Source organism: Sinobaca qinghaiensis (assembly GCF_003610495.1).
GTDB lineage: Bacteria > Bacillota > Bacilli > Bacillales > Marinococcaceae > Sinobaca > Sinobaca qinghaiensis.
In genome coordinates this window covers 115,344-229,614 of sequence record NZ_RAPK01000009.1, presented here as the reverse complement: position 1 = coordinate 229,614, position 114,271 = coordinate 115,344, and the positions used below count along the sequence as shown (strand labels likewise).

The window sequence follows — 114,271 nt, the reverse complement described above, 5'->3', positions numbered from 1 at the left end:
AGGCCATAAATCCTTTATATATGGGTATGGCTTTTTCTGTAGGCGGTTCAATTTTAATGGAGAAGCTGCGGCACGTATATAAACATTATCAGGAAATAGCGGTGCCGATTATAATGTCTTCGGGTATCGGGCTGGGCGTCGTATTTATTTCTCTGGCCGACGGTTTTAACAATGATTTGTTTAATTATTTGTTCGGCAGTGTTCTTGCAGTGACGCCGACTGATTTAACAGCTATTACCGCTGTGCTTGTTGTAGTGGTAATCCTGCTTGTTTTATTCTATAAAGAACTGCTGTTTTTGGCATTTGATGAAGAACAGGCGAAAGTCAGCGGAATACCAAATAAATGGCTGAATTTCCTATTTATTGTCATGACGGCTCTCGTGATCGCGTCCTCGATGAGAATTGTCGGTATTTTACTAGTCTCTGCTTTAGTGACACTGCCGGTCGCAGCTGCTATTCAATTATCTAAGAGCTTTAAGCAGATGTTTATATATTCCATTATTATTGGTGAGATATCCGTTATAAGCGGTCTGGTTTCCGCTTTTTATTTAAATGTGGCTCCGGGCGGAATGATCGTACTTATCGCTCTCGGCATTCTTCTCCTCGTAATAGGAGGGCGGAAAGCCGGAGGGATGGGAGTACGGAAGCTGCGCGGCAGAAAAACACTGGAATGGCGAAAGGCATAGGCTTTCAATTGTCGCTTCGGTTTATTTCCTGTAAAATATACGTATAGAAGAGTTGATGTCATGTTAGAGTTATCATTTATAGAACGCGGAATCGTTGCTGCCCTGCTTGTAGGTGCCATCGCCCCCATGGTCGGTGTGTTTCTTGCCGTCAGGCGCTCTACGATTATTTCAGAGTCGCTTTCCCATGTGACGCTCACAGGAATCTCGGCAGGGGTTTTGATGGGGCAGGTATGGACGGTTACCGACATAAGTCCGATGTATACGGGATTTTTATTTGCCCTGCTTGGTTCCCTGCTGATTGAAAAACTCCGCCAAATATACGATCGCTTTCAGGAGCTTGCTGCTCCGATTATTTTATCTGCCGGGGTGGGACTGAGTGCAGTGATAATGAGCGCCTCCGGCAGCGGCTATACAGAATGGTACGAATATCTTTTCGGAAGTATCGTATCTGTCCGGATGGAGGATCTTTGGTTTATTATTGCTACAGCCGGACTTGTCATTCTGATTTTAGCTTTATTTTTTAAAGAATTTGTTTCTGTCTCATTTGATCAGGAGTTTGCAAAAGTTTCCGGCATTCCTTTGAAAAAAGTAAATTTTTTGTTTTCGTTATTAATAGCGCTTGTGATCTCCATGTCTATGAAGGTGGTAGGTATTTTACTAGTTGGAGCGCTGATTGCTCTTCCCGTAGCCGCCGCGCTGAACGTAGCCAAAAGCTTTAAAAAGCTTCTTCTGCTCAGCGTCCTGTTTGGGGAGGCGGCCGTTCTGGCAGGGGTTTATTTTTCATATCAGTTTAATATTGCTACCGGAGGTATGATTGTTGTGCTTTCCGCTGTTCTTCTGCTTGCGGTATTGGCAGGAAAACGGCTGAAGTCTATGAGAAAAAGGGAGAGATTTGCATGAACGTAGAACAGGCGTTGAACCAGTTAAAAAAAGATGGATTTAAATATACAGGCAAACGCGAACAAATGCTGGAACTGTTTTCCAAGGAAAAGCGGTATCTATCCGCGAAGGATGTACTCGTGGAACTTCAGAAAAATTACCCCGGCGTGAGTTTTGACACCGTGTACCGTAATCTATCATTGTTTGCAGAAAAAGAAATATTGGAAATGACGGAGCTGGACGGTGAGAAAAAATTTCGTTTCAGCTGTGCGACGACGCAGCATCACCATCATTTGATCTGTTTAGACTGCGGCAAAACAAAGCATATTCATTCCTGCCCGATGGACTGGCTTGAAGAAAACGTAGAATCTGATTTTGCCGTTACCTCTCACAAGTTCGAGATATACGGCTACTGCGAGGAATGCCAGGCAAAGTCAAAAGTGACCGCATAAAAAACAGCGCACCCATCAGCCGGGTGCGCTGTTTTTCTATAAATAAAATGCCCTGCCGGGTCCATCCCGGCGGGGCATTTTATTATTTAGTAAGGGAAGCTGCTTTTTCTGCTTCTTTTTTATAATGTTCTTCTGCAATTTTGTCGACTTCTTTTTTCAGTTCATCGACCATTATTTCTTCCGGCACTTTACGGATGATTTCTCCGTGACGGAAGAGAAGACCTTCACCGCGGGCACCGGCAATACCGATATCGGCTTCGCGGGCTTCACCCGGACCGTTTACGGCGCAGCCGAGCACGGCTACTTTGATCGGTGCTTTAATCGTGGAAATATATTCTTCTATATCATTGGCAATGCTGATTAAGTCAATTTCAATGCGTCCGCAGGTAGGGCAGGAAATAAGAGTGGCTGCATTCGCCGCAAGGCCGTAGGTTTTTAAAAGCTCCCGGCCTACTTTAATTTCCTCTACAGGGTCTGCACTTAAAGAAATACGCATTGTATTTCCGATACCCATATTCACAATAGCACCAAGGCCTGCTGCACTCTTTACCGTACCGGCAAAAAGGGTGCCTGACTCGGTAATACCAAGGTGAAGCGGATAATCAAAAGCTTTAGAAGCCTTTTCGTAGGCTTCAATAGCCAAATGAACATCAGACGCTTTCATCGATACGATAATATCATGAAAGTCCAGTTCTTCCAGAATACTGATATGATAAAGGGCACTTTCTACCATGCCATCCGCAGTAGGGTAGCCGTATTTATCGAGAATTTTCTTTTCCAGTGAACCGGCGTTTACACCGATACGAATAGGAATGCCTTTTGCTTTAGCCGCTTTTACGACTGCTTCCACTTTTTCGCGTTTTCCGATGTTACCTGGATTGATGCGTATTTTATCTGCGCCGCCTTCGATAGCTTTAAGCGCAAGGCGGTAATCGAAATGAATGTCTACTACTAACGGAATAGTAATACGCTTTTTTATTTCAGGAATAGCCTCAGCTGCACGCATGTCTGGACATGCTACGCGGACGATTTGGCAGCCTGCTTCTACTAATCGGTCAATTTCTTTGACAGTTGCTTCTACGTCATGTGTTTTAGTCGTTGTCATGCTTTGAATGATGATCTCATCATTGCCGCCAATAACCAGATTTCCTACATTTACTGGTCTTGTTTTGGAACGATGCGTTACTTGGCTCATGTATCCATTCGCCCCTTCAGATTAATAAATTTTTCGGTCCAGTCTAAAGTATGCATTGTACAATACACACCAATCGTAACCAAATCTTATGCATTGCCATTGTATCAGCGTTTGAATCTGTTTGGCAAGCATATCTGTTTAAAGGTTGTTTTGAGCTTCTTTTTCATATCAGAAGTGTAACCAAATAAAAAAAGCATCGACTAATGGTATGGAACACAAATGTTCCTGTACACATAAAAGGCAGCAGGGAACTGCCTGCACCGTAAAAAGCAGAAAACAAGCACGATCATAAAAGGAGAGAACAACATGAACAGAAAAAAAACATTCACAGCGGCGGGAGTTGCTGCGGCGATTATGCTGACGTTTCCAGCGGCGGGGGCTCTTGCTGATTCAGCAGAGGGAGATGAAATTATCACTCTCGGCGAAGATTTAACATCAGAACAACGGGATCAGCTGTTAAACGAAATGGATGCTGGTTCTGAAGTGGAAACGATTACGGTATCCAATGAAGAGGAGCATGAATACCTGGGCGATTACATGAGCGCCGCCGATATAGGCACAAGAGCCCTTTCTTCCGCTAAGATTACAACTGCGGGATCCGGTGACGGAATTGATGTGGAAACGACCAACATAACTAAAATATCAGAAGCTATGTACGCCAATGCCATGATTACTGCAGGGGTGGAAGATGCAGAAGTATATGTAACAGCACCGATGGATGTATCAGGAACCGGGGCCCTGACTGGTATTTTAAAAGCGTACGAAGTGCAGAACGATGTAACCATTCCGGAAGAGCAGAAGCAGGTAGCCAATGAAGAAGTGGTTAAAACTGCGGAGCTTGGAGAAAGCATCGGTACTGAAGAAGCAACAGAATTAATTACGAGAGTTAAACAGGAGATCAGCGAACAGAATATCGAAAGCTCTGAAGATATCCGTGTTCTGATTCAAAATATTGCGGTGGACATGAACATCGAATTAACCCAGGAGCAGACAGACGGCCTGGTGTCTCTGTTCGACCGGATGAAGGACTTGAATGTTGACTGGAATCAGGTACAGGATGAAATCAGCAAAGTTCAGGATAATATCGGCGGATTTGTAAATAGCGAAGAAACACAGTCTTTCTTTGCAGGTTTTCTGGAATTTATTAATGGCATTATTGATTCTCTGTTCGGTGGTTCCGAGGAATCGGAATCCAACAGCTGAATAAACTAAATATAATAGTAAACATGTGGGAGAGTCTTTTAAAAGACTCTCTCTTTTTTCAATGAAAAGAGCGCTCTATTTTAAAAATATTTCCAATATAAAAAAGAGATAAATTGAATCTGAAACCTAACAACGGTAAAATCGTAGTATATAGACAACCAGATGAAAACGAAGGAGCTGAAAGGAATGGAATGGCTCGATCAGGCAAGCGTCGGTTTTATCGTCGTCTTTCTCGCGACATTGTTTCTTATAGGTGAACTGCTCGTAAAAACAAAGGGTTTATTCGGTATTTTGGGACTGGCCTTTATTACATTATATTTTGCCCATCATATTGAAGGGGCAGCCAGCATATGGATTTTAGCTTTATATGCCGGCGGATTGATGCTCATTATTTTCGACGGCAAAGTGACAGGGGACGGCACGTTCGGAGTGATTGGTATTATACTGATGAGTTTGAGTGTAGCGGTTCCTACTCCGGGTATTTTGTACGGAGTGCTGGCAGTATTCGGATTTCTGCTCGGTATTGTCGGAGCGCTCGTGTTTTTAAAAGTCTTCCCAAGAAGAGGACTTTGGGACAAGCTTACGCTTAAGGATAAGCTCAGCAGCGATTCCGGTTACAACTCCATGAACGAGTCCTACAAGGAACTGATCGGTAAAAAAGGAAAGGCACTGACTGCTTTCAGACCGACAGGGACAATTGAAGTAGAAGGAGAGCGTTACAGTGCCACCAGCGGCGGCCAGTGGATAGAAGCCGGAGTCGACATCGAAGTGGTGTCTGCCGACGGGACGAGAATTTTAATTAAAAAGATGGAGCAGGCTTCACAGACTTCTTCTTAAAAGAAAAGCAGCAGAACGGCATCTAAGCCGGACTGCTGCTTTTTTTTGGGCGGGGAAGGGAACGGAAGGCGCGGTACAGCATAAAGAATGCTATAACCCAGTAAATCGTGAACCCTGCCGGTATTTGAAACGGAAACAGGTCCAAAAGCGCAATAATCATAGTCGGCAGCGTGACCGCAAAAGCACTCATGATCCAGATAAATCGATAACTTAACGGAATAGGTGAAGCTTTTCGAATCATCAGCCCAAACACGGAAAGCGCAAATATACCAATAAATTTAAGTGTTGTATTTAATAAGTATAATCCAACAACAGCCACAGGGATCAAAATATAAAATACATCCTGCAGGGACGCGGCCAAATTAGAAAGCTCCTGCTTTGTAAAAGAAATACTGCCTGCCTGGCTGTAGGAATAGACCTGGCTGTTATCACCCGAACCAATTACTACTTCTTCCTGAAGAAGCGCCGACTGGCCGGACGCGGCCATTTCTTCAGCCGTGACTTCGCCGCTGGGGTCAAATATCAGCTCCCGGCCGCCTTCGCCGATAGTCTGCGGACCTTCCGCTTCGCTTATAAGCTCTCCGTTTTCAATACTAAAATCGGGAACATCTTCCTGCAGAAGGGTATCAAGTTCATCCGATACATGTGAAAGTGACTGGGACAAAGCGATACCGGCTGGTATACTGGCCAGAGCCATCAGGAAGAAAATATAAAGAATAGTTCTGGTTATTTTTTGAAAACGAAATCGTGCAATGTGAAGGGGGGAATATAAACTTTTAATAAATAGTTGAATCATAGACATCTGCCGCCTCCTTTGTAGCCTGCGAGGCTTATTCTAACGCAAATGGAAACAAGCCACAATATGGCCTGGATAAACGGCAGAAATAAACGAAAAAATAAAATGTAATATAATCTTTACAAAAGCTCAATCTTTACTCAATATTAAACAAGTACGCTGATTAAGGTTTGCCTTAGGGGAATTTTTAAAACGAAGGGATGAGGGTGTTGGATCTTCAAACGATTTTATTTACTTTTTTCGGGGGATTAGGTGTTTTCCTATTTGGTATTAAATATTTAGGGGACGGCCTGCAGAAAATCGCAGGGGATAAATTAAGGGATATTCTCGATAAATTTACGAGTAACCCGGTAATGGGGGTTTTAGCCGGAATAGTTGTCACCATACTTATACAGACGAGTACGGGAACAACAGTTTTAACCATCGGGTTAGTAAACGCCGGTTTCATGACGCTTTCCCAGGCCATCGGTGTTATTATGGGTGCCAACATTGGTACGACCGTTACAGCCTTTATTATCGGTATCAAAATTGAAGACTATGCACTTCCTATTATATTCATAGGAACCGTATTAATTTTCTTCTTCAAAAATAAAAAGATAAACAATATCGGCCAGGCCATTTTTGGCTTCGGGGCATTATTTTTTGGTCTTTCTCTTATGGGAGACGGCGTTGAGCCGCTTGAAGGTCTGCCGGCTTTCCGTGACTTGACTATCAGCGTAAGTGAAAACCCAATTTTGGGTGTGTTAATTGGAACCGTATTTACCGTATTAGTACAAAGCTCGTCTGCTTCCATTGGACTGCTTCAGGAGCTTTACGATCAGGGAGCTATAGAACTTGCGGCAGCACTGCCTGTACTGTTTGGTGATAATATTGGGACAACCATTACCGCAGTACTGGCTTCTCTTGGTGCATCTCTTGCGGCAAAACGTGCTGCACTGACTCACGTTATATTCAACGTAATCGGGGCAACGATTGTTATTATATTAATTGTGCCTTATACAGCAATGATAGGAAGCATTCAGGAATCCCTAAACTTAAATGCACCAATGACGATTGCTTTCGCACACGGTATTTTTAACGTGTCGAATACGATCATTCAGCTTCCTTTTGTCGCCGTACTTGCAATTATCGTGACAAAGCTGATTCCGGGACAGGACACAGAAATTGAATACAAAGCACAGCATTTGGATCCTTCTTTCATTCAGCGCTCCCCTGGTGTAGCACTGGGCCAGGCTAAAGCAGAGACGCTTCGAATGGCGGAATTTGCCGAAAAGGGATTAATTGAATCCCATAAATATTTAAAGACAAATCATAAGCGTCATGCAGAGCTTACCGTGCAGTTTGAAGAAGCAATTAATAATCTGGACCGCAAAATTACGGATTATCTGATTTTGATTTCCCAGCGGTCGCTTTCCGATGAGAATTCCAAGCTCCATTCCATGCTCATGGATACGGTAAGGGATATCGAACGGGTCGGAGACCACATGGAAAACGTAATGGAACTTGTGGATTATCAAATGACAAACAAAGTATCCATGTCTGAGGATGCCTATACTGATATGGAAGAAATGTTTGATTTAACTATTAAAACACTGCACAATGCGGTCAGCGCATTGGAAAATGACAACCAGGAAGAAGCTCAGGAAGCTGCCAGAGAGGTAGTTAAGCAGGAAGAACAAATCGATAAAATGGAGCGTAAACTCCGTAAAAAGCATATTTTGCGTGTGAACGAAGGCCGCTGCTCCGGCTCAGCTGGTATTGTCTTTGTAGATATTATCAGTAATCTGGAACGAATCGGCGATCACAGTGTGAATATTGCAGAAGCTGTTTTACAGGAACGCGAATAATACGTATAATTTAAATAATTGACTTCGTCCACTGCCTTTTTATTAACAAAAAGGGCAGTGGACGTTTTTAAAAGGGAGGAAAAAATGGATTATATCTTTTATACACTGGCATTTATTGCCTACGCGCTTGCTTTGGCGGCTTTAATTTACCCGATTGTGCCGGGAGGCATATTCTATATTGCAGCCATTATATTAATTGCTGCGGCGCAGGGGTTTGGTACCTTGTCAGCCTGGTTCTGGATAAGCCAGATTATTATTGCCGCGCTGTTGTTTATCATTGATTATGCCGTACAGTATTATGGAATAGAACGAACCGGCGGGTCGAAAGCGGCCACCTGGGGAAGCGTTATCGGCTTAATTGTCGGCCCATTTATTATCCCCATTGTCGGCGTTCTAATCGGAGCTATTGCAGGAGCCATTATTGGTGAAATGATATCCGGCGAAAAGTCATGGCAGAAGCTGGGACGGGTAGGAGCCGGTTCTCTGGCGGGGTTTCTCGTAAGCGTTGTACTAAAAGGCGTGCTTCTTGCAGGAAATGGCATTTATCTTTTGTACCTTATTTTTTCCTGATCGTTTGATTAAAAATAAGCATTGACGTTCCAATATTATCGTGATATTATGATAAATGTCGCTGTTAGAAGACATTCTTACATAATAACAGGATATTCCACAGTAGCTCAGTGGTAGAGCTATCGGCTGTTAACCGATCGGTCGCAGGTTCGAATCCTGCCTGTGGAGCCATATGGCGGTGTAGCTCAGCTGGCTAGAGCGTACGGTTCATACCCGTGAGGTCGGGGGTTCGATCCCCTCCGCCGCTACCATATTTAAAAAAGAATACTTACATGGCGGTTGTGGCGAAGTGGTTAACGCACCGGATTGTGGTTCCGGCATTCGTGGGTTCGATTCCCATCAGCCGCCCCATGTGAAGGACCCTTAGCTCAGTTGGTTAGAGCAGACGGCTCATAACCGTCCGGTCGTAGGTTCGAGTCCTACAGGGTCCACCATTATGAATGTTCAAAAGCACACAGCCGTGTGCTTTTTTTGTGTTTTCTTTAGTTTAAAAATTTTTGGTGCTGGGTATAGGAGTTAATGTGTACAATAGAAATAAATGGCAGCAGATCGTTATGATTGTAATATTGTGACTGATTTGTTACATTTATTTATGTTATATATAGCTTAACGGTTATATCATTCTAGTTTCATTACACGTTTACATTCCAAGGAGGAGATTTAATTGGCAAATTATGAACTACCAAAACTACCTTACGCAGAAAACGCACTAGAGCCTCATGTAGACGCAACAACGATGCAGATTCACCACGATAAGCACCACAATACGTATGTTACTAAGCTTAACGCAGCATTGGAAGGTCACGACGATCTTGCAGGTAAAGATGTAGAAGACCTTATTAGAGATCTTAATGCTATTCCTGAAGATATCCGCACGGCAGTTAGAAATAACGGCGGCGGCCACGCTAACCACACATTCTTCTGGCAGATCCTCAGCCCGGACGGCGGCGGAAAGCCAAGCGGAGAGCTTGCAAGTGCGATTGAAAGCAAGTTCGGAAGCTTCGAGAAGTTCCAGGAAGAATTTGCAGCAGCAGCAACTGGTCGATTCGGATCCGGCTGGGCATGGCTTGTAGTATCCGGCGGAGAGCTTGAAATTATGAGCACTGCTAACCAAGATTCACCAATCATGGAAGGCAAAACTCCAATTTTAGGACTGGATGTATGGGAGCATGCATACTATCTTAAATACCAGAACCGTCGTCCTGAATATATTGACGCATTCTGGAACATTATTAACTGGAACGAAGTAGAAAAGCGTTATTCTGAAGCAAAATAAGTAATAATATACACCCGGCTGAAGCAATAAAGCTTTGCTGAATAAAAAAGGTACCGGCTATCTAACCAAGATAACCGGTATCTTTTTTTGTTTTCAGTCTTCATTGTAGAAAGATGAACCGCCTGCTTTCTTTTTATCGTACATAGAGTATGGTAAAATCAGGGTACGTGCCAGGACGGCAGTAAGTCTGAATAACAGCAGCTTGTATGAAAGAAAGAGGGATTGCAGTGGCGTCAAGAAAAAATAGAAAAAGTCATCTTCCTAAAAGACTAAATGTGCTCTTTTTTGCAGTGTTTATACTTTTTTCCGCATTAATACTAAGATTGGGGTTTATACAAATTGTTCAGGGGGATACGTATGAGCGTGACCTCGAAGAGGCGAGCGAGCCGGTAACAAGAATCGATGCTCCGCGCGGCGTTATGTACGATAGAAATGGTGAAATTGCCGTAGATAATCAGCTTATTCTTTCTCTTACATATACCAATTCCTCAAGCGTTTCTGATGAAGAAAGACTGGATATTGCTGAAAAGCTGAGCGGATATCTGGAAATGGACACAGAGGGAATTACGGATAGAGATTTAAAAGACTACTGGCTTCTTACAAGAGAAGAAGAAGCAGAGTCTCTTCTTTCTGAAGAAGAAATGGCGTCAGCATCAGAAGACGGTGTAGATCCATATGATCTGCAGCTTGAAAAGATTACCGATGAACAGCTGAGCGATATTCAGGGTACGGAGCTTGAAGTCGTAGCCGTTTGGCGGGAAATGATCTCAGGCTATAATGATTCACCGCAGCGGGTAAAAGAGAATTTAACAAGAGAAGAAGCGCATGAAATAAGCGTACGCCTCGAGGAACTGCCGGGAGTCGATTTACTAAGAGATTCAAACAGACAGTATGTGTTTGATGAATCTTTCCCGGGCTTCTTTGGTTCTGTAGGCTCTATTCCACGCGAAACAATCGATGAATACCTGGCGCTTGGCTATGACCGCTCTGATTTAGTAGGTACGAGCTTTCTGGAAGAGGAATACGAAAGTGCGCTCCGCGGTGTCAAAGGAGAATTGCTTGATTCAGAAGAAGCGGCAGGTAATGGGGCGGAAACGACCGGAAGCCGTGGGAACGACCTGGTTCTTTCAGTAGATATGGCACTGCAGCAGGATCTGGAAACCATTGTAGATGAACAGGTAGGCGGCCAGTCCGGCAACTTCGTAAATGATGAAGATGCCTATGCGGTTATGATTGAACCGAGCACAGGGGAAATTCTTGCGGCATCCGGCTATCAGAACCAGGTGGGTACAGTCAGCAGCTCATTTGAAATGGGTTCAACTGTTAAAATGGCAACCGTGATGGCGGGTCTGCAGGAAGGAGTCGTAACGGCGGATACGTACATTAACGATACGCCGATCAGCCTTCCAGGGAGTTCTGATATCAGCTCAGCCTCTGACACTATTGGAAGTGTTAACTACCTCGGCGCCTTAGAGAAGTCTTCCAATATTTATATGTCGGAAATTGCGATGAGGCTGGCTGATTACGAACGTGGAGGTACGTTTAACTCTGATAAGGTGCAGGAAGCCTACGATACGATGCGGTATTACTATAATCAATTCGGCCTTGGCACAGAAACAGGCATTGATCTTCCGTCAGAATCTGCCGGAATTTCAGGTGGATACGGAAATCCGGGAAATCTTCTCTACTTGAGCTTCGGCCAGTTTGATACGTATACGCCGATGCAGCTGGCGCAGTATGTAGCGACGATTGCCAACGACGGCTACCGGATTGAGCCTCATTTTGTTAAAGAAGTGCGCCAGTCCAATCCCGATAAAAGTAATATGGGCTCGATTTCCCAGCAGATCCAGCCCTCCATTATGAACAAATTAAGTGTTGATGATGAATATATAGATATGGCTCAGGAAGGAATGCTTGAAGTCGTGGAAGGTTCCAGCGGTACGGCACGGAGCTACTTCGGTGATGCTCCTTACGAAGTAGCGGGAAAAACAGGAACAGCCCAGGTAACGGTTAGAAGCGAAGGCTCAGGAGAACTGGTAAACAATGCCGTAAACCAGGCATTTGTCGGGTATGCCCCCTATGACAATCCTGAAGTAGCTATAGCGGTAATTGTGCCCTATACCTATCTCGAAGAAAACGGCGGCCGGAACGGGGTAGCGAATACGATCGCACGCCAGGCCATGGATGCCTACTTTGAACTTAAAGAAGAACGGCCGGAAGTTGATGCAGAAAATGAAGAAGTAATTGAGCAGCAGGAAGAAGAAACAGGAGAAGAAACGGAAGAATAAGGATTCTGTTTTTCTCCAGCTTCCCTAACTGAAAAGCTGAAAAGAAAAAACACTTGATAGACGAGAAGGTATTTGCTATCATTGTTAAGTATGATTGAAGATAAAGAAAGGGGAGGGATATTGTTATGAGAGTACAAGTTACCCTGGCCTGCACGGAAACAGGAGATCGTAATTACATGACTTCTAAAAACAAGCGCACAAACCCAGAGCGTATTGAAATGAAAAAATACAGCCCGCGTTTAAGAAAGCATACGATCCACCGCGAAACAAAATAAGCAGAAGGAGATTATCTCCTCTGCTTATTTTTTTTGGAAAAAATAAGCTGTTTTTGAATGGATTAGCGATATAATGATAGTTTAAGCAGTTACGTCAAGGAGGAAACAATGAACGATAAAAGAAAACTCAGAGAGCAGATCTATCAGCATTCTAAATCATTAACACCAGTACTGCACCATACAATGCAGAGTTATGTATATGAACATTTATTTGCTTCTGATATGTGGAAGAAATCGGACCGGGTGGCGGTTACATTATCAACAGGCAGGGAAATTGATACAATGCCTCTAATTGAAAAAGCATGGGAGGAACAAAAGCAGATTGCGGTCCCGAAGGTCGATCCTATGCAACGCTCGCTTCATTTTTATAGTATGGACTCGATGCATGAATTAGAAGAAGGATTTGCGGGAATTATGGAACCGCAGACTCATAATAAGCAGGAATGGGATAAAAACAAATTTGACATGGTTATCGTACCGGGAATGGTATTTGATAGAGAGGGTTATCGAATTGGATTCGGAGGCGGTTATTATGACCGTTTTCTGGAAGACTGTCGTGCCTGCACCTGTTCTCTTGCTTTCAGCTATCAGCTTATTGAACGTGTTCCGAGAGAGGCGCATGATATACCTGTACAGGCTGTAGTTACTGAAGAGGGAGTTATTTATATATGATCCCGGTTTATATTTTAATTTTCGGGGCAGCTGCAGCTGCCTATAAAGCGGCAGCCTTAACATTTGGAGGAGCTCTTGCAGCGGCTTTACTAGGAAGTGTTATCTGGTTTGGCTTAGGCTGGCAGGGGTTTTCTCTGCTGCTGCTTTTTTTTGTGACTGCTTCGATGTTTTCGCTTCTTCCGGATAATAAGAAAGCGGAAGAAATTAATGCGGGCGGAGGGGCTAGAAGAGCTTCCCAGGTTTTTGCAAATGGAGGGGCAGCGGCTGTTAGTGCTCTGTTCTATTCCATTACCGGGAACGAGCTTTGGATAGCAGCCTTTGCTGGAGCACTTGCAGCAGCAGCTTCAGATACCTGGGCCTCTGAATGGGGCAGTCGTGCAAAGAGCCGCGCGTATCTTCTTCCCCGAGGCCGCAGGGTGCCTGCTGGAACTTCAGGCGCTGTTACAGCGGCGGGAACAGGAGCTGCATTTTTAGGAGCTTCTTTAATAGGAGGAGCCGCGGCGTTTTTATTTTCCTCCTATCTCCCTTCCATTTATACCGTGGCTTTGATTATTACAGCGGCAGGATTTGCCGGTAATGTAATGGACACCGCAGCGGGAGCTTTTTTTCAGGTAACTTATCGCTGCCGGCGGTGCGGGCTGATAACCGAAAAGCAATCACACTGCGGCGCTGACACTATACAGGCAGGAGGCTGGAAATGGGCGGATAATGAAGCGGTTAATATGATCTGTACATTAACCGGGGGAGGAATTTGTCTTGCTGTCATGTGGCTTATACGTTGAATGACAAAAGTCGAAAATAGCGGAAACCCCTGCTATAATAAAGAAGCAAAGAGGGGGACATTATGAGGTGGCAAAGTATTTTTTTCGATTTGGATAACACATTATACAGCCATGAGCTGGCTTTTGAAAAATCAATTATTTACACGTTTCAACAAAGATACCGCACGGATAAAAAACTGCAGCATATAGATGAAAAAGAATGGTTTTCTACGTTTAAACATTACTGCGATGAACTATGGAAAGAAATGGAGAAGGATACATTAACGTATTCTGAGTATCGTATGAAACGATTTATCGAAACGATGAATCACTATAATATCGAAATGAATGAAAAAGAAGCAAAGCTTTTTCACGATCAGTACGAAAAAGAAGTATCTAAATTCGTAGAACCTTACACCGGTATGAAAGAGCTGTTTGAAGAACTATATCAAACGGGGGTTTATCTGGGGATTATTACGAATGGAAATAGAATAACACAGCTGGATAAATGGAAAGCGCTTCACGTGGAAAAGTATATACCGAAAGAGCGGGTGTATATTTCAGAAGAAATGGGCGTGGGAAAACCGGACCGGGAAATATTCACCTCTGTACTTAGTAAAACAGGCAGCATTCCCTCCCGTACCCTCTATGTCGGAGATTCCTGGGCGCTGGATGTTCAGGCATCCATGGATGCAGGCATGGAAAGTATTTACTTGAACACAAGAAAAGAACCAAGGCAGGAAGGGAGATCCCCGCTTGCTGAATATGAGCATTTTAAGGATGCGGCCCGTTTGATTAGTAACCGGATAAAACCAGGAGGATAACTATCATGAATATTGCCCTGCAAACCCACCTATACTGGAAATTTATTCATCGGTTAGTCGTCCATGAACGCTTCAGGGTTTTTGAAAGAAGTAAAGATAAGAAACAAATATGGCTGGAGAAAGAAACAGAAAAAGGAACGGTAATGGTGCGCATTGCCCGGGTTGAGTATGACTGGTTCAACCTGCTTGAAAAAGACCAGCTGGAAGCGGAAAAAGCAGCACCGGCAATAAAAAAAGCACTGGGAACAAGGAAGGTCCATTTTTATAACGTATATATAACTTCCTATCCCCCCGTGGATATGGATGCTCCATTCAAAGCAGTACTGCAGTCCAAAGTTTTCGAGCAGTCCTTTCTGCTGTCAAACGACGGCCAGAGAGGAATAGCGGATTCGCCTGATGGCGTGCTGGAAGCTGTATTAAATAAAAAAGCAGACTGGATTGAAGAACCGTCTCCCTGGAATGCCGGGGAACCGGAGGAGGAGCTTAAAGCCCGGACACGTATATACAGAGAAGAAGTGGAAAGGCAGCAGGAGGAAATTGACAACAAAGAGCGGAGCCTTTTCTTTTATGGAAAGCCGCTGCTGACTTATGCGCTGCTTGCTTCTATTTTTGTGATGTTTTTTCTGCTGGAGCAGTCCGGCGGCAGTATGAATATGGCTGTATTAATTGAATACGGGGCAAAATATAATCCAGCTATTATGGACGGAGAATGGTGGAGACTTCTGACAGCTGCTTTTCTTCATATTGGTTTTCTGCATCTTTTTATGAACTCGCTGGCGTTATTTTATCTCGGAGGAGCTGTAGAACGGATTTTTGGAACGACCCGTTTTTTGTTTATATACGCTGCAGCCGCTGTAGTAGGTTCATTGGCCAGCTTTTCTTTTAACGAACAAGTGTCAGCCGGGGCATCAGGTGCTATTTTCGGATGTTTTGGGGCACTTCTGTATTTTGGCTGGATGCACAAGAAATTGTTTTTTCGGACGATGGGATTTAACGTGCTTGTTATCCTGGCTATTAACCTTGTTTTTGGATTCGTTGTGCCGGCTATTGATAATGGAGCCCATATTGGCGGGCTGATAGGCGGATTTCTGGCAGCCGGGGCAGTCCACCTTCCAAAAAGCGGCCGCAGAAAAACACAGCTTCCCCTGTTAATAGGAACGGCAGCTTTAACGTTCGGTCTCTACTGGTTTGGGATGAACAACGAAAATAAAGCAGGATCGGCTGCAATGGACCAGCAGATGGCAAGAGACCTTGCTGAAGAGGGCGAATATGAAGAAGCAAGAGATCTTCTCCTGAATACTTTAGAAAACAGCGAAACAGAAGATGCGCAGACTTTATTTTTGCTTGGATATACAGAATCGTATTTAGAAAATTACGAAGAAGCGGGCAGGTACTTTGAGCAGACCATCGAAATGGAACCTGAATTTGCGGAAGCGTATTATAATCTTGCATTAACTTATATTGAGCTTGCCATGCCGGACGAAGCGGAAGAGGCTCTTAGTGAAGCAAAGAGAACTGCCGGGGACCGGCCATCGGGAGAGGAACTGGATTTTGGCCTGGTTGAAGAAAGGCTGAAGGAGATTTCCTGAGAAAGAAGGGATCAAGCTTGTTCAACGAGAATATGAAAACAATAGCAGATGTACGAAAATGGCTCGTTCATAGAGGAACTGTCATTTATACTAGAGATCGTATGATAGATCTTGAAATGATGGACCAGGAGTTTACCGAATTTTATCAGCAGGGCATGATTGATAAATTACTTTACCTGCAGGCAAAACGAATTATTTCGGGCGAAAAACAAATAGAACAGCAGAAAAGGGGCACAAAAGGATGAAAGAAACATATCTGATAGGCATCGATGTTGGCGGGACAACCGTAAAAATGGCTGTATTTACAATCGAAGGACAGATGGTGGACAAATGGTCAATTCCGACAAATAAAGCGGAGGCAGGCAATCATATCGTACAGGATATAGCCGTATCGGCAGATGAGCATCTGAAAAAAGCAGGCATCGATAAAAAAGACTGTATAGCAGCGGGTATCGGAGTGCCCGGTTTTATTGATATGGAGCATGGAATTATTGATTTGGCAGTAAATGTCGGCTGGAAAAAATATCCTATCGCAGACAAACTATCGGAAGCATTAGGCGTTCCGGCCGTAGTAGACAATGATGCCAATCTGGCAGCAGCTGGAGAATACTGGCAGGGAGCTGGAAGCGGAGCAGATGATGTCATTTTTCTAACGCTTGGAACAGGTGTAGGCGGAGGCATCATTATTAACGGTGAAATTATACATGGAACCAAGGGAATGGCTGGGGAAATAGGCCATGTAACCGTTATTGCCGAAGGCGGAGCACCGTGCAACTGCGGCAAGACCGGCTGTCTTGAAACGGTTTCTTCCGCTACAGGAATGGTGCGGCTGGCAAAAGATGCTGCCGGAAAAAATCCCGATTCTGCTCTTACAGAATATCTGAATCAAGGGAAAGAACTTACAACGAAAGAGCTGTTTGAATTTGCGGCCGCCGGCGATGCTACCGCCCAGGCTTCTATTCATGAATCGCTGCATTATCTAGGACTTGCTGCTGCAAATATCGGAAACGTACTAAATCCTGAAAAATTCATTATAGGCGGCGGTGTTTCCGCAGCTGGAGACAGCCTGCTGCAGGCGCTGCGTTCTCACTTTGACACATATGCCCTCGAGAGAGTCAGGGACAGCGTGGAGTTTTCAACGGCTTCTCTTGGAAATGATGCAGGAGTAATTGGAGCAGCCTGGCTGGCGAAAAAAACGTTCAGTGGCAGGTGAACGCATTATTTCAAATAGAGATGAGGGAATACATATGAAGCAGAAGATTACCATGCTCGGCGTTCCGATGGATTTGGGACAGAGCCGTCGGGGTGTGGATATGGGACCCAGCGCTATACGATATGCTGGAATTGTCGAAAGGCTTAGAAAAAGCGGATATGAAATCGAAGATGCGGGTAATATAGAAGTATCCAAAAGTCCCGGGGTGAAAACGCCGGAAGAAGAAAATCTTACAAATTTTGCTGAAGTACGGGATACGAGCGAAAAATTAGCCGGGCGCGTTTCCAATATATTGTCAAATGCACACTTTCCATTAATTTTAGGGGGCGATCACAGTATTGCCATCGGCAGTATAGCAGGCGCTTCTGCTCATTTCGAGAAGATGGGGGTCATTTGGTACGATGCCCATGGAGATTTGAACACTGCAGAAACATCCCCTTCCGGAAATATTCACGGCATGCCGCTTGCGGTATCTCTTGGCAGGGGCCATGAAAGTCTGGTAAATACGTATAAGGCCGGCGCAAAAATACAGCCGGATCAGGTTGTTATCATCGGGGCAAGGGATCTGGACGCCGGCGAAAAAAGTTATATTTCTGAAACTGGAATGCTTGTCTTTACGATGCATGAAGTGGACCGTCTGGGACTGGCAGAGGTGATGAATAGAACGATTCAGCACTTAAAGCACTGTGACGGGGTGCACCTCAGCCTGGATCTGGACGGCCTTGATCCGCATGATGCGCCGGGAGTCGGGACACCGGTTCCAGGGGGTATGAGTTACCGGGAAAGTCATTTAGCGATGGAAATTCTGGCAGAAGCTGATATCATTACAAGTGCAGAGTTTGTTGAGGTAAACCCGATCCTGGACGAAAGAAACAAAACGGCCGAAGCAGCTGTAGCGCTCATGGGATCATTATTTGGAGAAAAACTTAAATAAAGGGAGTAAAAAAATGACTGAATTCAGGACGGAAAGAGATTTTTTAGGTGAGAAGCAGGTACCGGCAGAAGCATATTACGGCATCCAAACGATTCGCGCTAAAGAAAATTTCCCTATTACCGGCTATCCGCCGCATCCGGAACTAATCAAAGCATTTGGATATGTAAAAAAAGCAGCCGCTCTTGCAAACACCGAAGTCGGTGTCCTGCGTGAGAACATATCTGAAGCAATTGTACAGGCAGCGGACGAAGTAATAGAGGGAAGATTCAATGACCAATTTATTGTGGACGCCATTCAGGGCGGAGCCGGCACGTCATTTAACATGAATGCCAATGAAGTTATTGCAAATCGTGCTATCGAAATTCTGGGCGGGGAAAAAGGGCAGTACCTTATGGTGAGTCCCAACACGCATGTGAACATGGCCCAGTCTACCAATGATGCTTTTCCTACAGCTATTCATATTGCCTCCCTGCATTTATCCAAAGGCCTGGAGGAATCGTTAGCTGAGTTAATTTCAGCGCTGGAAACGAAAGAAAAAGAATTTGATGACGTAATAAAAATGGGCCGGACACACCTTCAGGATGCTGTTCCTATTAGACTTGGCCAGGAATTTGGCGCTTATAAAAGAGTGCTCGGCCGTGACCTGGGACGGATTAAGCGGGCGGTAGAACACCTGTATGAAATAAATCTGGGAGCTACCGCAGTAGGTACGGGCCTCAATGCAAAACCTGAATATATTGTCAGAGCGGCAAAGCATCTCGTAAACCTTACCGATATGCCGTTCGTGAGCGCAGAAAATCTCGTTGATGCGACTCAGAATACGGATGCTTATACAGAGCTTTCCGCTGCGCTGAAAGTGCATGCGATAAATCTATCCAAAATCGCCAACGACCTTCGATTGATGAGTTCCGGCCCGAGGACCGGTTTTAATGAAATTAACCTGCCGTCGCGGCAGCCGGGTTCTTCCATTATGCCGGGAAAAGTGAATCCGGTCATGTGCGAAGTCATTAATCAGATTTCCTTCCAGGTTATCGGCAACGATCACACGATCAGCCTTGCCTCAGAGGCCGGCCAGCTGGAATTGAACGTAATGGAACCTGTGCTTGTTTTTAACCTTCTTCAGTCATTATCGATTCTGCAGAATGGACTGGAAGTATTTAAGGAATATGCTATTGATGGAATTACAGCAAACGCCGAACACAATAAAGACCTGGTAGAGAGAAGTGTAGGGATTATTACAGCCATTAATCCTCACGTCGGCTATGAAGCTGCCTCAAGAATTGCCAAAGAAGCTATTGAAACCGGACGAAGTGTCCGCGAAATCTGTCTGGAAAGAGGAATTCTTTCCGCAGAAGAGCTCGATGAAATCCTCAATGCCAAAGAAATGACAAATCCGGGCATCGCCGGAGCTAAATTTATGTACCAGGATTAAGAGTGAGGCTCCAGTTTTGCCGGAGCCTTTTTCTTTATTTCTGCAGGAAGGAGCCGGTTATGTTTAAAAGCAATAAGCTGGTTGTTATACTCCCGCTTATTCTTACGGTATTTATGTTTGCAAGCGGGATATATTATCTTAATCAGACAGAAACGATCACCAATGAAGAACTGAGTGAAAGCATCAGCTGGACGCAGCAGCTGACAGAAGAAGACAGCAGCTCTGTGCTGGAGGCAGAATGGGCGTGGCAGTCATCGCCGGATGACGGTATTACAGGAACCGATTACATAGGCGTTACTTTTCTGGATCAGAATGGGGAGCCGCTGGCAGAAAATGAATTTAAAGAAGCGACTGTTTCGCTGCAGCATAACGGGGAAGTAATTTGGGAAGAGCCGGGAGAAATAAAAGAAAGCGGAGTATTTTTTACATTTCCCAATCGGGCAGATGATCATGAAACATACGGGAATGACGGCAGCATCGAGGTTATTTTGACTGGCACAGAAGCAGAGGAAGCTGTTATTACTTATCTGCATACCTGGAAAGAGCACGAAAAAATGACTACGGATGACCTTCGTTTTTTTGATCCTTCATTTAGGGAATCAGATAACATGGACAACTCTTACTGGGTGACGGAACAATTTGTACAAGTGGAGGAAGCATCATAATGAAGGGTCTTTCTTTTCAAAAAGGTGTCATGTTTTTTGGAAAGCACTATATCAGCATTTGTATTTGCCATTCCGATCTCCAGCGCGTTTATGTGCTGGATAATACGAAAATAAATCTGGGTAAAATAACCTGGATCTTACTCCGTTCCCTGCCCGCTGGATATCAAGCGGGTTTATTTTTACTGATTCTGCTTCTGGCTGTAAGAGCAGCCGGAGGAATAAGCCTCGGCGCCTGGGAGACAGCCGGTCTTCCTTTTTATACAGTTCTGCTTATCTTTTTTGGCTCTCATTTTATGTTCCCCGGCGAATGGAGAAAATTCCACGGGGCGGAGCATAAGGTTTTTTCGTATAAAGGTTTAAAAACAGTCCAAAACGTTAATGAAATAAAAAAGGCTTCTATAACAAATCGTTACTGCTCCACTAATATAGTTGTTCTCTATTTTGCCGGATTTATAATTTTTACGGGACTTCTATGGATCCCGGCAGGACTTTCTTCAGCAGCGGCAGTAAGTGCCTGGCTTAATAGTATACTGGCTTTCGCAGGCGGAGTCTGGCTGCGTGGGAACAGCAGAAAACCATTGCGCAGATGGGTTCTTCGGATATCATACTGGACTCAGAAGCATATCGCATGTGCGGAGCCGTCAGAAAAACACCTTACAGCCGCCGTGCAGGCGTATCAATTACTACAGAAAAAAGAGAGGGGATACTATGGCAATTATTGATATTACTATTGTACCGATCGGAAAAGATACAGGAATGAGCGAAGAAGTAGCGGAGATTGAAAAAGTGTTAAATAAATATACAGATAAAATTGATGTCCAGCTCACCCCGATGAGCACATTAATTGAAGGGGATATCAAAGATCTGCTGGCCGTGATAGAAGAAATTCATGAAGTTCCTTTTACACGGGGAGCCCAGCGGGTATCTACGAATATTCGAATAGATGATCGTCGTGATAAAGAAGGAAAGCAGATGAAAAGAAAAATAGAATCAGTCCAAAATAAAATGTAAAAAAGTAACGGCCGCTCTGCAGCTTGGTGCAGAAGCGGCCATTATTTTATAAAACCAAAATTTTGATAGGTATAAAGAATTATATAAAAGTAAAAAAATTGAATTTATTTCGTTCGAAAGCTTTTCAAATTTTAACAGATAGAGTACACTAAGATTATTCTAACGGAAAGCAGGTGACTCATTGATTGCAGGATATTGAAAAACAGAGCAGGCTGCTGATAAACAAAGCACTGGCGCTGCATGCTTCAGATATTCACTTTCACCCGAAAAATAAAGAAACGGCAGTTCTATTCCGGGTAAAAGGCAAGCTGCATTTCAGCCACGCCATATCAACCAATCAGTCTGACAGATTAACCGCTCATTTCAAGTTTAGAGCAGGCATGGATATAGGCGAACAGAGGCGTCCCCAAAACGGCTCGATATTTATCCGCCACACTTCTCCAGCCGTTCATCTACGTTTTTCTACGATTCCTTCCCAGTTTAAAGAAAGCCTTTCTATTCGTATTCTTCCCCAGAATGCCGGTCAAACGATGAAATCTTTATCTTTTGACGCAAGTATTAGACAGCAGTTTACCTCCCTTATGAACAAACCCAACGGTATGATTGTATTAACAGGCTCTACAGGGTCAGGAAAGACGACGACTCTTTACACATTAATGAATGAAGTAAAGAAACAGGTGCGTGTTATCAGCATTGAAGATCCCGTGGAAATCAAAAACGATGCTTACATACAAATGAGCGTCAATACGAAAGCAGGGCTGACCTATGCAGAATTGTTAAAAGCTTCTCTGCGTCAGGATCCGGACGTTATTATGGTAGGCGAAATCCGCGATGCGGAAACTGCACGTCTCGCTGTCCGGGCGGCTTTGACAGGCCACTTGGTGTTAACGACGATGCATGCTAAATCACCGGTGAGTGCACTGCAGCGGTTTTATGATTTTGGGTGCACCGATCTCGATTTAAAAGAAACACTTCTTGCGGTCTCCACGCAAAAGCTGGTACTTCGTTACTGCAGCTGGTGCGCTCCCTCCCCATGCTCTCCTCATTGTTCCCATCATCAGCATTCTTCCAGATTTCCTATTTATGATGTGTTATCCGGCTCCAGCCTGAAAGCGGCTCTTGAGCATCCCACACGGGCTTCCCAGCAGCGTAGTCCGTCATACCGTCATCAGTTAACGAAAGCGGCGGCTGTTCAACTGCTTCCGTCTCATTACTTCGTAAACGAGGAGGAGCGCAGTGAAGGATAAGTGGAAAAAGAAAGAAAAAGCAGTGTTTCTGGAAAAATGCGGAGAACTGCTCACAAACGGTTATACCCTCGATCAGGCTCTTCATCTGCTTACATGGGAGCAGCCTCTTCACATTAAAGAAAATGTCGATTGGATGATAAACGAGTTAAAAAGAGGCAGTTCTTTTCATGACCTTCTGGGTCCGCTCCATTTTCCGGCTGATGTCACCGCATTTGTTTATTTTTCAGAACAGTCAGGAACGCTCAGCCGGGGGTTGGAAGACGCCGGCAGGCATTATGCAAGAAGACTTGACGTTTTGCATGAACTAAAGAAAATGTCGATGTATCCTCTGCTTTTAATTTGGATTCTTTTTATGATTGGATTTGTAATGCTTCAGTATTTATTCCCTCAGTTTGAACAGTTATTCACCTCGCTGCATGTAGAGCTTCCTTTTTTTACAAATGCCGTATTTATAGGTGTGCGCTCCGCTCCTTATTTTCTCATCCCTCCACTGGCAGGTGGCATTCTTCTAATATTTTGGTGGATGGTCTTCTACAGGCGCATGTCCCCGACTAAAAAATGGAGATTCTTCTGCGGATACCCTTTCTTTCCTCTTATATAAAATTATTTCTTACCCAGTATTTTTCATTTCAAATGAGCAGCCTGCTGAAAGGAGGACTGTCTATACATAATGCCTGCCTCGTATTTGAAAAACAGGATCATTTTTTATTTTTTCAGGAACAGGGCCATGCATTAAAAGAACGTTTGAGGGAAGGCCAGCCTTTAGCCGAGGCGCTGGAAGCTCTAAAAGTTTTTCAGGAAGAGATGAAGTTCGTCATCTCCTACGGCCAGGCTTCCGGAAAGCTGGGAAATCATTTATCGTTTTACAGCGAAAGGCTTCTGCAGATTCTCGAGGAGCGGGTAAAAAAAGCTGTAATGATTTTTCAGCCTGTATTATTTTCGATTGTCGGCTTTATCGTTCTCAGCTTATTTCTCGCTGTGTTTTTACCAATGTTTGAACTAATGAATGCTATTTAAAGGAGAGATCAATACATGCCGGTTATAACAGAAAAAGTACCCTTTGCAGAAGAAGAATTCATTCAGCTGCAGGAAAAAGTAACAAAGCTCGAGCAGATTCAGGAAGAAAATATTCAGGCCCTGCTGAAAATTATCATTCAAAGGAGAAGTGGAGTATGAAAAAAAGGTATGAGAAAGAAGCAGGCTTTACGATGGTGGAAATGTTGATTGTGCTGCTGATTATTACCGTTCTTTTATTAATTGCTATTCCAAATGTAGTCACAAACAATGGAGTAGCACAAAACAAAGGATGCGATGCTACGATTAAGCTTCTTGAATCCCAGGCAGCGGCGTACGCAGTAGAATTTAATAAAGCACCTGCTTCGCTGAGTGAACTTCAGGAGGCGGAATATGTTGATAGAATCACATGCCCGGATGAATCTACTCTTGTATTGGAAAACGGGAAGGTACGTAAGGGGTCTTAATGGCAGCCGTTTTAAATGAGAAGGGGCATACGATGGTAGAAATGCTTATCGTTCTGGGTATGCTGGTTATATTTACCGCCTGGCCAATTCACAGTCTTTATACGTTTTATCAAGAAAAAGAAATCCAGCGGTTTTTGTACACCCTTGAAGAAGATTTGTTATTCGCCCAGCAGTATGCATATTCTCATGAAGAAGTGACTCATTTTCTATTTGATTCAAACTCTCAGTCCTATCACATTAAGCCGTTTCATTCACCGGCAGCCGCATCGAAAAAAATGCCTCCCGGTGTGTATATAGAAAGTGCAAGTTTAAAAGAGTCGGACATTGTCTTTACGGCAGCCGGAAATATCCGCCGGCCTGGAACGTTAACGATAGATACGCCGAACCGGCGGTACAAACTTGTTTTTCTTCTCGGCAGCGGGAGGTTTTATATTGAACCAATCTAATAGAGGTTTTACGCTTCTCGAATCTACGGGTGCCCTTGCTTTAATTCTTCTTGCCGGCTTATTTGTCCTTCCTTTATATACTACTGCGGCTGTAGAAATTCGTTCCGTACAGGAAGAACAGAAAGCACTGGCTGTGCTGGAAGAAGAGGCATGGCTTGTTAATACAGCAGAGGTTACAAAACAGCCCTACCAGACCCAAAGTCCAAAAGGCATATACAGATTGCGAACTTATGAAGAAAAGGGCGGCACGACGGTCTGTGTAGAATGGGAGGCGCAAAATAAACGAAACACGGAAAAATGTCTGCATGTATACGGATAAAAACTCAGGGTTTACCCTTATTGAAACAGTACTTTCCCTCTCCATAACGCTCATTGTTATCGTTTTAATTATTCCATTAATAGGTGTATTCTCAAGTGATGTAGTAAAAGGAAGGCAGGATATACCTGTGTTTTTTCAACAGCTTAAAACGGATTTTGACTACGCGCATCAATTAGAAGTAGGAAACGGCAGGCTGGTGATAAAAGAGCCTGTGGATACGCGTCTCTATGAACAGCGGGGCGACCGGATTGTAAGAAGGAAAAATAACGAAGGGTTTGAAATTGTTCTTCAGAATGTGGAAAATTTTCACGCAGAACCAAGAGAGTACGGGGCATATATTACCGTAACAGAGAAAAATGGACGCACGTGGGAAACAGCAGCAGGATTCCGGCTGTCTGTTATCGGGAGGGATGACGGTTGGATCAAAAGGGTGGAATGATGCCGATAGCAGCTGCTGTATGTGCTCTCTGTGCGGGACTGGTGCTGCTTATGGTTGGGAGCTATGCGGTTCATAAACAAAACGCTGCTCTTCATGAACAAAGCATTCAACTGGAATGGACGCTTCAAAATGCAGAAAAGAAATGGTATCAGGAAGGAAAACAGCCTGGAGAACAAGAGTATGTGTTTCCAACGGGAGAGGCGGTCGTGGTCTCAACCATTACCGGACCCGGGACGTCCCGCGTGATGATTTCAGCAGAGCTTGAGGGCGGAGAACGGAGAAGTCATTCCTTTTCTTACGAATCCGTACAGGAAAGCTTTGAAAGCATTTACAAATAGAAGTTTTCTGCTATATACTATATACAACTACTCTTATTTACAGGGCATACATAATAGCGCTAAAGATAAGAAAAGGGGGTATGTTGAATGGATCGCATGTTTCGGGTGATTTCTTTTTGGACGACTGTATTTGCAGTGCTTTTCTTTGTAGGGGACATGTTTCAAATGGCTCTACTCTTTTTCGCCCAGACCGCCGTTTTTCTTGGATTAGGTTTTATGAATTTATCTGAAAGAATGTATGTTTATATTTTCGGCATTTACTTAACTGTCTTTTTTGTAGGGTTTACCTATTACACGACTTTTATGATGGAAACTGGATTTCATTAAAAGGCAGATAAACTCTTTTCAAGCAGAAAGGCTCTCCTTAGGAGAGCCTTTTTTGCATAACGTACATTATTTTTTAAGAAAATCCATGAAGAAAAGGATTGGACGTCATTTCATTTCCGATGGTTGTCACATTTCCATGGCCGCAGGCAACTGCGGTATCTTCAGGTAGAGGCATAAGGAAATCATTAATGCTTTTAATCAGTGTTTCGTAATCTCCTCCAGGGAGATCTGTTCTGCCAATTCCATTTTCAAAGAGCACGTCTCCTGAAAATACCGTTTCGGTCTCTTTATGATAAAAAGAGACGCTGCCGGGGGAATGGCCGGGAGTATGAAATAGTCTAAAGTGAAAAGAACCTACTTGAAGTTCGGATTCTTTAGTAATAAACACATCGGCAGGCTCCGCTTTTATGGTGGCCCCGCCAAGAAAACGGGAGGATCCATTTTTTTCGGGATCCATAAGCCAGTCATTTTCTGTTTCGTGCAGATACACCGGGATGTTCCATTTTTGACGAACATCTTCAACCGCACCAATATGGTCAAAGTGGGCATGGGTTAATAAAACAGCCTGTGGGCTAAGGCTGTTATCAATCAGCCAGGTATTTAAAATATCGCCGTGGCCGCCGGGATCAAAAATAACAGCCTCTTTATTTTCATTAAATAAAACATAACAATTTGTCTGTAGAGGGCCTAACGGTATTTGTTTCCAATCCATAGCAGGAATGGCTCCTTTCGTTTCGCAGTCTATTAGTCATTGTACGCCAAAAAAAATATAGGTGCAAAATAAGAAAACAAACGGTATAATTAAAGCAATATCATAATTGTTTGAAAAATGTAAATAGACTACTGTACATATTAAAGGGGGTAGGCTGCATGGCTATAGGTATAACACTTTTAATAGTGGCAATCCTGTGTGCTCTCGCTGTAGTAAGGGAAATAAAGCGCCGTAATTTTTTTGCTGTCGGTTTTGCAGGAGTTGCTTTTTTAGTTTTTGGATGGTTTTCCGTTATGACGATAATCAGCGGAGCACCGAGTATATAAAGTAAATAATGACGGATGACGATAAAGGGAGAGCCCGCATATAAAGAAGCGGCGCCGAAGGAGCAAACTGCAGCAGCGGTGAATCTCTCAGGCAAACAGACTTTTATCCGACGAATCTCTGGAGAGCGCCCGTTCAAACGGGCCACCCACGAAGACAGTCTCGCATAGAGATGAAACTTTCTGGTTTTAGGACAGAGAAACCCCATGTCAGGGGTTTCTCTGTCTTTTTGTTTTACAAACGAAGGAGGATGTATATGCCATTACGGACACCGCTTTACCCACTTTATGAAAAGTACGGCGCAAAGATAACGGATTTTGGCGGCTGGGAGCTGCCGGTCCGCTTCAACAGCATTAAAGAAGAACATGAAGCTGTAAGAACGAAGGCGGGACTGTTTGATGTGTCCCATATGGGAGAAGCAATCGTAGAGGGGCAGGGAGCAGCAGCTTTTCTACAAAAGATGCTCACAAATAATCCTCAAGCGTTGGAAAATGGCAAAGCGATGTACACTTTTTTATGCAATGAAGACGGAGGTACAGTAGATGATCTTCTGGTTTATCAGCTGAATGAGGAAAAGTATTTTCTTGTCCTAAATGCAGCCAATACATCAAAGGACATAAACTGGCTTACCACCCATGCCGGCCCGGATGTTCAAATCAAAGATATATCATCAGAAACGGCCCTTCTTGCTCTCCAGGGACCAAAGGCGAAAGAAATACTGCAGACTTTAACACAAGCAGATTTAGAAGAAGTCAGACCATTCCGCTTTCTGGAAAAGGCGGATATCGCGGGATACCGGGTACTTGCCAGCCGTACCGGCTATACCGGAGAAGATGGATTTGAGCTTTACTGCAGTGCCGAAGATGCTGCAGGGCTGTGGGAGACGCTGATGAGCGCCGGCAGTACCCACGGTCTTGTGCCGGCTGGTCTCGGTGCCAGGGACACGCTTCGATTTGAAGCAAAGCTTCCCTTGTACGGGCAGGAATTATCTGACACTATTTCTCCACTGGAAGCGGGAATGGGTTTTGCAGTAAAGCTGAAGGATTCCCGTGAATTTATCGGAAAAACAGCACTTCAAAAGCAGAAAGACACCGGAATTCCGCGAAAACTGGCCGGGATTGAAATGATTGATAAAGGCATTCCCCGTACCGGCTACATTGTATTTTCCACTGATGATAAAGAGGTGGGATTTGTGACTTCCGGGACACAGTCGCCGACTCTTGGCAAAAATGTCGGTCTCGTTTTAATAGAAACCGAAGCTGCGGAGATAGGCAGTGAAGTTATTGTAGATGTTAGAGGCAAGAACAAAAAAGCAAAAGTCGTACCGGTCCCGTTTTATAAAAAAGGATAAGAAAGAGGAGGAATAGGAATGGATTTTCGCTATCTGCCTATGACAGAAACCGATAAACAGGAGATGCTCAAAACCATAGGGGTTGCCACTACAGAAGAACTCTTTGCTGATATTCCGGAAAAGATACGCTATAAAGGGGAAATGAACCTGCGTGCCCCATTAAATGAAACAGCATTAATGAAAGAGCTTCAGCAGTTGAGCGATAAAAACGCTGATCTTCAGTCGTACCCTTCCTTTTTAGGCGCGGGGGTTTATGATCACTATATTCCTTCCATTGTTGATCATGTGATCCGGCGTTCAGAGTTTTACACAGCCTACACGCCTTACCAGCCGGAAATTTCCCAGGGAGAACTGCAGGCAATTTTTGAATTTCAAACGATGATATGTGAATTGACAGGGATGGATATTGCCAATTCGTCTATGTATGACGGCCATACCGCACTGGCGGAGGCGGCACTGGTTGCAGGAAGCCAGCACAAAAGCCCATCGCGGAAAATTTTAGTATCAGAGGGCGTACATCCGGAATCGCTGCATGTAATAGAAACGTATGCCTCCGGACCTGGGATCGTTGTAGAGACTATCCCGCTTACGGATGGAAAAACAGACATGGATGCACTGGAAAAACAAATTGATGAACATACGGCCGGGGTTATCCTGCAGTATCCTAACTTCTATGGTTCCATTGAAGATCTGAAGGCCGCAGAAAAACTGATCCATCAGTATAAATCACTATTTATCGTATCCAGTAATCCTCTGGCACTCGGCGTACTGAAATCACCCGGCTCGTTTGGCGCAGACATCGTAACCGGTGATGCACAGCCATTTGGCATTCCGACTCAGTTTGGGGGCCCGCACTGCGGTTATTTTACAACAACGAAAAAATTAATGCGGAAAGTACCGGGCAGGCTCGTCGGCCAGACGGAGGATGAGGATGGCATCCGTGGATTTGTATTGACGCTTCAGACGAGAGAACAGCACATACGCCGCGATAAAGCGACATCCAACATCTGTTCCAACCAGGCACTCAATGCCCTGGCTGCATCTGTAGCCATGACGGCGCTCGGCAGACAGGGAGTCAAAGAGATGGCTGCCCAAAACGTTAAAAAAACACACTATATGAAAAAACAGCTGCAGCAGGCAGGAATCCAAATAACAGCAGAGCAGCCCGTTTTTAATGAATTTGTTATTCAACTCCCGGACTCGGCCGATAAAATAAACCGTGCCCTATTCGAACGCGGCATCATTGGCGGATACGACCTGGAACAGACGAAGGCAGGCAAAAAAGGACAGATGCTGCTTTGTGTAACAGATAAACGCAGCAAAGCAGAGATTGATCTCTTTGTGGAAGAACTGAAGGGGGTGCTGGCATGAATAAAGAACAAAAGCTGATTTTTGAGTACAGCAAAGCTGGTCGTACAGGCTATTCGCTGCCGGAACTGGAAGTACCTGATGTGGATATGGATGCCATTCTGCCTGCAGAAATGCAGCGGACAGACAGCCCGGAACTTCCGGAGGTATCAGAGCTGCAGATTATGAGGCACTATACAGCACTATCGACCAGAAATCACGGAGTGGATTCCGGCTTTTATCCGCTCGGTTCATGTACGATGAAATACAACCCTAAAATGAACGAAGACTCCGCCAGGCTGAAAGGATTTGCCCATCTTCATCCGTATCAGCCGGACTATCAGGTGCAGGGAGCGATGCAGCTGATGTATGAGCTGCAGGAAGAGCTCAAAGAGATAGCTGGAATGGATGAAGTGACGCTTCAGCCGGCCGCAGGAGCGCAGGGGGAATGGACCGGCCTGATGATGATTAGAGCGTTCCACGAAGCTAATGGAGACCTTATACGAACCAAGGTTATTGTTCCGGATTCGGCCCATGGCACAAATCCAGCATCCGCTACGGTAGCCGGGTTTGATTCAGTGACGGTGAAAACCGATGAACGTGGTCTGGTGGATCTTGATCATTTAAAAGAAGTCGTTGGGGAAGACACGGCAGCCCTGATGCTTACAAACCCAAATACACTTGGTTTGTTTGAAGAGGACATTCAGGAAATGGCGGCGATTATTCATCAGGCTGGAGGCAAGCTGTATTATGACGGGGCGAACTCCAATGCCATATTAGGAATAGCGCGTCCGGGTGATATGGGATTTGATGTGGTGCACCTGAATCTGCATAAAACATTCACCGGCCCGCACGGAGGCGGTGGTCCGGGAAGCGGACCTGTAGGTGTAAAAAAGGATTTAATCGCTTATCTTCCGAAGCCGCTGCTTGTAAAAGAAAATGAAGCCTACAAATGGGACTATGACCGTCCGGAATCTATTGGACGTGTAAAACCTTTTTACGGAAACTTTGGCATTAACGTACGTGCGCATACGTACATCCGCACGATGGGGGCCGAGGGTCTCCGTAAAGTGTCTGAATATGCGGTTCTGAATGCAAACTACCTGATGAGGCTTCTCGAGCCCTATTATGATCTGCCGTACAATAAACACTGCAAGCATGAATTTGTTCTCTCTGGAAAAAGACAGAAACAGCTCGGGGTCAGAACGCTGGATATTGCGAAACGGCTGCTTGATTTCGGCTATCATCCTCCTACCATTTATTTTCCTACCAATGTAGAGGAGTGTATGATGTTTGAACCGACAGAAACCGAGGCAAAAGAAACGCTGGATGAATTTGCAGACGCGATGATACGGATCGCCAAAGAGGCGGAAGAAAGTCCGGAAACGGTTCAGGAAGCCCCTCATACAACCGTAATCAAAAGACTTGATGAGACGCTGGCTGCAAGGAAACCTGTGCTCCGGCATGAATTTTCTAAAAAAGAAGAAGTCTATCAATCATAGAACAAAAAAAGCTGTCTCCGCGGGGAGACAGCTTTTTATTTTCTGATTTTGCCGGTCCATTTTTTGAAGCCGGTTTTTAATTGATAAATGTCCTCATTGCCGGTTTTCTTTTGGATAACACGGGCCGCCTGCTTGCTGCGGGACCCGGACTGGCAATATAAATAGACCGCCTGATCCTTCCGGATTTCCGTAATGCGCTGTTTTAACTGGGAAAGCGGAATGTTTCTGGCGCCGAGTATATGGCCGCCATCATATTCACGGGGTTCTCTTACGTCAATCAGCTGTGCTTTTCTGTACCCCTGTTTGAATTCTTCTTCTGTCAATTCTGTTAGAAACTTGGGCTTTACAAGCCTTCTGTATAGTAGAAATGACAACAAAACGATGATAATACCCCATAGGATCCAAGCCATATTTGTTCCTCTCCTTTAAAAAAAGCTCACAAGGAATATTATAATAATTTTTGCTTCAAGAAGCAAAACAAATCTATTATACAAAGCAAATTGCCGGGAAAAATCTTAACTTCTTTAGAAATGGAAAAAGCTTTGGTACACTAAAAGATGAAAAGAAAGGTGTGCTGAAATGGAAAAAGAAAAGTGGTACTTTATAGACTCAGGGAAACAATCTCCTGCGTATAATATGGCAATGGATGAAATGCTCCTGCGCTGGCACAGTGAGGGAAAAATTCCTCCAGTGGTCCGCTTTTACGGCTGGAATCCGTCTACACTGTCGATCGGTTACTTTCAGAAAGTACATAAAGATATCGATTTAGATGCTGTAGACAGGCATAAACTAGGTTTTGTCCGCCGGCCGACCGGAGGAAGAGCAGTGCTGCATGATCAGGAATTGACGTACAGCGTCATTGTATCGGAGGAACATCCGCTCATGCCCGCTACTGTAACAGAAGCGTATCGTGTGATCTCGGAGGGGCTGCTTCAGGGATTTTTGAATCTGGGGCTGGACGCTTATTTTTCAGTACCTAAAAGCAAAGAAGAAGAACAGGGATTGAAAAATCCCCAGTCTGCGGTCTGCTTTGATGCCCCGAGCTGGTATGAGCTGGTAGTGGAAGGACGTAAAATTGCAGGCAGCGCCCAAACGAGACAGAAGGGCGTTATCCTCCAGCACGGATCGATTATTATCGACCTTGATGAAGATATGCTGTTCGATGTATTTACGTACTCCAATGACCGGGTGCGGGAAAGAATGCAGCGCGCCTTCCACAAAAAAGCCGTAGCTATTAATGCATTAAAAACGACACCTGTAACGCATGAGCAGGTAGTGCAGGCTTTTCATAAAGGTTTTGCTGACGGACTGAATGTAGACTGGGTGGACTATAAGCTCACCGAGGAACAGGAAAACGAAATACAGGCACTGGCAGCAGAACGTTACGAATCAGATGAATGGAATTACCGCAGGTAAAAAAAACCCGCTGAAAGGCGGGTTTTTTTGTTTGTTATTTTAGGTGGGATGATTTCTGGTGCGGTCTGACAGCTTCGGAGAAAGCTTCCTGAAGCTGTTTGGTAACCGGACCGATGGAATAGTCTGCTTGAAAAGAGCCCTCAATACGGACAACCGGCGTAATTTCCATTGTTGTACTGGAAATAAACATTTCATCTGCATTGGATGCTTCTTCTACAGAAAAGGTTTTTTCAAGAAAAGGAACCTGGTGCTTTTCCGCAAGCTCTTGAATAAACAACCGGGTAATACCGTTTAATATAAGCTCGTTGGCAGGATGGGTAATCACAGCACCGTCTTTAACAATAAAAATATTGGTCGAAGACCCTTCCGTTACGGTTGTTCCCCGATGTTGAAGGGCTTCATCGCATGCATTGTCTTCGGCTTTGCGTTTAGCCATGACATTTCCCAGCAGATTAATGGTTTTTATATCGCAGCGGAGCCATCTAATATCTTCGAGCGCGTAAAGGGCAACCCCATTTTTCTGCTTCTCAAAAGGGATAGGGGCTTCTTTTGCAAAAGCAGTTACTACGGGGTCGAGCCCGCGTTCATATAAATGATTGCGCTCCTGCTCCCCGCGCGTAATTTGAATATAAATGTAGCCGTCGGAAACGTTATTTTTCTCTGAAAGTGAATTAATCATGTCTTCGAATTGAAGCAGGTCGAATGGAATAGGAATATCAATTTCCTCTGTGCTGCGTACGAATCGTTTATAGTGCTCCTCGAGCTGAAAGCAGATGCCGTTATAAAGGCGTACTACTTCATATACACCGTCGCCGAAATAATATCCGCGGTCTTCTAACGAAACTTCAGCGTTACTGCGTTCTATAAGATTGCCTTTTCTCCATACATAGTTCATTATATTACCTCCGGCTTTTTTTCTAAGATACCATGAAAAAGAGTAAAAACCTACATACAAATTTCGTTCTTCTGTGCAAGAAATGAAATTAATGAAATAACGGGTTTTTTAACGGGATATGACAGTTTAGGAGCAGATAGCTTCTTATTTTGTCCTTTTATGAAATTGACAAATTTATAAAAAGAGGTTTGAAAACTATATATAGTGTCAATATATAAATTATAAATACTATATATTGATTTAACCGAAGATCGTATGGTATCATTCAGAAAGAGCTTCAAATCAGCTGCATGCCAAACTAATCTGGTGTTTATTTCTTGTTCTACAGAAAAAACAGCCTGGTCTGCCGGTTCGATTCCGAAAAATTGAGAAGTGAAACAGGAGGAATTTACATGAGTACAGCAACAAAACAAATGCCTAAAGTAAATACGGTTCAACTAAATGAAGATATATCCCTTTTCCCGCAGGTCCACCCCGTAACAGAAGACATGCAGATGACAAAATCAGGTGTTTCCCGTCTGGTCATGCTTGACCGTTATACGTTTAAAGATACGGAAAAGAAGACACTTAAAGAAAATGATTTTGTTATTTTAACTGTAAAAGAGGATCCTAAATTCCCTGCCAGAGGATTTGGATTTGTCACCGTTATTGACCGGGAAAACAATACAGCAGAAGTAAGAGTTGATAATGAATTCCTCCCGCTTCTTAATGAGCAAGAGGCTGAAACAGGAACGGTTGTCCGTTCTCTTGATGTTATCGAAAAACCTCTGGAAATATATTATGAGCAGATTGCCAAGCGTAATGCTACAGGGCTTGCCAGTGTAGAAACAACAGAAGAAAGACGCCGTCAGTCTTTCGAGGAATTTTACGAAGAATTGGTAAATATGAACTTTATTCCGGCCGGACGCGTGCTGTACGGAGCCGGAGCAGAAACCGACGTTACTTATTTTAACTGTTACGTTATGCCTTATATTGCAGATTCCAGAGAAGGGATTTCCGAGCACCGCAAACAGGTAATGGAAATTATGAGCCGCGGCGGCGGTGTTGGAACGAACGGTTCTACTCTTAGACCTAGAAATACGCTTGCAAAAGGAGTAAACGGTAAATCTTCCGGTTCTGTATCCTGGCTTGACGATATCGCAAAGCTTACCCACCTGGTAGAGCAGGGTGGTTCAAGAAGAGGCGCCCAGATGATTATGCTCGCAGACTGGCACCCCGATATTCTTGAATTTATCGTATCCAAAATGCAGAATCCGCGCATTCTGCGCTTTCTGCTTGAAAATACAGAAGATGATCAGATAAAGAAACTTATCGAGGAAAAACTAAAGTTTACTCCGCTGTCGCCAACTGAAGAAGCTATGTACCAGGGGATTCTTAACTACCAGTCTATCCCGGGCCAAGGTGGATTTGACAGTAAAGTCCTTCAGGAAGCAGAAGATAAACTTAATGCCGGCGGTACGTATACTGTTAATTCACCGGAGTTTTTAACCGGTGCAAACATTTCCGTCTGTATTACAGATGACTTTATGAAAGCTGTAGAAAATGATGCAGACTATTCGCTGCGTTTTCCGGATGTGGAAAAGTACTCTAAAGAAGAAATGGCAGAATACAACAAAGACTGGCAGGAAAGCGGAGATGTCCGGGAGTGGGAACAAAAAGGGCATGCTGTTCGTACCTACCGTACCATCAAAGCACGTGAGCTGTGGAAGCTGATCAACGTATGCGCCACTTATTCAGCAGAGCCCGGCATCTTCTTTATCGATAATGCAAACGAGCAGACAAACGCACAGAGCTATGGACAAAAGGTAGTAGCAACCAACCCATGCGGAGAGCAGCCGCTGGCTCCTTACTCCGTTTGTAATCTGGCTGCGGTAAACTTAGCTGAAATGGCAGATAAAGATGAAAAAGTAGTAGATTTTGATAAGCTTCGCAAAACCGTGGCAACCGGTGTAAGAATGCAGGACAACGTTATTGATGCTACTCCATATTTCCTGGAGGATAATACAAAGCAGGCAAAAGGAGAGCGCCGTGTTGGTCTGGGCGTTATGGGAATGCATGACCTGCTTATTTACACGGAAACAACGTATGGCTCAGAAGAGGGCAACGTCCTGATTGATCAAATATTTGAAACGATTGCAACAACTGCGTATCGTACAAGTATTGAAATTGCTAAAGAAAAAGGAAGCTTCCCTTATCTTGAGGCATCTTCGGAAGAAGAAACAAACCGTCTCCGCAGAGCTTTCACGGAAACCGGCTATATGAAGAAAATGCCGCAGGATATTTTAGATGGAGTGAAGGAATACGGTATCCGTAATTCTCATCTTCTTACGGTAGCACCAACCGGCAGTACTGGAACAATGGTCGGTGTCAGTACCGGCCTGGAACCATACTTCTCATTTAAATACTATCGCAGCGGCCGTCTTGGCAAATTCATTGAAGTGAATGCGGCGATTGTCCAGGAATACCTGGACAGAAACCCAGGAGCAGATAAAGATAACCTTCCGGAATTCTTTATTTCTGCAATGGAACTGCTTCCTGAAAACCATGCAGACGTGCAGTGCGTTATCCAAAAATGGGTAGACAGCTCATTATCTAAAACGGTTAACGCTCCTAAAGGCTATACGGTCGAGCAGGTACAGGGAGTATACGAGCGTCTCTATAAAGGCGGCGCTAAGGGCGGCACAGTTTATGTAGATGGAAGCCGTGATGCGCAGGTGCTGACTTTAAAAGCAGAAGACAATACCTTTGAAGCAAAAGAAGAATCTGAAGCATCTCCCGAAAAGAAAGTAGTACTGGTAGATACGATTAAAGACGTCCGCTCTACTACTGTTAATTTCGGTAATGAAATTGGAGATACGTGCCCGGTCTGCCGGGAAGGCTCTATTGAAGATATTGGCGGCTGCAACACATGCACAAACTGCAGTGCCCAATTAAAGTGTGGATTATAAAATAAGAAAAGAAGAAGCCGGGGAGAAATCCGGCTTCTTTTTTTAGTTTACAGTTTGCGGAAGGGAAAAATAATTTCTATTGAAATCAATATAGTGAATTAAATTGTGAACGTTCTTTTATTCATGTACAATAAAGAAGCGCAACAATTTGTCATAAACTATGAAGTATATGGAGGATCCTATATGCCTACTCCAAGCATGGAAGATTATTTAGAGCGGATTTACCAGCTTATTGAATCCAAAGGATATGCCAGAGTATCAGATATTGCAGAAACGCTGGAGGTTCATCCTTCTTCTGTTACAAAAATGGTTCAGAAACTGGATAAGCAGGAATACTTAGTCTATGAAAAATACAGAGGATTGATCTTAACGGCAAAAGGAAAAAAAATTGGAAAGCGTCTAGTCTACAGACATGAGCTGCTTGAAAACTTTATGCGGATCATTGGGGTGGAGCACGAGCATATTTATACGGACGTAGAAGGAATTGAACATCATCTAAGCTGGGATGCTATAGATCGTATAGGAGATATTGTTCAGTATTTCGAAGAGGACCCGAAAAGAGTAGAAAATCTCCGTGAGGTACAAAGTAAAAACGAGCAGGAAAAGCTGGAAGATTAGCTTTTTCTGCTCGATAGAATGCCGCCTTCTCTTTTAGAGAAGGCCATTTTTATGAAAAGAACCGGGGCAAATAGGGTAATCCACAGGCCAAGAATAATGCCTGATAAAAAGACCGCTGCCGATGAAACGGCAAATTCAAATACTAAAAGAAGAAGAAGAGCTCCAGCTAGTCCGACCAGGGAGGCCTTTATTTTTGGAACAAAAGAGGACGGATACGCCATTCGGTTCTTAATGGTCTCAATATCAAAACCTGCACTGAAGCCCAGCAGCAGACCGGCGTAAAAGGCTGCCTGCGGTTCCAGGAGAAACAGGCAGATTCCCAGAAGAACAGCAACACCCAGCAGGAGAAAATCAGGAGCCCCGCCTATCCAATCGAGCGACCGGTATAATGTAAAAATCAAAAAGAAACCAATCAGGCCGGCATAAAAAATATCGGCAATTGTATAAGAAGGATCCAAAAAAGCCAAAAACCCTGCTAAAGCAATAATAACGGCTGCGAATATAGTATAACGGCGGTCTGATATTTCAGGGATTAAAAATCCCCAAAAGACTATGGCGCTTTGAAAGGCGATAGGCATACCGGAAAATTGCTGATCAAGCAGAACCGGTGTACCAAAAGGATAAATGGAAGAAATTAGAATATTTACGTAAATGGAAAAAGCCATAATAAACAAAAGCCTGAAGCCGAGCTGCTTATGGAAGCACCAATAAATAACGGGTATGATGATGAAATATATAGATGGGTGAAAAAAAACATTCAATAACGATAAGGGCAGGCCGGATAGAAAACTGATCATCAGAATTGGCATCATGCAGGAAATTCCTCCTTCTGTCTTTCAAAAAGAGAAGATCGTAAACAATTATGTATAAAAAGAGCCGGGCTTTAAAAAAGAGCCCGGTTCTTTTTGCGGTTTTTTTTGCCTTCGATAACAGTCAAATGCGTATCGCTTCTTTTGCGGGCAATAGCTTTTGTAGAACGTTTCTTTACAGGTTTTGCCTGGGAGCCTGCTGCTTTATAATGACTTTTAGCAGGAGCTGCAGACCCTCCACGACGGGCATTGGCTGCCTTTGATCTCGGAGGAGTATGAGGCTGGTATTGTCTTTGTGTCATCTTTTTCATAATAACTTTCGTAAAAAGAAAATACAGGCCTACTGCGATAGCAAGACCGATTACTAAAGATATCAAAAAAGATATTGGGTTTGTTAGAAGCTGGTTACCAAGACCAAAGGCGGCAAGTCCGAACAACAGCAGCAGGAAAGGCCGGCGAAGCAAGCTCGACATATGATCACCTCCATTAAGAGTAACCTGGGAAGCCAGGTTTTCAAAACACTACCTTGTTATTATTCATTATACAGCATTATGGTCAATTGGCTCGGCTGAGTGCTTTTCTTCGGCAAGAAGTTTTTCAAAAGATAGGATAGCTACTTCCACCTGGTCATTTTTAGGAGGCTTAGTTGTAAGCAGCTGAAGACCTAATCCCGGAAGTCCAAGCCACTTTAGTACAGGAATGTTCCGTACTTTATTCGTTCCCTGGAGGACTTCATAAGATACGCCCAGAACGACTGGTATAAGGGCCAGCCGGTGAACGATACGTTCAGCCAGCGAATCAAACGGCACCATTAAATAAATAAGCACCCCGACAATAACAGTGAATAAAATAAAACTACTGCCGCAGCGATAATGGAGCCTGGAGTGGCGCTGCACATTCTGAACAGTGAGCGGGACTCCTGCTTCATACGTGTTAATTACTTTATGCTCCGCTCCGTGATACTGGAAAAGCCTTTTAACCATTGGAGTCAGGGAGATAAGATAAATATAGAGGAAAAGCAGAATGAGTTTAAAAAATCCTTCCAGAAGGTTTTGGGCAACGTGGCCGGGAAATATAGGGGTGAATCCTCCTGCTGCAACGGCTGGAAGAACGGTGAAAATAAAATTACCGAATAAGAACGAAGTGACCCCCACTACTGCAGTTCCCAATATCATTCCCCACTTAGAGGAAGAAGCTTTTTCCACCGGAGCTGTTTCATCATCTTCGGGGTTAACGTCATAGCGGTCAGAGGCGTAATTTAAATGCTTCATCCCTACTGAACTTGCTTCAATTAATCCTGCAATACCGCGGATAATAAATATTTTTTTTAAAGAACGCAGGATAGGAATACTTTTTTTCTTTACTTCGTAATATTCAATTTCCCCGTTATTGCGGCGGATAGCGCTGACAGTCGTTGTTTTTCCGGCAAACATGACGCCTTCTACAATAGCCTGGCCTCCGTAAGCCATTTTTTTTGATTCAGTCATAGTATCATCCCATCCATGCCGAAAATATGGCATTGGTGTGTTACCTTCAATTTTACACCATTTCACGGGCATTCACTACAATAATATCAATTCTATACGTAATAGAAGTTATACAGCTATTTTCCCTTTTCTGAAGATTTTACACTCGAAATTTAAATACCGGAACAAGCATCCCGAAGCGCCCGTCCTTTCTCAATATATGATAAAATAAAGCCGTGATAAATAATGGATGACTGTAGGAGGCAAATATGCAGAAACTGATTCAACAAATAAGAGCACAGCTGGAAAACAAAGAAATAGAAGCCATATTTATAGAAAGTCCGACAAACCGCAGGTATTTATCAGGATTCACCGGAACCGCCGGAGCTTTATTCATTACAAAAGAACAGGCCTATTTTATTACAGATTTCCGTTACATAGAGCAGGCGGCCGAGGAGTGTCCGGAATTTGAAATAGTGAAGCATGAAAAAGGCATTATTTCGGAAGCCACACGCCTCACAGAGCTTTTATCACTAAAAGCTGTTGGATTCGAGGAAGAATATGTAACGTATCAGCAGTACACCCAGATGAAAAAACAAATTCACGCGGAGCTGGTTCCCACTTCGTCGATTGTCGAACAAGTACGCCTTTATAAGACACCCGAAGAGATAGCTGTTTTAAAAGAAGCGGCTGCAATTGCAGACAGAGCGTTTGATCACATCACAACATTTATTAAACCCGGAATGAAAGAAACAGAAGTAAGCAATGAACTCGAATTTTTCATGAGAAGAGAAGGAGCGGTTTCTTCCTCCTTTGATATAATCGTTGCATCCGGCTGGAGAAGCGCGCTTCCCCACGGTGTCGCCAGCAGTAAAATTATTGAAGGCGGAGAGCTGGTTACGCTTGATTATGGCGCTTATTACAAAGGCTACTGCTCTGACATTACGCGTACCATTGCCGTAGGAGAGCCGACCAGCGAATTAAAAAAGATTTACCAGACTGTACTGGAAGCGCAGCTGCTGGCTGTTGAACAAATTAAACCCGGCATGACCGGCATAGAAGCAGACCAGATTGCACGAGCCCACATTGAGCAGGCCGGGTACGGAAAATACTTTGGCCACGGTCTCGGTCATGGACTCGGCATGGAGGTACATGAAGGACCGAGGCTTTCTCCAAAAGGCAGCCAAGTGCTCGAGCCTGGAATGGTAGTAACGGTCGAGCCGGGTATTTATGTTCCAAAAGCAGGCGGCACAAGAATTGAAGACGATATTGTGATTACAGAAGAAGGTAATGAAGTGCTGACCTACGCGCCAAAGGAATTAGTAATAGTAGGAGAATGATTAGTGTGATATAGTAAGTACCGAATTGATAAAAAATGGAGGCACGGCAATGATTTCAGTAAACGATTTTAAAACAGGACTTACCATTGAAGTAGATAATGATATTTGGACGGTAGTAGACTTTCAGCATGTAAAACCTGGAAAGGGAGCAGCTTTCGTACGTTCCAAATTAAGAAGTCTCCGGTCAGGAAATATTCAGGAAAAAACATTCCGCGCCGGTGAAAAGGTAGGACGCGCCCATATTGAACGCCGCCGCATGCAGTATTTATATGCCAACGGGGACATGCACACGTTCATGGATAATGAATCGTATGAACAGCTTGAACTTGCGAGCGATCAGCTGAAAAACGAATTAAATTATTTAAAGGACAACATGGAAGTACAGGTTAACACGTATGGTACAGAAACACTTGGTGTGGAAGTGCCAAATACAGTGGAGCTGGAAGTTACTGCTACAGAGCCCGGTGTTAAAGGAGATACTTCCTCCGGCGGTACAAAGCCGGCTACCCTTGAAACAGGATTAACAGTTCAGGTTCCATTTTTTGTGAATCAAGGCGACCGCCTGGTGATTGATACTAGAAGCGGTAACTACGTTTCTAGAGCGTAGAAAAAAAGGCCTAAAAGTGGAAGACACTTTGCGGCCTTTTTTCTTTGCAGAAATATAACGAAGGTATTTCATCACCCACTATAAGCAGGAAAGGAGAAGGGCATATGAACGAGCAGTCCCCGGTAAAAAAGCGCTGGAGCATTACGGCAAAAGAAGCACTGATTGGAACAGCGATTGTGATTCTTCATTTTTGTTTATGGTTTGGCTTTGCTTATGGTCTTGGTTCTGGTCCTCCGGAAGAGTATCGATATATAGCCGGCATGCCGGCCTGGTTCTTTTTTAGCTGTGTGATCGTCCCCATTTTTATTATAATTTTGGTGGCCTTGGCCGTTCGGTTCTTTTTTACTGATATATCTTTGGAAGAAGAGGAAGAAAAGAAATGAATACAGCTGTAATAGTTCCTTTACTTTTGTTTTTAGCCGTCGTATTTCTGGTCGGTTTTTTGTCAGCGAAACGAATTTCAAAAAAAAATGATTTTCTGCAGGAATACTTTTTGGGCAGCCGGGAAATGGGTGGACTGATCCTGGCTATGACGATGGTTGCTACATACGGCAGTGCCAGCAGCTTTGTCGGTGGTCCGGGTGCAGCTTATACGCAGGGGCTGGGCTGGGTTCTTCTCGCGATGGCTCAGGTAGTGACGGGTTATTTTACGTTAATGATTCTCGGAAAACGATTTGCTATTAAGTCTCGTCAATATAAAGCAATAACGCTGGTTGATTATTTAAAAAGCCGTTATGAAAGCAAAGCGGTTGTTATACTGAGTGCAGCAAGTATCGTATTGTTCCTTTTTTCTGCTATGGCAGCCCAGTGGATAGGCGGTGCGAGGCTGGTGGAGACCATCACCGGCCTCTCATATACTACCGCTTTATTTATTTTTGCCGTGACCATTTTGATATATGTGACCATTGGCGGGTTCAGAGCCGTCGTAGTGACTGATACGATTCAGGGAATTATTATGTTTTTTGGAACACTGATTATTTTAGCAGGAACGATAATTGCCGGGGGCGGGCTTCCGGCAATTATGGCTGATCTCACGGCTGAAAACCCGGCTCTCGTTTCTCCATTTGGAGCGGAAGGGGAGCTGACGCCGCTTTATGTATCTTCTTTCTGGATTCTTGTCGGGGTTGGGGTTGTCGGGCTTCCTCAGGTTGCCGTAAGAGCGATGTCTTATAAAAATTCTGTTTCCATGCATCGGGCGCTTATTATTGGAACATTTGTCGTGGCTTTTATGATGTTTGGAATTCACCTTACCGGGGTGCTGGCCAGACCGATTCTGCCGGGCATAGACGCACCGGATACTGTTATGCCTCTGATCGTGCTCGAAGTACTGCCCGCCTGGCTGGCAGGGATTGTGCTGGCTGCGCCTCTGGCTGCTATTATGTCAACAGTTGACTCGCTTCTGCTGCTGGTCAGCTCTACGGTGGTAAAGGATGTATATTTGAATTATATACAGCCGGAGGCGGACAACCGGCGTATTAAAAAAGTGACGTACTCTGTAACGGTTCTGCTTGGTGCCGCTGTTTTTATACTCGCCCTTAATCCTCCGGATCTTTTAATTTGGCTGAATTTATTTGCATTCGGCGGTCTGGAAGCAGCGTTCATCTGGCCGATTGTTCTTGGCCTGTACTGGGAAAAAGGAAATAAACACGGTGCTCTTGCTTCAATTATCAGCGGTGTTGGTTCCTACGTGCTTATTTATCAGTTCACGCCCGATGTTCTAGGGGTGCATTCGGTTACTATTCCCGTTATTTTGTCTTTATTCTGCTATATCGGCGTGAGCCTGCTGACGCAGAAAAAGATACCGGCCGTTGTGTAAAAGAGCGGAGATGAGTAGATGAAAAAAACATACCTGCGTGGTATAATCAACACGTGAAAAAACGTACTGTTTACAATATAAATAAGAAGTGAGGAATTATAATGGATTGGAACGACTTAACAGAAGGTGCAAAAGCAGTATTAGAACAGACGAGGAATATGAAGAATGACCAAATTCAAATTGTGGAATTTGAAGTCGGCTTCAGTCATGAATACGGCGAAGGCAGCGGATCATACACTGTTTCCATCCAGGAAGAAGATTATGACAACCTGAAGAAATTTGTCAGGGAAAATGAATATGAAGAAAAGTATCACATGGCCAGAAACAAAAATCTGGTAAAGATTATTCTTCTTGAAAATGATAAAATCCCTGATAATCTATCTGAATTTCCTGTGTTCAGACAGTATAAAGAGGAATTTGTAAGAAAGCAGGAAGAACAGGCTGAAAAAGAAGCGCTGGAAGCTCAGGAGAAAGAGCGGGCGGAAGCAGAGAAGCCGGAATAAAATAGATCTATTTTTAAAGGAGGCCCTGCAGTGAGTGACGCAAAAGTACTGGATATTAAAGAAGAGTGGAATGAACTCGGACGGATTGAAATAGCTCCGGATGTAATAGAAGTAATAACCGCGCTTGCTGTATCCGAGGTCAGCGGAGTTCACTCATTAAGAGGGAATTTCGCATTGGACGTAGCAGAGAAACTAGGCAGGAAAAATGTAAGCAAAGGGGTCAAGGTGGATCTTGGCGAAATGGGTGTGAAAATTGACGTGTCGGTTACGATGCAGTACGGAGTGGCGGTGCCTCAAGTAGCTAAAGAGCTTCAAAAAGCAATTTATCAGGCTTTGAGAACAATGACTTCCGTAGCGATCGATTCGATTAACATTCATGTAGCTGCTATTCAGCTTGATCATGCAGAAACTAAAGAAGCAGATAAACAAAATTAAGTAAAGTTAGGCTGTTATAACAGCTCACCCTGTTATAGCAGTTTTTTATTCTCTTAGGATGAACAAAAGAAAAAAGCAGGGTGAGCGGACGCTTTTGCAGACAAAGCCTGGTACGGACCAGGTTTTATTTATCGTAAAAACAGCAGGCTGGCAGTTAAAAGCCTGTGACAAGCAGGAAGAGGGAATGGGTAATGAATCGAAGGCTAGCACGATTAAGAGCGGTACAGGTGTTATATCAGGTGGATTTGACAGGAGTAGAATGGCAGCGTGCTTTGGAAAATACATTAGAAGAAGATGAAACAGCGGATGAGTTTCTGACTACTGTTATTGAAGGGACGCTGGAAGAAAAAGAAGGCATCGATGCTCAGCTGACGGAACATCTTGATAACTGGACCATCACAAGAGTCGGCAATATCGACCGGAATATTCTGCGGGAATCTGTGTATGAAATGCTGTTTGTTGAAGATATTCCCCTGCATGTAAGTGTTAACGAAGCGATTGAGCTTGGAAAAGCTTTCGGGGGAAAAGAGTCAGGAAGCTTTATTAACGGCGTTTTGTCAAACGTGTTAAAAGAATGCGAACTAAAAAAGGAGGAGGAGTCATGACAGCTGAACTTATCAGCGGTAAGGAAGTAGCCGCTTCTACAAGAAGCTACATTAAAGAACAGGTAGCCGAATGGAAAGAAAAAGGAGTAGAGCCGGGACTTGCCGTAATTATAGTCGGAGAAAATCCAGCCTCCATGTCTTATGTTAAAGGAAAAGATAAGGCGTCAAAAGAAGCGGGGATTCATTCGGTTCTGCATGAACTGCCTGATACCATTTCAGAAAACGACCTTCTGAACGTAATAGAGCAATATAATCAGGATACAGCCATCCACGGCATCCTCGTTCAGCTTCCGCTTCCAAAGCAGATCGATGAAAAGAAAGTTATTGAAGCCATTCATCCGGATAAAGATGTAGATGGCTTTCATCCCATCAGTATTGGACGGATGATGACCGGCCAGGAAGCGTTCCTTCCCTGCACGCCGTACGGTATCATTAAAATGCTTGAGTACAAAGGTATTCCTATCGAGGGAAAACACGCAGTCGTAATAGGAAGAAGCAACATTGTCGGAAAGCCGATGGGACAGATGCTGTTGAATAAAAATGCTACTGTCACATACTGCCACTCCAGAACGGTAGACCTGAAAAGCTATACCAGACAGGCAGATATTGTCATCGCAGCGATTGGCATTCCAGAATTTGTAACCGAAGATTTCATAAAAGACGGGGCGGTCGTAATCGATGTCGGAATGAATCGAAAAGAGAACGGCAAATTATGCGGAGACGTTCTGTTTGACGACGTAAAAGAAAAAGCTTCCTATATTACGCCCGTTCCCGGCGGAGTCGGACCGATGACTATTACGATGCTTTTATACAATACGCTTGAATCAGCGGTCCGTGAATACAACAGGCAGGCACGGTAAAGATGACTGCTATGGAGGACCGCTGGATATCTATTTCTCAGCTGACATCCCGCATTAAGCAGACTATTGAACAGAACGTTGATCTGCAGGCTGTCTGGTTGAGAGGGGAAATATCCAACTTCAAAAAACACAGCCGGGGCCATATGTATTTCACTATAAAAGATGAACGGTCAAAAATATCAGCCGTTATGTTTGCCGGAAACAACAAATCGCTTGCTTTTGAGCCTGAAAATGGAATGAAAGTATTGATCAGGGGACGCGTTTCTGTCTACGAGCCTTTCGGCCAGTACCAGCTTTATGTTAATGATATGGAACCCGATGGTATCGGCCAGCTGTTCATTAAATACGAACAGCTGAAAAACAAACTGGAGCTGGAAGGGCTTTTTCGTGAAGGTATGAAAAAAAAGCTTCCCGCCTATCCTAAAAAAATAGCCGTGATCACTTCTCCAACAGGTGCTGCGATACGGGATGTGATTTCAACAATAAAACGGAGATACCCTCCAGCCGGTATCACTCTCTATCCCGTGCTGGTTCAGGGAAGAGATGCGGCGCCGTCGATTGTACGTGCATTGAAACAAGCGGAAACAGATCCGGAAGTAGATGTAATCATAGCAGGAAGAGGGGGAGGATCAATTGAAGAACTCTGGGCTTTTAATGAAGAAATCGTAGCCCGGGCCATTCACGCGGCCTCCATTCCAATTATTTCTGCAGTAGGGCACGAAACAGACTTTACCATTGCAGATTTTGCGGCTGATGTGAGAGCAGCCACCCCGACAGCAGCGGCAGAGATAGCTGTGCCTTCATTAATTGATGTTGTTCAGCAGATTACTTCCTATGAACAGCGTCTGCATCTGGCCATGGATAATCATAGAAAGCGCGGTGCTGAACGCCTGAAAAGGCTTCAGGGGGCATATGCCTTTCGTTACCCGATGCAGCTTCTCCAGCAGAAAGAACAAGAACTTGACAGGCTGATGGACAGACTGGAAAAAAGACGCCTTCTCCTGCTGGAAGGCAGTTTATCGTCGTTTCAGGTACTTAAAAAAAGACTGGAGCTCCAGCATCCACAGAGAAAGCTGGAATCCAGCCGAAAAGATTATTACCAGACCGCAGAACGTCTTGAAAAAGTAAAAAACAGGTATCTACAGAATAAACAAAATGATTTCTATCATGTTCTCCAAAAACTGAACCTGCTTAATCCCCTGCAGATTTTAGAAAGAGGCTACCAGGTTTCATTTGATGAAAAGGGGGAGCTGATTTCCTCTGTGAAGCAGGCGGTTCCGGGCAGCAGGCTGGATGTGCAGATGAAAGACGGCACCGTTCAGACAAAAGTAATAGAAACAGTTTCCAAGCGTAAGTGGGATTTTGAAAAAAAGGAAGGTGAAAATGATGAGTGAAAATAAAGAACTTTCTTTTGAAGAAGCTCTTAAACAGCTTGAATCTACGGTAAACAAGCTGGAAGAGGGGGATGTGCCGCTTGAAAAAGCCCTTCACATGTATCAGGAAGGAATGCAGCTTTCCTCCCTCTGTCACGACAAGCTTAAAAAAGTAGAAAAACAGATGGACGTTATTATAGAAGAAAACGGAGAAATCAAACCATTAACAGTAGATGGAGAGGATGCAGGTGAATAAGCAGCTTGAATCATTCATATCTGCAAACAAGAGGCGTATTGATGAGGTTCTGCCGCAGACGGTACAGAATTTGTCCATGCCTGCAGCTCTAAAGGAATCCATGCTTTATTCCATCGAAGCAGGTGGAAAGAGAGTGCGTCCGCTTTTACTGCTTGCGGCTTTTCAATCCTACCAGGAGAGCAGGGACAATGTGGTACAGGCAGCCTGTGCTGTAGAACTAATTCATACATATTCCCTGATTCACGATGATCTTCCGGCAATGGATGATGATGATTACCGGCGTGGGAAATTGACCAACCATAAAGTTTATGGAGAAGCACACGCTATTCTGGCAGGAGATGCTATGCTGACAAGGGCATTTGAACTGCTGGCTGAACTCCCCGATACGTCAGATCATAGTAAAGTTATGCTCATTCTTGAACTGTCCAGAGCGGCAGGAGCAGAAGGTATGGTAGGCGGACAGGTAGCAGACATGGAGGGGGAAAAATCCACTCTCAACCTTCAGGAGCTTGAATCGATACATCATCGCAAGACCGGCGATCTGCTCGGTTTTTCCATTATAGCCGGCGGCATTCTGGCAGGGGCGCCTGAAGAAGATCTTTCCAAACTTCGTGCTTTCGGCAGGGAACTCGGTCTCGTCTTTCAAATTAAAGATGATATTCTCGACGTGGAAGGCGATTCAATAGAAATGGGTAAGCCGGCAGGAAGCGATGAAAATAAAGATAAAAGCACGTATCCAAAACTTTTGTCTCTTGAAGGAGCAAAAGAGAAGCTGAGCTGGCATGCTGAAAAAGCGAAAGAATATGCCGGCCAGCTGAACGGAAAGAGCGAAATTCTTACCGAATTCGTAGAGTATATTCAGCATCGTACAAAATAGGTCCGGAGCTTTGTACAATAATTTTTATTCATGATATACTATTTCTACATCAAAATCGGATGGCGCAGTATTCTAGTCGATTCTCCATTTTCGAGGGCGGGCCTAAAAATCCGCTGAAGGGCACATCGATGAAGTTCTTCGCTTTGGCTCGAGGCGCCCAGCCTTGGGTCATTGCTGGGAGTAAAGGTGCTAAGGGCGATCCACAACGGCATGTGGGCGTGAACCCTTTTCACCGCGGAGGCCTTTTCCAAGCAGTCATATAATAGATTATATGACCTTGGTAAAGGTAAGACCTGACGAGAGGCAAGGGAAGCCAATCTCGCAGCGTAGCCTGCCTTGAGTGGAGCAGCGGGAATGATGTTCTTTTGAAAGTAAGGTTTGTCGGCCAACGACCTGCTTTTTAACATCTGAAACCTGCTCTGCAAAAGAGGCTAAGAAAGTGGCACGGAATTGCTGAGGAAAACTCCTAGACTGTTTGAAAAACATTCAGGGTGGATTGCAGTGTGGTCTGAGTGGCAATCCAGTCTGATGTCCGGAGACGGCATCAAGCGGGCTTTAAAGGGAAACCGCCGGAACGGCGACGTTCGGGCAGCCGGTTGGGAAAACCTACTGGACCTAAGCCATAATGTTTACGCCCTGAATGGCCTCCGATTTTGTTACATAAGGTTTACGAATTAAAAATAAAGTGAATATACTGTCTAGGTGATATAAATAATATTATGAAAACTGTATGGAAAAAATCGATAAACTGGAGTCTTTTTATTGCCGTTATCACGTTGGTGTTAGCGGCTATTTTTTCAATTGTATCCACTGCTGTGCTTTCGGGAGTAGGATGGGCCATTGGTATGCTGATTGTATTATTTATTGTACTTATCGGTGTTGTATTTGATATGGTCGGCGTGGCGGCAACCGCTGCGGAAGAAAAACCTTTTCACGCGATGGCTGCCAAGAAGGTGCCCGGCGCCTACCAAAGTATGGTTATAACGAGAAATGCAGATAAAGTGGCTAACTTCTGCGCTGATGTGATAGGTGATATCTCAGGTGTTGTCAGCGGTGCTGCAACATCAGCAGTCGTTATTCAACTTGCTGTAGTGCTGGGATCCCAGGACGGCAGCACCCTGCAGGCGGTGTTAAATGTCGTATTTACGGCTATTGTTGCTTCACTTACTGTAGGAGGAAAAGCTCTCGGAAAAACGTTTGCAATTCAATTTTCAACAAATATTATTTTTCAGGTTGGTAAATTTTTCTATGTCATGGAAACAAAGTTCAAGCTCAGGATTTTCAGTAAAAAGCAAAAGAAAAAGAAAGCTTAATTGATGGAAAGTGAGGGTTCAGCAATGAATCTTGAAACGATCAAGAACCCAGAATTTGTAAAAGACTGTACTCAGCAGGAACTAAAAGAACTTGCTATTGATATCAGGGAATTTCTTGTCCGCAAGCTGTCCGTAACAGGAGGACACCTTGGACCTAACCTTGGAGTAGTGGAATTAACCCTTATCCTGCATTCGCTGTACGATTCCCCTAAAGATAAACTTATCTGGGATGTCGGCCACCAGTCCTACGTACACAAGATCTTAACAGGACGTGCCGGTGATTTTGATTCATTGAGAAAATATAAAGGCCTCTGCGGTTTTCCTAAACGCAACGAAAGCGATCATGATGTATGGGAAACAGGACATAGCTCCACTTCCTTATCCGCCGCTATGGGAATGGCTCTTTCCAGCCAGATCAAGGGCAATGACAGCAAAGTAGCAGCTATAATCGGAGACGGAGCGCTCACCGGCGGCATGGCTTTGGAAGCGCTAAATCATATCGGCCATGAGCAGACGGACCTGACAATCATCCTAAATGATAATGAGATGTCCATTGCACCCAATGTAGGAGCTCTGCACGGTATATTGGGACGCATGAGAAAAGCAAATACTTATCAAAAAACAAAAGACGATGTAGAAGATATTCTAAAAAGAATTCCTGCTTTTGGCGGAAAGATTGCGGCTACTGCCGAACGCCTGAAGGACAGTCTTAAATTTATGGTAACAACAGGAATGTTTTTTGAAGAAATGGGATTCACCTATTTAGGGCCGGTAGATGGACATGATCTTGATGACCTGCGCTCCAATATAGCCTTTGCGAAACAGACAAAAGGCCCTGTAATCGTTCATACGATTACGAAAAAAGGAAAAGGCTACGCTCCGGCGGAAAATGATGCAAAAGGCACGTGGCATGGTCTCGGACCGTATAAAATTGATTCCGGAGAAGTCGTTAAAAAGCCTGGACCACCCGCTTACAGCGGGGTCTTCAGCTCCACGCTCCAGAAAATGGCTGCTGCAGATCCTGATATTGTAGCAATTACGGCAGCAATGCCGGGCGGAACAAAGCTGGATTCATTCGCGGAGAAATTTCCTGATAGAATGTTTGATGTGGGGATTGCCGAGCAGCACGCTACTACTATGGCAGCAGGCATGGCAACTCAGGGCATGAAGCCGGTATTTGCCGTATACTCAACGTTCCTTCAAAGAGGATATGACCAGCTTGTCCACGATGTGTGCCGTCAAAATCTTCATGTTGTCTTTGCGATTGATAGAGCGGGACTTGTAGGAGCTGACGGAGAAACACACCAGGGGGTTTTTGATATTGCCTACCTCCGCCACCTGCCTAATATGACTATATTAATGCCTAAAGACGAGAACGAGCTTCAGCATATGCTGTATACAGCTGTTTATCATGACGGCCCTATCGCTGTCCGCTATCCACGCGGCAACGGGTACGGTATTGAAATGGACAATGAATTAAAGAAGATCGATATTGGAAAATGGGAAGTTGTAAGAGACGGTAAAGAATTAACGATACTATCCTTTGGCACGATGCTTCCTATCGCGGAAGAAGCCGCTGCGATTCTTGCGGAAGAAAACATTGATGTGCGTATCGTCAATGCACGTTCTGCCAAACCGCTGGATGCCGATATTCTACAGGAGCTGTATGAAGAAAAAGGAGCGGTTCTAACGCTGGAAGAAGCTGCGCTCCAGGGCAGCTTTGGCAGTGCAGTGCTTGAGCATTATCATGATTTAAACCAGCATGATATGGTCATTAACCGGATGGGCATTCCGGACCGCTACATTGAACACGGCAGCGTACCGGAACTGTATGAGGAAATCGGTCTTACTCCGGAGAACGTAGCGGGAACACTTAGAGACATGGTGCCGGCAAAGCGGCAGAGGGCCTGAACATGAAAAAAGAACGAATTGATGTACTTTTAGTCAACAAAGGCTTTTTTGAAACAAGAGAAAAAGCTAAAAGATCAATAATGGCCGGACTCGTTTTTGTGAAAGACGAACGGGTGGATAAACCAGGTGCCAGAGTTGACGTGGAGGCTCCTTTACGAGTTAAAGGAGACACCATGCCATATGTAAGCCGGGGAGGACTTAAGCTTGAAAAAGCCATTAAGTCCTTTCATCTTGACTTTAAAGAAAAAAAAGTCCTTGATATTGGTGCTTCAACAGGCGGATTTACGGACTGTGCAATTCAGCACGGAGCTGATTTTGTATATTCCTGTGATGTCGGCTATAACCAGCTGGCGTGGAGCCTGCGCAATCATGAAAAAGTAGAAGTAATGGAACGGATGAATTTTCGTTATGCAGTAAAAGATGATTTCAAAAAAGGCACGCCTGATATTGCCGTGGCGGATGTGTCTTTTATTTCTTTGAAGTGGATTGTTCCGCCTTTATATTCCATTCTCGCAGAGAACGGAGAAGCGATGCTTCTTGTTAAGCCCCAGTTTGAAGCCGGACGCACAAAAGTGGGTAAAAAAGGTATCGTCCGTGATCCTGCCGTTCATCTTGAAGTACTCGAGAATACAACATCGATGGCAGCTGCAGCCGGATTTACCTGCAGGAATGTCAGCTACTCTCCTATTACAGGAGGAGAAGGAAACATTGAATTTCTTCTTTATCTTCAAAAGGGAAGTCATCCGGAAAGTGAATTGTCAAAAGATGCATTACCTCAAATAGTGGATGAAGCCCATGCCAGCTTCTCTTCCTGATTTATTCTCCGGCGCGTATGCATGAATAAAACATCATATTGTATAAATATAAATTTTTAGGTATGATAGATGTAATGTATACTGCTCAGGGAGGAACGAGAATGAATAAAGGACAAAGACATATAAAAATTAGAGAGTTAATTACGAACGTAGATATTGAAACACAGGATGAACTGGTCGAAAGATTAAAGAATGCCGGGTATAATATTACACAGGCAACTATCTCCAGAGACATTAAAGAACTTCATTTAGTAAAAGTGCCTATGATGGACGGACGTTATAAATACAGCCTCCCGGCTGATCAGCGTTTTAATCCGCTTCAAAAGCTGAAAAGAGCTCTTATCGACTGCTTTGTAGGAATTGATCAATCAGAGAATTTAATTGTAATGAAAACGCTGCCCGGAAATGCTAACGCTGTTGGAGCTCTCATTGACAACCTGGACTGGGAAGAAATTATGGGAACCATCTGCGGAGATGACACTATTCTAATTATCTGCAAAGAGCGTAAACATACTACTTTTATTTCCAATCGTTTTTTAGATATGCTTTAAATTCTATAGGTGCTGACTGAGGTGCGTACGAAATGCTGGAAGAATTATCCATTAAGAATTTTGCCATTATTGAGTCATTAACTGTTCCATTTTCGGAAGGACTTACTGTACTGACAGGAGAGACCGGGGCCGGGAAATCAATTATTATTGATGCAATAGGACTGCTTATTGGCGGCCGCGGTTCCGTAGAATATGTAAGACATGGAGAGAAACGTGCTGAAATTGAAGGCTTGTTCTATGTCAGCAGTGATCATCCTGCTAAAGACAAGTTGATTGAGGCAGGAATTGAATTAGAAGAAGGTATGCTCGTTTTAAGACGGGATATTACCGACCAGGGGAAGAGTATATGCCGGATAAACGGCAAACTTGTTACGCTGGCTATTCTTCGTGAAATGGGACAAAGCCTGGTCGACATTCACGGCCAGCATGAGCATCAGGAACTGATGCAGACCGAAAAACATTTATTCATGCTGGACAGCTATGCAGGAAGTGATCTGCGGGAAGCGCGGCAGGACTATAAAGAGCGGTATAAAACGTTTGTTTCCTGGAAGAAAAAATGGAGCCAGCTGAAAGAAAGTGATCAGGACACCGCAAACAGGCTCGATTTCATTAAATATCAATTAAATGAAATTGAACAGGCGGAACTCCGCCCGGGAGAAGACGAGGAGCTTGAAAAAGAAAGCTACGTTCTTGCCAACAGTGAGAAACTTTACCGTTCTCTTCATGAAGCATATGAAAGCCTGTATGGAGAAGGACGTTCCCTGGACTGGGCCGGTATGGCAGTATCCAATATTGAAGACGCGGCTTCCATCGATGAATCCCTTCAAAAGCTCCTTGAATCCGTCAATTCGGCTTATTTTGCCCTCGAAGAAGCCACTTATTCGTTAAGGGAGCACGCCGACTCACTTGCTTTTGATCCGGAACGCCTGAACGATATCGAAAAAAGGCTTGATGAGATCCGCCAGCTCAAACGCAAGTACGGCAGTTCAGTGGATGAAGTGCTTGAATATGCGGCTAAGATTGAAGAAGAAATAGAATCATTGGATAATAAAGACGAGCGTCTGGAAATGTATGAAAAGAAAATGCACCAGTCTTTTCTGGATCTGTCCGCTGATGCCCAGACCCTGACAGATATACGGGTGCAGGCAGGGCTGGCGCTCGCTGAAGAAGTGCAGCGAGAGCTTCAGTCCCTGTTTATGAAAAGCGCCCAGCTGAAAGTCGAAATGACGGATTTGTCACGTGGGCAGGAATATCAGGACAAGCATAAGTCAGTATTCTTTAATGAAAACGGCAGGGATAAAGTGGAGTTTCTGCTATCAACTAATTCCGGTGAACCGCTGAAGCCTCTGGCAAAGGTTGCTTCCGGCGGAGAAATATCCAGAATTATGCTCGCAATGAAAACTATTTTATCTGGTTTTCAAAGTGTAACTTCTCTTATTTTTGATGAAGTAGATACCGGAGTGAGCGGAAGAGTAGCCCAGGCGATAGCGGAGAAAATTTACCGCGTCTCAAGAGGCTCGCAGGTTCTCTGTATTTCCCATCTGCCGCAGGTGGCAGCTATGGCCGATAACCATTTGTATATTGAAAAGAAAGAAAACGACAATAGAGTGATCACAACCGTAACACCGCTGCCGGAACAGGAAAAAATAGATGAAATCGCCCGGATGATTTCAGGTGTGGAAGTAACAGAGCTCACAAAAGAGAATGCAAATGAAATCCTGTCAATGGCTGAAAAAATGAAAGTTCTAAACAAATAGAGGTCAGAAGACGTACCGGCCTGGAGAAGATAGCTGGAAAGGATAATAGACTATGAGCAGGATCAGAGTAGGGCTTGCAGATGACAATAGAGAATTAATCGAACTGCTGAAAGAATATGTAGACAATCAGGCAGATATGGAAGTAGCAGGCTGGGCTTACAACGGTCAGGAGTGCATTAATATGGTGGTTGAAAAATCGATTGATGTGCTCGTACTCGATATCATTATGCCGCATATCGATGGACTGGCTGTTCTGCAGAAGATAAAAGACCTCCGGCACACTCAGCCCCCTAAGGTCATAATGCTTACGGCATTCGGGCAGGAAGATATTACTAAAAGATCAGTAGAACTTGGCGCCTCCTACTATATTTTGAAGCCTTTTGATATGGAGTCTCTTGTTTCACATATTAGAGGAGTGCACGAGCCATCAGCGGCTGCCGCTGTGTCTTCAGCAGAAGAAGTAACGTACAGCCCTTTAATTGAAGAGCAGGCAGGAGCCTTCTTAAAAGAAATGGGCATTCCACTTCATATCAGAGGGTATATGTATTTAAAAGATGCCATTGTTTTAGTGAAAAAAGATCCGGATTATTTAAAGGCAATCACGAAATCGCTCTATCCGCAGATCGCCTTTCTGCACAATACTACAGCCAGCAGGGTGGAACGCTCCATCCGGCATGCTATTGAAGTGTGCTGGGCAAAAGAGGAGAAAGAAAAATTGGATACAATGTTTGCCGGCCGGAAAGATGCTGCCGCCAAACCATCCAATTCCGTATTTATAGCAGTGGCAGCCGATCAGCTGTCTTCTGCAAGATAGTTGTCCTGAAAAAAAGCAGGAGTGAAAGTAGTCCCCTTTTCCGGGCTGATTACTTTACTCCTGCTTTTTTGTTTTTCCGGTCCCGATAGAGAACAAATCCAGCTATGAACCAAACACCTCCGATCAATAAAAGAAGTCCTGTGATAAACTGAAGCCATAAAAAGGGAAAAGGAGGCTGCAGAATCTGAAAAAGCATGTCCCGCATCAGCTTGATGCCCCAGGCAGCCAAAAATCCAGGTATAACGAGTATTAATAAAGCGATAAAGCGCATACAAACCTCTCCCGGCACTATGTATATTTTTCTGTACAATGTTATTGTAGCGTAAGAGTCGGGTTACAGACAACCTTTATCCAGGGAGGTACAGATGAATAAAAAATCAAATAAAATAATTAATGATCTGGTCATAGAAGCAGCTAATGATGGTATTATAGCAGTAGACCAAAACGGAAAAATTGTGCTGTTCAATAAGGCTGCGTCGTTAATGACTGGTATCAGCCAAAAAAAAGCGATGAAAGCACACGTAAAAGAAGTGCTTCCGGAAACTGGTCTTATGGACGTTATAGCATCTAAAAAACGACAGGTGAACCAGGCCATGAAATTTCCCAACGGCATCTCTATTCTCACAACCAGAATGCCTTTGTACTATGAGGATCAATGCATAGGGGCCTTTTCTATATTTAAAGATACAACCCAGATCGAAAAAATGGCTGCTAAAATGACAGATCTGCAGCGCATGAAGGAAATGCTTGAATCTATCATTCAATCATCAGATGAAGCTATTTCCGTCGTGGACGAAAAAGGGAACGGCATGGTTATTAATCCTGCTTATTCCAGGCTGACCGGCCTTCAGGAAAAAGATATAATCGGCAAACCTGCCCACACTGACATTGCGGAGGGCAGCAGTATGCACATGAAAGTACTTGAGACAGGAAAATCGTTTCGCCGTGTGCCGATGAGAGTGGGACCGTCGCATAAAGAAGTGCTGGTCAATGTCTCACCAATTATTGCCGGGGGCATGCTTAAGGGAAGCGTAGGGATTCTGCAGGATGTATCGGAACTAAGAGAGCTTACAAAAGAGCTCGAACGTACCAGACAGCGTCTGCGCACGCTCGAAGCTAAATATACGTTTGAAGATATCGTCGGAAAGTCAGAAGCCCTGCGCGTTTCTATCGAACAGGCAAAGCTGAGTGCCGATCTTCCCGTAACTATATTGCTAAGAGGAGATTCCGGAACAGGGAAGGAGCTGTTTGCCCATGCTATACATAATGCAAGTGCAAGAAGATATGATAAATTTGTACGGGTCAACTGTGCTGCTATACCGGAAACCTTAATAGAGAGTGAACTGTTCGGCTATGAAAAAGGTGCTTTTTCCGGTGCAGATCCAAGAGGGAAGAAAGGCCTGTTTGAAGAAGCGGCCCAGGGCACCATTTTTCTGGACGAAATCGGAGAGCTGAGCTTTTCAGCACAATCCAAACTGCTCCGGGTCCTTCAGGAAAAAGAAGTAGTTCGGGTTGGCGGAGTGAAAAGCATAGCAGTGGAAGCCAGGGTTATTGCAGCTACAAATCAGCCGCTGGAAAAAGCAGTGAAAGAGGGAACCTTTCGAGAGGACTTATACTACAGGCTGCAGCGTATGCCTATAACTGTTCCTTCCTTATCCGAAAGAAAAGAAGATATTTACGAGCTCTCCTATTATTTTTTAGAACGCATTAACCAGGAATATGGACGTTCCGTTACAACGATCTCGCCGCCGGCGGTTTCCTATTTATCCGGGTATTATTGGCCCGGTAATGTAAGAGAATTGGAAAATATACTTGGACGTGCCGTTATCACTATGGGCCCCCAGGAAAAAATAATGGAAAAGCATCACCTGCCGGTATTGGAGGCAGACAAACCGGCCCCTCTTCAAATGTCTGCATTTAATCTGCAGACTGAGGGGCTCGAGGAGCAGGTAAATAAGATAGAAGCCGAAGCAGTCCTTCATGCATTAAAAATCTGCGGAGGCAATAAAACCCAAGCAGCCAGGCATCTGAAAATTTCCCTGAGGACGTTATATAATAAAATGCAAAAACATAAAATTGAATGATATTGCATGCAATTTTATGCATGGTATGAAAAAATGTGCATAGTTAACTGACTAAAATGACCGTATAGAGCGGCGGATAAATGGCACGGAGATTGCATTAACAGTGTTTGAATACATATAAAAGGAGAGGCTCATGAATCTAGACGATGTAATGCAGCAGGTACACGCCCATCCTCAGAAAACCATCGCGGTGGCAGCCGCTGATAATGCGAAGGTAATTGAAGGAGTGAAAGAAGCTCTGGACTGCAGGTTAGGTTCATTTCGTCTGTATGGAGAAGAAGAGAAAATCCGCAGGCTTCTGCACGATGCCGGGTTAAATGAATATAACCATATCAAAGTAATACCGACGAGGGATATGGAAGAATCGGCAAGGCTTGCAGTCACGGCTGTGCGAACGGGAAAAGCCGATATTTTAATGAAAGGCATGCTTCCTACAAGTGATCTTCTTAAATCCGTATTAAATAAAGAATACGGGCTGAGAACAAACAAAACACTTTCACATGTAGCTATGTTTGAAATTCCTGAATATGAACGATTTATTTTTCTGACAGATTCTGCCATGAATATAGCGCCGGACTTAACTAAAAAGGCCGATATTATCGCAAATGCTGTCCATGCAGCCAGATCGATGGGATTTGAACATCCTAAAGTAGCGGCTCTGGCAGCCGTAGAGGTAGTTAATCCGGATATGCAGTCGACGCTTGATGCGGCGGTTCTTACCGCCATGAATAATAGAGGACAGATCAAACATTGTACGGTAGACGGCCCGCTTGCACTCGATAATGCTATCTCCACAGAGGCGGCCGCCTATAAAGGAATACAAGGGGAAGTGGCGGGACGCGCGGATATTCTGCTTGTTCCGACCGTAGAAATAGGAAACACGCTTTATAAATCGCTGGTTTATTTTTCCAAGGCAAAAGTAGGCGGTATTATAGCAGGAGCAAAAGCCCCAATTGTGCTCACATCAAGAGCAGATTCCAACAAAAGTAAGCTGTATTCCATTGCTATGGCCTGTCATATGATCGAATTCGAACAAAATATTGCAGCAGGGGGTCGTTAAAATGAAATTATTCGAAAAGCTCGAGCAGTATGATTACGAACAGATCGTTTACTGCCAGGATAGAACGTCCGGACTAAAAGCTATCATCTCCATTCATGACACAACATTAGGACCGGCATTAGGCGGAACACGCATGTGGAATTATACGAGTGAAGAAGCAGCGCTTGAAGATGTGCTTCGTCTTTCTAAAGGAATGACCTATAAAAACGCGGCAGCGGGATTAAATCTTGGCGGCGGAAAAGCCGTTATTATCGGGGACCCCAGGAAAGATAAAAATGAATTTATGTTCAGGGCATTCGGCCGCTATATTCAGGGACTTGCAGGCCGCTATATAACGGCAGAGGATGTTGGAACCACTGTTGAGGATATGGATATGATTTATGCCGAAACAAACTACGTAACAGGCATTTCCCCGGCATTCGGCTCCAGCGGAAATCCATCCCCTGTTACAGCGTATGGCGTGTATGTAGGCATGAAGGCTGCGGTAAATGAAGCATTCGGAAGCGATGACCTTGCCGGTAAAACGGTGGCGGTGCAGGGAGTAGGGAACGTTTCTTATCAGCTTTGTAAATATCTGCATGAAGAAGGAGCCACTATTATCGTAACGGATATTCATAAAGATTCCGTTATGAGAGCCGTTCAGGATTTTAATGCAAAAGCGGTTGATCCAAAAGATATTTACGATACAGCCTGTGATGTTTTCAGCCCGTGTGCACTCGGAGCCGTCATTAATGATGACACGATAGACAGACTGAAAGCGAAAGTTATAGCAGGAGCTGCAAACAATCAGCTGCAGGACAATAAACACGGCGATCTGCTGCATGAAAGAGGAATCGTTTATGCTCCTGATTATGTAATCAATGCCGGCGGAGTGATCAACGTGGCAGACGAACTGTACGGATACAATCAAGAGCGCGCGTTTAAACGAGTGGAAGGCGTTTATGATAACATAAAAAAAGTAATGGAAATTTCCAAAAGAGACCATATCCCAACCTATGCAGCAGCGGATAGAATGGCCGAGGAGCGGATCGAATTCATGAAACGGTCCACGTCCCAGTTTCTTACAAAGCAGCAGCATACATTAAGCAGGCGGGATAGGTAATGAACGAACAAAACGCAGCCGGTGATAACCTGTACACATTGATTATAAATCCGGGATCCACCTCTACTAAAATTGCAGTTTACCAGGGTGAATCGGAATTATATAGAGAAACAATTTCTCATATGCAGGAAAAAGAGATGCTCGACAAGCGGATACAAGAGCAAAAGCAGGACCGGAAAGAGGCCATACTGCAATCTCTGAAATCCCATCAGATACATCTGTCTGACATCGGGCTGATCACAGCCCGGGGCGGCCTGATGAGACCTGTAGAGAGCGGAACCTATGAAGTTAATGATAAAATGATTTCGGATTTGTCGACAAATAAATACGGGGAACATGCTTCCAATTTAGGAGCGGTAATCGGAGTGGAGCTGAGCCGGGAAACAAACGAGGCTCCGGTATATATTACAGACCCGGTGGTTGTAGATGAGCTCGAGGATCTTGCCAGATTTACCGGCATAAAGTCGATGGAGCGGAAAAGCATTTTCCACGCCCTTAACCAAAAAGCTGCTGCTAAGAAAGCGGCCGCAGCACTTAATAAAGAATACGAAGAACTCCAGTTGATTGTTATTCATCTGGGAGGGGGAATTTCAGTCGGTGCCCATGCTTTCGGAAAAGTGATAGATGTAAACAACGGGCTGGACGGAGAAGGACCTTTTTCACCGGAACGTGCGGGAACTCTTCCTGTAGGAGATGTTATAAAAGAAGCTTATTCAGGAAATTATACAGAAAGTCAGCTGAAAAAAAGGTATGTAGGCAACGGCGGGCTGAAAAGTTATTTTGAAACCAGCGATACGGCTGCGCTGGAGAAACGAAAGGATGCAGGCGATACAGAAATTGACTCCGTACTGCGTGCCATGGTATATCAAACGGCCAAAGAAGCAGGTGCTATGGCTTCTGTTCTAAAAGGACGGGTCGATGCGTTAATCGTTACCGGAGGAATAGCCAACAGCAGCTGGATATGCCGGGAGCTTGAGAATTATATCAGCTGGATAGCTCCTGTTCTGCATTATCCCGGAGAAGATGAAATAGCTGCTTTATTCACAGGTGCATATAACACATGGAACACAGGAACTAAAGCAAAAAAATATTAATACAGGGGGAATTCAGCGATGGCCGAAGAGTATGACCTGGTTATATTAGGAGCCGGCACCGGTGGATATGTAGCTGCCATTAAAGCCGCTCAGGCAGGATTAAAAACAGCAATTGTAGAAAAAGATAAAGTAGGCGGTACCTGCCTTCATAAAGGATGCATTCCAAGCAAATCCTTATTAAAAAGCGCGGAAATGTTTCAGGCCATACAGCATAGTGAATCTTACGGCATTACGGCTGATAATGTGACGCTTGCTTTTGATAAAGTACAAAAAAGAAAAAACGACATTGTGGATAAGCTTCACCGCGGCGTGCAGCATTTGATGCAAAAAGGAAAAATAGACGTATTCGATGGATATGGGCGGATTCTGGGACCGTCTATTTTTTCCCCAAGTGCCGGAACCATTTCAGTAGAGCGCACCGATAAAGAAGAGAATACTATGCTTATTCCAAAACAGGTAATAATAGCGACAGGATCAAGACCTGCTGAACTAGAAGGTCTGCCAACAGACGGAAACCGGATTCTTCATTCTGAACATGTACTGGAACTAAAAAAACTGCCGGCCTCGATTGTTATTATAGGCGGTGGAGTAATCGGGGTGGAATGGGCCTCAATGTTTAATGATTTCGGAACAGAGGTTACGTTAATTGAATATGCGGAGAGAATACTGCCGGGAGAAGACGGAGCCGTATCCAAAGCAATGCAGAAAGCGCTCGAGAATAAAGGCGTGAAGATACTTACAGGCACGAAAGTAAAAGCTGGTGAAACAGAAATGCTGGAAGAACAAGTTACCATTCATGCCGTAGACAACAGCGGAAATGATCAGGCGTTCGAAGCAGAGCAGGTCCTTGTTTCCATTGGGAGAAAAGCCAACGTGGAAGATATCGGCCTCAGTAATACCGATATCGAAATAAAGAATGGCGTTATCGAAGTAAACGGCATGTACCAGACAAAAGAGTCGCATATTTATGCCATTGGCGACGTCATCGGCGGCCTGCAGCTGGCTCATGTGGCTTCAAAAGAGGGAGCGATTGCTGTAGACCACATACTGGGCAGGGATCCTCTGCCTCTTGATAATCAAACAGTGCCGCGCTGCATTTACAGCAGTCCGGAAGCGTCAAGTATTGGTATGAGTCAGGAAGAAGCAGACAAAAAAGGCCTGCGTGTGAAAACAAGTTCGTTTCCATTCCAGGCAATAGGAAAAGCTCTTGTTAATGGAAACACAGAGGGATTTGTGAAAATAATCATTGATGAAGATACGGATGATTTAGTAGGCGTCCATATGATTGGCAGCGGCGTAACGGAGCTGATAAGTGAAGCCGCGATGGCTAAAATACTAGATGCATCCCATTTGGAAATAAAGGAAACCATTCATCCGCACCCATCGCTGTCCGAGTCATTTGGAGAAGCGGTGCTGGCCGTGGACGGATTAGCAGTTCATTCATAAAGGAGGCGGAAACGATGGAAGCACTAACCCACCGGAACCTTGGTCTGACAGACGAACAGGTTCTTGAAATGTACGAAAAAATGCTGCTCGCACGAAAAATTGATGAACGTATGTGGCTTCTAAACCGTGCCGGTAAAATCCCGTTTGTTATTTCCTGCCAGGGCCAGGAGGCCGCACAGGTTGGCGCTGCAATGGCGCTGAATACAGAAGAAGACTATATTCTGCCTTATTACAGAGACATCGGGGTCGTACTTACATTTGGTATGACCGCAAAAGATTTAATGATGTCCGGTTTTGCGAAAGCAGATGATCCCAATTCAGCCGGCAGGCAGATGCCGGGTCACTTTGGCCAGAAAAAAAACCGGATTGTTACGGGGTCTTCGCCGGTTACCACCCAAGTGCCGCATGCGGTTGGATTTGCACTTGCCAGTAAGATGAAAAAGAAAGGTTTTGTTGCCTTTACTACGTTTGGAGAAGGATCTTCCAATCAAGGGGACTTTCACGAAGGGGCGAACTTCGCAGGAGTTCATAAGCTCCCAGTCATCTTACTGTGTGAGAACAACAAATATGCGATAAGTGTTCCAATCGAAAAACAGCTGGCCTGCGAAAAAGTATCGGACCGGGCGTCAGGGTATGGAATGCCGGGGTACACCGTAGATGGCAATGACCCGCTTGCTGTATATGACGTTGTGAAAAAAGCAGCCGACCGGGCAAGAAACGGTGAAGGACCTACATTAATTGAAACGGTCTCCTACCGGCTTACACCACATTCAAGTGATGATGATGATCGTTCTTACCGCACGAAAGAAGAAGTGGCGGAAGCAAAAACAAAAGACGCGGTTTATACGTTTGCCGTTCGTTTAAGAGATGCCGGCATTCTTACGGATGAAGTAGAAGAGAAAATGATCGAACGTATTACGATAGATATCGACGCTGCGACAGAGGCAGCCGAAAAAGCAGAGTATGCGAGAGCCGAAGATACGCTCAAACATGTATATAAAGAAGGAGGGGATGCATAATGGCGGTTATGACTTACATTCAGGCAGTTACAAAAGCACTTGAAGAAGAAATGCACCGGGATGAAGATGTATTTGTGCTGGGTGAAGATGTCGGCGCCCGCGGCGGTGTATTCCGGGCCACGGACGGTCTGCATGCCACCTTCGGTGATGAACGCGTAATGGACACGCCGCTGGCTGAATCGGCTATAGCGGGTGTTGCTATTGGAGCTGCCATGTATGGAATGAGACCGGTGGCAGAAATGCAGTTTGCTGATTTTATTATGCCGGCATTTAACCAGATCGTATCGGAAGCCGCCAAGATCCGCTACCGGTCAAACAACGACTGGGACTGCCCGATCACGATCCGTGCCCCATATGGAGGCGGCGTGCACGGGGCATTGTATCACTCCCAGTCTATAGAAGCATTGTTTTCGTCGGTGCCGGGACTTAAAGTCGTCATGCCGTCGACGCCTTATGACGTGAAGGGCCTTTTAAAAGCCGCGATCCGTGACGATGATCCCGTTTTATTTCTAGAACATAAACGGGCGTATCGTTTAATAAAAGGAGACGTTCCTGATGAAGATTATACGCTCCCTATCGGTAAGGCGGACATTAAAAGAGAAGGGGAAGACATAACGGTTATTACGTACGGACTTTGTGTTCACTTTGCCCTGCAGGCCGCTGAAAAGCTGGAAAAAGAAGGACATTCGGCCCACATTCTCGACCTGCGTACCGTCTATCCGCTCGATCAGGAAGCGATTATTGAAGCCGCAAAAAAAACAGGGAAAGTGCTGCTGATTACCGAGGACAATAAAGAAGGCAGCATTATCGGCGAAGTGGCTGCCATTATTGCAGAACACTGCCTGTTTGATCTGGATGCCCCTATTCAACGCCTGGCAGGACCTGACGTGCCGGCAATGCCATACGCTCCGCCTATGGAAAAGTATTTTATGATGAATCCGGATAAAGTAGAAACGGCCATGAGAGATCTGGCAGAATATTAAGGGGGATGAAAGTATGGCTGAAAAAATCTCAATGCCCCAGCTTGGTGAAAGCGTTACGGAAGGAACAATAACCAAGTGGCTCGTGCAGCCGGGGGATAAAGTGAAAAAATATGATCCGCTGGCAGAAGTCATGACCGATAAAGTCAATGCGGAAGTGCCATCTATGTTTGATGGAACGATTCAGGAACTTGTAGCTAAAGAGGATGAAACGGTGGCAGTAGGTGAATTGATCTGCTATATAGAAGCAGAAGGAGCAGTTTCCGAAGAACAGGATACAAAGCCGGATGCTCCCGTCGAAGCCGGTGCTGTTGCTGAAAAAACTACAGATAAGGCAGCGGGCGGGAATAGATACTCTCCTGTTGTGCTGAAGCTTGCCCAGCAGTATCAAATAGATCTTTCTTCGCTTCAGGGAAGTGGCCGAAACGGACGCGTCACAAAAAAAGACGTGGAGGCAGCTCAGCAGAATCCGTCTCCTAAAACAACTGAGCAGAAACTGGAAAATAAAGAGCAGAGCGCTCCAGCTGTGAAAGCAGCCCCTGAAAAAACGGCGGCAGGAGATATAGAAATTCCGATTGCTGGTGTAAGAAAAGCGATTGCAGCAAATATGAGCAAAAGCAAATCGGAAATTCCGCATGCGTGGACAATGATAGAAGTGGATGTTACCAACCTGGTAAATTACCGCAACAGTATGAAAGATGCCTTTAAGCAGGCTGAAGGGTATCCAATTACGTTTCTGCCATTTTTTATCCAGGCTGCAGCAGAATCTTTAAAAGAATTTCCGGCTTTAAATGCCTATTGGCAGGGAGATAAAATTATTCAGAAAAAGGATATTAACATATCGATAGCCGCTGCTACGGAGGAGGCTCTTTATGTGCCGGTAATCCAGCATGCCGATGAAAAAAATATTAAAGGCCTTGCCAAAGATGTGGCCTCTATTTCCGATAAAGTAAAAAAAGGAACGCTTTCGGGAGAGGACATGCGCGGCGGCACTTTCACCGTTAACAATACCGGTTCCTTCGGTTCCATCCAATCTGCGCCGATTATTAATCAGCCGCAGGTAGCCATTTTGTCTGTAGAATCAATTGTCAAACGTCCGGTTGTTATGCCGGGAGACATGATTGCGATCCGCCACATGGTAAACCTGTGCCTGTCACTTGATCACCGGGCATTGGACGGTCTCGTCTGCGGACGGTTCCTGCAGAGTATGAAAAATAAATTAGAGCAGATTTCCGGATAATACAGTAAGTCGAAAACCTTCTTAAAAAAGAAGGTTTTTTTCTGTTTTAAAAAAGAACCATTCCTGTTTACAAATCGTAACTTTTACGATATGCTGTTTTCAATATAAAAGAAAAGACCAAAAAAGGAGTACTAAGCATGAAAAAAACACTATTATACTCTTTGATTACCGGTGCATCGCTTGCAATGGCAGCATGCGGAGGAAGCAGTGAGGAAGATTCAGAAGCGTCCGGAGATCAAGATGAAGCACTGCAGGTATATACAACGCTTTACGCCTGGGAATACGTAACAGAACGTATAGGCGGAGAACATGTAGAGGTGAACAATATTGTGCCTGCCGGTACCGATGTACATAACTTCGAACCAACGGCTCAGACGATGGTGGATATTGCGGAATCCGATATGTTTGTGTATACAGGAGCGGGAATGGAAGGTTTTGCAGGTGCCATTAATGACTCCATTGAAAATGAAGACGTAACAAGCCTGGAAGTAACGAACGGAATGGAGCTTGCCTCCTACGAGCATGACCACAGCCATGCTGAAGAAGACGGCCACAGCGATGAGGAGCATGGTCACGATGAAGAACATGCCCATGAGGAGGAAGAAGACCACAGCGAAGAGGAGCACGCTGAAGAAGAAGAGAGCCATGGAGATCAGGATCCACACGTATGGCTTGACCCCGCTCTTACAAAAGAAGCAGCAGAAACTATAAAAAATGAGCTGGCTTCCAAAAATCCGGAGCAGGAAGCTGTCTTCCAGGAAAATTATGATGCATTATCTGAGGAACTGGACAGCCTGGACAGTGACTTTTCCGAAATGGCATCCGGCTCAGAAAAAGACTCCTTTTTAGTTTCCCACGCAGGGTATGGATACTGGGAAGAAAGATATGATATCCACCAGATTGGCATCAGCGGCCTTTCGCCTTCAAATGAACCATCCCAGCGTCAGATTCAGGAAATTATAGCTCTTGCTGAGGAAAACAATTTAAACTACGTGATGGTGGAGCAGAATATTCCATCGAATACAGCAGATGTCGTTCAGGATGAAACAGGAGCCGAGGCGCTCGAACTTCATAATCTGGAGTCGCTTTCGGAAGAAGAAATAAACAGCGGGGAAGACTACTTTAGTTTAATGGAGCAGAATGTAAGCAACCTGGATCAGGCTTTAAACAATTAAACGATAAATGCAGATCCTTGTTACTTTTTTCTTTATTTATGTACAATAGAAATGTACACTAGTCATAAAGAAGAAAGGGTGCTTACAGATGGATTTTAATTATTTTATAAATGATGTCGTACAAACGGCAAGAAAAGAAATGGAAGAAGCAGGGTACGAGCCTTTAACAACAACTGATGATGTAGATACTACATTAACTGATAAAGGAACAACGCTTGTTATGGTTAACTCTGTATGTGGATGTGCAGGAGGAATTGCCCGTCCGGCAGCAGCCTACATGAGAAACTACGAAAAGCAGCCGGATCGTTTCGTTACGGTATTCGCCGGACAGGATAAAGAAGCGACAGAAAAAGCAAGATCTTACTTTACGGGGTATGCGCCTTCTTCCCCGTCGTTTGCACTGTTAAAAGATGGAGAAATTGTCCGTATGGTGGAACGCCACGAAATTGAAGGCCATGAACCAATTGAAGTAGTACAGCAGCTTGAAAAAGCATTTGACGAATACTGCTGATGAACAAACCGAAGAGATTTTTATCTCTTCGGTTTTTTATTGACTATCACAGGCTCAGATATGGTATAATTTCATCTGGTATTCATACATAAAAGGCGGCGGATAAACATGGAAGAAATGTACAATCAGGTGCAGGAATATTTAAATATGGATGATGAAATCCCTTTTAAAGAATTCCGGGCCTATTACCAAAACGTTATTTCTCATTTTGATGAAAACGCAGAGCAGTTTTCCGAAGATGAACTATGGAAAGGGCTTTTTGTAGCAGAGAGTATTATGTCCAATGCAGAAAACCGGGCCAAAGAGGAAAGAAACAGCTCCCAGGCGAAGAAATACCGTAAAATGGCTGACCGTACCACTATGTACGCCCAGCATTTCACAAAACGAATCAATCAGCTTGGATACGGAGAAGAAGCAATTCGTGAGCGGTTCGAAGCTATGCTCGAAGAAGGTTCCAAAAAAGAAGACAGCTAATTATTGAAAAGGCGTTGACATCAGCTGTTTATTTTATTAAAATAATAAACGCTGCTTCTTATTGCGCCTATGGTGAAAGGGATATCACGCGAGATTCCGGTTCTCGTATTCCAGGTTCGAATCCTGGTAGGCGCGCCATACATATGAATGATCGAGTTCCTTTATATAAAGGAACTCGTTTTTTATTTCTGCACGGAAAAGAATAGAAATGTACTGAACGCAGGAAAGTATTTACGTTATAATAAAAACGAGCGGTATAAATGAAGCTTGAAAGGAACTGCATATGGCCAGATTCACGATAGGATACAGAACCGTTAAGACAGCTCTCGGTGCAGCAGTGTCCATTTTTCTGGCACAGCTGCTGCAACTGGATTTTTTCGTTTCTGCCGGAATTATTACTATTTTATGTATATCGATAACGAAACGGGATTCCCTGAAAATTTCCGGAGAGCGGATAGTAGCGTGCCTGATCGGGCTGCTTTATGCTACATTAATTTTTGAATTATTAGGCTATCACGCTGTGTCCATTGCCATTCTGTTTTTATTATTCATTCCTTCGGCGGTCAGCGTAGGGGCCAAAAAAGGAATAGTAACATCAGCAGTGCTGATTCTCCATGTCTATACTGTAGGAGAGGCCAGTGCGGCGTTGTGGATAAATGAACTGGCGCTGCTTGGAATCGGGATAGGCGTGGCTCTGATTATGAACTTATACATGCCAAACGCAGAACGCGATCTTCTTTGGGATCAGGTTAAAGTAGAAGACTGTTTCCGTACAATCTGGAAAGAATATGCGAAGTATTTAAAAGAAGGCGATTCCTCCTGGGATGGAAAAGAAATTACTACCGCCTCGACATTATTAAGCGATGGAAAAAGCAAAGCACTCCGCAATATCGATAATCACTATCTTCGATACGATGATTACTTTTATCATTATTTTGCAATGAGGGAAAAACAGTTCGATGTGCTTGAAAGCATTCTTCCTTTTATCTCTACCTTTGGGGATACGGTCATTCAGGGAGAAAAAATGGCTGAATTTATGGAGGAATTAAGCGAAGCGGTCAGTCCGGGAAACACGGCTGGGTATTTTCTGATACGTCTCGATGAATTAAGAGAGGAAATTAAAGAAATGCCGCTGCCGCAGACCAGAGAAGAATTTGAAGTGCGCTCCGGCCTTTTTTATATTCTTCATGAACTAGAAGAGTATTTGACGATTAAAAAAATGTTTAAACCGGATCCGAAGCGGACGCATAACGTATCAGGAAAACGTCTGACGAGAGATTTAAATAAGAAAGGCTCAAAAAAATAAAAACCCGGAAACCCGGGTTTTTATCTTGTGTATACTATTTAGAAAAATGCTGCAGCGCCTGTAAACAGGCTGCCGACGACTAATGTTATAATCATGATGTAAATGATTATTTTCTGGAAATTTTTTGGCACGATTCATCCTCCTGACTCCTATATGTTTTCCCGATTCCAGGCGTCACTCATATGTGCCATCATACCACAGGAAAGAGGACGAATTCCAGCCCTCTTCAATATGGAAAGGAGACTGATTATGCTGAAGCAGCCGCCTCATAAATTAGATCATATTGGTATTGCTGTCCGGTCTATTGAACAGAGCCTGCCATTTTATACAGAGGTTCTGGGACTGGAGCTGCTTGGCACGGAAACGGTAGAAGCGCAGCACGTAAAAGTAGCCTTTCTGGCCCTTGGTGAATCAAAAATTGAGCTTTTGGAACCAACCGGAAGTGAAGGGGCTGTCTTTACGTTTCTTGAAAAAAAAGGAGAGGGCATTCATCATGTAGCCCTCGGCGTAACAAGTGTGGAAGAACGTCTCAAAGAAATAAGAAACGAGGGTATCCGTACTCTGCAGGAACATGCATCTCCCGGAGCAGGCGGGGCGCTTGTAGCTTTTCTGCATCCAGGAGACAGTGGACGGGTGCTGGTGGAACTATGCGACAAATCAAACAAAGAGGACTGATAACAGCTATGGTAAATGAACAGCGGATCGTAGACGAATTTATAGAATTGGTGAAAGTAGACTCTGAAACGAAAAATGAAAAAGAAATTTCCCTCGTGCTGAAAGAAAAATTCACAGCGCTTGGCTGCGATGTTCAAGAAGATAATGCTGCATCCACTACGGAACATGAGGCCGGCAATCTGGTAATCACGCTGCAGGGTACAAAAAAAGACGGCCCCGTTTTATACTTTACCTCCCATATGGATACGGTCGTACCAGGCAGAGGCATTACACCATTTATCGAAGAAGGCTACATTAAAACCGACGGAACGACTATTCTTGGAGCAGACGATAAAGCAGGGATTGCAGCTATGCTGGAAACGATCCGGCAGTTAAAAGAGCAGAATATTGCCCACGCAGATATTCAGTTTATTATTACAGTGGGAGAAGAGTCCGGGCTCGTAGGAGCGAAGGCACTGGATACGAGCCTGTTAAAAGCTGATTACGGCTATGCGCTCGACAGCGACGGCGACGTAGGAAACATTATCGTTGCCGCACCGACACAGGCAAAGATAAAAGCTGTCATTAAAGGAAAAACCGCGCATGCCGGAGTAGCTCCTGAGAAAGGTATTTCCGCTATTACCGTCGCATCCAAAGCGGTGTCCAAAATGCCGCTCGGACGGATTGACGAAGAAACGACCGCAAACATCGGCCGGTTTGAAGGCGGCTCCCAGACTAATATCGTATGCGATGAAGTTTATATTTTAGCGGAAGCTCGTTCACTTGTCAGGGAAAAGCTTGATAAGCAGGCGGCGGAAATGAAAAAGGCCTTTGAGGAAGCAGCGGAAGAAATGGGAGCTGAGGCAGAGGTCGAAATTGATATTATGTACCCAGGCTACAAGCTTTCCGAAGCAGACACCGTTGTCCAAACGGCCCAGCACGGCATCAAAAAGGCCGGCAGAACGCCTGAGCTCTTAACGAGCGGTGGAGGAAGCGATGGCAATATTATAAGCGGCTACGGTATTCCTACAGTTAATTTGGCAGTCGGCTACGAAGAAATTCATACAACAAATGAAAAAATGCCGATAAGCGAACTAGTAAAGATTACGGAAGTAGTACTCTCAATTATTTCACACAGCGTTTCAGAATAATGGAATCTATCAATCATCCGATGTTAATTTTATAGAAATTCAGCCGATATCATAAGTACAACGAGCAAGGGAATGATGGATATGGATATAACCGGACTGCAAAAGCCTGGAAAGTGGGGAGCTGAAGGGATCAGGCCTGCCGCTGATCCATCGGCAAAACCTGCCAAAGCCTTTTCTGACATGCTGCAGAGCTCAGCTAGAGGCCACCACACAGAAAAGCTGGAAAATGTTAAACAGGCTCTTCAAAAGCAGGGGGAATATCTGGCAGAGCACCGCACGCTCGGTGCCCTGCAGAAGTATAAGGATCTGGTCAGGCAGTTCTTAAAAGAAACAGTTGAAACCGGTTTTGAATTCACGGAAGAACATGAATTCTCCAATAGGCGCTCTTTAAAACTCTGGAAGCCGGCGGGGGAGCTCGAAGAAAGTCTGCTTGATCTGTCAAAAGCAGTGTTTGACAAAGAAAAAACCCGGATTGATGTACTGGAACAGGCTGGAATCGTTAAAGGCCTGCTAGTTCATCTTTATGCCTGAGCCAGAGCGCCCTTCAAAAAATAACAGATACGCATATATCTTTACATTTTCCAGGCCGGTTGCTTATTGAAGCAGCCGGCCATTTTTATATTAGAAGGAAATCGTGTTAAAATACTGACAAGGAGGGGTTTTCATGAAAACCCATGTGCTTTTTGTCTGTCTTGGCAATATCTGCCGGTCTCCAATCGCTGAAGCGGTATTTCGTAGCTGTGCAGCTGCAGAAAACCTGGAGAACGCTGTGAAAATCGAGTCCTGCGGGCTGGGAGACTGGCATATCGGGCGCCCGCCCCATGAAAAAACACTGGAAGTATTAAACGAACACCAGATAAATACTTCGGAGCTCAAGGCTTCCTTGTTTGATAAAACGAAGGTATCGAAAGATACGTATATTATCGTGATGGATGATGAGAATGAACAAACGGTACGTTCTCTCATTTCTCCGGACTCTGTAAAAGCAGTACATAAGCTGCTCGACTTCCATCCGGAGATACAAACAGGCACAGATGTACCTGATCCTTATTTCTCGGGTGATTTCTCAGGGGTCTATGATATGATAGAACAAAGCTGTAAGCCATTGCTAAACTGGGTGAGAAAGAGAGAGGGTCTATGAAATCAAAAATAGAACAGGCTGTCCGGACAATAGATAGCGGTCTTTCCATCACAGGTATAGAACCTGTAAGCGGAGGAAGTATCAGTACTGCTTATCGGGCACGGACATCTGAAGGAGATTTTTTTGTAAAGTGGCATGAAGAAGCACCGCAGGATTTTTTCAGGCAGGAAGCAGCCGGACTGGATTTTATAAGAGGAACGGCGGGCTTGTACGTTCCAAAAGTATACACATGGAGCAAGAAGTATATTGTGATGGAATTTGTCTCAGGTGAAAAAAGCAGGCAGGCAGAAGAACGTCTTGGCAGCGGCATTGCAGAACTTCATTCACAAACCGGCAGTTTTTACGGTCTCGAAGAAGACAATTTCATCGGGGAACTGCCTCAGGTGAACGGCTGGGAAGAGGACTGGCTCCTTTTTTTCAGGGAAAAACGTTTGAAACCACAGCTTGATCTGGCTAGATCGATGGGACGATTGACGCTTCAAAGAGAGCGGAATGCATACGATATTATGAGCCGGCTTTCAGAATGGGTTCCTTCCAAAGGTGCCCCTGTAAAAGTACATGGTGATTTATGGGGCGGCAATTGGATCGGAGGTCCCGGCGGGCTGCCGTGCGTGATGGATCCAGCCGTTTTTTATGGTGACAGGGAATTCGATATAGCCTTTACATATCTATTTGGAGGATTCTCAGAGGCATTTTATTCTTCCTATGAATCGGTCTATCCTTTGTCCAAAGAGTTTGAAGATCGCAGACCGTTGTATCAGCTGTATTACCTGCTTGTTCATTTAAATATTTTTGGTGAAACCTACGGTGCTTCTGTCGACCAGGTGCTGCAGCGCTATGCCAGAGTGAATAAATAGTCGGGCATAACCTGTCGTGAAAACAGCTGCTTTTGTATATAGATAAAAATCTCTGCAGGAAGTAAGGATGCAGATACCGACAGCCCCGGAAAACGGGGCTGCTTTTTTATAATCAGGTGCCTCCTGAAAAAGCCTGTGTCAGGTTTATTCCCTTTAAGGGGAGGGAAGATTCAGTACTAGAGGCAATTTGTATTCAAATGAATGGTCCGGGCCTACAACAGTAAAGAGGTGAAGTCATGCTCAATGAATGGAAAAGACTATGGCAGGCAAAGAAGTGGATGCAGAAAAATGAGACTTTTCTGGAAACGTGGCATGCCCACATCGGGCACGCTCTGCATCTATTTGATTACTTTAAAAAGGCCTCGAAGCCGGAAGACGTGGCGGAGGCACATCATCTGGACAACATACTGCTGTCCAGATGGATTGAAGTTGGTCTTTCCCTGGGACATCTGGAGAAAAAGCGAGGGGGCAAAGTTCAGACAGAGAAATCTATTTACAAATACTTATCAAATGAAAGCCCGGATTCTGTCGGGGTTATTTTAAAAGAAATGATGGAGCTGCATGTCCCAACGCTTCTTGCTTATAAAGACTTAATGCGCGGCTATGACAAAGTAACCTATCTTGAAAAAGATTACGGCAAGACAGTAGCAGAAACCTCCGCTTTATTGGAAACGCTGGCATTTCCTAAAGTTATGAGAATAATAAAAAAGAGAAAAGTGAAGTCGATTATTGATATCGGCTGCGGGTATGCCGGTTATTTATACAGGATACACAAACAGAAACCGGACATACAGCTGACAGGTGTTGAAATGCACGGGGAGCTCTATGAAACCGCCAGGCAGAGGTGTAAAGACACCCCGATTACGCTTCACCATGAAGATTTTGGCCAGTATGTGCATATGAAGGCGCGACAGGACATGGTTATGATGAACAACCTGCTTTATTATTTTTCTCCGGGGAAACGGCAGGATGTTTTTGATCATGCTGCAAGAATATTAGCAAAAAAAGGCACGCTTCTTATTATGTCGCCGCTCCATGATTCTAAACACGGAAAGGCATTTTCAACCGCTTTTAACAGCTTCATGTCGGCCCATGAAAACCTGCATCCCCTTCCAAGTGAAAAGGAAATACGTGATATTGGCAGAACAAGCGGCCTGAAGCTTGTATCAGTAGATCCTGTTTTGAAAGAGGGCGGCTGGTACCTGCTCGAGCTTCAAAAAAAATAACAACGCCTGATGTTCCTGTTTCCTTCAGCAGGGACATTCTTTTTATACATATATGATACAGACGCGGCATCCAACAATCGTTTCTGCTTGTATAAAAAAGGGGAACTAAGGTATATTTAGTTGTACAAATGTTGGACAAGACATAAGCCTCATTCATCATACTATTCATCAAAATTCATAAATCAATCAGGATAGTCAAGCAGAGAGGGGCAACGCATTATGGCGGCCAAACACATTATTGTTATAGGAGGAGGCCCCGGAGGTCTTGCAGCAGGAATGCTTCTTCAATCCAAAGGATTTCAGGTAACTGTTCTCGAAAAACAGCCTTATGTAGGAGGCAGGACATCCAGAATTGTACGGGACGGATATGTCTTTGACCGTGGACCGACTTTTCTTAATATGCCGCACATTCTCGAAGAAGCTTTTCAGGAGAGCCGGAAAAACCTTCACGATTATGTCACATTAAAGAAAATCGAGCCGATGTATGAGCTGGTCTTTAATAACATGTCGTTTTTTCCGACTACTGATAAGCAGGAAATGTATAATCGCATCAAACAGCAGTTTCCAGGTGATGAAGAAGGATATTATGCATTTATGGAAGGAACGAAAAAAAGATTCGATAAGCTTATGCCGATTCTTCAGAATACGCACGGCCAGTGGAGGGATTATCTCCGCCTCCGGACATTGAAGGCTGTTCCGCAGCTTGCTTTAGGCAAATCCCTGTATGACGTGCTTTCCGATTATTTCACGGATGAAAGGCTTAAGCTTACGTTTACATTTCAATCCAAATACTTAGGTATGTCTCCGTGGAACTGTCCGGGTGCTTTTAGTATTTTGTCGTATATGGAATACGAATACGGCGTGTTTCATCCGCTGGGAGGGATGAATCAGCTCTCTGAAGCGATGGCACGGGCTATCCGCGAGGACGGTGGTACAATACACACCGGGACCGGAGTGAAGCGTGTAATAGTGGAGAACGGCAGGGCATCGGGAGTTGAGCTGGAGTCCGGAGAAGAGATGCAGGCAGATGAGGTAATTATTAATGCTGACTTCGCGCATGCGGCCTCTACTCTTTTTGAGCAGAAGGACTTAAAAAAATGGAACCAGAAAAAACTGGACAGTATGGAATATTCCTGTTCGACATTTATGCTTTATCTTGGTCTCGATACGACGTATGACGCTCCGCATCATACCATTGTATTTGCCGATGACTATAAGCAGAATGTAGAAGAGATTACAGGCACCAAGCTGCTTTCCAAAGATCCCTCGATTTACGTCCAGAACGGATCGGTAACGGATGAATCTCTTGCTCCGGAAGGGCACTCGGCCCTTTATATTCTTGTACCAGTGCCGAACAACCTGAGCGGAATCAACTGGGAAGACGAAAAAGAACGCTTCCGTGATCTTGCGCTGGATATTCTGGAAAAAAGAACAGCATTCAAAGGAATTAGAGAGCATATTGTTACAGAAATGATCACTACCCCAAAAGACTGGGAGGAGAGTTATTTTGTTTACAACGGTGCCACGTTTAACCTGGCTCATTCGCTTGATCAGATGATGTATTTCCGTCCGCACAATAAGTTCGAAGATATAGAGAACTGCTGGCTGGTCGGTGGAGGCACCCATCCAGGCAGCGGCCTGCCGACCATTATTCAGTCCGCCCGTATTACAGCCGGAGAAATTAAACGCGGGGAAAGACAGGGGAGAAAAGCAGAATGAAAACGATCATTGCCGGAGGAGGCATCGGGGGGCTGGTAACAGCTTTATATCTGTCCCATAATCAGGAAGACGTGTTATTATTAGAGAAAAAGCCATCACTTGGCGGCCGGATAAAATTTGTAGAAGAAGCCGGGTTTAAAATTGACGAAGGCCCGACGATAGTTCTGCTGCCGGAAGTCATTTTGTCGATTCTGGAAGAGGCAGGGGTGGATAGAGACAAAATTCCGATGAAACGTCTCGATCCTTTGTACACGATGCATTTTCGAAACGGCCCCTCCTTTACAAAATGGAGCGACACGCAAAAACAGCTGGAAGAAATCACCCGCTGCTTTCCAGGAGAAGAAGAACATTACCTGCAGTTTATGCATGATATGAAAGGCCGCTTTGAATCAGGAAAAGCCGCTTTTCTGGAAAATAGCTTTTACAGGAAGCGGACGTTTTTTACAAAGGAAAACATGAGCTCATTAGTAAAAATGAAGGCTTATCAAAATGTAAAAAAACAATCAGAGCAGTATTTCAGCCATCCTATGCTGCAGCAGGCCTTTCAATTTCAAACGCTGTACATCGGAGGACACCCTTCCCATTCTCCCGCTCTTTATTCACTTGTCACCTTCAGCGAGCATTTTCACGGGGTCTGGTATATCGAAGGAGGGTACGCCAGCTTAATTACCGTACTGGAGAAAGAGCTTAGGGAACGAGGCGTGGAGATCAGGCTTAATGAAGAAGTGCTGCAGGTGGACTATACAGAAGACCGCCAGTTCGAGTCGGTGCTTACGCCATCCGGCCGTATGAAAGCGGACCAGCTGGTATTAAACGGTGACTTTCCTAAAGCCAAACAGCTGATCAGCAAACAAAAAGAAACTTCGTATAAAGCGTCATCAGGCTGCCTGCTTATTTATCTGGGAGTCGATAAAATATATAAAGAAGAAGGGGTTCATCAATTCTTTATGGGAGGAAATCTGGATGAACATATGGAAGATGTATTCAGACGAAAACAGCTCCATGACGATCCTTCTATTTATGTATTTAATCCTACCATTATGGATGATTCCCTGGCCCCCTCCGGACAGAGCGTTCTGTACATGCTGATTCCCGTTCCTTCGGGAACAGACAGTACCTTTTGGGAAAATAAAGAGGAATACGCAGATAAAATGATAGAATTAGTGGAAGCCCGCGGCTATGAAGGGCTGAGCAGCCATATTGTCTGGAAAAAAGTCCGCACGCCTGATCAGGCAGAAGCGGATGGTTTGTATAAAGGCGGGAGTTTCGGCATTCAGCCTACCCTGGGGCAGTCAGCCGTATTCCGCCCCCAGCTGAAGCCCTTTAAGGCGGACAACATTTATGCAGTAGGTGCGTCCGTACATCCTGGCGGAGGCGTGCCGATTGTAATGCAGGGAGCCCGGCTGCTGGCCCAGCATTTGAGACATTCATAAAATTAATTATTGGAAAAGCTAAAGGAGGAACAGTGATGATACCTCTGGAGAAAGCATACTCTGACTGCCACCAGATTATCTTAAAAAACAGCAAAACTTTTGCAAAAGCATTTGATTTACTGCCGGAGAAAAAACGGCGGGCGGTGTGGGCGGTCTATGCTTTCTGCCGTACGGCGGATGACATAGTAGACGAAGGAACAAATAAAGAAAAAGAATGGAAGATTTTCCGGGACGAGCTTATCCAATTTTTTGAAGGGAACTGGGATCGTAGTTCTTCATTATGGACAGCGCTGAACGACGTTTTTACCCAGTTTCCGATGGAAAGGTACCCATTTTTGGACATGCTGGAAGGCCAGCACTGGGACCTGGTGAAAACGAGGTATAAAACGCTGGAAGAAGTAGAAACATACGGTTATTATGTAGCCGGAACGGTAGGGTTGATGCTTCTCCCTATTCTATCGCCGCAGGGATTTGATCATTTAAAGCAGGGAGCCGTATCACTCGGCACAGCTATGCAGTTAACGAATATTCTTCGGGACATCGGAGAGGATCTTTATTTAAACCGCATATATTTTCCTGAAGATATTATGAAAAAGCATCATTATTCATCGGAGCAGCTGCAAAACAAAGAAAAAACACCTTCTTTTATTCAGGCATGGGAAGAAGTGGCTGTCCGGGCAGAAGATTTGTATAAAGAAGGACTTATCTCTATAGAGGAGTATCCGGAAGATGCCCGCTTTCCTGTCAAAGCTTCAGCATACATGTACTGGGCTATTCTTCATGCGGCACGAAAAAACGAATACAACGTATTTCAACAGCGGATGGTCGTTTCAAATGACGACAAGAAAAATATACTAAAAACGATCTCCGGCTGACTGCCCTGGAGATCGTTTTTATTTTTAAGAATAATCAAGCAGAATGCCGTCTTTTTTTAAAATGGTTCTGGCTGTTTCTCTGCCGCTTAGTACGACCATCGGCGAGCCGCCTCCGGGATGGGTGGAGCCGCCTGTGAAGGATAGATTGGAAATATCAGCGGGTTCGTTATACGCCCTTAAAAAAGCATCGCGTCTTTTGTTGGAGGCTGCACCGTAGATAGACCCCCGAAAAGCGTAATATTCATCGGCCATGTCAGCTGGAGTGACTATTTTTTCATGCACGAGATGCGGACGGATAAAAAGACCCTTTTCTTCGAGGAGATCATAAATAGTGTCTCTATAAGCGGCCTGTTCTGAAATGGTCAGCTCTCCTCCCGGAAGTGATGGAGCATTGACCAGGATAAATAAATTGTCTCCTTCAGGAGAAACAGAAGGATCTGTGTAGGAAGAATTGCTGATATAAATTGTCGGTTCCCCCGCGTAGCGGTTAAGCGTAAACAGCTCATGAAACTCTTTTTTGTAATCGGAACTGAAAAATACCTGATGATGCTTCAGCAGAGGCAGCCTTGTATCCAGACCAGCCATAATAACAAAAGCGGAGATGGAGGCTTCTGTACGTTCAGCTTTCCGGTTCGTAAAGCGTGGACGTAAGCTTTCATCTACTAAAGATGGGAACTGCGTAAGCAGATCACCGTTCAATACAATATGGTCAGCCGCTGTGATTCCGTCATTTGTACGGATACCTGCAGCCCGCTGCTGTTCCACTATAATTTCTGTCACCTCTGTATTTTTATAAAAGCGCACACCCAGGTCTTTGGCAGCTTTTTCGAGACCGGATGCAATAGCGGTATTTCCGCCTGTCGTATAGTACACTCCATCCGCCCACTCCAGGTAGCTGATTAAGGAAAATGTAGCGGGAGCCTGGTAGGGCGAAGATCCGATGTAGGTAGCATAGCGGTCAAACAGCTGCTGCAGACGAGGGTCGTCAAATGCCGCAGCATGAAAATGATGCATCGTTTGCAGAGGCTTTACTTTTAAAAGGGCACGAAACAAGCCGGGCGACAAATAATCAGCGGGGGACCGGAATGTTCTCGGGAAAAAAGTAGACGACGCTGTATGATATAAGGCGGCGGTCCGCTGCATGTACTTTTTGAACTGTTCAGCATCTTTCTGCCCGGCAAAACGACTAATCGCCTGGGCGGATTCCTCTACGCTGTCCTCCGAATCAAGCAGGCTTCCATTTGAAAAATGATGACGTGTATGTTTGGATAACCGTTTAAACTGAAAATAGTCGGATGGGGTCAGGCCGGCGAGCTCGAGCACATGATTAAACACCCAGGGCATCGTAATAGTGTTCGGCCCGAAATCAAACGTGTGGGTTCCAAGCTTATAAGAGCGCAGTTTGCCGCCGGCCGTGCTGTTTTTTTCATAAACCGATACGTCGTGTCCATGCGCTGCAAGCAGAACCGCACAGGAGAGTCCGCCCAGCCCGGCACCGATAATAATAGATTTTGTCATTGGTAGGTTCTTCCTTTCCACGTATAGCCTTTTTGTCTTACGGTAAGATAGATAGAATAGAAGAGAACAGCAATAAGAGAAATGGCAGAAAAAGGCATAAACAGACAGAGCCATTTTTTCTGGCGGAACCTAATATCTACATACCATTTTATAAAAATGATGAATAGAAAAGGCAGGCAGAATATCCAGCTGGAAGTGACAGCTCCGTAAATGAAAAGCGGAAGCGGAAAAATAAAAAATATCGTATAAAAAATAGTAAGCATAGCGGCTAGAAAATAGGACCTGCCGATCCCGGGGAATATATTTTTGCCAAATCCCTCCCATACGTCCCGGCTCGTTTCGTACATATAGCAGGTAACGTATTCGGTAATATTCATGAGAAGGCTCCGATGTCCATGTGATTTAAACTGCCGGGCCAGTGCTACATCGTCTACAATCGCCCCTTTAACCGAGGCGTGGCCGCCTATTTGTTTATAAGCCGCATGTTCGGCAAATATAAACGCGCCGTGGGCTGCGGTGAAAATAGGACGTGTCGTACAATTTGCCGGCAGAAGCGGGAGGTGGAGGGCGATTACAAAATGCTGCATCGGCACAAGCAGGGAGGCAAGAATGCCGGAAACCGGGAATTTCGGAAAGCCGGTCAACAGCTTGGCCCGGCGCGCTCGTGCTGTTTCCTGAAAAACAGCAATGGCTTCAGGCGCGAGGCGCACGTCCGCATCAATAAAACATAAATAATCCGTTTCTGCTTTTTCGGCAAGCTGGTGGCAGGCAAAGTTTTTACCGGTCCACCCGGGCGGCAGGGGCCTGCCGTTTAACACGTCAGCCTCTTTCCAATCAGCCGTATGAGTGCGGAGCAGCGATAACGTGGCGTCTTCTGAGCTGTCATCCAAAAAAAGAAAGCGGACGCGGTCAGATTCCAGCTTCTTTAAGTTTCGGATAAGTGCCTCCGCATTTTTTTCCTCATTTCTTAAAGGTACAAGCACAGTAACGGTTTCCCAGGCCGCAGTTTCCGGTCTGAAGGAAGGCCGCGGCATAAATAATAAATTCAAAATAAGCCACAGCGAAAATAAAACGAGCAGGGCAGTGTAAAGCATAATCATAAATGTCATCTCCTCACTGACGGGAGCGGCCGAATATTTTCTGAAAGGATTCGCTTACTGTCGATTTTCCTTTTAACAAAGAAACAAACGATTCCAGCTGCTTTTCTTCCACTACATCTGCTGCCAGCCGGTCCAGCTGACTGGTCAGCCGGTGTTCCAGATGTGCCGTAATTTCCGGATAGGACGAGCCGCTGGTTCCGCTGTCCAGGTAGAACGGCTTTCCGGTTTCAATGAACAAATACGGTGTTTGTTTATGAAAGTAGCTGTAATAAAGCGAAACAGGTATAATAGGGATTTGCTCGTTGCCTGAAATAATTCTGGCGATGCCGGAAGAAAAGGCAAGCGGCCTTTTTTCAAGATGTTCTTCTTTCCCCTGAGGGAAAATCCAGACGGCGTTATTGCCCTGCAGTTTGTCTTTGGCATATTGAAGAGAGCGGAGCATATGTCTTCCGCTCGACCGGTCTATGGAAAAAGCACCGAGCCGCCGGAAAAACGGAAACTGCCTGAGTCCTTCCTCATCGATCATAGCGAAAGCATTTTTTTTGAAGTGAGCCCGGTTTATGTAGTGCAGCACGAGCCCGTCCCACCAGTTGCTGTGATTGGCGTAAAATAAAACGGGACCGGATGGTACTGTCTCGGCTTCTCTGTATAATAATTGGTAAAAATGTTTTTTTAACAGCCGTCTGTTATAGTAATAAAATAAAAAATCCAGAACGCTGCTTTTGGAAGCTTCCTGCATAGTGTTAGCGCTCCTTTTCTTCAGCTGGCCTATGCCCATTAAAATTAGAGGACGCTGATAAAATGATAGAAAAAAAATGGATTGTGTTTATCTGTCTAAGCGGCATAGCTGCTTTTATTATTTTAGCACAGGATGTGGCTGGAGGAACATCGACAGCCTGGGAACAATCAATAATAGATGCAGTGAGGATCTGGACGAATCCCTTTATGATAGAAGTGTTTAAATTCATTACGTCGCTCGCCAGCGTTATTTTTACAACAGCGCTGACTACTTTTTTAACGATCCTGTTCTGGGTCCGTAAAAAATGGAAAAAAGGCTGGATTGTCGCAATTGCGGTCGGCGGAAGCGGCGCCATTAATTTTGCCCTGAAAAGTTATTTTTACAGAGACAGGCCGTCTGTTAATCAGCTCATTGAGGCAGATGGATACAGCTTTCCGAGCGGACACGCGATGAATGCCCTTGTAATGTATGGAATGATCGCTTTAATCCTGGTACTCGCTGTTGAAAATGCGGGGGTCAAAGCGGCCGTTATCGCAGCTTCGGCTTTACTTATTGTACTGATTGGGCTGAGCCGCATTTATTTAGGGGTGCATTACCCGGGTGATGTGATGGGTGGCTTTATAGTCGCTTCCATGTGGCTGCTGATTACAGGCTCATGGTACATAAAAACACACCTGGGAGAACCCCTGCCGGAATCCAGATTAAGAACAAATAATTAAGGGTATAGCGAATTAAGAGTATTCACACTATGAAGATGAGGTGGAAATATGTTCAAAAAATTATTTGGAAGTAAAAGTGAACCGAAAGAAGTTATGATTAAGGCACCTGCTACAGGACGGTTTGTAGATTTAAAAGATGTGCCTGATCCAACGTTTTCAGAAAAAATGATGGGTGAAGGATTTGCCGTAGAACCATCCGAGGGAAGAATAGTATCCCCTGTCAAAGGAAAGATCGTGCAGGTGTTTCCTACAAAACACGCAGTAGGGATTAAGTCCGATGAAGGCCTTGATGTCCTGATTCATATTGGACTGGAGACGGTTGCCTTGAATGGGGAGGGGTTCACAACGCATGTTTCAGAAGGCGACAAAGTAAATCCGGGAGATCTTCTCGTAGAATTTACGCTTGCTGATATTAAAGAGAAAGCCAAAAGCCTGATCACTCCTGTCGTATTTACTGAAGGGGACCAGATACAGGATATTAAATCACATGAACAAACCGACGTAACAGCCGGTGAGACCGATATGGCCACCGTTACAGTAAAAGGTTAACAAAACGAATAAACAATATAGATCAAAAAGAGACAGATCCATATAAATGGACTGTTTCTTTTTTTTAGATGTGCAGGTGTATTCTTTTTTATACGGAATTTTAGTTAACGGACAGGGATAAAAAAACAAAGCTTTAGTCTTCAGCCTGGTTAAAATAAAAAATGATAAATACAAATACCGTCAAACTATGTATGATAGAGAAAGAACGAGCAGGCAGGTGAGGGAATGAATAAAAAGAATATCACCCTTATAATCATCGGATTGGCGGCAGCTGCGGTTTTGTATATTATTATCAGCGGCAGCGCAAAACAGGTAGGATCGGAGCCTGGGGACCGGGCACCGGATTTTTCTCTTCCTTCCTATGGAAGTGACGAAGAGACGGCGCTTAGCGATTACGGGGACAGCCTGGTAGTGCTGAATATGTGGGCCTCCTGGTGCGAACCATGCGTGCGGGAACTTCCCGCCCTTCTGGAAATTCATGAGAATTATAATGAAGAAGGGGTCGAGGTTATTACTATGAACATGAATTCCTATGAGCGTACGCAGGAGGAAGCTGAAGCGTTCGCAGCGGAATTCAATCTTACCCGTACTCCTTCGGCTATTGATATGGAGGGGGATGTGGCAGATGCCTATCAGCTTCAATATCTTCCTACTACAGTGATTATCGATAGAGACGGTATTATTATTGAAAAAATAGCTGGAGAAATTACATACGAGCGTATGGAACAAATTATTGAGGAAAACATTTAAGGAGGCACCACATGGATTTTACAGAAAAGACTATTTCAGGAGAAAGAATATACAGCGGCAAGGTTATTAACGTAGATGTAGAAGAAGTAGGCCTTCCCAACGGAAAAACGAGCAAAAGAGAGCTTGTACGCCACCCCGGAGCGGTGGCCGTAATTGCTGTTACAAAGGAAAATAATATTGTTATGGTGCGCCAGTACCGTAAAGCACTTGAAAAAGAAATTCTGGAGATCCCGGCAGGTAAAATGGAAGCAGGGGAAGAACCACACGTTACGGCAGGGCGTGAGCTCGAAGAGGAAACCGGGTATAAGCCGCTGGCCCTGAAAAAAATTGCCTCTTTTTATACGGCGCCCGGCTTCTGTGATGAACTGGTTCATCTTTACGAAGCAGACATTGATAAACCGGGACGTCCATTTACCGACGAAGATGAATTTGTTCAGGTTGAAGAAATTTCCTTACAAGAAGCGGAAGAGGCTGTGCAGCAGAATCTAATACATGATGCGAAAACAATGTATGCTGTGCAGTATTTGAGATTGAGAATCAATGAACAATAACAGCTTTTTCAGTTAATAATTATTATAAAGTGGTATTAATTATCATTATTAATTGACACTCCTCTTTAGCATTATTATAATGTGAATATAGATTGATTGAGAAGGAGGAGGATAAAATGGAACAGCGTATTGACCGGATCAAAAATCAGCTCCATTCCAAAAGCTATAAATTAACTCCTCAACGGGAAGCGACGGTTCGTGTGCTGCTTGAAAATGAGGAAGATCACCTCAGTGCAGAAGATGTATACTTACTCGTAAAAGAAAAAGCTCCGGAAATCGGTCTTGCTACCGTGTACCGCACGCTTGAGCTGTTAAACGAACTTGAAATTGTAGATAAAATAAATTTTGGGGACGGCGTTTCCCGATATGACCTTCGAAAAGAGGGAGCTGCACATTTTCATCACCATCTCGTCTGTATTGAATGCGGAACGGTAGATGAAATTCAGGATGATCTGCTTGGAGAAGTAGAAAAAGTGGTCGAAAAAGACTGGAACTTCAAAATTAAAGACCACCGCCTGACCTTTCACGGCGTGTGCCACCGCTGCCAGAACGCTGGAGAGGAATCAGAGGCAGAGAAAAAACCTAAAAAGAGAAATCAAGTAAAAGTACGTTAAACCTTTTCAGAAATGAGAAGGTTTTTTATTTTGCAGTATTGTTAGAAAAATAGAACTTTTTAGAAGTTGAAATTCATGAAGGGATAAGGATGATGACGCTTTATTGCTTGTGTTATGATATGCCTGTACGATTCGTAAATGGAAGGAAGGCGGACCTGAGGTGAAGATGGATATCATGGATTTTCTGCATTACTGCCAGGTGGAAAAGGGACTGTCACAAAATACGGTTCAATCCTATCAAAGGGATTTAAAGCATTACATAGTAAGCCTGGAAAAAGCGGGTGTCTCTAAAACCGCCGATGTGGAAAGGCGGCATATACTGGACTATCTTCATGCAAAAAAAGAAGAAGGGCGCACCACCGCAACATTATCAAGATATTTATCAACGATCCGCGCCTATCATCAATTTGCTCTAAGAGACGGAAAAACAACAAAAGACCCTTCAGAGCTTATTGAAACGCCGAAAAAAAGCAGAAAGCTTCCTTCTGTCCTTACCTCTCAGGAAGTAGACCGCCTTCTGGAAGCTTCGAAGGGGACGACGGCTTTTTCACGAAGAAATCACGCGATGCTGGAGCTGATGTATGCGACCGGCCTCCGCGTAACGGAGCTGTGTGAACTTAAAAGCGGAGATGTTCATCTGGAAATGGGCTTCGTGCAGTGCCTGGGGAAAGGGAACAAGGAGCGGATTGTACCACTTGGAAAAGTGGCAGCGGAAGCCGTAGAAACCTACGCAGGAAACGGCCGTTTCGAACTGATGAAGCAAAAGCGGCACGATACTCTTTTTGTTAATCATCACGGAAATCCACTATCGAGACAGGGGTTCTGGAAAATATTAAAAGGCGCAGCGGAAAAGGCCGGAATTGAAAAGCCGCTTACTCCCCATACGCTCAGGCATTCCTTTGCTACTCATCTCCTTGAAAACGGGGCTGATTTAAGAGCGGTACAGGAAATGCTTGGGCACACAGATATTTCCACTACACAAATATATACCCACGTATCAACCCATAAACTCAAGGATGTATATTTACATTATCATCCAAGAGCATAAAAAGGAGACTTAACATGAGTAACTACCCGTTTAAGCGAATGTTTGTTGTCGTAATGGACTCAGTAGGAATAGGTGAAGCACCTGATGCTGAACAGTTTGGCGATAAGGGGGCCGATACGCTTGGCCATATTGCTGAAAAGATGGAAGGGCTGAAGGTGCCAAACCTGGAAAAACTGGGATTGGGTATGATCAAAAAAGCACCCGGTATTTCAGCAGTGTCTTCTCCTGAAGCTTCTTATGGCATCATGGAGGAAGCATCGCAGAGTAAAGATACAATGACAGGCCACTGGGAAATGATGGGGCTTTATATCGGTGAGCCGTTTCAAACATTTCCGGACGGATTTCCGCCTGATTTAATAGGAAAGCTGGAAGAAGCGACAGGGAGAAAAGTGATCGGCAATAAAGTTGCTTCCGGTACGGAAATTATCGAAGAGCTCGGAGAAGCCCATGTGAAAAGCGGAGACTTAATTGTTTACACTTCTGCAGATTCCGTGCTGCAGATTGCAGCCCATGAAGATATCGTTCCCATTGAAGAACTTTATGATATTTGTGAAAAAGCGCGGAAAATGACGTATGATCCGCCTTATATGCTGGGCAGAATTATCGCAAGGCCATTTGTGGGAGATGCCGGCTCATTTGAACGTACTTCCAACCGTCATGATTATGCATTAAAGCCATTCGGACAGACCGTGCTGAACTATTTAGAGGACAGCAGCCTGGACAGCCTGGCTGTTGGAAAAATCAGCGATATTTTCGACAATGAGGGAATTACTGATTCACTTCGTACGACATCGAATATGGACGGAATGGATAAGCTGATGCAGACGATCCGCCGGGACTTTACCGGACTCAGCTTTTTAAATCTTGTCGATTTTGATGCGAAATTCGGCCACCGCCGGGATCCGATCGGATATGGAAAAGCAATAGAAGAGTTCGATCAGAGACTGCCGGAAGTGATGGAGAGTTTAAACGAGGATGATATTCTTATTATTACCGCAGATCACGGCAATGACCCGGTCCACCCGGGAACCGATCATACCAGGGAAGTAGTGCCGCTGCTTGCCTACTCCCCGTCCGTTACTCCCGGGCGTGATCTCGGCACACGAAAGACGTTCGCTGATGTAGGCGCAACGATTGCAGAAAACTTCAATGTACCGATGCCGGAATATGGCAGCAGCTTTTTATCAATTCTAAACAAGAATGGAGACAAATAATGAACATTATCGAGAACGTCCAAAAAGCATCCAGTACGATTCAGTCATACACCAGCATTCAGCCTAAGATTGGTCTGATTTTAGGGTCAGGTCTTGGTATTCTTGCTGATGAAATAGAAGAAGCAGTAGTGATTCCTTATGAAAAAATCCCTGGCTTCCCGGTTTCCACCGTAGAAGGACATGCCGGCGAGCTTGTTGTTGGTAAGCTCGAAGGAGTCGCGGTTGCGGCAATGAAAGGCCGTTTTCATTACTATGAGGGCTATTCCATGCAGGAGGTTACTTTTCCAGTGCGCGTCATGCATATGCTGGGTATTGAAGCGCTTTTTGTTACGAATGCTGCCGGAGGTATTAACGAATCGTTTAAAGCGGGCAACTTAATGCGAATTAAAGACCATATCAACCAGATGGGGGCAAATCCTTTAATCGGCAAAAACGAAGAGTCTTTCGGCACCCGCTTTCCGGATATGTCGAATGCCTATTCTGAAAGACTTGCCCATATTGCCAATAAAGCTGCCAAAGAGCTTGAAATTGACTTAAAAGAAGGCGTTTATGCAGCGAATACGGGTCCATGCTATGAAACACCGACTGAAATTAACATGCTGCGTGTACTTGGGGCGGATGCTGTAGGGATGTCGACGGTTCCCGAAGTAATCGCAGCAGCACACTCTTCTATTCAGGTTCTGGGAATTTCCTGCATTTCCAACATGGCTGCCGGCATACTTGACCAGCCGCTCAGCCACGATGAAGTAATGGAGACTACCACGGCTGTCCGGGCAGAATTTTTATCACTAATGAAAAATATTGTTAAACGGACGGGGGAAGAGTTGTAAATGAGCATCTCGGCCACTGAAATAAACGAAGCAGCTGATTTTATTCAGTCCAAAATAGACAAAGCACCTGCTGTCGCCATGATTTTAGGATCCGGTCTCGGGGATCTGGCAGAAGAGATAGAAGAGCCGGTATACATTCCATACAATGAGATTCCACATTTTCCCGTATCTACAGTGGAAGGACATGCAGGACGCCTTGTTATTGGCAGGCTTCAGGGAAAAGAGGTCATTGCCATGCAGGGACGCTTTCATTACTATGAAGGCTATTCGATGCAGGAAGTCACCTTCCCGGTCCGGGTAATGAAAAGCCTTGGAGCAGAGAATCTGATTGTAACCAATGCATGCGGGGGAATGAATAAAAACTATCAGCCCGGCGATTTAATGGTGATAGAAGACCATTTAAATATGACAAACGATAATCCGCTTATTGGAGAGAATTTGGAGGCATTCGGCCCCCGGTTTCCTGATATGAGTACAGCCTATAATAAAGAATTTCAGAAACTTGCCCATCGCTGCGCCGAAAAAGAAGGCTTAACGCTGCAGCAGGGAGTGTACGCCGGCATTACCGGACCTTATTTTATGTCTGCAGCAGAATTAATTATGCTCCGTCGTCTCGGAGGGGATGTCGTAGGTATGTCCACGGTCCCGGAAGTTATCGTCGCGCAGCACAGTGGAATGAATATTCTGGGCATTTCCTGCGTCACAGACATGGCAGTCGGCGAAGATCTGCAGGGTGTGACTCATCAGGAAGTAATGGAAACAGCTGCCAGAACAAAGCCTAAATTTATTTCGCTGGTAAAAGAAATCATAAAAAGCATGCCGGCATCATAACATTCTAAATGAAAAGAGGCGCATACAATGAGAATGGTAGACATTATTACAGATAAACGGGATGGAAAAGAATTACCGCAGGAAGCAATTGAATGGTTTATTAACGAGTATACAAAGGGCGGGGTTCCTGATTATCAGGCAGCAGCCTTTGCCATGGCCGTTTATTTTAAAGGGATGACGCAGTCTGAAGCAGCTGCGCTGACTTTTGCAATGGCGGCTTCCGGCGATCAGCTTGATCTGTCTGAGGTGGAAGGAGTCAAAGTGGACAAACATTCCACCGGTGGAGTGGGAGACAAAACAACGCTTATTCTAGGTCCCATTGTAGCGGCACTTGGCATACCGGTAGCAAAAATGTCCGGGCGCGGCCTCGGTCATACTGGCGGAACGATAGATAAGCTGGAAGCATTTACAGGCTTCCAGACGGAAATCAGCCAGGATGAATTTATTAAGCTCGTAAACCAGAACAAGATTGCCCTTGCCGGGCAGAGCGGAAATTTGACGCCCGCTGATAAGAAGCTGTACTCGCTTCGTGACGTAACAGGCACAGTTAATTCCATTCCATTGATTGCCAGCTCTGTGATGAGCAAAAAAATTGCTGCCGGAGCAGACGCCATTGTTCTCGATGTAAAGACAGGCAGCGGGGCCTTTATGGAAAGCGTGGAAGAGGCGAGAGAACTTGCAGGCGCGATGGTGGATATTGGGAAATCACTGGATCGGAAAACGATGGCAGTTATATCCGATATGAATCAGCCGCTCGGCCGTTTTGTCGGAAACGCGCTGGAAGTCAAAGAAGCCATTGATACGTTAAACGGAAAAGGACCAAAAGATCTTCACGATCTAAGCGTGACGCTTGCCGCTCACATGGTTGTCCTTGCGGATAAAGCAGCTAATTTGGAAGAAGCAGTGAAATTGGTGGAGCAGGTTATTAATAATGGGGAAGCGCTGAAAAAAATGAAGCAGTTTATTGAAGCGCAGGGAGGCGACGCCTCGTCGGTGGATGATTCCAGTCTTCTGCTCAACGCTTCTCATCTAATAGAAGTAACATCTGAAAAAGATGGATTTGTCAGCGGAATGAAAGCTTCTGAAATAGGACGTGCGGCCATGACGCTTGGTGCAGGACGGGCAACAAAAGACGATGAAATTGATTATGCGGTAGGAATCGAACTTCAGAAAAAAATTGGGGACCGCGTTCAGGCAGGCGATGTGCTTGCTGTTCTTCACGCTAATCAGACAGATGTTTCGGAAGCATCTGCTATTGTCAGGGAAGCCTATGAATATTCTGATTCCGAAGTTGTGCCGGAGCCTCTTATTCATGACACGATCGTATAAAAGTCCCTGATAACGACTGCGAGAGTTTTTCTTTGTACTCCTGCCAATAGATGCTACAATATAAATCACTGAATGGGAGTAGGGGGAAAAACTATGTATCTACACGGCACCAGCCAAATAAACAGTAAAGGCCACCTGGAAATAGGCGGCGTTGATACAATGGATATAACGAAAGAATACGGAACACCGGTTTTTGTATATGATGTAGAGCTGATACGGCGCCGGGCGAGAGGCTTTAAAAAAGCATTCGAAACAGAAGGCATGCAGTATCAGGTGGCATATGCGAGCAAGGCGTTCAGCTGTATTGCTATGGTTCAGCTTGCTGACGAACTGGGATTAAGCCTCGATGTTGTTTCAGGTGGAGAAATGCTGACGGCCAAGCGTGCCGGATTTCCAATGGAACGTGTTCACCTTCATGGGAATAACAAATCCCTTGAGGAAATCCAGATGGCTCTTGATCTTGATGTCGGGTGTTTTGTAGTGGATAATTTTCATGAATTGGATATGCTCAAGGAGCAGACTGAAAAAACGAAAAAATCCCCGCATGTGCTGATTCGCACAACCCCTGGAATTGAAGCTCATACGCATGAGTATATTTCCACAGGCCAGGAAGACTCGAAGTTTGGTTTTGATTTAACGAGCGGACAGGCAGATGAAGCAATTAAGCGTCTGAAAGATCATCCTTATCTGCAGCTAAAAGGGATCCACTGCCATATAGGTTCACAGATTTTTGATACGAATGGTTTTTCCATGGCTATTGAAAAATTATTCAGCCAGATTATCCGCTGGAAAGAAGAATTGGATTTCGAGCCGGAAGTGCTCAATGCAGGGGGCGGTTTCGGGATCCGCTATGTAGAGGGTGACGAGCCGCTGCTGCCGGAGGAGTATGTTACCTCTTTAATTCATACGGTGAAAGAACAGTCTGCCATGCACGGACTAAAGATTCCTGAAATCTGGATTGAGCCCGGCCGTGCAATGACCGGGGATGCCGGGACTACGCTTTATAAAATTGGCTCCCAGAAAAACATTCCTGGTGTCCGCAGGTATGCTGCAGTTGATGGAGGTATGACCGATAATATCCGTCCTGCGCTGTACCATGCTGAATATGAAGGGGTGCTGGCAAACCGCGCCAACGATAAAGCAGAAGATACGTTTGCTATTGCAGGGAAATGCTGCGAGTCCGGCGATATGCTGATCTGGGACCTGCCTCTTCCGGAAATTGCCGAAGATGATGTGCTGGCAGTTTTCTGCACGGGTGCCTATGGATATGCCATGGCTAATAACTATAACCGATTTTCCAGACCTCCGGTCGTTTTTGCAGAAAACGGTTCGGTCCAGCTCGTCATAAAAAAAGAATCCTATGAAGATTTATTAAGAAATGATTTGCCTCTTCGCTCAGCAGAGAGGGTATAATAGAACAGCCGGTTTTATTGAACCGGGTTTTACATTTTAAAGAAGGTGGTTGATTGTGATGAAAAAAGGAAGCATTAAGTTTGAAAATGGAGAAGAAATTCAAATTGAATTCTTTGACCAGGATGCACCAGGAACGGTAGAAAACTTCGAAACACTTGCCAACAAAGGCTTTTATAATGGATTGAATTTCCACCGCGTTATTCCTGGATTCGTAGCCCAGGGCGGAGACCCAAGCGGCAACGGCACAGGTGGACCGGGATATACCATTAAATGTGAAACAGAAGGAAATCCTAATAAGCACGGTAAAGGCTATTTATCAATGGCGCATGCCGGCAAAGATACGGGCGGAAGCCAGTTCTTTATTCTCTTTGAACCACAGCCTCACTTAGACGGTGTTCACACGGTCTTTGGTAAAGTAACAGAAGGCCTGGATACGGTAGACAGAATCAAGCAGGGCGACGTTATGCAGGAAGTAAAAGTCTGGAGCGAATAAAGCAAAAAAACCGGCTTCGTGCCGGTTTTTTTACATAACAGAACTGTCAGGCATTTTAGTTGACGATTCTCATTGGGTTATCATATGATTAAGTATATACTTTTAGAAAATAACATTGGTACCTGCCGTACGGCAGTTCCTTCGGGGTCGGGTGAAAGTCCCAACCGGCGGTGATAAAGAGCATTCTCTTTTTAGTCCGTGACCCGTAATGCTTAGGCAGAGCGGTGGATTCGGTGAAATTCCGAAGCCGACAGTAAAGTCTGGATGGGAGAAGGAAACCATGTTTAAATAGGCTGCGTGATACTATGTGTTTAACATAGAGAAGCGGCCTTTGATCCCTTTTTACAGGGCTTATTTAAACGTGATTAATTACTCCCCCGAAGGAAACAGTCCTTCGGGGGTTTTTATATGCTCCGAAGCTGGTTGGACGGGGCAGCGGGAAAGGCTGTAATAAATATGAACGATGAAACATATATGAATTTCGCACTGGATCTGGCAGTTTCCGCTTCAGGCCAGACCTCCCCCAACCCATTAGTGGGAGCTGTAATAGTGAAAAACAATCAAATTGTCGGCATGGGGGCCCACCTGAAAGCGGGGACACCCCACGCAGAAGTGCATGCTGTGCGCATGGCAGGGGACCAGGCGCAGGGCGCCACGGCCTATGTGACGCTGGAACCGTGCAGCCATTATGGGAGGACGCCTCCCTGCGCTGATCTATTGATCGAAAGCCGCGTTGATAGAGTAGTGGTGGCTTCTGTCGATCCCAACCCCGAAGTGAAAGGAAGAGGGATCGAAAAATTAAAGGCAGCCGGAATAACCGTGGAAGTCGGAGTACTAAAAGAAAAAGCGGATAAGATAAACAGCTTTTTCTTTCACTATATGAAAACAGCGACCCCCTACGTGACGCTTAAAGCAGCAGCTACACTGGACGGGAAAACGGCTTCCTACACAGGCAGCAGCAAATGGATTACGGGGGAAAGAGCAAGAGAAGATGTCCATTTAAACCGAATGAAGCACGATGCGATACTAATCGGTGCGGGAACAGCCGCTGCTGACGATCCGTCTCTTAATGTCAGGCTGGATCATGCGTTCAGGCAGCCGGTACGAATTATCCTGGATACTTCCCTGCGAACGAGTCCGACTGCAAAAATGCTGCATGATAAAGGAGCTCCCGTTTGGATAATCTGCGGCAGCGGAGCCGATGAGAAAAGAAAACAGGCTTTGGAAGCCGCCGGAGCCGATATTATAAAGCTGCAGGAGGAAACAATAACGATCCCTGTTCTTCTCGGAAAGCTGGGAGAAAAAAATATACAGTCTTTGTATGTAGAAGGCGGGGCAGCTGTACATGGCAGCTTTTTAGATGCAGCCGCTTTTCAGGAACTGCACTATTATATAGCCCCAAAGCTGATTGGCGGAAAAACGGCATTTCCTGTTTTTGGAGGACGTGGCATCGCTCTTATGGAAGAGGCCGCAGAACTGGTAGTGGAATCAACTGAAACATTAGGAGAAGATATGAAGATAACGGCTTTTCCAAAGAAAGGATGAATGCTGTGTTCACAGGAATTATAGAAGAAAAAGCAACAATTGCCCAGATGAATGACCATGAAACGCATATGGAGCTGAAAATAAAAGCGGAAAAAATTATGCAGGACATGAAAGAAGGAGACAGTATTTCCATTAACGGCGTCTGCCTGACAGTTACAGATTTCGATGAAAACATGTTTCAGGTCGATGTCATGCCTGAAACAATGAAAAGCACCAGTCTTCAGGCTCTTCAAGAGAACAGCCGCGTAAATGTGGAAAGGGCTATGGCTGCCAATAACCGGTTCGGCGGACATTTTGTAAGCGGCCATGTGGATGCAGCTGGAAGAATTGCTTCCATTGAGCCGCTGGCAAACGCGGTGTACATTCATATTGAAGTACCGGAGCAGCTGATGCCTTATATGATGCTCAAAGGATCCGTAACGCTCGACGGCATAAGTCTTACGCTATTTGGAGTGGACGATGCAGCATCTACTATTACCGTTTCGATTATTCCGCATACGTGGGAAGAAACAAATTTATCTACGAAGCAGCTAAATGATCCAATCAACGTAGAATGCGATGTGTTAATGAAATACACAGAGCGTCTGCTTGAAACCAAATACAAAAAAGCGTAAAACTCCAACAGAAAGAAGGCAGATGCATCATGGAAAATGAATCCATGTTTCATACAATTGAAGAAGCCATCTATGAATTAATGCAGGGAAAAGCAGTTATCGTAGTCGATGATGAGGATAGGGAAAATGAAGGTGACTTTGTCGCTTTATCCGATAGAATAACACCGGACACGATTAACTTTATGATCACGCACGGACGTGGTCTCGTATGTACGCCCATTACCGAAAAAAGGGCCAGTGAGCTGGAGCTGGTGCCGATGGTCGACCACAATACCGATCCCCACGGCACAGCGTTCACAGTCAGCGTCGATCACAAAAGTGCGTCTACCGGCATTTCAGCCAAAGAACGAGCAGATACAATCCTTTCTCTTGTTAATAATAAAACCCGGCCGCTCGATCTAAAGCGTCCCGGCCATGTTTTCCCATTGATCGCTAAAGAGGGAGGCGTTCTCCGCAGAGCCGGACATACCGAAGCGGCTGTTGACCTGGCACGTCTTTCCGGTGCTGAGCCGTCAGGCGTTATCTGTGAAATTATTAAAGAGGATGGGGAAATGGCCCGTGTCCCTGAGCTTCTTGAAATCGCTGAAAAACATGAAATTAAGATGATTACAATTAAAGATCTTATTAAATACCGTCATAAAAAAGACAAGCTGATCGTAAGAGAAACAGAAGTGAAGCTGCCAACAGAATTCGGCGAATTTACAGCGTACGGCTACACTTCTATTATTGATCAAAAAGAAAGTATCGCGCTCGTAAAGGGTAATATTCTGCCGGATGAACCCGTACTAGTACGTGTGCACTCAGAGTGTTTAACAGGAGATGTTTTTGGTTCCCACCGCTGCGACTGCGGCCCTCAGCTTCATGCAGCCCTGCATCAGATTGAGCAGGAAGGCAGCGGTATTCTGCTGTACATGCGCCAGGAGGGAAGAGGTATTGGCCTGATCAATAAGCTGAAAGCCTATGAACTTCAGGAGCAGGGATATGATACAGTAGAAGCTAATGAAAAGCTTGGTTTTGCACCTGATCTCCGCGATTATGGAATTGGCGCCCAGATTCTTAAAGATCTTGGAGTAAAAAAAATGAACCTGCTTACCAATAATCCCAGAAAAATTACCGGGCTCAAGGGTTATGATCTCGAAGTGATCGACCGTGTACCTATTCAGCTTCCACTTAACAAGGATAACGAAAGGTATATGCGGACCAAACAGGGAAAAATGGGGCACATGCTCCACTTCTAAATATATGCAGCATAACATTAGAGAATAAGGGAGTTTTCAGACATGGGACAGAATTTTGAAGGATCTATGACAGGACAGGATTTAAAAATAGCAGTAGTTACCGGACGCTTTAACGATTTTATTACTGGGAGACTGCTTGAAGGAGCAGTCGGTACATTAAAACGCCACGGTGTAACAGAAGAAAATATCGATACCGTCTGGGTACCGGGTGCATTTGAAATTCCTTATGCTTCCAAAAAACTGGCGCAGACAAAAAAATATGATGCAATTATTACACTTGGCACCGTTATCCGCGGAGCGACGCCTCACTTTGATTATGTCTGCTCAGAAGCAGCCAAAGGAGTATCACAGGTAGCAATGAATTACGATCTTCCCGTTATATTCGGCGTATTAACAACAAATACGATCGAAGAAGCGGTGGAAAGAGCCGGCACAAAAGCTGGCAATAAAGGCGCAGACGCAGCGCTTGCAGCAATTGAAATGGCTAATCTTGATAAACTTTTTTAAATCATGTACAATATCGATAAATCATGAAACATGGCGGTTCCAACTGCCATGTTTTCGTGCTGTTTGAGGACATGATTCTGTAAGCAGCACATATCTTCTATTTTTCGAAAGTGATGAGGGATATATTTATATGTTCATGAAATTTAAGCCTGCACAACGAAAAATTGCAATGGGGCTGCTGTCATACACGCCGGAAGAAAAGAGTATTAAATTATTGCTTGAAACCGTGCAGAAGTATGAAACAGAAAGCAGCTGGGAGCTTTTTTTATGGAAGGAAAAAGAAGATATTGTAGGGGTTATTGGTATTGTGAATGAAACAGAGAATACGGTCAGGCTGCAGCACTTATGTATTAACCCATCCTACCGGGGAGAAGGTCTGGGCAGGAAAATGGTGGAAGTAATGCAGCAGCGCCTTCAAAAAAATATGGTTCCTTCCGACGCGGTAAAAAGCTTTCTTGAATCATGCCAGCAGGAAGAAACCCAGAGTACGTAAAAAAAGCGTCCGCTTCGTAACAGGCGGACGCTTTCTTATGGGAATTTCTTTAGTAAGGGGAATAACGGCCGGCCGCAGCCTGCTTTCGCTTCTTTTGTTCTTCGCGCTCCTGAATCACATCGGATCGGTCCCGGCGTGTATGGCGGTCAATTAATTCCTTATCGGCCATATCGCTTTTATTCTGCCAGACAATCCGGAGTCGTGCACATTCTTCCTGACAGTGCTTAACGAGTCCTTCATCTGTCAGGGGGATATTTAAATCCGAATAAGGATCGTCGGATAAAAGCTGATCGAGCTGTAAATAGATGCGGTTTAACAATTCATCTGTATCGATAGAAAGCTGCTGCAGGGAATACGAATGCTCAGCAATAATTCCTGAAGAACGAAGGAGCACTTTCTCTGCGCCTGCATAATTGCCGCGGCGCTGATGATATAACCCGACGGCAAGCTGAATGAGTCCTACCCAGTGTTTGTCGCGTCTGCCGGCTTCTTTTTCCTTCCAGTGTTCTTCTAACAATTCATGGCATTCAAAGTAATCACGATGCCCGTGAAACTGAATAAGGAATTGAATATAGCTGTCAGAGTAAATAGGAGGCATAGCATGCACTCGCTTTCGTTGAATATTTTCTTTGACAATGTTCTAAAGGCCGTTGGAGTACATATTCTAAACTTTACCACAGGTGCTTTTCATTAATCTACTCCAAGACGTTAAACGTCATAAATTCGCCTATCGTTAAGCAGCAGATGGATATGATATAATTCAAGTGTGTGAAAGGGAACAGAGGGGTAGAAAAATGGAGAAATACAGCGTAAAAATTGATACATTCGAGGGACCGCTCGATCTGCTGCTGCATTTAATCCAACAATCAGAAGTAGATATTTATCATATTTCTGTTTCAACGATTACAGCCCAATATTTGGACTATGTGCGGACGATGCAGGAGCTTCAGCTCGATGTAGCAAGTGAATATTTAGTGATGGCAGCATCTCTTCTGGAGATCAAAAGCAGCATGCTTCTGCCTGCACCGATTTTTGAGGAAGAAGAAGAGGACTACGAGTACGACCCCAGGGAAGAACTCATTTATCGTTTATCCGAATATAAAAAGTATAAAGCCGCTGCAGACTATCTGAAAAAGCAGGAAGCCGAAGCGGGTACTTATTATACAAAACCATTTTCAAGATCGTGGCAGGAACTTAAAGATAAAAAAGAAGATACGGCGCTGCCAGATAACGTATCCATATACGATATGATTGACGCCCTGCAGAGGCTGAAGACCCGCGCTGCGTTTAACAAACCTTCCTCTGCAGTCATCAAACAGGAAACGTATTCCGTTGAAGAGATGATCGGTTCTATTGAAAACATGTTAGCCTCCCGGCACGGCAGCTGCTTATTCGCAGACTTTTTTATGGAGGCGGATAAGCCGAAAGTGGTGGTTACATTTCTGGCGATGCTGGAAATGATGAAGCAGCAAAAAATCATCTGTACACAGGATGGAAATTTCTCTGATATTGAAGTACATACCGCTGGAGGAACAACGTATGGTAAATAAGGAAAAACAAAAAGCAGTATTGGAATCTCTTCTTTATGTAAGTGGAGAAGAAGGAGTGGAAATGGAAGATGCTGCGGGTCTGCTGCAGATCAGCATGGAGGAATGTTCTTTTCTGCTGGAAGAAATGAAGCAGCAGATGCAGAAAAAGGAAGGCGGTTTGTGTTTGAAACAGACCGGTACCTCCTATCAGATGGCAGCAAAAGATGAGTACGCTTCGTATATAGAGCAGTACGTCATCACTCCTGATCGACCGAAGCTCTCTCAGGCTGCCCTGGAGACACTTGCGATCATAGCTTATAATGAGCCGATTACTAAAACAGAAATTGATGACATACGAAGTGTGAGTTCGGGCAGTTCCATTCAGACTCTGGTTGCCAAAGCCCTGATAGCAGAAGCAGGCCGGGCTGACAAAATTGGGCGGCCTATTCTATACCGCACGTCCAAACGCTTTTTGGAATATTTTGAGCTCACATCGCTGCAGGAACTTCCGGATATCCAGCAGTTCAGTGAAGAAAAAACAGATGATCCGGATCAGTTTTTCAGCCGGATTGATGCATGGGACGAAAACGAAAGATAGGCACCGTGCTGAACGGAAAAAAGGTTGTGGTTCCACAGCATGATGCGTATGATATAGAAGATGAGGTGAAGCAGATGGAAAGATTGCAGAAAGTAATAGCAGGAGCAGGAATTACGTCCAGACGAAAAGCAGAAAAGCTGATCGAAGAAGGACGCGTTACTGTAAATGGTGATGTAGTAACAGAATTAGGAACAAAAGTAACAGTTGGAAATGACGTAGTGGAAGTAGATGGAGTGCCTTTGGATAAAGAGCAGCCGGTCTATTTTCTTCTATATAAGCCTAAATCAATCATTTCAGCTGTAAGTGATGATAAAGGCCGTAAGGTGGTAAATGATTTTCTGCCGGATATTGAACAGCGTATTTTTCCGGTAGGCAGGCTGGATTATGAAACGTCCGGGCTTCTTCTTTTAACAAATGATGGTGATTTTGCTCATTTGATGATGCATCCCCGCAATAAAATTGTTAAAACGTACATTGCAAAAGTAGAAGGAAGACCTTCAAAAGAAAACCTGAAAAAGCTGGAGCGGGGCATTTATCTGGAAGATGGTAAAACGGCGCCTGCAAAAGTAAACGTCAAAAGCTCCAATAAGTCGGGAAATTCTTCTATTATCGAGATCTCCATTCATGAAGGAAAAAACCAGCAGGTTCGACGGATGTTTGAACATATCGGACACAAGGTGATTAAGCTGAAGCGGGAAAGTTATGCGTTTCTAACCCTGCAGGGGCTGGAGCCGGGCGATTCAAGAGAATTAAAGCCGATTGAAGTGAAGAAACTGCGTGATCTGGCAGAGCAGGAATAAAATAAGGCTTTCTGTTCCGGTACATAATTCGGACAGAAAGCCTGCTTCATCAAATAAATAGAGAAACAGATGCCCGGCAGGGTAAGCTAATGGGGTGTTTCTATGGCTAAAGTGATTTGTGAATGCGGTTACTCAAATCCGGAAGGGACCGATCTTTGTGAGGCATGCGGGAAACCGCTGAATGAAAAAGCGAAGCAGCAGACGCTCGTAGATATGAGATATGAAGGGGTGGCAAGGCGCTCCCAGACATATAATAAATCTATTGTCGATAAAGTCTGGAACTTTTTTTCTTCGGTAAAAGTAGGGATATGGATCATTATCCTGACGCTTCTTGCATCGTCTCTTGGCACCATTTTTCCACAGGAAATGTATATTCCAAATAACGTATCAGCAGCGGAGCACTATCAGGAAGAGTACGGCGTGCTCGGCCAGATCTATTACACGCTTGGATTACATAATATGTACAGTTCCTGGTGGTATATGGCGCTGATTGCTTCTTTGGGAATTTCGTTGATTATTGCAAGTCTCGACCGGGTAGTGCCGCTGTACCGGGTATTAAAGCATCAAAAAGTATCCAGAAATGAAGGGTTTCTCCGCAGACAGCGGATGTTTGGGGAAATGACTGTGCCGGCAGGAGAAAATCAGCTGGAAGCGGCAAAACATATATTGAAGAAAAGAAAATTTAAAATCCGTGAAGAAGGAGATAACCTGGTTGCCGAAAAGGGGCGCTTCTCGAGGTGGGGCCCTTATGTAAACCATGTAGGCCTGATTATCTTTTTGACAGGAGCGATGCTGCGCTTTTTTCCGGGCATGTATGTAGATGAAGTAGTCTGGGTGCGTGAAGGAGAAACCGAAGTTGTTCCTGGAACGGATGGAGAGTATTTTGTTGAAAACGAACAGTTCTTCCTGGAGATGTATGATGAAAATGACGAGACGTTTGCTACTGCTCTTGAAAGAGCCGGAGGAAACATCGTCGAGACGTTCCAGACGGATGCAATTGTATATGAGCGGGAAGAAGGCGGAACGATTGGAGAAGAACCCGATCTGCAGGAACTGAAGCGGGATGAAATCCGCGTAAATGAACCACTTACTTTTGATGGCTTCAGCCTTTACCAGGTGGACTATAAGCTGAATGAATTAAACGTGATGAGTCTGGAAATGGTAAACCGGGAAACCGGGGAAAGCGTAGGGGAGCTGCAGATCGATTTGTTTAATCCGGAAAGCGAATATGACTTAGGAGACGGCTACCGCGTAGTGATCGACTCTTATTTTCCCAACTTTGAATTCAACGAAGAGGGAGAACCTTCTACTATATCAAGCATTCCCGATAATCCTGCATTTATTTTTCAAATGTTCTCACCAGAGCATGAGGAAGAAGGGGAATACAGCTTTGTAGGTATTCAGAGAAACGAGGATGTTTTTGGGGAAAATGACTATGAGATGAGCTTTCAAAACGTGGAAACAAAAAATGTGACCGGGCTGACGGTTCGTAAAGACAATACGCTTCCATTTATTGCAGCGGGTGGAATTATCTTTATGATCGGCCTTATTCAGGGGTCCTACTGGTCCCACCGAAGAGTGTGGCTGAAAAAAGAAAACGGAAAACTTCTTTATGCGGGACACGCAAACAAACACTGGCAGACGTTAAAACGCGATTTTGAGGCGCTTTATGAAGAAGCCGGCATTTCTCCTCCTGTAGACCAGGTAGCTGAGAAGGAACAAGCGGAAGAAAAGAAAAAACAACAAGAAGGAGGAAGCTAACGATGGAGCAGCTCAGCGGAAATCTATTATTGACGGCTTTTTTCCTTTATTTACTTGCTACTATTCTTTTTGCGGTTTCTGTAACCGGCAGAAAGTGGCGCGATAAATCCGGGGATATGACAGGAAATAAATGGGGGACGCTAGGATTTTTGGCAGCTTTGGGAGGCTTTTTGTTTGCGGCCGGCTATTTTGTTACGCGCTGGATGGCTTCCGGCCATGCACCGGTCAGCAATATGTTTGAATATACAACCTTTCTTGGCATAGCAATTGGATTTGCCTTTCTGATTTTGTACTCCATTTATAAATCCAATGTCCTTGGCATGTTTGCTATGCCTATTATTATGCTGATTATAGCTTATGCTTCCATTTTTCCAACGGAAGTAGAGCCGTTGATACCTGCTCTGCAGAGCTACTGGCTGCAGATTCATGTAACGACAACAGCTCTTGGGCAGGGGATACTAGCAATCGGCTTTGTGGCCGGCCTGATTTATTTAATCCGGACGGTCGACTTTTCCAAAGGTGGAAAAAAAGTGTTCTGGCTGGAATTTATTATGTTCAGTATGCTTACGGTCGCAGCTTTTGTAATTATCCGATATGCCTTTAATATATTCGGCTATCAGACGGTGTTTCAATATACGGATGAAAACGGAGCGCAGGCTGAAATGATTTATGAACTGCCTCCTATCCTGGGTCCAAACAACGGCCAGCTTATTCAACAGGGAAGCTGGGAACCGCTGTTTCTCCTGCCTGAATGGATACGAAGCGATGATGCGAATACGCTGGTCTGGACATTTGCTGCAGCCATAGTGCTGTATGCGGTCATCCGCCTGCTGCTGCGCAAACCGCTGAGTCAATTTCTGCAGCCGCTTATCCGCGGAGTAAGCCCGGACAAAGTGGATGAGCTCAGCTATAGAGCTATTGCGATAGGTTTTCCTGTATTTACGCTTGGCGGACTTATTTTTGCCATGATCTGGGCGCAGATTGCCTGGACCCGTTTTTGGGGATGGGACCCTAAAGAAGTATGGGCATTAATTACTTTTTTATTTTATGCCGCCTATCTTCACCTCCGCTTAACCCGCGGATGGCACGGAGAGCGCTCGGCCTGGCTGTGCGTTATCGGCTTCGCTATTATTATGTTCAATCTCGTTTTTGTTAATTTAGTTATTGCAGGTCTGCATTCCTATGCGTGATCTGTAAATAAAAGACTGAACCTTCACGGGGGAAGTCTTTTTTTACAATAAAAGGAGATAAAGGCCGCAATAAGTGGCGGGAGATGAGAGAATAGAGCAAATCATGCTAAAATAGGCAGGAGAGAATCAGCAAAAGGCAATGAGGAGGCAGCTGAATATGACACAGGAAACCAGAGTACTTGTAGTAGATGATGAAGACCGCATCCGCCGTCTTCTGAAAATGTATTTAGAAAAAGAGGACTTTATCGTAGTGGAAGCTGAAAATGGGGAAGAGGCACTGGAAACAGCGTTAAAAGAAGAATTTGACGTTATTCTTCTGGATCTGATGCTTCCCGGCATGGATGGAGAGGAAGTCTGTCAGGAGCTCCGGAAAACGAAAGCGACACCTGTTATCATGCTTACCGCAAAAGGAGAAGAAGCCAATCGTGTACAGGGCTTTGAAATCGGCGCAGATGACTATATTGTAAAACCGTTCAGTCCAAGAGAGGTTATTCTCCGGATTAAGGCACTTCTGCGCAGATCCTCAGCGACTAAATTTCTACAGACGGAAACAGAAGCGAAAAACGTACTGGTGTTTCCTCATTTAACCATCGATAATGATGCACACCGGGTAACGGTAAATGAAAAAGCGGTAGGGCTGACACCTAAAGAATATGAACTGCTGTTATATCTTGCTCAGTCGCCGGACAAAGTCTTTTCCCGGGAGCAGCTGTTAAAAGATGTATGGAACTATGACTTTTTCGGCGACCTTAGAACAGTAGACACACACGTAAAACGCCTGCGCGAAAAATTAAGCCGGATTTCAGAAGAAGCGGCGAATATGATCTCGACAGTATGGGGGGTCGGCTATAAATTTGAGGCAGCGAAAGACTAATGCTTTGGCGGAGCGTAGTTGGAAAGCTGTGGCTGACTATTCTTTTATTAGTGCTTGTTGTTCTTCTTATCCTGACGTTTCTGCTGCTTCAGTTTTTTGAGCAGTATCATATTTCCGAAGCGGAAGAACAGCTCACTAATCACGCGAATGTGATGGTGAGCATTCTCGAAGAACAGGAAGAGGAAACTACAAGGCCTTTGATCGAACGAATGGCGGCTTCATATAATACGCAGGTGCTCGTTATTACAGAAGACGAACCATGGTATCCGGCCATTGATCATGCCAATAACATATTTCTGCCGGTGGAACGTTTTTATGAAGATAACCGTTTATCCGGTGTCATTAATGAGCGCGAAGATGTAACGATGCATGGGGATTTTTCGGGAAGCGGCGAAGAAAATGATGAAATTTTCGTTGTTGGTGTGCCCTTTGTCTCCACTGATGGAGAAGAAAGCTCCTTATTTTTATACCAGTCGCTTAATGTAATTGAAGATACGACCGGAGAAACCCAGCAGATTATTCTGTTATCTGCCGGTATTGCAATCATTCTTACGACCGTGTTTACCTTCTTTCTATCTACCAGAATTACCGCACCGCTTCGGAAAATGAGACAGCTGGCCCTTGATGTCGTCAAAGGGGATTTCGAAACAAAAGTGCCGGTCATATCCAATGATGAAATCGGTCAGCTGGGAAATGCATTTAACCGGATGCGGCGGAAATTAAACCAAAACATTACAGAGCTGAATCAGGAAAAAGAACAGCTCAGCCGGATACTTCTCAGCATGGCAGACGGCGTGATCACCATAGACCGGAAAGGGGCGGTCGTATTGACCAATCCACCTGCAGACCGGTTTCTGCTGGCGCTGGAATACCAGAATGAACAGGAAGGCCGGACAACGCCGCTTCCAAAAGAAATGAAAAAAATCTTCCAGCAGGTAGTAGGCATGGAGCAGGAGCAGCTGGCAGAGGTGGACGTGCAGGGACGAAGCTATGCGGTTCTGATGACGCCGTTATACGATGAAACGTTTGTCAGAGGAGCGGTGGCGGTTATCCGTGACATGACAGAGGAACGGCAGCATGACAAGCTTCGGAAAGACTTTATCGCAAACGTCTCCCATGAACTCCGGACACCGATATCCATGCTTCAGGGGTACAGCGAAGCTATTGTAGACGGCATTGCTTCGACCGAAGAAGAGAAAAAAGAAATCGGTCAGATTATTTACGAAGAGTCACTTCGTATGGGGCGCCTCGTAAATGAGCTGCTTGATCTCGCCCGTATGGAGGCAGGCTATCTTCATCTGGAAAAAGAGTGGATGGATGTTAAAACATTAACGGATAAAATGGAAAAGAAATTTCAGGGGCTCTCTTCGGAAGCAGGGCTGACGCTGGAGTCTTCCGTAAAAGGAGACGAAGCTTTTATTTTTGCTGATGCTGACCGGATAGAGCAGGTGTTAACAAACCTGGTGCACAATGCGATCCGCCATACAGAATCTGGAGGCAGTGTACTGCTCGAAATGACAAATAATCAGGACGGTTTAACTGCAGCTGTCATTGATAACGGTACTGGAATACCGGAGGAAGATCTGCCATTTATTTTCGAACGTTTTTATAAAGCAGATAAAGCGCGGACACGCAGCAAAGGCGGCACCGGACTTGGCCTGGCCATCGCCAAAAATATCGTGGAAGCCCATGGCGGTTATATAGCCGCCCAGAGCAGAATGAATGAGGGAACCACGTTTCGTTTTTACATCCCTTCTGATTATGAAAAAAATGAAGAACAATAGGAGGGAAAGAAATGAAAGCCTGGTTTGAGGAACACTTTCAGGAGGATTATCTAAAAGTCTACGATCACCGCGATGAAGCGAAAGCGGCTGGAGAACTGCAGTCGCTGATGTCCTATATGCCGATGAGAAAAGGAATGAAAGCAGTTGATTTGTGCTGCGGCAACGGCAGGCACGCCAGATGGCTGGGCAGAAAAGGCATTGATGTAACAGGAATTGATCTATCCCCGGCGCTTTTGAAAAAAGCCATCGATCTCACAAATGACCTTCCGGTACAGTACAGACGCGCCGATATTCGTACAGTTGAGCTCAAACAGGAATTTGAAGCAGCGTTTAACGTATTTACAAGCTTCGGCTACTTTCTTGAAGATGAAGAAAATGAGCTGGTCTTTCAAAAAGCCGCCGATGCGTTAATACCGGGCGGGTGGTTTTTGTTTGATTATTTAAATCCCGCTTATGTCCGTGAAAACCTTGTCCCTTTTGATGAATCGGAACGGGACGGCATGACGGTACTGCAGGAACGGCGTGCCGGCCAGGACTATGTGGAGAAAAAAATTACGATTAGGGAAAACGGAACGGAAAGAAGATATGTAGAACGGGTCAAACTTTATGAACAGCATCAGCTCAGGCAGATGCTGCAGAGATATGATCTCGAACCGGTGTATTTCTTCGGGGATTACAGCGCCGCGGAATACGATAACAGCAGGTCACCGCGGCAGATTTTTATCTGTCGGAAAAAAGGGGAGGAATCCTTCCAATAATTGCTGTGTATCGCAGGCTGATGATGTATACTATAGAAGATTGTCCTTATAAATGAATAGAATATCATGTATATGGTCGGAAAGAGTGCTCTTTCCGTTAAAAGGGAAACCGGTGAGATGCCGGTACGGTCCCGCCACTGTAAGTGCAGCTTTCAAAGAAGCAGTCCACTGTTCTGTATGAACGGGAAGGATCTTTGAATTGGGCATAAGTCAGGATACCTGCCATATATGTAATCGGTGCTGCACTCTCGGGGATAAGAGGATGCCGGATATAATATGGTTCAGCTGATTAAAGCTGGAACGCTTATCCGCTCTTCCCATTTCAGGGAAGAGCTTTTCTTATTATCTTACATAGAGCTTAACGACAGGCTCCTGATTTTCTGGATTTTTAGGACATATTACAAAAGGGGGAAACCAATATGAAAAAAGCACTTTTACTAACGATGACCGCTGGAATGGCAGCTGCACTTGCTGCCTGCGGCGGAGAAACGGAAGAGGAACAAGGCCAGGAGAGTTCAGAACAGGAAAGTTCAGAGCAGGCAGAAGGTTATCCCGTAACAATAACAGACGGAATGGGAGAAGAAATCACGATCGAAGAAGAGCCGGAGAATATTGTCAGCCTGCTGCCAAGTAATACAGAAATTGCTTTTGCGCTGGGACTCGGAGATCAGATAGTAGGAGTAACGGATTTTGATACGTATCCGGAAGAAGCTCAGGAAAAACAAAGTGTAGGCGGTCTTGATTTTGACGTCGAAACAGTTCTTTCTCTTGAACCCGATCTTATTTTAACTGATTCATCTGCTGTTCAGAATTCAGAAGAAGGATTAAACCAGCTTGAAGAAGCGGGAGCAGAAATTCTTGTAGTAAACGATGCCACCTCATTTGAAGAAACGTACAATACAATCAATATGATAGGCCAGGCTACAGGGACAGAGGAGGAAGCTTCTTCTATAGTAGATACAATGGAAGAGGATGTGGCTTCCATCGAAGAGACAGCCTCTGCTATTTCTGAGGAAGACCGTAAAACCGTCTGGGTGGAAGTAGACGCGCCGCCGAATATCTTTACTACCGGACAGAATACATTCATGGATGAAATGCTTGATATTATTCAGGCTGATAACGCAGCCGCTGAAGAAGAAGGCTGGGTTCCTTACACAGAAGAGGATGTTGTTGCACTGAATCCGGATATTATCGTTACCACGTACGGCTTCAGGGTGGAGAATTCCACAGAAAATATTTTAAATCGCGACGGGTGGTCGGATGTTCCTGCTGTTGAAAATGAAGAAGTACATGATTTAGACAGCGATCTTGTAAGCCGGCCGGGACCAAGATTGACAGACGGTCTGCAGCAGATGGCAGAAGTGGTGTATCCGGATGTCTTTACTGAAGAACAGTAAGCCGGCAGCCTACATTGCAGCCTTTGTATTTCTAGTCGCAAGTATTGTAGTCGGGGTTTCGGTGGGAAGTGTTCAGGTACCGTTTTTCGTAAGTGCAGAAATTATAGGGCGTACAGCTCTCGGACTTGATTTTCCCTCTCACCTTGATACTACATTCGTAAATATTATTAAAGAAATAAGGCTGCCTAGGGTTTTGTTAGCGGTTCTTGTAGGGGCAGGGCTTGCAATTGCAGGCGCTGCCTTTCAAGGATTATTGAAAAATCCGCTTGCCGACCCCTATACGCTCGGCGTTTCGTCAGGTTCTTCCCTGGGAGCGGTCACCGTGTTGTTTTTAGGGCTTTCCATACCGGGACTTGGCCGTTTTACTCTTCCGGCAGTGAGCGTTCTGTTTGGCATGATCACGCTGCTGCTGCTGCTCGGTTTTGTAAAAGCAATTGAACGAAGCCTTTCCACGGAGACGATTATTCTCGCAGGTATTATCTTCAGCTCGTTCTTAGGCTCGTTAATATCGTTAATGATTGCCCTGACAGGCGATGAGCTTCGTCAGATTATCAGCTGGATCATGGGCAGCGTGGCGATGAGAGGATGGGAATATGTAGGGTTGATTCTGCCGTTTTTTATCGTAGGCTGTCTTATCTTATTGTGGAATGCCAAAGAGCTGAACGCTCTCGTTTTTGGAGAAGAAACGGCGAAAACGCTCGGAGTGAATACAAAAGTCCGGCGGATGGCAATATTAGCCGCGGCTTCGATTATTACCGGCTCTGCCGTAGCAGTATCCGGAACCATCGGATTTGTCGGACTTGTTATACCGCATCTGACCCGTCTCATCTGGGGACCGGATCACCGCCACCTGCTGCCGCTCTCTATGCTGATCGGCGGAGGATTTCTGGCACTTACGGATCTGCTGGCCCGTACGATTATCGCGCCGACAGAACTGCCGATTGGAGTCATAACGGCGGTAGCCGGTGCGCCGGTATTTGGGCTTCTGCTTTTCCAGCAGAGACGACTGACAAGACAAATTGGAAAAAGGAGGTAGACAGATGCTGCTTAACGTTCATCAGCTTACGGCAGGATATGGTGGAGAAGCTGTCATTAAAGATATTTCCCTGGCTGTAAAAGAACATGAAATTTTCGGCATTATTGGTCCGAACGGCAGCGGAAAGTCAACTCTTCTTAAGTGTATGTACCGTGGACTACCGGCTGAATCCGGAGCTATTGAAGTGGAAGGCCGGCCCCTTTCGGCCTTTTCCAATAAAGAACTTGCCAAAAGAATTGCCGTCCTGCCCCAGCATACTGAAACAACGTTTTCCTATACAGCAAGGCAGGTGGTAGAACTGGGACGCTACCCTCACCAGGGCGGCTGGTTTAACAATGCTAAAGCGGAAGATAAAAGAATTGTCGATGAGGCAATGCAGGAAACAAAGGTAGAAGCATTTGCAGATCTGCCTATGGAAACTCTGAGCGGAGGAGAAAAACAGCGGGTACTGTTAGCCAGGGCCCTTGCCCAGGAGCCGCAGATTCTGCTTTTGGATGAGCCGACCAATCATCTGGATATTTCCCATCAGATGAACCTGCTCAACACACTCCGGGAATGGACCAGTTCCAAAAAGATAACGGTAGTGGCCATTCTGCACGATTTGAATATGGCTGCCATGTTCTGTGACCGCCTCATGCTGCTTCACGAAGGACAGGACACGGGTACCGGCAAACCGGGAGCTGTCCTGAAAAAGGATAAAATCGAACAGGTTTATTCGGCATCGGTACAGCGGAAATCTCATCCGGCTGTTCCGAGTCCCCTTATTACATTAACCCCAGAACCCGGTCCGGGCATGGACGAAGCAGCAATCGACCGGATGGAGGTGGAGCGGAGCGCGGACCTTGTAAAAATAACGTCCGGGGATTATTGGAAAACGTTCTCTTCCTCTATTATTGGAGAAGGATTCGGCTGGCACAAAGTGTTTGTAAACCGCCACGTAGCTCTTGATTACAATATAGATGATGCCAGGCAGGAATATATTGATTATATGAAACAAAAAAAGATTGACCCGGACGAAGCAGTGGGAATGATGACAGCGGCCAGACTGGAAAATGGCAGGGACACAAGAAGAACGATAGAAGGAGCCGATGTCTGGGTCATGGCAACTGCCGGCGTTTCCAACGCCCTTGATGCCTCCCGGGCATACGAGCAGCATGTTCCTATGGAAATAGGAACAATCAATATTTGGATATTTATAGATGGCCGGCTTCCGGAGGCGGCATTTGCCCAGGTTATGATGACAGCGACGGAAGCAAAAACGAGAGCGCTTCTGGACCGGGATATTAAGGATGTGGTGTCAGGAACAATGGCAACGGGAACGTCCACAGACAGCCTGATGGTGGCGGCTACGCAGAAAGGTATGCATCATCCTTACGGCGGCACGGCTACTGTTCTGGGAAGACACGTGGCTAAAGCAGTTTACGACAGTGTGTATAATGCATTGGAAAAATAGAAACCTGTAGAAAGAGGCTTTTAACGTTATGATAGTAGTATTCCATTTAACGGCGGTGACCGCTGCCTATTTGCTTGACCAGCTTTTTGGTGACCCGCATAAAGGCTGGCATCCCGTTATTATAATGGGAAAAGTCCTTTCTTTACTGGATAAGCATGGAAACAGGGGATCTGAGCAGACGAAAAAAATAAAAGGAATCGTATTTATTTATATCGCAGCTTTAAGTTTAACCGCGGGAGCTTTTGCGATGACCAGTCTATCATATGCTCTTGCCCCGGCAGCAGGCGTTGCATTGGAAGCTGTTATTATATGGCTGATGATCGGCGGCAGAAGCATGAAGCGTTCGGCAGCAGACATCCATCAGGAACTGGCCAAAGGCAACCTGGAAAAAGCAAGGCTGTTAACATCTTACATTGTGTCCAGAGATACATCGGCTATGACGGAAAAAGAGATGTCCCGTTCTGTCGTAGAGAGTACAGGGGAAAATGCTTCCGACAGCGTAACGGCCCCGCTTTTTTATGCACTGTTGGGCGGCGCTCCTCTTGCTGTTTTTTATCGCTTTTTTAATACAGCAGATGCGATGATTGGCTATAAAACAGAGAAACATGCTTCTTTTGGCTTTGGTGCTGCGAAAACAGATGATCTCCTGAATTTACTGCCTGCCCGGCTGACCGCTGTTCTTATGGGATTCAGCTCATTGTGGCTGCAGAGGCAGACGCTTCTGAAAACATGGAAAGATACGATCCAGCACGCGCGTCTGCACGAAAGTCCAAATGCAGGTTTTGGAGAATCAGCAATGTCTGCGGTATTGTTTACACAGCTGGGCGGCCCTGCTGTATATCACGGCAGAGTGAAGGAACGCCCTTATCTGGGAATAGGAACGCTGCCGTTGAACAAAGAAAGAATCAAAGAGAGTATTTTTGTGTGGGACATAACCATTCTGCTTTTTCTTACAGCAGCCTGGATAGGGGGAGGAATTTACCTTGGATTGGCCTGAACATGGTGCGATGCCTGACGCCTTTATGAAAAAAATAAATCAGCCGGTTCCTGAAAACATGACAGATTTCAGCGTGAATACGAATCCGCTGGGTGCGCCGGCAGCTCTTCTGGCAGAACTGCCCGGGTGGGCTGCCGATGTGGAACACTACCCCGATTACCGCTATAAAGAACTGATAAAAGATCTGGCTGCCTGGAACAATGTGGAAGAATCCTGTATTCATCCGGGTAATGGAGCTTCTGAGCTCATTTATATTACTGCGTCTTTATTTTCAGAAAAAAAAGCTTTAATTATTGAACCGGCCTTTTCCGAATACCGGAAAGCGCTGGAAGCTTACAGGTGCGAGGTGCAGAGCTTTTTAACGACAGAGGAGGACAGCTGGGAGGTCGATCTTTCTGCTTTTTACCAGGCTCTGGATGAGGTAGAGTCTGTCTGGATCTGTAATCCGAATAACCCAACCGGCACCGCCCAAAGCAGGCAGACGATGACTGCAATGATAAATGCATGTGAAAAACGCGGCATCTATGTGATTATTGATGAAGCCTTTTTTGATTTTCAGGCTGATCCGGTAACATACGGCACGGAGGCTGCCAGGTTGAACGGTCATGTAATTGTTATCCGCTCATTAACCAAGATGTATGCTATACCGGGGATCCGCGCCGGGTATGCGTTAGCGCCTCCGTCGTTTATAGAGAAAATGCAGGAGAGAACACCATCCTGGAATATTGGTTCCACTGCAGAAAAAGCAATGCGCTTCGCTGCTTCGCTTGAGCCTTTCAGGCAGAAGACAGCTCAATTTATTCAAACAGAACGCTCCAGGCTGCTGCCTTTATTAAAAGAGGCCGGCTTCACCGTAAGTCCAAGTAATGTAAATTATTATCTCATCCGCCGTTCCGATGAGGGACCGATGCTTCCAGTACTGAAAAAGGCAGCGGAGTATGGGTTTATGCTTCGTCATACGTATTCGTTTCAAGGACTGGAAGGAAACTATATACGTATCGCTGTGAAACAAAAAACAGACAATGACCGGCTGGTACATATGCTTAGGGAGGTTATGCCCCTATGTTGATTTTTATCGAAGGCGGAGCGAAAAGCGGAAAAACGTCGTTCGCTGAACATTTTATTCAACAAAGACAGGGAGGCAGAAAAGTATACCTGGCTGCGGCTGACCCGCAGGATGCAGAAATGAGCCGTCGTATAAACAGTCATCAATGCAAAAGGCAAAACGCACGGGAGCAGTGGGTAACAATCGAGCAGCCATATGATTTAATGCGGTGTATAGAGCAGGTACAGGCGGGAGATCATGTTCTGCTCGACTGCCTGACCACCTGGCTCAGCAATGAAATGTTTTCATCAGGCAGCTGGCATGTGCAGATGGGGCCGGCTTTAATGCTGGAGGCTTTGTCAAATCTTCAGAAAAAAACTGCCACCCTTTTAGTAGTCAGCAGTGATATAAGTCATCAATCGGCAGGACACCCGGATATGATACAGTTTTTGAAAGTACAGGGACGGCTGTCCAGCCAAATTGTAAAAAGAGCGGATCTGGCCGGAATGGTCAATTATGGCTGCCTGCGTTCGATGAAAGGAGAATGGCAATGAAAGGATTAATCGTGTGGGGAACTACATCTGATGCCGGAAAAAGCTATATCGTTACGGCACTATGCAGGGCGCTGGCCAACCGGGGATACTCCGTGGCTCCTTTCAAAGGACAGAACATGTCCAATAATTCCTATATTACTAAAGAAAGCCGTGAAATTGGCCGCTCGCAGGGACTTCAGGCAGAGGCATGCCGGACGGAAGCAACGGTGGACATGAATCCTGTGCTGCTCAAGCCAAGAAGTGATCGAAAAGCAGAAGTAATTATTCAGGGAATCTCTTCAGGCAGCCCGGAAGCCGGGGATTACCGGGGAAAATATATGAGCCTGGCGAAAGAGGCTATCCAATTATCGCTGAAACGTCTGGAAAAAGAATACGACTTTATTATTATGGAAGGTGCCGGAAGTCCGGTGGAAATTAATTTGATGGATACAGATCTGGCTAATTTGTATACGGCTGAAACGGCCGGTGTCCCTGCTTTATTGGTTGCGGATATCGAAAGAGGAGGCGTGTTTGCCCAGTTGTACGGCACGGAAAAGCTTCTGCCCTCCGATCATCGGGAAAGGCTGGCGGGTATTATTGTTAACCGCTTCCGGGGGGACCCTGCCCTTTTTACTGACGGAGTAAAATGGATAGAAGAAAACGTGTCGCCGGTACTCGGAGTGCTTCCTAAACTTGATATTGCCATGGAACGGGAAGATTCGCTTTCTTTAAATCGATTAACCGAAAATAATACGTCAGCGTCTGTCATTGATCTGGCATTTATTGCGCTTCCTTATATTTCAAATTATACCGACGTCGAACCCTTTACAGCAGAACCTGATGTATCGATTCGATTTATACACGCAGCAGAGGACTTTGGGGACCCTGACGCGGTTATCATTCCCGGTACCAGAAGTACGATCCTCGATCTTCATCATCTAGAACGAAGTGGTACAGCAGCCCTTTTAAAAAGTTATATTAATAGCGGAGGTACAGTTGCAGGTATCTGTGGAGGGCTGCAGATGCTGGGTGAGGAATTGATAGACGAAGAAGGAAATGACAGTGGGACGGCAGGTACGAGGGCAGCAGGTCTCGGTATTCTTCCATTGGTGACCTCATTTGAAGCGGAGAAGACGACCAGACGCTGGAGTGGAAGGCAGGAAGAGAACGAGCCGATTCACGGATATGAAATTCATACCGGGCGTTCCAGCATTACATACTCAGCAGAAGTCGTACCGCTGTTTTATTCCAACAGTGGAGGAGAGCCGGAGGGGATTGTGAGTCATAATGGCAGAATCACGGGTACCTATCTTCATCATGTGTTTCATAACGACGAATGGCGCAGCCGCTGGCTGAACCAGGTGCGAAAGCACAAAAACCTTCCCGGACTTGATGTCGTATACTATGAGAAAGAAAAAGATCAGCGCCTGGATGAGCTCGCCGCAGCGTTTGAGCGGCACGTTAATGTAGATGATTTAATTGATTTAATGGAAAGCACAGCCGATGATAAATAATATAAAGAATGCTTATAAAGGACTGCTTCTCGCTTTCGGATTCTTAACGGTTTTTCCGGTTTCGAAAACTGTTGACTGGACGCCTGATACGATGCGTCGGGCACTGCATCATTTTCCGCTGTGCGGCACTCTGGCTGCTTCGCTGGCCGCAGTTATCGCAATGGTGTCATTAAGCTTAGAGCTTCCGGTTTACGCGGTAGGTTTTCTGGTCCTGATGGCTTTTGTAGTTGTATCGGGCGGTCTTCATCTGGACGGCTGGATGGATGTGAGCGATGCTGTGCTTTCCTGGAAACCGAGGGAAGAAAAACTGGCAGTAATGAAAGATCCCCTGGTAGGATCCGGTGCCGTATGGACGACAATCCTGCTGCTGGGGGGTAAATACACGGCGATTGTAACAATGCTTGATACCTCCTTGGTTTTTTTCTTTACCGCCTTGTTTGCGGTTCCGGTGCTTTCAAGAGCAGGAATGGGGGCCGTTGTCAGCAGAGGGAGACTGCTGTCGAGTACCGGGCTGGCAGCTTCTTTTCAACAAAGTGGAAGGCCATCTGATGTACGTTGGCTGGCGGGTATAACTATTTTATCCCTGCTGCCTGCTTTATATTTTTCCTTATTCCTTACGATAAGTCTGGCAGTCATTTCCATGATCTGCACCTTGGCATTGTACCGTTTCTTCGTGCGTAAGCTTGGAGGCGTAAACGGGGACACGGCAGGGGCTTCTTTAGAAGGGACAGAAGCTGTACTTTGGTGGTCTGCTGCAGTGTTGGCAGTGATACTATAGTAAAGGGGGAAAGACAGAAGTGGATTTTATAGTAGGCGGCACAGCCAATGGGAAAAAAGAGTGGGCGATGCGTCATTATCAAGAGAAGCCGATTTTGTTATGGCATTCTTTTTTTAAAGCAGATATATCAGAGTGTGTTCTTCCAACCGGTCAAAATGGGGTATTGGTTATAGAAGCATTTGATGAAGCGGTAAAAAAACATCTGGATCAGCCGGAAAAACTTCAACAATGGTATAAAACGATACGGAATTGGGAAAATGAGTATCAGGACAGGAAGCTCGCCATTATCGGAGCGGATATTAACAAAGGAATCGTCCCGATCGAAAAAAAAGACAGACAGCTGCGCGATGAGGTAGGCT

124 protein-coding genes, 5 tRNA genes and 3 riboswitches (2 of these 132 only partly in view) are annotated in these 114,271 nt (G+C 44.9%); of the genes, 115 read left to right on the top strand and 14 right to left on the bottom strand.

What is annotated here, in order from left to right; translation table 11 throughout:
* The 3 genes in view from ATL39_RS10945 to ATL39_RS10935 are tightly spaced (at most 60 nt apart) and all read left to right on the top strand, a layout consistent with a single transcriptional unit that may run on beyond the window.
* Positions 1–686: the 3' portion of a metal ABC transporter permease gene (locus ATL39_RS10945; RefSeq protein WP_120193399.1), read on the top strand. Its footprint begins 196 nt before the window's first position; the window shows 686 of its 882 coding nt (coding positions 197–882); its start codon lies beyond the left edge, outside the window; it ends in the stop codon at positions 684–686.
* Positions 687–746: 60 nt separating this feature from the next.
* Positions 747–1,586: a metal ABC transporter permease gene (locus tag ATL39_RS10940; RefSeq protein ID WP_120193398.1), complete on the top strand. Its 840-nt coding sequence runs from the start codon at positions 747–749 to the stop codon at positions 1,584–1,586.
* A complete protein-coding gene (locus ATL39_RS10935) occupies positions 1,583–2,017 on the top strand; it encodes a Fur family transcriptional regulator (RefSeq protein WP_120193397.1) in 435 nt (144 codons plus the stop codon). The genes ATL39_RS10940 and ATL39_RS10935 overlap by 4 nt, the downstream gene beginning before the upstream one ends.
* 82 nt (positions 2,018–2,099) lie before the next feature.
* Here the strand turns inward: ATL39_RS10935 and ispG are convergent, their stop codons facing one another.
* Complete coding sequence (ispG, locus tag ATL39_RS10930) at positions 2,100–3,212, bottom strand: flavodoxin-dependent (E)-4-hydroxy-3-methylbut-2-enyl-diphosphate synthase (protein WP_120193396.1); 1,113 nt, start codon at positions 3,210–3,212, stop codon at positions 2,100–2,102.
* Between the two features lie 306 nt (positions 3,213–3,518).
* On the opposite strand from ispG, the gene ATL39_RS10925 reads away from it, so the two are divergent.
* Positions 3,519–4,415 carry a DUF1002 domain-containing protein gene (locus tag ATL39_RS10925; RefSeq protein ID WP_120193395.1) on the top strand — a complete coding sequence of 299 codons (897 nt, stop codon included), beginning with the start codon at positions 3,519–3,521 and terminating at the stop codon, positions 4,413–4,415.
* Positions 4,416–4,601: 186 nt separating this feature from the next.
* On the top strand, positions 4,602–5,252 hold the full coding sequence (locus ATL39_RS10920) for an NfeD family protein (protein WP_120193394.1): 651 nt from the start codon (positions 4,602–4,604) through the stop codon (positions 5,250–5,252).
* Between the two features lie 22 nt (positions 5,253–5,274).
* On the opposite strand, the gene ATL39_RS10915 is transcribed toward ATL39_RS10920, so the two are convergent.
* The gene (locus tag ATL39_RS10915; RefSeq protein ID WP_120193393.1) at positions 5,275–6,054 is read right to left on the bottom strand and encodes a DUF1189 domain-containing protein; all 780 of its coding nucleotides are present in this window, start codon (positions 6,052–6,054) and stop codon (positions 5,275–5,277) included.
* A 194-nt stretch (positions 6,055–6,248) separates the two neighbouring features.
* On the opposite strand from ATL39_RS10915, the gene ATL39_RS10910 reads away from it, so the two are divergent.
* From ATL39_RS10910 to ATL39_RS10770, 30 genes are all read left to right on the top strand, one after another.
* The gene (locus ATL39_RS10910) at positions 6,249–7,895 is read left to right on the top strand and encodes a Na/Pi cotransporter family protein (RefSeq protein ID WP_170146910.1); all 1,647 of its coding nucleotides are present in this window, start codon (positions 6,249–6,251) and stop codon (positions 7,893–7,895) included.
* An 84-nt stretch (positions 7,896–7,979) separates the two neighbouring features.
* Entirely contained in the window at positions 7,980–8,465 is a 486-nt protein-coding gene (locus ATL39_RS10905; RefSeq protein WP_120193391.1) for a DUF456 family protein, read from the top strand.
* 96 nt (positions 8,466–8,561) lie between these two features.
* A tRNA-Asn gene (locus tag ATL39_RS10900) sits at positions 8,562–8,636 on the top strand.
* Positions 8,637–8,639: 3 nt separating this feature from the next.
* Positions 8,640–8,716: transfer RNA gene (locus ATL39_RS10895), tRNA-Met, on the top strand.
* Positions 8,717–8,740: 24 nt separating this feature from the next.
* A tRNA-His gene (locus ATL39_RS10890) sits at positions 8,741–8,816 on the top strand.
* Between the two features lie 6 nt (positions 8,817–8,822).
* Positions 8,823–8,899, top strand: a tRNA-Ile gene (locus tag ATL39_RS10885).
* A gap of 230 nt (positions 8,900–9,129) precedes the next feature.
* Positions 9,130–9,741, top strand: a complete 612-nt coding sequence (locus tag ATL39_RS10880; protein WP_120193390.1) for a superoxide dismutase — start codon at positions 9,130–9,132, stop codon at positions 9,739–9,741.
* A gap of 227 nt (positions 9,742–9,968) precedes the next feature.
* Positions 9,969–12,029, top strand: coding sequence for a peptidoglycan D,D-transpeptidase FtsI family protein (locus ATL39_RS10875; protein ID WP_245960972.1), 2,061 nt, complete (start codon positions 9,969–9,971; stop codon positions 12,027–12,029).
* A gap of 125 nt (positions 12,030–12,154) precedes the next feature.
* Positions 12,155–12,304: a 50S ribosomal protein L33 gene (gene rpmG / locus ATL39_RS10870; protein ID WP_120193388.1), complete on the top strand. Its 150-nt coding sequence runs from the start codon at positions 12,155–12,157 to the stop codon at positions 12,302–12,304.
* A 108-nt stretch (positions 12,305–12,412) separates the two neighbouring features.
* Positions 12,413–12,976, top strand: coding sequence for a 5-formyltetrahydrofolate cyclo-ligase (locus ATL39_RS10865; protein WP_120193387.1), 564 nt, complete (start codon positions 12,413–12,415; stop codon positions 12,974–12,976).
* Positions 12,973–13,758 (top strand): DUF92 domain-containing protein, encoded by a 786-nt coding sequence (locus ATL39_RS10860; protein ID WP_120193386.1) that lies wholly within the window; start codon positions 12,973–12,975, stop codon positions 13,756–13,758. Before ATL39_RS10865 ends, ATL39_RS10860 begins: the two co-directional genes overlap by 4 nt.
* A gap of 62 nt (positions 13,759–13,820) precedes the next feature.
* Positions 13,821–14,561: an HAD family hydrolase gene (locus ATL39_RS10855; RefSeq protein WP_120193385.1), complete on the top strand. Its 741-nt coding sequence runs from the start codon at positions 13,821–13,823 to the stop codon at positions 14,559–14,561.
* Between the two features lie 5 nt (positions 14,562–14,566).
* The gene (locus ATL39_RS10850; RefSeq protein WP_120193384.1) at positions 14,567–16,150 is read left to right on the top strand and encodes a rhomboid family protein; all 1,584 of its coding nucleotides are present in this window, start codon (positions 14,567–14,569) and stop codon (positions 16,148–16,150) included.
* 17 nt (positions 16,151–16,167) lie between these two features.
* Complete coding sequence (locus tag ATL39_RS10845; RefSeq protein WP_120193383.1) at positions 16,168–16,395, top strand: YqgQ family protein; 228 nt, start codon at positions 16,168–16,170, stop codon at positions 16,393–16,395.
* Positions 16,392–17,363: an ROK family glucokinase gene (locus tag ATL39_RS10840; protein ID WP_120193382.1), complete on the top strand. Its 972-nt coding sequence runs from the start codon at positions 16,392–16,394 to the stop codon at positions 17,361–17,363. The genes ATL39_RS10845 and ATL39_RS10840 overlap by 4 nt, the downstream gene beginning before the upstream one ends.
* A gap of 34 nt (positions 17,364–17,397) precedes the next feature.
* A complete protein-coding gene (gene rocF, locus ATL39_RS10835; protein WP_120193381.1) occupies positions 17,398–18,297 on the top strand; it encodes an arginase in 900 nt (299 codons plus the stop codon).
* Between the two features lie 13 nt (positions 18,298–18,310).
* Complete coding sequence (gene aspA / locus ATL39_RS10830; protein ID WP_120193380.1) at positions 18,311–19,729, top strand: aspartate ammonia-lyase; 1,419 nt, start codon at positions 18,311–18,313, stop codon at positions 19,727–19,729.
* A gap of 59 nt (positions 19,730–19,788) precedes the next feature.
* On the top strand, positions 19,789–20,394 hold the full coding sequence (locus tag ATL39_RS10825; RefSeq protein WP_120193379.1) for a hypothetical protein: 606 nt from the start codon (positions 19,789–19,791) through the stop codon (positions 20,392–20,394).
* On the top strand, positions 20,394–21,116 hold the full coding sequence (locus ATL39_RS10820; protein ID WP_120193378.1) for a DUF1385 domain-containing protein: 723 nt from the start codon (positions 20,394–20,396) through the stop codon (positions 21,114–21,116). Before ATL39_RS10825 ends, ATL39_RS10820 begins: the two co-directional genes overlap by 1 nt.
* Entirely contained in the window at positions 21,103–21,405 is a 303-nt protein-coding gene (locus ATL39_RS10815; protein WP_120193377.1) for an MTH1187 family thiamine-binding protein, read from the top strand. The genes ATL39_RS10820 and ATL39_RS10815 overlap by 14 nt, the downstream gene beginning before the upstream one ends.
* Positions 21,406–21,590: 185 nt before the next feature.
* Positions 21,591–22,652, top strand: a complete 1,062-nt coding sequence (gene comGA, locus ATL39_RS10810; protein WP_120193376.1) for a competence type IV pilus ATPase ComGA — start codon at positions 21,591–21,593, stop codon at positions 22,650–22,652.
* Positions 22,642–23,253 (top strand): type II secretion system F family protein, encoded by a 612-nt coding sequence (locus ATL39_RS10805; protein WP_120193375.1) that lies wholly within the window; start codon positions 22,642–22,644, stop codon positions 23,251–23,253. Before comGA ends, ATL39_RS10805 begins: the two co-directional genes overlap by 11 nt.
* 32 nt (positions 23,254–23,285) lie before the next feature.
* On the top strand, positions 23,286–23,669 hold the full coding sequence (locus tag ATL39_RS10800; RefSeq protein WP_170146909.1) for a type II secretion system F family protein: 384 nt from the start codon (positions 23,286–23,288) through the stop codon (positions 23,667–23,669).
* 15 nt (positions 23,670–23,684) lie between these two features.
* The gene (locus ATL39_RS17435) at positions 23,685–23,828 is read left to right on the top strand and encodes a hypothetical protein (protein WP_170146908.1); all 144 of its coding nucleotides are present in this window, start codon (positions 23,685–23,687) and stop codon (positions 23,826–23,828) included.
* On the top strand, positions 23,825–24,133 hold the full coding sequence (gene comGC, locus ATL39_RS10795; RefSeq protein ID WP_120193373.1) for a competence type IV pilus major pilin ComGC: 309 nt from the start codon (positions 23,825–23,827) through the stop codon (positions 24,131–24,133). Before ATL39_RS17435 ends, comGC begins: the two co-directional genes overlap by 4 nt.
* Positions 24,133–24,579: a competence type IV pilus minor pilin ComGD gene (comGD, locus tag ATL39_RS10790; RefSeq protein ID WP_120193372.1), complete on the top strand. Its 447-nt coding sequence runs from the start codon at positions 24,133–24,135 to the stop codon at positions 24,577–24,579. Before comGC ends, comGD begins: the two co-directional genes overlap by 1 nt.
* Positions 24,566–24,898, top strand: a complete 333-nt coding sequence (locus ATL39_RS10785; RefSeq protein WP_120193371.1) for a hypothetical protein — start codon at positions 24,566–24,568, stop codon at positions 24,896–24,898. Before comGD ends, ATL39_RS10785 begins: the two co-directional genes overlap by 14 nt.
* On the top strand, positions 24,885–25,337 hold the full coding sequence (locus tag ATL39_RS10780; protein ID WP_120193370.1) for a competence type IV pilus minor pilin ComGF: 453 nt from the start codon (positions 24,885–24,887) through the stop codon (positions 25,335–25,337). The genes ATL39_RS10785 and ATL39_RS10780 overlap by 14 nt, the downstream gene beginning before the upstream one ends.
* A complete protein-coding gene (locus tag ATL39_RS10775) occupies positions 25,316–25,675 on the top strand; it encodes a hypothetical protein (protein WP_147419352.1) in 360 nt (119 codons plus the stop codon). The genes ATL39_RS10780 and ATL39_RS10775 overlap by 22 nt, the downstream gene beginning before the upstream one ends.
* Before the next feature lie 87 nt (positions 25,676–25,762).
* On the top strand, positions 25,763–26,002 hold the full coding sequence (locus ATL39_RS10770) for a DUF2626 domain-containing protein (protein WP_120193368.1): 240 nt from the start codon (positions 25,763–25,765) through the stop codon (positions 26,000–26,002).
* Between the two features lie 73 nt (positions 26,003–26,075).
* On the opposite strand, the gene ATL39_RS10765 is transcribed toward ATL39_RS10770, so the two are convergent.
* On the bottom strand, positions 26,076–26,714 hold the full coding sequence (locus ATL39_RS10765) for an MBL fold metallo-hydrolase (RefSeq protein WP_120193367.1): 639 nt from the start codon (positions 26,712–26,714) through the stop codon (positions 26,076–26,078).
* Between the two features lie 158 nt (positions 26,715–26,872).
* Between ATL39_RS10765 and ATL39_RS10760 the strand changes: the two genes are divergently transcribed.
* The 4 genes from ATL39_RS10760 (at position 26,873) to gcvPB (ending at position 31,238) form a co-directional block, all read left to right on the top strand.
* Positions 26,873–27,040 carry a DUF2759 domain-containing protein gene (locus ATL39_RS10760; protein ID WP_120193366.1) on the top strand — a complete coding sequence of 56 codons (168 nt, stop codon included), beginning with the start codon at positions 26,873–26,875 and terminating at the stop codon, positions 27,038–27,040.
* 15 nt (positions 27,041–27,055) lie between these two features.
* Positions 27,056–27,153, top strand: a riboswitch (glycine riboswitch).
* A 141-nt stretch (positions 27,154–27,294) separates the two neighbouring features.
* Positions 27,295–28,389 carry a glycine cleavage system aminomethyltransferase GcvT gene (gcvT, locus tag ATL39_RS10755; protein ID WP_120193365.1) on the top strand — a complete coding sequence of 365 codons (1,095 nt, stop codon included), beginning with the start codon at positions 27,295–27,297 and terminating at the stop codon, positions 28,387–28,389.
* 18 nt (positions 28,390–28,407) lie between these two features.
* Complete coding sequence (gcvPA, locus tag ATL39_RS10750) at positions 28,408–29,760, top strand: aminomethyl-transferring glycine dehydrogenase subunit GcvPA (RefSeq protein WP_120193364.1); 1,353 nt, start codon at positions 28,408–28,410, stop codon at positions 29,758–29,760.
* The gene (gcvPB, locus tag ATL39_RS10745) at positions 29,757–31,238 is read left to right on the top strand and encodes an aminomethyl-transferring glycine dehydrogenase subunit GcvPB (protein WP_120193363.1); all 1,482 of its coding nucleotides are present in this window, start codon (positions 29,757–29,759) and stop codon (positions 31,236–31,238) included. Before gcvPA ends, gcvPB begins: the two co-directional genes overlap by 4 nt.
* 35 nt (positions 31,239–31,273) lie before the next feature.
* On the opposite strand, the gene ATL39_RS10740 is transcribed toward gcvPB, so the two are convergent.
* A complete protein-coding gene (locus tag ATL39_RS10740) occupies positions 31,274–31,648 on the bottom strand; it encodes a rhodanese-like domain-containing protein (RefSeq protein ID WP_120193362.1) in 375 nt (124 codons plus the stop codon).
* Positions 31,649–31,817: 169 nt separating this feature from the next.
* Here ATL39_RS10740 and ATL39_RS10735 point away from each other — a divergent pair, with 169 nt between their 5' ends.
* Positions 31,818–32,654 (top strand): lipoate--protein ligase family protein, encoded by an 837-nt coding sequence (locus tag ATL39_RS10735; protein WP_120193361.1) that lies wholly within the window; start codon positions 31,818–31,820, stop codon positions 32,652–32,654.
* 34 nt (positions 32,655–32,688) lie between these two features.
* Here ATL39_RS10735 and dat read toward each other — a convergent pair whose 3' ends face one another.
* Positions 32,689–33,549, bottom strand: a complete 861-nt coding sequence (dat, locus tag ATL39_RS10730; protein WP_120193360.1) for a D-amino-acid transaminase — start codon at positions 33,547–33,549, stop codon at positions 32,689–32,691.
* 392 nt (positions 33,550–33,941) lie between these two features.
* On the opposite strand from dat, the gene ATL39_RS10725 reads away from it, so the two are divergent.
* Together ATL39_RS10725 and mntR are read left to right on the top strand one after the other, a co-directional pair.
* On the top strand, positions 33,942–36,497 hold the full coding sequence (locus ATL39_RS10725; RefSeq protein ID WP_120193359.1) for a vitamin B12-dependent ribonucleotide reductase: 2,556 nt from the start codon (positions 33,942–33,944) through the stop codon (positions 36,495–36,497).
* 183 nt (positions 36,498–36,680) lie between these two features.
* Positions 36,681–37,115, top strand: coding sequence for a transcriptional regulator MntR (mntR, locus tag ATL39_RS10720; protein WP_120193358.1), 435 nt, complete (start codon positions 36,681–36,683; stop codon positions 37,113–37,115).
* Here mntR and ATL39_RS10715 read toward each other — a convergent pair.
* The 3 genes from ATL39_RS10715 to ATL39_RS10705 all read right to left on the bottom strand — a co-directional run bounded on the left by ATL39_RS10715 (position 37,112) and on the right by ATL39_RS10705 (position 39,411).
* A complete protein-coding gene (locus ATL39_RS10715; protein WP_120193357.1) occupies positions 37,112–37,927 on the bottom strand; it encodes a phosphatase PAP2 family protein in 816 nt (271 codons plus the stop codon). The two genes, mntR and ATL39_RS10715, sit on opposite strands and share 4 nt — an antisense overlap.
* A 71-nt stretch (positions 37,928–37,998) precedes the next feature.
* Complete coding sequence (locus ATL39_RS10710; RefSeq protein WP_120193356.1) at positions 37,999–38,397, bottom strand: SA1362 family protein; 399 nt, start codon at positions 38,395–38,397, stop codon at positions 37,999–38,001.
* 66 nt (positions 38,398–38,463) lie between these two features.
* Positions 38,464–39,411 (bottom strand): DUF1385 domain-containing protein, encoded by a 948-nt coding sequence (locus ATL39_RS10705; protein WP_120193355.1) that lies wholly within the window; start codon positions 39,409–39,411, stop codon positions 38,464–38,466.
* A 248-nt stretch (positions 39,412–39,659) separates the two neighbouring features.
* On the opposite strand from ATL39_RS10705, the gene ATL39_RS10700 reads away from it, so the two are divergent.
* The 17 genes from ATL39_RS10700 to spo0A all read left to right on the top strand — a co-directional run bounded on the left by ATL39_RS10700 (position 39,660) and on the right by spo0A (position 55,223).
* A complete protein-coding gene (locus tag ATL39_RS10700; protein WP_120193354.1) occupies positions 39,660–40,730 on the top strand; it encodes a M24 family metallopeptidase in 1,071 nt (356 codons plus the stop codon).
* Positions 40,731–40,779: 49 nt separating this feature from the next.
* A complete protein-coding gene (gene efp, locus ATL39_RS10695; RefSeq protein WP_120193353.1) occupies positions 40,780–41,337 on the top strand; it encodes an elongation factor P in 558 nt (185 codons plus the stop codon).
* Positions 41,338–41,441: 104 nt separating this feature from the next.
* Positions 41,442–41,720: a YhdT family protein gene (locus ATL39_RS10690; protein WP_120193352.1), complete on the top strand. Its 279-nt coding sequence runs from the start codon at positions 41,442–41,444 to the stop codon at positions 41,718–41,720.
* Entirely contained in the window at positions 41,717–43,153 is a 1,437-nt protein-coding gene (gene panF / locus ATL39_RS10685) for a sodium/pantothenate symporter (protein WP_120193351.1), read from the top strand. The genes ATL39_RS10690 and panF overlap by 4 nt, the downstream gene beginning before the upstream one ends.
* A gap of 101 nt (positions 43,154–43,254) precedes the next feature.
* Complete coding sequence (locus ATL39_RS10680) at positions 43,255–43,656, top strand: hypothetical protein (RefSeq protein ID WP_120193350.1); 402 nt, start codon at positions 43,255–43,257, stop codon at positions 43,654–43,656.
* Positions 43,657–43,686: 30 nt separating this feature from the next.
* On the top strand, positions 43,687–44,091 hold the full coding sequence (locus tag ATL39_RS10675; RefSeq protein ID WP_120193349.1) for an Asp23/Gls24 family envelope stress response protein: 405 nt from the start codon (positions 43,687–43,689) through the stop codon (positions 44,089–44,091).
* 191 nt (positions 44,092–44,282) lie between these two features.
* Positions 44,283–44,696: a transcription antitermination factor NusB gene (gene nusB / locus ATL39_RS10670; protein WP_120193348.1), complete on the top strand. Its 414-nt coding sequence runs from the start codon at positions 44,283–44,285 to the stop codon at positions 44,694–44,696.
* Positions 44,693–45,556, top strand: a complete 864-nt coding sequence (folD, locus tag ATL39_RS10665; RefSeq protein WP_120193347.1) for a bifunctional methylenetetrahydrofolate dehydrogenase/methenyltetrahydrofolate cyclohydrolase FolD — start codon at positions 44,693–44,695, stop codon at positions 45,554–45,556. The genes nusB and folD overlap by 4 nt, the downstream gene beginning before the upstream one ends.
* An 11-nt stretch (positions 45,557–45,567) precedes the next feature.
* A complete protein-coding gene (gene xseA, locus ATL39_RS10660; protein WP_120193579.1) occupies positions 45,568–46,950 on the top strand; it encodes an exodeoxyribonuclease VII large subunit in 1,383 nt (460 codons plus the stop codon).
* Positions 46,940–47,185: an exodeoxyribonuclease VII small subunit gene (locus ATL39_RS10655; RefSeq protein WP_120193346.1), complete on the top strand. Its 246-nt coding sequence runs from the start codon at positions 46,940–46,942 to the stop codon at positions 47,183–47,185. Before xseA ends, ATL39_RS10655 begins: the two co-directional genes overlap by 11 nt.
* Complete coding sequence (locus ATL39_RS10650) at positions 47,178–48,062, top strand: polyprenyl synthetase family protein (RefSeq protein ID WP_120193345.1); 885 nt, start codon at positions 47,178–47,180, stop codon at positions 48,060–48,062. The genes ATL39_RS10655 and ATL39_RS10650 overlap by 8 nt, the downstream gene beginning before the upstream one ends.
* 719 nt (positions 48,063–48,781) lie before the next feature.
* The gene (locus ATL39_RS10645; RefSeq protein WP_120193344.1) at positions 48,782–49,375 is read left to right on the top strand and encodes a hypothetical protein; all 594 of its coding nucleotides are present in this window, start codon (positions 48,782–48,784) and stop codon (positions 49,373–49,375) included.
* A gap of 24 nt (positions 49,376–49,399) precedes the next feature.
* On the top strand, positions 49,400–51,286 hold the full coding sequence (dxs, locus tag ATL39_RS10640) for a 1-deoxy-D-xylulose-5-phosphate synthase (protein WP_120193578.1): 1,887 nt from the start codon (positions 49,400–49,402) through the stop codon (positions 51,284–51,286).
* 2 nt (positions 51,287–51,288) lie between these two features.
* Positions 51,289–52,101 (top strand): TlyA family RNA methyltransferase, encoded by an 813-nt coding sequence (locus tag ATL39_RS10635; RefSeq protein ID WP_120193343.1) that lies wholly within the window; start codon positions 51,289–51,291, stop codon positions 52,099–52,101.
* Between the two features lie 101 nt (positions 52,102–52,202).
* A complete protein-coding gene (ahrC, locus tag ATL39_RS10630; protein WP_120193342.1) occupies positions 52,203–52,652 on the top strand; it encodes a transcriptional regulator AhrC/ArgR in 450 nt (149 codons plus the stop codon).
* 32 nt (positions 52,653–52,684) lie between these two features.
* Positions 52,685–54,409: a DNA repair protein RecN gene (gene recN / locus ATL39_RS10625; RefSeq protein ID WP_120193341.1), complete on the top strand. Its 1,725-nt coding sequence runs from the start codon at positions 52,685–52,687 to the stop codon at positions 54,407–54,409.
* A gap of 52 nt (positions 54,410–54,461) precedes the next feature.
* Positions 54,462–55,223, top strand: a complete 762-nt coding sequence (gene spo0A, locus ATL39_RS10620) for a sporulation transcription factor Spo0A (RefSeq protein WP_120193340.1) — start codon at positions 54,462–54,464, stop codon at positions 55,221–55,223.
* 49 nt (positions 55,224–55,272) lie between these two features.
* On the opposite strand, the gene ATL39_RS10615 is transcribed toward spo0A, so the two are convergent.
* Complete coding sequence (locus ATL39_RS10615; RefSeq protein ID WP_120193339.1) at positions 55,273–55,494, bottom strand: DUF2627 domain-containing protein; 222 nt, start codon at positions 55,492–55,494, stop codon at positions 55,273–55,275.
* Between the two features lie 94 nt (positions 55,495–55,588).
* On the opposite strand from ATL39_RS10615, the gene ATL39_RS10610 reads away from it, so the two are divergent.
* From ATL39_RS10610 to ATL39_RS10550, 13 genes are all read left to right on the top strand, one after another.
* On the top strand, positions 55,589–57,307 hold the full coding sequence (locus ATL39_RS10610) for a sigma-54 interaction domain-containing protein (protein WP_120193338.1): 1,719 nt from the start codon (positions 55,589–55,591) through the stop codon (positions 57,305–57,307).
* 133 nt (positions 57,308–57,440) lie between these two features.
* Complete coding sequence (gene yqiS, locus ATL39_RS10605) at positions 57,441–58,367, top strand: phosphate butyryltransferase (RefSeq protein WP_120193337.1); 927 nt, start codon at positions 57,441–57,443, stop codon at positions 58,365–58,367.
* A gap of 1 nt (position 58,368) precedes the next feature.
* Entirely contained in the window at positions 58,369–59,469 is a 1,101-nt protein-coding gene (locus tag ATL39_RS10600) for a Leu/Phe/Val dehydrogenase (RefSeq protein WP_120193336.1), read from the top strand.
* On the top strand, positions 59,469–60,563 hold the full coding sequence (gene buk / locus ATL39_RS10595) for a butyrate kinase (RefSeq protein ID WP_120193335.1): 1,095 nt from the start codon (positions 59,469–59,471) through the stop codon (positions 60,561–60,563). Before ATL39_RS10600 ends, buk begins: the two co-directional genes overlap by 1 nt.
* An 18-nt stretch (positions 60,564–60,581) precedes the next feature.
* A complete protein-coding gene (gene lpdA / locus ATL39_RS10590; protein ID WP_120193334.1) occupies positions 60,582–62,009 on the top strand; it encodes a dihydrolipoyl dehydrogenase in 1,428 nt (475 codons plus the stop codon).
* A gap of 14 nt (positions 62,010–62,023) precedes the next feature.
* Entirely contained in the window at positions 62,024–63,028 is a 1,005-nt protein-coding gene (locus ATL39_RS10585) for a thiamine pyrophosphate-dependent dehydrogenase E1 component subunit alpha (protein ID WP_120193333.1), read from the top strand.
* Entirely contained in the window at positions 63,028–64,011 is a 984-nt protein-coding gene (locus ATL39_RS10580) for an alpha-ketoacid dehydrogenase subunit beta (RefSeq protein ID WP_120193332.1), read from the top strand. Before ATL39_RS10585 ends, ATL39_RS10580 begins: the two co-directional genes overlap by 1 nt.
* Before the next feature lie 13 nt (positions 64,012–64,024).
* Complete coding sequence (locus tag ATL39_RS10575; protein WP_120193331.1) at positions 64,025–65,248, top strand: dihydrolipoamide acetyltransferase family protein; 1,224 nt, start codon at positions 64,025–64,027, stop codon at positions 65,246–65,248.
* Between the two features lie 137 nt (positions 65,249–65,385).
* Entirely contained in the window at positions 65,386–66,423 is a 1,038-nt protein-coding gene (locus ATL39_RS10570; RefSeq protein ID WP_120193330.1) for a metal ABC transporter solute-binding protein, Zn/Mn family, read from the top strand.
* Between the two features lie 88 nt (positions 66,424–66,511).
* Complete coding sequence (locus ATL39_RS10565; protein WP_120193329.1) at positions 66,512–66,934, top strand: BrxA/BrxB family bacilliredoxin; 423 nt, start codon at positions 66,512–66,514, stop codon at positions 66,932–66,934.
* A 108-nt stretch (positions 66,935–67,042) separates the two neighbouring features.
* Positions 67,043–67,408 carry a hypothetical protein gene (locus ATL39_RS10560; protein ID WP_120193328.1) on the top strand — a complete coding sequence of 122 codons (366 nt, stop codon included), beginning with the start codon at positions 67,043–67,045 and terminating at the stop codon, positions 67,406–67,408.
* A 63-nt stretch (positions 67,409–67,471) separates the two neighbouring features.
* Positions 67,472–67,546: transfer RNA gene (locus ATL39_RS10555), tRNA-Arg, on the top strand.
* 145 nt (positions 67,547–67,691) lie between these two features.
* A complete protein-coding gene (locus ATL39_RS10550) occupies positions 67,692–68,714 on the top strand; it encodes an aromatic acid exporter family protein (protein WP_120193327.1) in 1,023 nt (340 codons plus the stop codon).
* Positions 68,715–68,752: 38 nt separating this feature from the next.
* Here ATL39_RS10550 and prli42 read toward each other — a convergent pair whose 3' ends face one another.
* Positions 68,753–68,845 (bottom strand): stressosome-associated protein Prli42, encoded by a 93-nt coding sequence (gene prli42 / locus ATL39_RS17430; protein WP_170146907.1) that lies wholly within the window; start codon positions 68,843–68,845, stop codon positions 68,753–68,755.
* 118 nt (positions 68,846–68,963) lie between these two features.
* On the opposite strand from prli42, the gene mce reads away from it, so the two are divergent.
* The 9 genes from mce to ATL39_RS10505 all read left to right on the top strand — a co-directional run bounded on the left by mce (position 68,964) and on the right by ATL39_RS10505 (position 77,770).
* Entirely contained in the window at positions 68,964–69,389 is a 426-nt protein-coding gene (mce, locus tag ATL39_RS10545) for a methylmalonyl-CoA epimerase (RefSeq protein ID WP_120193326.1), read from the top strand.
* Positions 69,390–69,397: 8 nt separating this feature from the next.
* Positions 69,398–70,519, top strand: coding sequence for a M20/M25/M40 family metallo-hydrolase (locus ATL39_RS10540; RefSeq protein ID WP_120193325.1), 1,122 nt, complete (start codon positions 69,398–69,400; stop codon positions 70,517–70,519).
* Positions 70,520–70,591: 72 nt separating this feature from the next.
* Positions 70,592–71,050, top strand: coding sequence for a YaaR family protein (locus tag ATL39_RS10535; RefSeq protein WP_120193324.1), 459 nt, complete (start codon positions 70,592–70,594; stop codon positions 71,048–71,050).
* A gap of 133 nt (positions 71,051–71,183) precedes the next feature.
* Positions 71,184–71,660: a low molecular weight protein-tyrosine-phosphatase gene (locus tag ATL39_RS10530; RefSeq protein ID WP_120193323.1), complete on the top strand. Its 477-nt coding sequence runs from the start codon at positions 71,184–71,186 to the stop codon at positions 71,658–71,660.
* Positions 71,657–72,517 (top strand): fructosamine kinase family protein, encoded by an 861-nt coding sequence (locus ATL39_RS10525; protein WP_120193322.1) that lies wholly within the window; start codon positions 71,657–71,659, stop codon positions 72,515–72,517. The genes ATL39_RS10530 and ATL39_RS10525 overlap by 4 nt, the downstream gene beginning before the upstream one ends.
* 236 nt (positions 72,518–72,753) lie before the next feature.
* Complete coding sequence (locus tag ATL39_RS10520) at positions 72,754–73,743, top strand: class I SAM-dependent methyltransferase (RefSeq protein ID WP_120193321.1); 990 nt, start codon at positions 72,754–72,756, stop codon at positions 73,741–73,743.
* Positions 73,744–73,962: 219 nt separating this feature from the next.
* Positions 73,963–75,462, top strand: coding sequence for a phytoene desaturase family protein (locus tag ATL39_RS10515; RefSeq protein WP_120193320.1), 1,500 nt, complete (start codon positions 73,963–73,965; stop codon positions 75,460–75,462).
* The gene (locus tag ATL39_RS10510; RefSeq protein ID WP_120193319.1) at positions 75,459–76,895 is read left to right on the top strand and encodes a phytoene desaturase family protein; all 1,437 of its coding nucleotides are present in this window, start codon (positions 75,459–75,461) and stop codon (positions 76,893–76,895) included. The genes ATL39_RS10515 and ATL39_RS10510 overlap by 4 nt, the downstream gene beginning before the upstream one ends.
* A 35-nt stretch (positions 76,896–76,930) precedes the next feature.
* On the top strand, positions 76,931–77,770 hold the full coding sequence (locus ATL39_RS10505) for a phytoene/squalene synthase family protein (RefSeq protein ID WP_120193318.1): 840 nt from the start codon (positions 76,931–76,933) through the stop codon (positions 77,768–77,770).
* Between the two features lie 24 nt (positions 77,771–77,794).
* Here ATL39_RS10505 and ATL39_RS10500 read toward each other — a convergent pair whose 3' ends face one another.
* Genes ATL39_RS10500 through ATL39_RS10490 form a run of 3 tightly spaced genes read right to left on the bottom strand, consistent with a single transcriptional unit; the run spans position 77,795 to position 81,127 of the window.
* Complete coding sequence (locus ATL39_RS10500) at positions 77,795–79,288, bottom strand: phytoene desaturase family protein (RefSeq protein ID WP_120193317.1); 1,494 nt, start codon at positions 79,286–79,288, stop codon at positions 77,795–77,797.
* A complete protein-coding gene (locus tag ATL39_RS10495) occupies positions 79,285–80,388 on the bottom strand; it encodes a glycosyltransferase family 2 protein (RefSeq protein ID WP_170146906.1) in 1,104 nt (367 codons plus the stop codon). The genes ATL39_RS10500 and ATL39_RS10495 overlap by 4 nt, the downstream gene beginning before the upstream one ends.
* 13 nt (positions 80,389–80,401) lie before the next feature.
* Complete coding sequence (locus ATL39_RS10490; RefSeq protein WP_170146905.1) at positions 80,402–81,127, bottom strand: lysophospholipid acyltransferase family protein; 726 nt, start codon at positions 81,125–81,127, stop codon at positions 80,402–80,404.
* Between the two features lie 62 nt (positions 81,128–81,189).
* Between ATL39_RS10490 and ATL39_RS10485 the strand changes: the two genes are divergently transcribed.
* The 17 genes from ATL39_RS10485 (at position 81,190) to ATL39_RS10405 (ending at position 95,865) form a co-directional block, all read left to right on the top strand.
* Complete coding sequence (locus tag ATL39_RS10485) at positions 81,190–81,846, top strand: phosphatase PAP2 family protein (protein WP_120193314.1); 657 nt, start codon at positions 81,190–81,192, stop codon at positions 81,844–81,846.
* A 48-nt stretch (positions 81,847–81,894) separates the two neighbouring features.
* Positions 81,895–82,395, top strand: coding sequence for a PTS sugar transporter subunit IIA (locus ATL39_RS10480; RefSeq protein WP_120193313.1), 501 nt, complete (start codon positions 81,895–81,897; stop codon positions 82,393–82,395).
* 225 nt (positions 82,396–82,620) lie between these two features.
* Complete coding sequence (locus ATL39_RS10475) at positions 82,621–83,145, top strand: TlpA family protein disulfide reductase (RefSeq protein ID WP_120193312.1); 525 nt, start codon at positions 82,621–82,623, stop codon at positions 83,143–83,145.
* Between the two features lie 11 nt (positions 83,146–83,156).
* A complete protein-coding gene (locus tag ATL39_RS10470; RefSeq protein ID WP_120193311.1) occupies positions 83,157–83,696 on the top strand; it encodes an NUDIX hydrolase in 540 nt (179 codons plus the stop codon).
* A gap of 116 nt (positions 83,697–83,812) precedes the next feature.
* Positions 83,813–84,310, top strand: coding sequence for a ferric iron uptake transcriptional regulator (fur, locus tag ATL39_RS10465; RefSeq protein WP_120193310.1), 498 nt, complete (start codon positions 83,813–83,815; stop codon positions 84,308–84,310).
* Between the two features lie 160 nt (positions 84,311–84,470).
* Positions 84,471–85,358, top strand: coding sequence for a site-specific tyrosine recombinase XerD (xerD, locus tag ATL39_RS10460; protein ID WP_120193309.1), 888 nt, complete (start codon positions 84,471–84,473; stop codon positions 85,356–85,358).
* Positions 85,359–85,372: 14 nt separating this feature from the next.
* Positions 85,373–86,572: a phosphopentomutase gene (gene deoB, locus ATL39_RS10455; protein WP_120193308.1), complete on the top strand. Its 1,200-nt coding sequence runs from the start codon at positions 85,373–85,375 to the stop codon at positions 86,570–86,572.
* Positions 86,572–87,402, top strand: coding sequence for a purine-nucleoside phosphorylase (locus ATL39_RS10450; protein ID WP_120193307.1), 831 nt, complete (start codon positions 86,572–86,574; stop codon positions 87,400–87,402). The genes deoB and ATL39_RS10450 overlap by 1 nt, the downstream gene beginning before the upstream one ends.
* Positions 87,403–88,233, top strand: a complete 831-nt coding sequence (locus ATL39_RS10445) for a purine-nucleoside phosphorylase (RefSeq protein ID WP_120193306.1) — start codon at positions 87,403–87,405, stop codon at positions 88,231–88,233.
* 27 nt (positions 88,234–88,260) lie between these two features.
* Positions 88,261–89,562, top strand: a complete 1,302-nt coding sequence (locus ATL39_RS10440; protein WP_120193305.1) for a pyrimidine-nucleoside phosphorylase — start codon at positions 88,261–88,263, stop codon at positions 89,560–89,562.
* 93 nt (positions 89,563–89,655) lie between these two features.
* A complete protein-coding gene (lysA, locus tag ATL39_RS10435; protein ID WP_120193304.1) occupies positions 89,656–90,975 on the top strand; it encodes a diaminopimelate decarboxylase in 1,320 nt (439 codons plus the stop codon).
* A gap of 58 nt (positions 90,976–91,033) precedes the next feature.
* The gene (locus ATL39_RS10430) at positions 91,034–91,468 is read left to right on the top strand and encodes a peptidylprolyl isomerase (RefSeq protein WP_120193303.1); all 435 of its coding nucleotides are present in this window, start codon (positions 91,034–91,036) and stop codon (positions 91,466–91,468) included.
* Between the two features lie 133 nt (positions 91,469–91,601).
* A riboswitch (FMN riboswitch) is annotated at positions 91,602–91,748 on the top strand.
* Between the two features lie 128 nt (positions 91,749–91,876).
* The gene (gene ribD, locus ATL39_RS10425) at positions 91,877–93,013 is read left to right on the top strand and encodes a bifunctional diaminohydroxyphosphoribosylaminopyrimidine deaminase/5-amino-6-(5-phosphoribosylamino)uracil reductase RibD (protein ID WP_245960971.1); all 1,137 of its coding nucleotides are present in this window, start codon (positions 91,877–91,879) and stop codon (positions 93,011–93,013) included.
* A 5-nt stretch (positions 93,014–93,018) separates the two neighbouring features.
* Positions 93,019–93,627, top strand: coding sequence for a riboflavin synthase (ribE, locus tag ATL39_RS10420; RefSeq protein WP_120193576.1), 609 nt, complete (start codon positions 93,019–93,021; stop codon positions 93,625–93,627).
* A 44-nt stretch (positions 93,628–93,671) separates the two neighbouring features.
* A complete protein-coding gene (locus ATL39_RS10415; RefSeq protein ID WP_120193575.1) occupies positions 93,672–94,865 on the top strand; it encodes a bifunctional 3,4-dihydroxy-2-butanone-4-phosphate synthase/GTP cyclohydrolase II in 1,194 nt (397 codons plus the stop codon).
* A gap of 42 nt (positions 94,866–94,907) precedes the next feature.
* Positions 94,908–95,372: a 6,7-dimethyl-8-ribityllumazine synthase gene (gene ribH, locus ATL39_RS10410; RefSeq protein ID WP_120193302.1), complete on the top strand. Its 465-nt coding sequence runs from the start codon at positions 94,908–94,910 to the stop codon at positions 95,370–95,372.
* Positions 95,373–95,502: 130 nt separating this feature from the next.
* Entirely contained in the window at positions 95,503–95,865 is a 363-nt protein-coding gene (locus tag ATL39_RS10405; RefSeq protein WP_120193301.1) for a GNAT family N-acetyltransferase, read from the top strand.
* Positions 95,866–95,914: 49 nt separating this feature from the next.
* Here the strand turns inward: ATL39_RS10405 and ATL39_RS10400 are convergent, their stop codons facing one another.
* Entirely contained in the window at positions 95,915–96,463 is a 549-nt protein-coding gene (locus ATL39_RS10400; RefSeq protein ID WP_120193300.1) for a DUF309 domain-containing protein, read from the bottom strand.
* Between the two features lie 196 nt (positions 96,464–96,659).
* On the opposite strand from ATL39_RS10400, the gene ATL39_RS10395 reads away from it, so the two are divergent.
* The 17 genes from ATL39_RS10395 to ATL39_RS10315 all read left to right on the top strand — a co-directional run.
* The gene (locus ATL39_RS10395) at positions 96,660–97,415 is read left to right on the top strand and encodes a segregation and condensation protein A (RefSeq protein WP_120193299.1); all 756 of its coding nucleotides are present in this window, start codon (positions 96,660–96,662) and stop codon (positions 97,413–97,415) included.
* Positions 97,405–97,992 carry an SMC-Scp complex subunit ScpB gene (scpB, locus tag ATL39_RS10390; protein WP_170146904.1) on the top strand — a complete coding sequence of 196 codons (588 nt, stop codon included), beginning with the start codon at positions 97,405–97,407 and terminating at the stop codon, positions 97,990–97,992. The genes ATL39_RS10395 and scpB overlap by 11 nt, the downstream gene beginning before the upstream one ends.
* Positions 97,993–98,066: 74 nt before the next feature.
* Positions 98,067–98,792, top strand: coding sequence for a pseudouridine synthase (locus ATL39_RS10385; RefSeq protein ID WP_120193574.1), 726 nt, complete (start codon positions 98,067–98,069; stop codon positions 98,790–98,792).
* Positions 98,793–98,894: 102 nt separating this feature from the next.
* Positions 98,895–100,553, top strand: coding sequence for a cytochrome c biogenesis protein ResB (resB, locus tag ATL39_RS10380; protein ID WP_120193297.1), 1,659 nt, complete (start codon positions 98,895–98,897; stop codon positions 100,551–100,553).
* A 2-nt stretch (positions 100,554–100,555) separates the two neighbouring features.
* Positions 100,556–101,743 (top strand): c-type cytochrome biogenesis protein CcsB, encoded by a 1,188-nt coding sequence (ccsB, locus tag ATL39_RS10375; protein WP_120193296.1) that lies wholly within the window; start codon positions 100,556–100,558, stop codon positions 101,741–101,743.
* A 157-nt stretch (positions 101,744–101,900) separates the two neighbouring features.
* Positions 101,901–102,617 carry a response regulator transcription factor gene (locus tag ATL39_RS10370; RefSeq protein ID WP_120193295.1) on the top strand — a complete coding sequence of 239 codons (717 nt, stop codon included), beginning with the start codon at positions 101,901–101,903 and terminating at the stop codon, positions 102,615–102,617.
* A complete protein-coding gene (locus ATL39_RS10365; protein ID WP_120193294.1) occupies positions 102,617–104,401 on the top strand; it encodes an ATP-binding protein in 1,785 nt (594 codons plus the stop codon). Before ATL39_RS10370 ends, ATL39_RS10365 begins: the two co-directional genes overlap by 1 nt.
* An 11-nt stretch (positions 104,402–104,412) precedes the next feature.
* Positions 104,413–105,159: a class I SAM-dependent methyltransferase gene (locus tag ATL39_RS10360; protein ID WP_120193293.1), complete on the top strand. Its 747-nt coding sequence runs from the start codon at positions 104,413–104,415 to the stop codon at positions 105,157–105,159.
* Between the two features lie 56 nt (positions 105,160–105,215).
* A riboswitch (cobalamin riboswitch) is annotated at positions 105,216–105,400 on the top strand.
* 178 nt (positions 105,401–105,578) lie between these two features.
* Entirely contained in the window at positions 105,579–106,556 is a 978-nt protein-coding gene (locus ATL39_RS10355; protein WP_120193292.1) for an ABC transporter substrate-binding protein, read from the top strand.
* Complete coding sequence (locus tag ATL39_RS10350) at positions 106,534–107,592, top strand: FecCD family ABC transporter permease (RefSeq protein ID WP_120193291.1); 1,059 nt, start codon at positions 106,534–106,536, stop codon at positions 107,590–107,592. Before ATL39_RS10355 ends, ATL39_RS10350 begins: the two co-directional genes overlap by 23 nt.
* A gap of 4 nt (positions 107,593–107,596) precedes the next feature.
* A complete protein-coding gene (locus ATL39_RS10345; protein ID WP_120193290.1) occupies positions 107,597–109,045 on the top strand; it encodes a heme ABC transporter ATP-binding protein in 1,449 nt (482 codons plus the stop codon).
* A 28-nt stretch (positions 109,046–109,073) separates the two neighbouring features.
* Positions 109,074–110,042 carry an adenosylcobinamide-phosphate synthase CbiB gene (gene cbiB, locus ATL39_RS10340; RefSeq protein WP_120193289.1) on the top strand — a complete coding sequence of 323 codons (969 nt, stop codon included), beginning with the start codon at positions 109,074–109,076 and terminating at the stop codon, positions 110,040–110,042.
* Positions 110,029–111,111 (top strand): pyridoxal phosphate-dependent aminotransferase, encoded by a 1,083-nt coding sequence (locus ATL39_RS10335; RefSeq protein ID WP_120193288.1) that lies wholly within the window; start codon positions 110,029–110,031, stop codon positions 111,109–111,111. Before cbiB ends, ATL39_RS10335 begins: the two co-directional genes overlap by 14 nt.
* Positions 111,105–111,641 (top strand): bifunctional adenosylcobinamide kinase/adenosylcobinamide-phosphate guanylyltransferase, encoded by a 537-nt coding sequence (locus ATL39_RS10330; RefSeq protein ID WP_120193287.1) that lies wholly within the window; start codon positions 111,105–111,107, stop codon positions 111,639–111,641. Before ATL39_RS10335 ends, ATL39_RS10330 begins: the two co-directional genes overlap by 7 nt.
* Positions 111,638–113,134, top strand: coding sequence for a cobyric acid synthase (locus tag ATL39_RS10325; protein ID WP_120193286.1), 1,497 nt, complete (start codon positions 111,638–111,640; stop codon positions 113,132–113,134). Before ATL39_RS10330 ends, ATL39_RS10325 begins: the two co-directional genes overlap by 4 nt.
* Positions 113,124–113,912, top strand: coding sequence for an adenosylcobinamide-GDP ribazoletransferase (locus ATL39_RS10320; RefSeq protein WP_120193285.1), 789 nt, complete (start codon positions 113,124–113,126; stop codon positions 113,910–113,912). The genes ATL39_RS10325 and ATL39_RS10320 overlap by 11 nt, the downstream gene beginning before the upstream one ends.
* Positions 113,913–113,931: 19 nt before the next feature.
* On the top strand, positions 113,932–114,271 hold the 5' portion of the coding sequence (locus ATL39_RS10315) for a bifunctional adenosylcobinamide kinase/adenosylcobinamide-phosphate guanylyltransferase (RefSeq protein WP_120193284.1). Its footprint extends 80 nt past the window's final position; only the first 340 of its 420 coding nucleotides appear in the window; it begins with the start codon at positions 113,932–113,934; the stop codon falls past the right edge of the window.

Bases quoted from the DNA above. Each gene is read 5' to 3' on its own strand.
- ATL39_RS10940 (WP_120193398.1), top strand. From the start codon at position 747: ATGTTAGAGTTATCATTTATAGAACGCGGAATCGTTGCTGCCCTGCTT.
- ATL39_RS10935 (WP_120193397.1), top strand. From the start codon at position 1,583: ATGAACGTAGAACAGGCGTTGAACCAGTTAAAAAAAGATGGATTTAAA.
- ispG (WP_120193396.1), bottom strand. From the start codon at position 3,212: ATGAGCCAAGTAACGCATCGTTCCAAAACAAGACCAGTAAATGTAGGA.
- ATL39_RS10925 (WP_120193395.1), top strand. From the start codon at position 3,519: ATGAACAGAAAAAAAACATTCACAGCGGCGGGAGTTGCTGCGGCGATT.
- ATL39_RS10920 (WP_120193394.1), top strand. From the start codon at position 4,602: ATGGAATGGCTCGATCAGGCAAGCGTCGGTTTTATCGTCGTCTTTCTC.
- ATL39_RS10915 (WP_120193393.1), bottom strand. From the start codon at position 6,054: ATGTCTATGATTCAACTATTTATTAAAAGTTTATATTCCCCCCTTCAC.
- ATL39_RS10910 (WP_170146910.1), top strand. From the start codon at position 6,249: ATGAGGGTGTTGGATCTTCAAACGATTTTATTTACTTTTTTCGGGGGA.
- ATL39_RS10905 (WP_120193391.1), top strand. From the start codon at position 7,980: ATGGATTATATCTTTTATACACTGGCATTTATTGCCTACGCGCTTGCT.
- rpmG (WP_120193388.1), top strand. From the start codon at position 12,155: ATGAGAGTACAAGTTACCCTGGCCTGCACGGAAACAGGAGATCGTAAT.
- ATL39_RS10865 (WP_120193387.1), top strand. From the start codon at position 12,413: ATGAACGATAAAAGAAAACTCAGAGAGCAGATCTATCAGCATTCTAAA.
- ATL39_RS10860 (WP_120193386.1), top strand. From the start codon at position 12,973: ATGATCCCGGTTTATATTTTAATTTTCGGGGCAGCTGCAGCTGCCTAT.
- ATL39_RS10855 (WP_120193385.1), top strand. From the start codon at position 13,821: ATGAGGTGGCAAAGTATTTTTTTCGATTTGGATAACACATTATACAGC.
- ATL39_RS10850 (WP_120193384.1), top strand. From the start codon at position 14,567: ATGAATATTGCCCTGCAAACCCACCTATACTGGAAATTTATTCATCGG.
- ATL39_RS10840 (WP_120193382.1), top strand. From the start codon at position 16,392: ATGAAAGAAACATATCTGATAGGCATCGATGTTGGCGGGACAACCGTA.
- rocF (WP_120193381.1), top strand. From the start codon at position 17,398: ATGAAGCAGAAGATTACCATGCTCGGCGTTCCGATGGATTTGGGACAG.
- aspA (WP_120193380.1), top strand. From the start codon at position 18,311: ATGACTGAATTCAGGACGGAAAGAGATTTTTTAGGTGAGAAGCAGGTA.
- ATL39_RS10825 (WP_120193379.1), top strand. From the start codon at position 19,789: ATGTTTAAAAGCAATAAGCTGGTTGTTATACTCCCGCTTATTCTTACG.
- ATL39_RS10820 (WP_120193378.1), top strand. From the start codon at position 20,394: ATGAAGGGTCTTTCTTTTCAAAAAGGTGTCATGTTTTTTGGAAAGCAC.
- ATL39_RS10815 (WP_120193377.1), top strand. From the start codon at position 21,103: ATGGCAATTATTGATATTACTATTGTACCGATCGGAAAAGATACAGGA.
- ATL39_RS10800 (WP_170146909.1), top strand. From the start codon at position 23,286: ATGAGCAGCCTGCTGAAAGGAGGACTGTCTATACATAATGCCTGCCTC.
- ATL39_RS17435 (WP_170146908.1), top strand. From the start codon at position 23,685: ATGCCGGTTATAACAGAAAAAGTACCCTTTGCAGAAGAAGAATTCATT.
- comGC (WP_120193373.1), top strand. From the start codon at position 23,825: ATGAAAAAAAGGTATGAGAAAGAAGCAGGCTTTACGATGGTGGAAATG.
- comGD (WP_120193372.1), top strand. From the start codon at position 24,133: ATGGCAGCCGTTTTAAATGAGAAGGGGCATACGATGGTAGAAATGCTT.
- ATL39_RS10780 (WP_120193370.1), top strand. From the start codon at position 24,885: ATGTATACGGATAAAAACTCAGGGTTTACCCTTATTGAAACAGTACTT.
- ATL39_RS10770 (WP_120193368.1), top strand. From the start codon at position 25,763: ATGGATCGCATGTTTCGGGTGATTTCTTTTTGGACGACTGTATTTGCA.
- ATL39_RS10765 (WP_120193367.1), bottom strand. From the start codon at position 26,714: ATGGATTGGAAACAAATACCGTTAGGCCCTCTACAGACAAATTGTTAT.
- ATL39_RS10760 (WP_120193366.1), top strand. From the start codon at position 26,873: ATGGCTATAGGTATAACACTTTTAATAGTGGCAATCCTGTGTGCTCTC.
- gcvT (WP_120193365.1), top strand. From the start codon at position 27,295: ATGCCATTACGGACACCGCTTTACCCACTTTATGAAAAGTACGGCGCA.
- gcvPA (WP_120193364.1), top strand. From the start codon at position 28,408: ATGGATTTTCGCTATCTGCCTATGACAGAAACCGATAAACAGGAGATG.
- gcvPB (WP_120193363.1), top strand. From the start codon at position 29,757: ATGAATAAAGAACAAAAGCTGATTTTTGAGTACAGCAAAGCTGGTCGT.
- ATL39_RS10740 (WP_120193362.1), bottom strand. From the start codon at position 31,648: ATGGCTTGGATCCTATGGGGTATTATCATCGTTTTGTTGTCATTTCTA.
- ATL39_RS10735 (WP_120193361.1), top strand. From the start codon at position 31,818: ATGGAAAAAGAAAAGTGGTACTTTATAGACTCAGGGAAACAATCTCCT.
- dat (WP_120193360.1), bottom strand. From the start codon at position 33,549: ATGAACTATGTATGGAGAAAAGGCAATCTTATAGAACGCAGTAACGCT.
- ATL39_RS10725 (WP_120193359.1), top strand. From the start codon at position 33,942: ATGAGTACAGCAACAAAACAAATGCCTAAAGTAAATACGGTTCAACTA.
- mntR (WP_120193358.1), top strand. From the start codon at position 36,681: ATGCCTACTCCAAGCATGGAAGATTATTTAGAGCGGATTTACCAGCTT.
- ATL39_RS10715 (WP_120193357.1), bottom strand. From the start codon at position 37,927: ATGATGCCAATTCTGATGATCAGTTTTCTATCCGGCCTGCCCTTATCG.
- ATL39_RS10710 (WP_120193356.1), bottom strand. From the start codon at position 38,397: ATGTCGAGCTTGCTTCGCCGGCCTTTCCTGCTGCTGTTGTTCGGACTT.
- ATL39_RS10705 (WP_120193355.1), bottom strand. From the start codon at position 39,411: ATGACTGAATCAAAAAAAATGGCTTACGGAGGCCAGGCTATTGTAGAA.
- ATL39_RS10700 (WP_120193354.1), top strand. From the start codon at position 39,660: ATGCAGAAACTGATTCAACAAATAAGAGCACAGCTGGAAAACAAAGAA.
- efp (WP_120193353.1), top strand. From the start codon at position 40,780: ATGATTTCAGTAAACGATTTTAAAACAGGACTTACCATTGAAGTAGAT.
- ATL39_RS10690 (WP_120193352.1), top strand. From the start codon at position 41,442: ATGAACGAGCAGTCCCCGGTAAAAAAGCGCTGGAGCATTACGGCAAAA.
- panF (WP_120193351.1), top strand. From the start codon at position 41,717: ATGAATACAGCTGTAATAGTTCCTTTACTTTTGTTTTTAGCCGTCGTA.
- ATL39_RS10680 (WP_120193350.1), top strand. From the start codon at position 43,255: ATGGATTGGAACGACTTAACAGAAGGTGCAAAAGCAGTATTAGAACAG.
- nusB (WP_120193348.1), top strand. From the start codon at position 44,283: ATGAATCGAAGGCTAGCACGATTAAGAGCGGTACAGGTGTTATATCAG.
- folD (WP_120193347.1), top strand. From the start codon at position 44,693: ATGACAGCTGAACTTATCAGCGGTAAGGAAGTAGCCGCTTCTACAAGA.
- xseA (WP_120193579.1), top strand. From the start codon at position 45,568: ATGGAGGACCGCTGGATATCTATTTCTCAGCTGACATCCCGCATTAAG.
- ATL39_RS10655 (WP_120193346.1), top strand. From the start codon at position 46,940: ATGATGAGTGAAAATAAAGAACTTTCTTTTGAAGAAGCTCTTAAACAG.
- ATL39_RS10645 (WP_120193344.1), top strand. From the start codon at position 48,782: ATGAAAACTGTATGGAAAAAATCGATAAACTGGAGTCTTTTTATTGCC.
- dxs (WP_120193578.1), top strand. From the start codon at position 49,400: ATGAATCTTGAAACGATCAAGAACCCAGAATTTGTAAAAGACTGTACT.
- ATL39_RS10635 (WP_120193343.1), top strand. From the start codon at position 51,289: ATGAAAAAAGAACGAATTGATGTACTTTTAGTCAACAAAGGCTTTTTT.
- ahrC (WP_120193342.1), top strand. From the start codon at position 52,203: ATGAATAAAGGACAAAGACATATAAAAATTAGAGAGTTAATTACGAAC.
- recN (WP_120193341.1), top strand. From the start codon at position 52,685: ATGCTGGAAGAATTATCCATTAAGAATTTTGCCATTATTGAGTCATTA.
- spo0A (WP_120193340.1), top strand. From the start codon at position 54,462: ATGAGCAGGATCAGAGTAGGGCTTGCAGATGACAATAGAGAATTAATC.
- ATL39_RS10615 (WP_120193339.1), bottom strand. From the start codon at position 55,494: ATGCGCTTTATCGCTTTATTAATACTCGTTATACCTGGATTTTTGGCT.
- ATL39_RS10610 (WP_120193338.1), top strand. From the start codon at position 55,589: ATGAATAAAAAATCAAATAAAATAATTAATGATCTGGTCATAGAAGCA.
- yqiS (WP_120193337.1), top strand. From the start codon at position 57,441: ATGAATCTAGACGATGTAATGCAGCAGGTACACGCCCATCCTCAGAAA.
- ATL39_RS10600 (WP_120193336.1), top strand. From the start codon at position 58,369: ATGAAATTATTCGAAAAGCTCGAGCAGTATGATTACGAACAGATCGTT.
- buk (WP_120193335.1), top strand. From the start codon at position 59,469: ATGAACGAACAAAACGCAGCCGGTGATAACCTGTACACATTGATTATA.
- lpdA (WP_120193334.1), top strand. From the start codon at position 60,582: ATGGCCGAAGAGTATGACCTGGTTATATTAGGAGCCGGCACCGGTGGA.
- ATL39_RS10585 (WP_120193333.1), top strand. From the start codon at position 62,024: ATGGAAGCACTAACCCACCGGAACCTTGGTCTGACAGACGAACAGGTT.
- ATL39_RS10580 (WP_120193332.1), top strand. From the start codon at position 63,028: ATGGCGGTTATGACTTACATTCAGGCAGTTACAAAAGCACTTGAAGAA.
- ATL39_RS10575 (WP_120193331.1), top strand. From the start codon at position 64,025: ATGGCTGAAAAAATCTCAATGCCCCAGCTTGGTGAAAGCGTTACGGAA.
- ATL39_RS10570 (WP_120193330.1), top strand. From the start codon at position 65,386: ATGAAAAAAACACTATTATACTCTTTGATTACCGGTGCATCGCTTGCA.
- ATL39_RS10565 (WP_120193329.1), top strand. From the start codon at position 66,512: ATGGATTTTAATTATTTTATAAATGATGTCGTACAAACGGCAAGAAAA.
- ATL39_RS10560 (WP_120193328.1), top strand. From the start codon at position 67,043: ATGGAAGAAATGTACAATCAGGTGCAGGAATATTTAAATATGGATGAT.
- ATL39_RS10550 (WP_120193327.1), top strand. From the start codon at position 67,692: ATGGCCAGATTCACGATAGGATACAGAACCGTTAAGACAGCTCTCGGT.
- mce (WP_120193326.1), top strand. From the start codon at position 68,964: ATGCTGAAGCAGCCGCCTCATAAATTAGATCATATTGGTATTGCTGTC.
- ATL39_RS10540 (WP_120193325.1), top strand. From the start codon at position 69,398: ATGGTAAATGAACAGCGGATCGTAGACGAATTTATAGAATTGGTGAAA.
- ATL39_RS10535 (WP_120193324.1), top strand. From the start codon at position 70,592: ATGATGGATATGGATATAACCGGACTGCAAAAGCCTGGAAAGTGGGGA.
- ATL39_RS10530 (WP_120193323.1), top strand. From the start codon at position 71,184: ATGAAAACCCATGTGCTTTTTGTCTGTCTTGGCAATATCTGCCGGTCT.
- ATL39_RS10525 (WP_120193322.1), top strand. From the start codon at position 71,657: ATGAAATCAAAAATAGAACAGGCTGTCCGGACAATAGATAGCGGTCTT.
- ATL39_RS10520 (WP_120193321.1), top strand. From the start codon at position 72,754: ATGCTCAATGAATGGAAAAGACTATGGCAGGCAAAGAAGTGGATGCAG.
- ATL39_RS10515 (WP_120193320.1), top strand. From the start codon at position 73,963: ATGGCGGCCAAACACATTATTGTTATAGGAGGAGGCCCCGGAGGTCTT.
- ATL39_RS10510 (WP_120193319.1), top strand. From the start codon at position 75,459: ATGAAAACGATCATTGCCGGAGGAGGCATCGGGGGGCTGGTAACAGCT.
- ATL39_RS10505 (WP_120193318.1), top strand. From the start codon at position 76,931: ATGATACCTCTGGAGAAAGCATACTCTGACTGCCACCAGATTATCTTA.
- ATL39_RS10500 (WP_120193317.1), bottom strand. From the start codon at position 79,288: ATGACAAAATCTATTATTATCGGTGCCGGGCTGGGCGGACTCTCCTGT.
- ATL39_RS10495 (WP_170146906.1), bottom strand. From the start codon at position 80,388: ATGATTATGCTTTACACTGCCCTGCTCGTTTTATTTTCGCTGTGGCTT.
- ATL39_RS10490 (WP_170146905.1), bottom strand. From the start codon at position 81,127: ATGCAGGAAGCTTCCAAAAGCAGCGTTCTGGATTTTTTATTTTATTAC.
- ATL39_RS10485 (WP_120193314.1), top strand. From the start codon at position 81,190: ATGATAGAAAAAAAATGGATTGTGTTTATCTGTCTAAGCGGCATAGCT.
- ATL39_RS10480 (WP_120193313.1), top strand. From the start codon at position 81,895: ATGTTCAAAAAATTATTTGGAAGTAAAAGTGAACCGAAAGAAGTTATG.
- ATL39_RS10475 (WP_120193312.1), top strand. From the start codon at position 82,621: ATGAATAAAAAGAATATCACCCTTATAATCATCGGATTGGCGGCAGCT.
- ATL39_RS10470 (WP_120193311.1), top strand. From the start codon at position 83,157: ATGGATTTTACAGAAAAGACTATTTCAGGAGAAAGAATATACAGCGGC.
- fur (WP_120193310.1), top strand. From the start codon at position 83,813: ATGGAACAGCGTATTGACCGGATCAAAAATCAGCTCCATTCCAAAAGC.
- deoB (WP_120193308.1), top strand. From the start codon at position 85,373: ATGAGTAACTACCCGTTTAAGCGAATGTTTGTTGTCGTAATGGACTCA.
- ATL39_RS10450 (WP_120193307.1), top strand. From the start codon at position 86,572: ATGAACATTATCGAGAACGTCCAAAAAGCATCCAGTACGATTCAGTCA.
- ATL39_RS10445 (WP_120193306.1), top strand. From the start codon at position 87,403: ATGAGCATCTCGGCCACTGAAATAAACGAAGCAGCTGATTTTATTCAG.
- ATL39_RS10440 (WP_120193305.1), top strand. From the start codon at position 88,261: ATGAGAATGGTAGACATTATTACAGATAAACGGGATGGAAAAGAATTA.
- lysA (WP_120193304.1), top strand. From the start codon at position 89,656: ATGTATCTACACGGCACCAGCCAAATAAACAGTAAAGGCCACCTGGAA.
- ATL39_RS10430 (WP_120193303.1), top strand. From the start codon at position 91,034: ATGAAAAAAGGAAGCATTAAGTTTGAAAATGGAGAAGAAATTCAAATT.
- ribD (WP_245960971.1), top strand. From the start codon at position 91,877: ATGCTCCGAAGCTGGTTGGACGGGGCAGCGGGAAAGGCTGTAATAAAT.
- ATL39_RS10415 (WP_120193575.1), top strand. From the start codon at position 93,672: ATGTTTCATACAATTGAAGAAGCCATCTATGAATTAATGCAGGGAAAA.
- ribH (WP_120193302.1), top strand. From the start codon at position 94,908: ATGGGACAGAATTTTGAAGGATCTATGACAGGACAGGATTTAAAAATA.
- ATL39_RS10405 (WP_120193301.1), top strand. From the start codon at position 95,503: ATGTTCATGAAATTTAAGCCTGCACAACGAAAAATTGCAATGGGGCTG.
- ATL39_RS10400 (WP_120193300.1), bottom strand. From the start codon at position 96,463: ATGCCTCCTATTTACTCTGACAGCTATATTCAATTCCTTATTCAGTTT.
- ATL39_RS10395 (WP_120193299.1), top strand. From the start codon at position 96,660: ATGGAGAAATACAGCGTAAAAATTGATACATTCGAGGGACCGCTCGAT.
- scpB (WP_170146904.1), top strand. From the start codon at position 97,405: ATGGTAAATAAGGAAAAACAAAAAGCAGTATTGGAATCTCTTCTTTAT.
- ATL39_RS10385 (WP_120193574.1), top strand. From the start codon at position 98,067: ATGGAAAGATTGCAGAAAGTAATAGCAGGAGCAGGAATTACGTCCAGA.
- resB (WP_120193297.1), top strand. From the start codon at position 98,895: ATGGCTAAAGTGATTTGTGAATGCGGTTACTCAAATCCGGAAGGGACC.
- ccsB (WP_120193296.1), top strand. From the start codon at position 100,556: ATGGAGCAGCTCAGCGGAAATCTATTATTGACGGCTTTTTTCCTTTAT.
- ATL39_RS10370 (WP_120193295.1), top strand. From the start codon at position 101,901: ATGACACAGGAAACCAGAGTACTTGTAGTAGATGATGAAGACCGCATC.
- ATL39_RS10365 (WP_120193294.1), top strand. From the start codon at position 102,617: ATGCTTTGGCGGAGCGTAGTTGGAAAGCTGTGGCTGACTATTCTTTTA.
- ATL39_RS10360 (WP_120193293.1), top strand. From the start codon at position 104,413: ATGAAAGCCTGGTTTGAGGAACACTTTCAGGAGGATTATCTAAAAGTC.
- ATL39_RS10355 (WP_120193292.1), top strand. From the start codon at position 105,579: ATGAAAAAAGCACTTTTACTAACGATGACCGCTGGAATGGCAGCTGCA.
- ATL39_RS10350 (WP_120193291.1), top strand. From the start codon at position 106,534: ATGTCTTTACTGAAGAACAGTAAGCCGGCAGCCTACATTGCAGCCTTT.
- ATL39_RS10345 (WP_120193290.1), top strand. From the start codon at position 107,597: ATGCTGCTTAACGTTCATCAGCTTACGGCAGGATATGGTGGAGAAGCT.
- cbiB (WP_120193289.1), top strand. From the start codon at position 109,074: ATGATAGTAGTATTCCATTTAACGGCGGTGACCGCTGCCTATTTGCTT.
- ATL39_RS10330 (WP_120193287.1), top strand. From the start codon at position 111,105: ATGTTGATTTTTATCGAAGGCGGAGCGAAAAGCGGAAAAACGTCGTTC.
- ATL39_RS10325 (WP_120193286.1), top strand. From the start codon at position 111,638: ATGAAAGGATTAATCGTGTGGGGAACTACATCTGATGCCGGAAAAAGC.
- ATL39_RS10320 (WP_120193285.1), top strand. From the start codon at position 113,124: ATGATAAATAATATAAAGAATGCTTATAAAGGACTGCTTCTCGCTTTC.